The following is a 115,343-nucleotide window of genomic DNA, read 5'->3' as shown; positions in this document are numbered from 1 at the left end:
CGCTCAAATGGGTCGCAACATCGTCCATTGCGGGGATGTGGGCACCGGCCAGGTGGCTAAAATCTGCAACAACCTGCTGCTCGGGATTTCCATGGTCGGCGTCAGCGAAGCCATGGCACTGGGTGCCGCGCTGGGCATCGACAGCGAAGTGCTTGCGGGTGTTATCAACAGCTCCACCGGGCGCTGCTGGAGTTCGGAGGTGTACAACCCGTGGCCGGGCATCGTTGAAACGGCCCCGGCATCGCGGGGCTATACCGGCGGCTTTGGCGCCGAGCTGATGCTCAAGGACCTGGGGCTGGCCACCGAGGCTGCACGCCAGGCCCATCAACCTGTGGTGATGGGGGCTGTGGCGCAACAGTTGTATCAGGCCATGAGTCTGCGCGGTGAAGGCGGCAAAGACTTTTCGGCCATCATCAATAGCTATCGCAAGCCCGAATAGGGCTTTTCCGGGAATCCGCGTCGGGCGGATTCCCGGTTTTTTTGCATGATTTCAATCACGCAAAAACGAAGTACTTGCGCACGGTTTCCACCACCTCCCACGTGCCTTTCATACCCGGCTCCACCACAAAGATATCCCCGGCCCGCAGATGGATCGGTTCTTTGCCTTCCGGGGTGATGATGCAATAGCCCTCACGGAAATCGCAGTATTCCCACTTCACATATTCCACGTACCACTTGCCGGGCGTGCAGATCCACGTCCCCATGATCTTGCTGCCGTCTTCGCTGGTGTAAGCGTTGAGGTTGACGGTATGCGGGTCGCCCTCGAGTTTTTCCCATTTGCAGGCATCGAGCACGGGCAGGGGATGGGTGTCGCGAAGCACGGTGATTGGCGCAGACATAAGACCTCCGGTGATGGGTTATCGAACCTCACCCTAACCGTGGTGGCGCACTGACAGATGCCTGATTCCGACACCCAGATACGCAAAAGCCCCGGCACTGAGTGAGTGCGCGGGGCTTTTGTGTAACGGCTGAAGGCTTAGCGGGTGTTCGCCAGCGCCTGGCCCTTGCTCAGGCGTAAACGGTAGAACCCGTAAATGATCAGCAGCCATACCGGGATTGCATACACCGAAGCGCGAACGTCGGGGATCATCCAGATGACGGAGACGATCACCGCCATAAACACCAGGCACAGGATGTTGCTGAACGGGAACCAGAACGCCTTGAACGAAGGCGTCACGCCCTCAACGGCCATCGCCTTGCGGAACTTGATATGGGTGAGGCTGATCAGCGCCCAGTTGATCATCAACGAGGCAACCACCAGCGCAAACAGCAGCTCCAGCGCTTTATGCGGGGCCACATAGTTGACCACCACGCACAGCAACGTCACCAGCGCCGACACGCCCAGCGCGCGCAAGGGCACGCCATTTTTGGTCAGTTTCATCAGTGCCTTGGGCGCGTCACCCTGCTCGGCCAGGCCGAACAGCATGCGGCTGTTGCAGTACACACCACTGTTGTAGACCGACAGCGCGGCGGTCAGCACCACAAAGTTGAGGATCTGCGCGGCGGTGTCGCTGCCGATCAAGGCAAAAATCTGCACAAACGGGCTGCTGCCGTAGGCATCCCCACCGGCGCCGAGCGTGACCAGCAACTGGTCCCACGGGTACAACGCCAGCAGCACGGTCAGTGCGCCCACGTAGAAAATCAGGATCCGGTACACCACCTGGTTGATGGCCTTGGGGATCACTTTTTTCGGCTCGCTGGCTTCAGCCGCCGTGATGCCCACCAACTCCAGGCCACCAAAGGAAAACATGATAAAGGCCATCGCCATGAGCAAGCCCATGCCGCCATTGGGGAAGAACCCGCCGTGGCTCCACAGGTTGCTGATCGACGCCTGCGGGCCGCCGGTGCCGCTGAACAGCAGGTAGCAACCCAGTACGATCATGCCGACAATCGCCACCACCTTGATGATGGCGAACCAGAACTCCATTTCGCCGAACACTTTGACGTTCAGCGTATTGATCAGGTTGACCAGCACAAAGAACACCACGGCGCTGACCCAGGTCGGCACCTCGGGCCACCAGAACTGGATGTACTTGCCCACCGCCGTCAACTCGGCCATGCCGACCAGCACGTACAGGACCCAATAGTTCCAGCCCGACAGAAACCCCGCGTAGCCGCCCCAATACTTGTGGGCAAAGTGGCTGAAGGAGCCGGCAACCGGTTCTTCGACGATCATTTCGCCCAGCTGGCGCATGATCAGGAACGCAATGAAACCGGCGATCGCATAGCCAAGAATCATCGACGGTCCGGCCGACTTGAGCACGCCCGCCGAACCCAGAAACAGGCCCGTGCCAATCGCGCCGCCCAGGGCAATCAGCTGGATATGGCGATTTTTCAAACCGCGTTTGAGTGTGACCGGGGGGGAGTTAGCGTCAGCCATCGGGTGCCCTGTGAGTTGTTATTCTCAAAAACTTGATAAAAATACCCGCGGCCAAAGGTGCCTAGGGTGTCGCAAGCCCCGGATATTACTCTTGGTAAAAATGAAGGCATACAGGAGAGCACCAAACAGCGACTCTTCCTACAGGCTCAACGCCTCCAGCAATGCCACTGCATAGGCAGGCAACTGCTCAAACGAGCGTGCGCAGAGCAGCAGTTTGCGATCCGCCCACGGCTCGCAGAGGTTCACCACCTTGAAGGTGCGCGGCGCCTGCCAGCGCTCAATCGTCGCCTTGGGTACGACACCCAGCCCGGCACCGCGGGCGACCATGCGCAACACCCCGTCGAAACCTTCGGCGCGAATCCGCACCTGCATGCGAACGCCCACGTGCAGCGCCTGCTCTTCCAGGTACACCGCCAACGCGCTGCTGGCCGACAACCCTACATAGTCATGGCTCAGGGTGTCGCTGAAGGAGAGATCAGGCCTGTTGGCCAGTGGATGGCCGAGGGGTACCACCAGTACCAGCGGGTCATCGCGAAAGGGGCGGGTTTGCAGGTCGCGGGTGTCGACGGCATTGGAGATGACGCCAATATCGGCTGCGTCCTGGCGCAATGCATGGGTGATGCGCAGGCTGGTGAGTTCTTGCTGGTCGACGCTGATGGTGGGGTGCTGGCGCACGAAATCGGCGAGCAGCTCGGGCAGGTATTCGGTGAGGGCTGAGGTGTTGCACAGCAGGCGTATCCGGCCCTTGAAGCCCAGGGCGTACTCAGCCAGGTCATGGTTCATGCGCTCGACGTGCTGCAGTAACAGCCGTGCATGGTGCGCGAGCGCTTGCCCGGCCGGGGTCGGGCTGACCCCACGGCGAGAGCGGTGTAAAAACGCCACGCCCAACGACGCCTCCATCGCCCTGATCCGCGCACTGGCCGCGGGCAGAGACAAATGACTGAGGCTGGCGCCCGCCGTAATGTTGCCCGCCTGCACCACATTCAAGTACAGGCGCAGATCAACCAGATCGAAGTGCATGAAAGGTCCTTGCCCGCCCAGGTGTGTGTTCAGCCTATTGTTGTGCAATAGGCAGGCTTCATCTATGGCGAATGTTCAACGCCGTCGTCGTGGTCCAGCATACACCCATGAAAACACTGATCGAGTTCTACCAACACCTCGGCCTGGCCTTGTCACTGCTGGTGATGATGACCTTTTTGCTGGCGGGCACCGTCAAGGGCGTCATCGGTCTTGGCTTGCCAACGGTGGCGATGGGCATGCTCGGGCTGGCTATTGCTCCAGCGCAGGCTGCTGCGCTGCTGATCATTCCCTCCATTGTCACCAACGCCTGGCAACTGGCTGCAGGCGGGCAGTTGCGCACGCTGATAAAACGCCTGTGGCCCATGCAGCTGGGCATCTTTATCGGCACCGGGGTTGGCATGCTCTGGCTAAGTATCGACGGCTGCACGTGGGTGGTGCGGGCGCTGGGGGCGGCCTTGCTGCTCTACGCCCTCAGCGGGCTGTGGCTGCCCACCCTGCGCGTCGCCCCGCAGCGCGAGCGCTGGCTGGGCCCGATATGCGGCGTGATCACCGGGGTGATTACCTCGGCCACAGGCGTGTTTGTGATTCCCGCCGTGCCCTATCTGCAGGCGCTGGGCTTAAGCAAAAACCAATTGGTTCAGGCCTTGGGATTGTCCTTCAGCGTCTCCACATTGGCCCTTGCCGCCGGGCTTTACTGGCGCGGCAATCTGGGCGGCGGTGAGCTCAATGCCTCATTGCTGGCGCTGGTGCCCGCCATGCTCGGCATGTGGCTGGGGCAGTGGTTGCGCCAGCGCATCAGCGCCGCGCTGTTCAAACGGGTGTTCTTTATAGGCATGGCGCTATTGGGTGCGCACTTGCTGATCAACAATTGAGTATTCATTCGTGCATTAACAGCAAAGGTGATTTGACCCACCACGGGTTTTTCTTGAGCAAGCGCATCGATATTCTGCCGACATGATTTTTAACCCCCCTGTCGCTCAACAGCGCTGAGGGTTTACCCCCCTGGAGGCTGATGATGAAAAAAATACTCTTGCTTAACGGCGCCAAAAAATTTGCCCACTCCGATGGTCGCTACAACCTGACCATGCACGACACCGCGCTGGCGTTTTTTGACCGCCAGGGCTTTGAAGTCAAAGTGACCCACATCGACGAAGGCTACGACATCGCTGAAGAGGTTGAAAAATACCTGTGGGCTGACGTGATCATCTATCAAATGCCGGGCTGGTGGATGGGTGCGCCCTGGATCGTCAAGAAGTACATCGATGAAGTGTTTACCCAAGGCCACGGCAAGCTCTACGCCAGTGACGGTCGTACCCGTTCCGACGCTTCTCAGCGTTACGGCAGCGGCGGCCTGATTCACGGCAAAAAATACATGTTGTCCCTGACCTGGAACGCCCCGCAGCAAGCGTTCGATGATCCGGCGGACTTTTTCGAAGGCAAAGGCGTGGACGCGGTGTACTTCCCGTTCCATAAAGCCAATGAATTCCTGGGCATGACCGGCCTGCCGACCTTCTTGTGTGTCGACGTGATGAAGCGTCCGCAACCCGAAATCGACGCCGCGCGTTATGAACAGCACCTGAGCGAGGTGTTCGGTCTCAAGGCATAACGACGCCAGGGTGGGAGCGGGCTTGCTCGCGATGCAGGCGACGCGGTTGTTCAGACCAACCGCGGTGATACCATCGCGAGCAAGCCCGCTCCCACACGTAGATAAGGTCGCCCGCGTGAAAGCCAGATCCGATGAGCTGCAAATTTTTGTCTCGGTCATCGAGTGCGGCTCGATTTCTGCCGCTGCCGAGCAAGCCGGGCAAACGCCGTCCGCCGTCAGCCGCACGCTTTCAAGGCTGGAAGCCAAGCTCGGCACCACGCTGATCAACCGCACCACGCGGCGCATGGACCTGACCGAGGAGGGCAAGTTTTTCTTCGAGCGGGCCAAGCTGATCCTTGAACAGATGGACGAGCTGGAAGAGCGCCTCATCTCGCACCAGCGCACGCCCTCGGGACGGTTGCGCATCAATGCAGCCGCGCCTTTTGTGCTGCACGCCATCGTGCCGTTTATCCCCGAATTCCGTGTGCTGTACCCCGAAATCCAGCTCGAACTCAACAGCAACGACCTGATCATCGACTTGCTGGAGCAAAGCACCGACATCGCCATTCGTATCGGCACCCTGGCCGACTCCACCTTGCACGCCCGTTCCCTGGGGTGCAGCCCGCTGAACATCCTGGCCAGCCCCGACTACCTTGCCCGTTACGGCGTCCCTACCCGCGTGGCGGACCTGGCCAACCACACCCTGATCGGCTTTACCCAAAACGATGGCCTCAATCAGTGGCCGCTACGTTATGCACAGGGTGATCGCTGGCCCATCCAGCCGGCCATCAGCGCCTCGAGCGGTGAAACCGTGCGCCATCTGGCGCTGCAAGGGCAGGGCATTGCGTGCCTGTCGCACTTCATGACCCATGAAGACATTACCCACGGGCGCTTGCACGTCGTGCTGGGCGAGTTCAACAGCGGCTACCGCCAACCGATCAACGCCGTGTACTACCGCAACTCACAACTGGCGCTGCGCATTCAGTGCTTTCTGGACTTTATCCAGGCCAAGCTCGCCAGCTACGCGATCTGCGACAAGCCCACAGGGCTTGAGTGAAGTTCCTACACATAAAGCAACGTCTGCACCTGCTGCGTCGCTTTATATTGAGGGACGATTCCTAGAGAATCCTGACCGTCTTGTGGCGTTGCACATGGGTGGATAGTCTCGCCGGGTCGCTGATTTCAGTGACCGGTTTTGACAGACCGTCCAAATATAATTTCAGCGCTTTACATGTTTCTCAATGTTATGGCGGCTGTGTGCGGGGCACGTTCAAGTGCGCCGAGTTTTTGGGATTTTCTCGGTCTGTCAACCCGCATGCAGCTGCCACCCCTACCGATTGACAGCGGGACAGAGGCAGCTTTTTTCAGACTGCATTGGAATCCCTCCATGAAAAAAATTGTTCCCGATCCTCCGCTGTTCACCTGCGCCCACCAGGGCACTTCGCTGTTTGCCATCAACCCCGGCGTACCTGTTCAGGAAGCGCTCAAACATGCCTCGTTGCTGCTCAAAGGCGCAGAACTGACCGCCGACGACATCCGCTCCCACCTCAGCGGTTTTGAGGCCGAGCAGTTGTGGTGCGTGATTCACGGCGTCGAACTGGCCCGTGGTCTGGTGGATGCACTGATCACCGAAACCTGACACATCCCTGTAGTCGCTGACGAGGAACGAAGGCTGCGATCGGCGTGATGCGGTACTGCGACGCAGTGGTCGCAAAATCAGGCCCTGGTGTTTGCCAATGATTGCTGCGCAACCGTACGCAGCCTCGCTACGCTCCTCAGCGGCTACAGAGGTCACACAACCCGCAATTTTGTTTTTTGTTGTTTGAAAATGTTGCCCAAATCAGACAAGGTTTGGCCACAGTTGATAACAATAAAAGGAAGTACCGAATGCGCATTGTGTGGTTCAAAACCCTGGCCTTGACGGCCGCCATCGCTGCCAGTTCCTCGGCTTATGCCGTTACCCTGGAGGGCGGGGCTGTCGCTGCACCGGACCAGTACGGTGCCGAAGTGGCCGCGCAGATTCTCAAAAAAGGCGGCAATGCGGTCGACGCTGCCGTGGCAACCGCCTTCACCCTGGCCGTGACGTACCCCGAAGCCGGTAACATCGGCGGCGGCGGTTTCATGACGATGTACATCGATGGCAAACCCTATTTCCTCGACTATCGCGAGACGGCGCCCAAAGCCGCCACCCGCGACATGTACCTCAACGAAAAAGGCGAGATCATCGAGAACCTGAGCCTGGTCGGTTCCCGTGCCGCTGGCGTGCCGGGTACGGTGATGGGCTTGTGGGAAGCGCATCAGCGCTTCGGTAAATTGCCGTGGGCCGAACTGCTGACCCCGGCCGTGGGTTACGCTAAAAACGGTTTCAAGGTGGCCGACCAGCAATACCAGTACCGCGAAGATGCGCTGGCGCTGTTCAAGGGCACCACCAACTTCGGTGATTACTTTGGCAGCATGAAGCCCGGCGAAACCTTCAAGCAGCCTGAGCTGGCCGAGACCCTGGAACGCATCGCCGATCAGGGCGCCAAAGAGTTCTATCATGGCAAGACCGCTGACCTGCTGGTCGCGCAAATGCAGAAGGACAAAGGCCTGATCACCAAGGAAGACCTGAACGAATACAAGGTCAACTGGCGTGAACCGATGCGCGTCGATTTCCGCGGCAACACCCTGTACACCGCGCCGCTGCCAAGCTCGGGCGGTATCGCGCTGGCCCAACTGATCGGCATCAAAGAAGACCGTGCAGCGGACTTCAAAGGCGTTGAGCTGAACTCCGCGCCGTATATCCACCTGCTGGCCGAGATCGAAAAACGCGTGTTTGCCGACCGTGCCGACTACCTCGGCGATCCGGCCTTCGGCAAGATGCCGGTGGCTGAACTGACCGACCCGGCCTACATCGCCAAGCGTGCGAAAGAAGTCAATCCGAAGGCTATTTCCGAGACTGCCAAGGTCAAGCCGGGCCTTGAACCGCACCAGACCACGCACTTCTCCATCGTCGACAAGCAGGGTAATGCGGTCAGCAATACCTACACCCTGAACTGGGACTACGGCAGTGGCGTTGTGGTCAAAGGCGCGGGCTTTTTGCTGAACGACGAAATGGATGACTTCAGCTCCAAGCCGGGGGTGGCCAACGCGTTTGGTGTGGTGGGCGGCAATGCCAATGCCATCGAGCCGGGCAAGCGCATGTTGTCTTCCATGAGCCCAAGCCTGGTGACACGCGATGGAGAAGTCACGCTGGTACTCGGCACACCGGGTGGTTCGCGGATCTTCACCTCGATTTTCCAGGTGCTGAACAACATTTACGACTACGACTTGCCACTGGAGAAAGCCGTGGCTGCACAGCGCGTGCATCACCAGTTGCTGCCCAAAGACACGATTTACTTCGACGCCTATGCACCGCTCACCGGCAAGGTGGCTGACGAGCTCAAGGCAATGGGTTACACCCTGGAGGATCAGGGCTGGAACATGGGCGATATCCAGGCGATCCGGGTTAACGGCACCCAGCTTGAAACCGCTTCCGACCCGCGTGGTCGTGGTGTGGGCATGGTTGTGAAGTAAACCCGCAACGCACATACACGCATCACGCTTGTGGGAGCGGGCTTGCTCGCGATGGCCACACCTCGGTGAACCAGAATGACCGAGGTGTCTGCATCGCGAGCAAGCCCGCTCCCACAATTTCTTTTTAGCCCCTGCAATTTGTTACCATCCTTTACTTATTATCCCTTCCGTTTTTCCCGTCCCGACTTTTAGGTAAGCCATGAAATTCTCACGTCTGCGCGCTGATGTCCTGGCCGGGCTCACGACGTCCTTCGCCTTGTTGCCCGAGTGCATCGCGTTCGCGCTGGTTGCCCACCTCAACCCGCTGATGGGCTTGTATGGCGCGTTTATCATCTGCACCCTCACCGCGCTGTTTGGCGGGCGACCGGGCATGGTGTCCGGTGCGGCCGGGTCGATGGCGGTGGTGATCGTCGCGCTGGTGGTGCAACACGGCGTGCAGTATCTGTTGGCCACCGTGCTGTTGAGCGGGCTGATCATGCTGGCGTTCGGTTTGTTCAAGCTCGGCAAGCTGGTGCGCATGGTGCCCCATCCGGTGATGCTGGGTTTCGTCAACGGCCTTGCGATCGTGATTGCCCTGGCGCAACTGGATCACTTCAAGGACGGCGGCACCTGGCTCAGTGGCATGGCGCTGTACATGATGATCGGGCTGGTGGCCGCGACCATGGCTATTGTCTATCTGCTGCCACGCCTGACCCGCGCCGCGCCGCCTGCCCTGGTGGCCATTCTGGGCGTGGGCCTGGCGGTCTATTTTCTGGGCTTGCCGACCCGCACCCTGGGCGATATGGCGCATATTGCTGGCGGTTTGCCGAGCTTCAGCCTGCCGCAGATTCCCTGGACGCTTGAGACCCTGAGCATCATCGCGCCCTACGCAATCGTGATGGCGGTGGTGGGTTTGCTGGAAACCCTGCTGACCCTCAACCTGACCGACGAAATCACCGAGAGCCGTGGCTACCCGGACCGCGAGTGCGTGGCGTTGGGCGCGGCAAACATGGTGTCGGGTGCGTTTGGTGGCATGGGCGGTTGCGCCATGATCGGCCAAACCGTGGTCAACCTCAGCTCCGGCGGCCGTGGTCGGTTGTCGGGTGTGACTGCCGGACTGATGATTTTGCTGTTTGTGTTGTTCCTGTCGCCGTTTATCGAGCGTATCCCGTTGGCGGCGCTGGTGGGCGTGATGTTTGTGGTCTCGCAGCAGACCTTTGCCTGGGCCTCGTTGCGGGTGCTGAACAAGGTGCCGCTCAACGATGTGCTGGTGATCATCGCCGTGACGGTGATTACCGTGTTTACCGACCTGGCGGTGGCGGTGCTGTGCGGGGTGATTATCGCCGCGCTCAATTTTGCCTGGCAGCAGGCGCGTCAGCTGTACGCCGACGCGGATCTGCAAAGCGACGGCAGCAAGCTTTACCGTGTTCATGGCACGTTGTTTTTTGCCTCGACCACGGCCTTTCTCAAGCAGTTCGACCCGGCCAACGATCCGGCTCAGGTGACGCTGGATTGTCGCCACCTGAACTTCATGGATTACTCGGCCATCGCGGCACTGGACACCTTGCGCGAGCGCTATCGCAAGGCGGGCAAGCATCTGCGGGTGCTGCACCTGTCCGAGCGCAGCAAAAAACTGCTCAAGCGGGCGCGTGTGCAGCACGAATGAGCGAAATGCGTACGACACGTTGATGCGTACCGTGCGCTTGTGAAGTGGGTTTCTGGCAATGAAGGTTGCCGGTGTATATAAGCCCGTGTGTTTAATAGCCGTGAACCAAGTTCGCGGCTATTAAAAGGTTTTGTTAGCCAGGCAGTAAGATTTTTACGCTGGCAGTGCAAGTGGGTTTGCTGTTTTGTGATCGATCAAATTCAAACTTTACGTATTGAGTCACTGAACTAGGTGTCCACAGGTAGGTTCGCATTTTCATCGCGTGCTTCAGATTATCTTGCCTGAGGTTCTTGCTGTAACTTCTCCACGGTGTTGGTTTATTAAAATAGCCGTCAACTTCATAAACGCTGAGCTTGGCGGCATGAGCGTTCTGATGCCCTGCAGGCGCTTTGATTTGATAGGCGGTATTGGTGACGTAGACCAGCGGACCTTCCCTTTCTGCATTTAAATAGGCGGTGCCGGTGAACCCGGCAGTCGAGCAGCTGGCTGTGTAGTCTTGAGCAAACGAAGAGGACACCGCAAACAACGTTGCAATGGCAAGAGTAACTTTAAGTGCGGATTTTTTTTGAATTGACATGAGTCTGGGGCCTGTTATTAGTTCGGCCCGAGACTTTAGGTGAGGCGTTAATTGTTCGACTATGCGCACGTTTACATTTGTCGGTAAGGTTTTTCTTAGTTGTTTATAGCCGTAAGTAGTGCGGCACTTTGTCGTGAACCTATGTCCGGGGACGATGAGTAACGTCTCCCGGCAAGTCACTGTTGATGGCGGGCGCCGTTCTTTAAAAGGGGCCGCTGAAGCGGCCCCTCCTGTGTCACGAGTGGGTCATTACACCTTGAAGTGGCTGACCATCTCTTGCAACTGATTGCCCAGACGCGCCAGTTCAACGCTGGACTTGGCCGTCTCATCGCTGGCCGCTGCGGTTTGCTCGGAGACGTCGCGCACGTTGACGATGCTGCGGCTGATTTCTTCGGCGACCGCGCTCTGCTGTTCGGCAGCAGCGGCAATCTGCTGGTTCATCGACTGGATATTCGACACCGTACGGGTGATGCCTTGCAGTGAGGTGCCCGCCTGACGGGTCAGGGTCACGCTGCTGTCGGTCAGGGTGCGGCTGTTGTGCATGACGGTGGCCACGTGCTGCGTGCCACTTTGCAGGGCCGCCACCAGGGTTTGAATTTCTTCGGTGGATTTTTGCGTGCGCTGGGCCAGGCCCCTTACTTCGTCGGCAACCACGGCAAAACCGCGACCCGCATCACCGGCGCGGGCAGCCTCGATGGCGGCGTTGAGGGCCAGCAGATTGGTCTGCTCGGCCACGGCCTTGATCACGTCCATCACGCTGCCGATCTTGTCGCTTTCCTGTTGCAGTACAGCCATGGCTTCGGTCGAGCGACCCACTTCCACGGCCAGGCGCTCGATCTGGTCAATCGCCTGATTGACCACGGTGTCACCTTCGCGAGCTTCGTTGTCGGCGGCTGCGGCCGCTTGGGAGGCTTGCTCGGCATTGCGCGCCACTTCTTGCACAGTGGCGGTCATTTCATGCATGGCGGTGGCCACCTGATCGGTCTCGATCTTCTGGCTGTTGACCCCGGCGCTGGTTTGTTCGGTCACGGCAGACAGCTCTTCGGCCGCGCTGGCGATCTGGCTGACGCCGTCGCGGATACCGCTGATCAACTCGCGCAGGGTGGTGCCCATGCGTGCAATGCCTTGTTGCAGTACGCCCAGCTCATCGCGGCGGGTCACGCGCAGGTTGTGGCTCAGATCGCCACCGGCAATGCGGTCTACCACGGCCAGGGTTTCACGCAGAGGCACAGTGATCTGGCGCGTGATGATCACGGCGGCCGTGATGCCAAACAGCAAGACCAGCAAGGTGGTGATCAATTGCATGCTGTTGGCCGTGGCGCTTTCGATGTCGCGACGTTCCAGCTGGATCTTGTACAGCTCATCGCTGAGGCCAAGGACGCTGGCGCCGTATTCGGTCATGTCTTTGCGCATGGCGATGATGGTGTTGTCGGTGCTGGCATACAGCTCCAGCGCTTGCTGGTACTGCTCCATGGTTTTGCCCAGGGTGCGCAGGGTGTCGCCGGCATTTTCGCCAAAGTGCGAGCTCAGGCGTTCCAGGCTTGCGATGGCGGTGTCCAGTTGCTGGCGTGCGGCCTTTTCGGTCGTGGGGTTGGGTGCAGCAATGTAGGCCCGAACCTGGTAACGCGAGAGCAGGAACTGCTCACGTACTTCGGACACGTTCTGGAACATGGCAAAACGGCTTTCATCGCCGACGGGTATTTGCAGGGCGCGCTTGATCAGGGTTGCGATGGCGTCCTGTGCCAGTACGGCATTGCGGTCCATGTTGGCCCGCGACACGGCGGACTCAACGTAAGCCTTGCGCATCGTGACCAGCGCACGCTCGTAGCGGCCGATGATCTCTTGTTGCTCTTTGAGCAGCTTGAGGTTTTCCGGGCTCAGGAAGGTGCTGATCAGCTCTTTTTGCTGGGCCGAGAACGCATCAATGCTGGCTTGTACATTCTGCGCGGCGGTTTCGTCGCCATCGGTGAGCATGTACTGCAAGCGTGCCACCCGCAGGTTGGTAAACGCCGTGTTGAGCCGCGTGATGTCGCTCATCCAGTTACTGCGATCAATCATCTTGTCGAGGCTGATCCAGTTACAGACGGCCATCACGCAGGTAAGGGTCAGTACCAGGCCAAAGCCCAGGGACAGTTTCAGGTTGACGCTGATATCGCTCAGCCATCTATTCATAAGGTTCTCCAGGAACGCTGCACGCATGATCTAAGTTCGCTGGAGGGAATTATTTTTTTTGACCCAGCCGAGTGTTGTGTTGGAGAGGTATCGGCTGCATTCGTCAGAGCTGAAACGTTTTGTTTTGCACCAGTTCACATAACCTCATATCCATTTGAAGCGTGTGCCTGATCTTCGCTTTTACGCTTTTTTTCACATTCGTTTCACCTGCCTCTGACCTCCATTTTTTTAACCTACTGTTCAGCTAATAGATGCCTAAATTGTGCAAGTCTATTTCTTACAGCAGGGCCGCGATGCGACCCGTTGTCATATTCGAGCGATAGGGTAGGCCGGTGTCTTTCACTGACTGCCGCAGAGGGTATAAGTACCGTGACGTTGAGCCTTGATCTGACCGGGATTAACCGTACGCTGCTACGCCGTGGCCTGGTCCGTTATAAAAATGCGCTGGTGGTGATCGTCGCGAGCGTGATGGCTATTGCGTTGACGCTGACGCTGCTGGCACCTGCGGCCCCGCCTGATCTGGCACAGCCTAGCCATGCCGATCATGTGGTGTTACTGACCGATAGCTGGGCCAAGGGTGATGTGATTGCGGTGGTCCGTCATGGCGAGCGTTGCGACCGTTCCTCGGCGCAGTGCCTGGGCCCGGCAGACGGTGTGACGGTGCGCGGTGAAGCTGCGGTTCAGGCGCTTGGCGCAGACTTCAATCAGTTGGGGCTCAAGAACGCTGACATTTACAGCAGCCTGTTGACCCGTGCGCGGCAAACTGCCAGCGCCATGTTTGTGCACCCGGTTGAGGCACAGGACTGGCTGTTCAACTGCCGGGGCACCATGTTGCGTGATGCCCTCAAGCACAAAGTAGCGGGCCAGAACCTGATTCTGGTGAGCCACAGCGAATGCATGGACCAACTGCTTTTGGACATGCACCTGTCAACGAACACCACGTTTGGCTACGGCTCCACCTTGTTCATCCGGGCCAGTGACGCCCACGGTGAGCCGCAGATGCTGGGCTATATCGAGCCCAAGGACTGGGCGAGCATAGTACCGGTAATGACCGCTAGCAGCCGCCACGGGTTCGAAGCCTCGCAATTCTGACCCCCCTTCAAGCAACACGCAAAGCCCGGACATGTGCCGGGCTTTTTCATGTCATGCGCGGTTCAGCAGGCGGTTCCAGTTTTGCTCGTCGGGTAAAGGCAGGTCGCTGAGTTCCCGTGCCACCACCTGTTCAATATCGCTGGCGCTGAGCACTTTTTCATCGAGCCACGGCCAGGTCGCATCCGCATCCCTGAAGTTGAGCTGACTGTTCAATTGCTGGCAGGCGAGGGCGAGCAGATGCATCAGCCACCACTGGCTTGTGATGTAGGGCTTTTGCTGCGCGGGGATGCGACCCAGCAGGGCTGCCACGTCGGGCAGGTTGGGGCTGGGGGACTCGCTGCTGTGCAGGTTCCAGACAATCGAGCCGTTGTTAGACACATCCTGATTGGCCAGTGCCGGGTCGGTACTGACTTCAATGCTGACCTTCACATGTTGCTGCTCAAGCTGATCAATCAGGTAATTGGCCAGATCAGATGTGCGTAAAAATGCGGTGGCCGTGTTGAAGGCCAGGTGAGCGTCGTAGTCGCTCAGGGTTTTGCTGGAAATACCAATGGTCATGACAGGCTCCTTGACTGGGAATCGCCCAAGGAGCGTAGCCAATACACCGTGATCGGCCACGTCATATGCCGTTCTGTTGCCCGGGATCAAGTTTATGGGGCGGGAGCGGCTTGGCTGACAAAGTAGAAGTGGTGCCGCCCTACACTGACCTCGTCCAGGATGCTCAGGTTCATCCCCGGTACCTCGGGCTTTTCCACCAGGGCGATATGCTCGGGCGATGCACTGAGAAACGCCTGCAGTTCTGCTGTTGAGTTGAGCGTGTGTTGCAATTGCTGGCTGTAAAACACCACGGCACCCAGGCGCTCGTCGGGCCTGAGGAGCGCCACCTGTTTACCGCGGGCTTGCAGATCCATGACGTAGGCCGCCAGAGGCTGGAATGACTCTTCCTTATCGGCAAGGGGTGCCCGGTGCGCTGCCAGCAGGTAGGCGGCTACCAGGCCCGCCAGCAGTGCGGCAGCCAGTGGCCGGTGGTAGTCGCTGAGGAACCTGGCCGTGGCCGACACCGGACTTTTTTTGCGCAGCCAGTCCACAATCACCTGGGCGTATTGCGCGGCAATCACGGCGGCTGCGGGTGCCATCGACATCATGTACACCGCACGCTTGCTGGAGGCGAAGTTGAGCAGCGCAAATTGCGCCACCAGCCACACGCAGAAAAACAGCAGGAACGGATTGCTTCGCAGTTGTTTGCGAAAGTGCCACAGGCCCAGATAAGTCAGCAGGTTCCACGGTAAAAAGGCTTCGGGCAGTTTTCGCAGGTAGTAGTAAAACGGTTCGTAATGCCCGGCCTCGACAAACGACCCACTGAAGCGACCCACGCTGTTGGTCCACAACAGTTCGCTGACCGCCTGCATTCCGCCGCGCTGGTAGAGCACGCACAGCCAGATGAACAGCGGGATTAGCCCGAGCAGAGTCAGCAACCCCGGGCGTAGCCAATTGCGCAGGACGAAGCGTTTCTCTATCAGGCTTTCACACACCAGATAGGTAAAAATCACGATCCCCGGCAGCGCCAGGCCCAACACGCCTTTACTCAGGGTGGCAATGGCAATCCCGGCGGCAAACAACAGCCAGGGGCCCCAGGCAAAACGCAGCTGGCGGCTGGCATAGAAAAACGCCAGCAAGGCCATGGTCACACCCAGAGTGAGCAGCGCATCTTCGCCTACTTGACGGGTGTTACCCCAGAAAATGCCCATCGTTGCCAGCATCGCTGCTGCTGTCCAGGCCAGTGCCGTGGGGCGTGCGAGTTTGCGCAGCATGACGTACAGCAACATCACACAAAACAATCCGGCAAAGGCCGATGCCAGTCGCACGGCGAATAGCTGGGCGCCGAACACGCGGATGGCGCCAGCGTCCAGCCACAGGCTGAGCGGTGGTTTTTCCAGGAAGGGTTCGTTGAGCAGGTGGGGTGTCACCCAGTCGTCGCTCAAGTGCATCTGCATGGCGATACCCGCCACCCTGGACTCGGTCGACCCCTGCAATTGGTGATTGCCCAGTGCAAAGAAGAACAGCACGCAACCGAGCAGTAATAACAGTAGAGCGGGGCGAGTCAGGCGCATTGGGCTACCAGGCAGTCATCGAATGGAATACTGCGCTGGAGTATAGGAGGGGAGTTCTTAACAAATTGTGAAAGCTGGCAGGCCAACCACACATCCCTGTGGGAGCGGGCTTGCTCGCGATGGTATCGCCGCGGTCTGACTGCAAAACCGCCGTGATAGCATCGCGAGCAAGCCCGCTCCCACAATAAACCCAAGCCGTCAGAACGTCGCTTTGACCTGCAATCCCGCGACCAGGGCATTGCTGCGGCTGGCGCCATAGAACGCACCGGGTTCGATGATGTACTGCAGGTCGGGACGCAACAGCAGCCACGGCGTGACTTGTGCGCCATAGTTCAGTTCAAGCAACTGCTCGCCGCTGTCCAGGCTGGCAATCATGTCGGCTTGCTCAGGGCTGCTGGCAGCCGCTTCTTGTACATCCCGTGAGCGCGAGTTGAACACGGCGCGACCATAGGCGAAGGCGATGCTGTCTTTAGGACGGCTGGCAAATGGCTTTTGCTTGACCAGACCCACCGAGTACCAGTGGCTCATCGGCGAGGTCGCGGCATTGCTGCGGGCCGCCTGGCCAAAGGCGCGCAACACGCTTTCGGGGTCTTGCTCGTCACGCCAGATGGCCTGGTCGACCAGCACGTAAGCACCGGTACGGTTGTTGGCTTTTTGCGTGCTGCCAATTTTGCGGGTGTTGGAGGTGTCGTAGTACCAGCCCACTTTGTATTGGCCATTGAGCCAGGCGTCGTGGGTGAAAATCGCCTCCAGCGGCATGATCGCCCCCGTCGTGCCTTTGGTGGTCATGCTGAAGGCTTCCGAGGAGCGGCTGTTGTACTCGGGGTTGACCTGGAAGACAGCGGTTTGCAGGGTCAGTGCCGGGCTTACGGTGTAGCGCAATTCGCCACCCCAGTGACCGGTCGGGTAGTTGGTCCAGCCACTGCCGTTGGACTGGGTCAGCGGGTGTGCGCAAAAACCGGCGTTGACGAAGCTGGTCAGCAACGGCATGCCGCCAAAATCATTGCCCATCGGCATGAAGCCCAGCTTGGTGGTCAGGTCTTCGGAAAACAGGGTGCGCTGGTAGCTGAACTCAGACAGACGGGTGTAGTTGCCGCCAGCGTTTTCCTGGATCGGCAGGCGGTTGCCTACCAGATCTTCAGAGGCGCTGTGGCCGCGACGATCATTGACGGTGATTTGCACCAGGCCAGCATCGGCGGTGCCGAGCAGCTTGCTCAGGTCGAACTGGGCGCCGATACGCACTTGCTGCGAATAACGGGTGCCGTGCTTGATCCCGCCATGCAGGTTGGAAAAGGTTTCGGAGTTGTAGTCACCGGTCAGTTTGACGCCTTTATCCATCAACTTCTGGCGCTCGCCGCCCCAGTCGCCGGTCAGGGTCGAACGGTTCATCAGGTTGTCGGTGGTGTCGGCCAGTACGCAGGCAGGCGTCAGGGCCAGCAATGACAAGCCGCTGCACAAGCTGGTGTTCAGCAGGGCGCGGGAAGAGAAAAACATCTACAGAAGCTCCTTCGAATGAAGTGCCGGCGAACAGGGCGCGACACGATGCCGCACATTATGAACTAGTTGGTTAATAATTTTCATATTTGGTTACACGGGCTCCCCATAATGACTGAGGGCGTCGGTTACACCCTTGCGCTAGACTCCCGCGTTTATCCGTACCAAGGGATGTTCATGATCTGGTTTCTTGAAGGGCAGTCCAGCCAGCGCGACGTGATTGCAGGTGCCCGGGCGGCGCTGCCCGATGACGTGCGGATTTATGCCTCGCACCGACAAAATCGCCCTGAAATTACCGGGTTGGCGGATGTCGCCTGGAGCGAGCCGCAGGACAATCAAGAGCGCATCGACTGGGTGATCGAACAGGCACGGGCCCATCAGATCAAGGTCGTGCTGGCCGGGCGTATCGGGCAGGTTTATGAGGCTCACCGGGCCGCGTTCGAGTCTGCCGGACTGCAATTGGTGACCGGGGCTCTGGATCTGGACACCTTTGAACGGGTGGACGACAAGTCTGCGTTCACTCGCGAGGCCCTGGCAGCAGGGTTGGCGTGTATCCCGGCGATTACCGTGAGCACCCGCGCCGAGTTGCAAGAGGCCTATGCCCAACTCGCCCGTGACGGTCAGGTGTGTGTAAAACCGACTCGCGGCATTTACGGTCAGGGCTTTTGGCGCCTGGCCGATGACGTGGATCCGTTTCGCAGCTTTGCCAACGCCGATGCCCATGAAGTCAACGCCCAGGTATTTGCCCAGGCCTACGGCCAATCAGCTGCCCCCAAGCCGTTGCTGGTCATGCCCTACATGCCCGGCAGCGAGTGTTCGGTGGACATGGTGTGCGAAGCTGGCGAGGTCGTGGCCCATGTCGCACGACGCAAACAGGGCCTGATGCAGACGTTCGAGCGCGAGGGTGCAGCGGTCGGGCTGGCGATCAAGGCGGCGCGGCACTTCAAGTGCGACGGCATCGTCAATGTGCAAACCCGCGATGATGCCGCAGGCCAGCCGCACTTGCTGGAGATCAATCTGCGTTACTCCGGTGGCATTGGCTATACCCGTGAAGCGGGTGTGAATCTGCCCGGGATTTTTGCCGCTCGCCGTCTTGGCATGCCCGTTCCGGGCAGCGTCTGGCGCGAAGATGTTCAGGTCAAGGCGATCACCGTCGTGGTTCCGGTTCGCGGGAATTCGCTGCTGGGTTGAGTTGACTTGTGCGGTAACCATTTTTCGCTTGTTTTAAGTGATCGACTCGCTGATCGTCCCCCACTTTTTAAGTATTTCCAGGTAGTAAATGTTGATGAATAGCGCTAACCCCGTGACCGATCCCAAGGTTTTGCATGCAAACCTCAAGCGCGGTCGTCTGGAGGTACAGGTCAATGCATCGACCTTTGATCCACAGGCACTTTTCGATTTCGCCGAGCGGCGCAATCCAAAACGGGCTTTTTTGTTTGTTTCCCGCGTGCTGGGTCGCCATATCCCGGCCCGTCCCTCACTGATGGCTGAAAGCTTCAATGCACTGGCCAGCAAGATCCCCGCTGACTTGCCCGGCCCTGTGCTGGTGATCGGCATGGCCGAAACGGCCGTCGGTCTGGGGGCAGGCGTACACCGTGCGTTGAGCCAGACACGCAATGACAGCGTGTACCTGTGCAGCAGTCGCCACCCCACGGGCAGCGAGCTGTTTGCCCGCTTTGAAGAAGAGCACAGCCACGCCAGTTCGCACCTGCTGCACCTGCCGCAAGATGCGCGCACCCGCGAAATGATGCTCAGTGCCCGCTCGCTGGTGCTGGTGGACGACGAAGCGTCGACCGGCAATACCTTTATCAACTTGTCCCGGGCGCTGGCTGAAGCGGGACTGGATTCCATCGAGCGGATTGTCACCGCGACCCTGACCGACTGGTCTCAGGATGCGGTGCGCAAGGCAATGGGCGATCACGTCACGAGCGTCTCTTTGCTCGACGGTCGCTACACATTCGCCGAAGATCCTGCCGCAGAACTGCCCGAAATGCCCGAAGTGGGCAGTGTGGCCCAAGGCGACTGGGCCCTCGATCCAGACCGCGACTGGGGCCGCATGGGTGTGCGTGAGCACCTCGATACGCTGGCGCCCGATGTGCAAGTGGCGCCCGGTGAGCGGGTGCTGGTGATTGGCACCAGTGAGTTTGTCTGGCGCCCGTTCCTGCTGGCCGAGCGACTTGAGCGGGCGGGGGCCGATGTGCGCTTCAGCTCCACCAGCCGTTCGCCAATTGCCTTGGGCCATTGCATCGACCATGCGTTGTCGTTCTCTGACAACTACGGCCTGGGCATCCCCAACTTTCTTTATAACGTCGCCCCCGGCCAGTTTGACCGGGTGCTGATTTGCAGCGAAACCCCGGCAGCTGCCGTCGACCCGGCGCTGGTCAGCGCATTGAATGCGCAGGTAATCGTTGATGAGCAGTAATCGCCCTCTGGTGTTCGTTGATCTGGACGACACCCTGTTTCAAACCGCCCGCAAAATGGGCGATGAGCCCCGTTTTGCGGCCACGCTGGACGTGGACGGCCAGCCCAACGGCTTCATGAGCGCCACCCAGAAGAGCTTTGTTGAATGGTTGCTGGCGACCAGCGACGTGGTCCCGGTGACCGCGCGCAGCATCGAAGCCTATCAGCGGGTGCAATTGCCCTTCGTCCACGGTGCGGTCTGTGTCCACGGCGGGGTCATCCTCAACCCGGATGGCTCGCTGGACCTGGATTGGCATGCACGGATGTGCGAGGCGCTGGCACTTGAGCAAACCCGTCTGCACCAGCTGAGCGAGCAAACCCTGGCCATTGGCGCAGAGCTGGGGTTCTCGTTGCGTGGCTGGGTAGTCGAAGAGCAGGGGCTGGCCAACTACGTCGTCACCAAGCACAACAACGAAACCGACGAAGCGCTGCTCATCGTGCTGGCCGAGGTCAGGGCGCGGGGCTTGCTCGACGGGCTGTATGTGCACGGCAATGGCAATAATCTGGCGTTCCTGCCCCAGGCCTTGCAAAAGCGTGAAGCGGTACGCGAGTGGATCCGCCGCGATCAGGCGATCAACGGCAAGCGCCCGTTGTTGGGCTTTGGCGACAGTGTGTCGGACCTGGGCTTTATGGCCGAATGCGACTGGTGGGGCACGCCCAAGCGTGGCCAGCTGGCCAGTCATGTGCTGGCGAGCGTTGACCATGAGTAATGCTTTTGCAGGTCTGGAGACTGTCGGCAGTGGCAGCTATGACGCTGATGACGTGCACTTTTTACTGCGTACCTTGCAGATCGAAGTTACCGACGTGCAGGAAAAAGAGCGGCTGATCCAGACCCGGCAGCGTCATTACTCCGAAATGATCAGCCAGGAACATGCGCCGTCAGACACCCATAAAAGCCTCTATCAGCTGGCCCTGGCACAGAACGGCGCCCGCATGGCGGCTGATGTGCAGGCGCTGGCGCTGGCGTTGAATGAACGCTACAGCGGCCCGACGATTGCGCTGGTGTCGTTTGTGCGGGCCGGTTTGCCGCTGGGTGTGTTGCTGCGCCGGGCGCTGCTCGATCTGGGCCGTGAGGCGGCGCATTACGGGGTCAGCATTATTCGTGACCGTGGAATCGACAACGTCGCACTCGAAGCTATCATCAAGACCCACGGTGCCGAGAACATCGTGTTTGTCGATGGCTGGACCGGCAAGGGCGCGATCAGCGGCCAGATCCGCGACAGCCTGGCCGGGGATTCGCGTTTTCCGCCAGATCCGCGACTGGTGGTCCTGGCCGATCCCTGTGGTCGCGCCTGGCTGGCGGCATCGGCTGAAGACTGGCTGATTCCGTCGGGCATTCTGGGCGCCACGGTGTCGGGGCTGGTTTCCCGTTCCATCTGGCCACAAGACCCGGGCCTGCATGGCTGCGTGGTGTATGACCATTTGGCGGAACACGACGTGACCATGAGTTTTATCCACAGCATCGAAGCCGAGCGTGCGCTGCTTGCCCCCCAGGCGAGTGCGCAACCCTGGACAGCGGAGCAGGCCGCAGCGTTGCAACACTCGGCTGTCGCTGCGGTCGAACGTATCTCGACCCGGTTTGCGGTGACCAACCCCAATCGAGTCAAACCGGGTATCGCCGAGGCAACCCGCGCCGTGATGCGCCGTGTGCCGGACCACGTACTGGTGCGCAACCGTGACGATCAGGACGTGCAATTGCTCCTGCACCTTACGCGCCAGGCCAACATCGAGGTCCAGGAGGTCGGTGATGAATTGGGGCCGTATCGCGCTGTGACCGTAATCAGGAGTGTTCGCTGATGATCAAGCATTCAGCCTATGCCTTGGGCGCCACACTTTATATGCCGGCTACCCGCCCCGACATTCTGGAGGTGGTGCTGGGCGAGAAGATCCAGGGTTTGCGCTCGCTGGTGGTGTGCCTGGAAGACGCTGTGGCCGAAACCGACGTGCAGCAGGGGCTGAACAACCTCAAAAACCTGCTGCTGGGGATCGAAGCGCGAGGCGGTCGTCCGTCCGTCGGTCCTATCCTGTTTGTACGGCCACGGGACGCGGCGATGGCAGCGGTCCTCAATGAATGGTCGCTGATGCGCCATGTTGACGGTTTTGTGGTGCCCAAGCTGAGCCTGGGCAATATCCGCGAGTGGCAGCAGGCGGTGACCCGCGACGACCTGATGCTCATGCCCACCCTGGAAACCCCGGAAGTCTTTGTTCCCGATGCGATGGTTGAGCTGCGCAGCGCCCTGCTGGAACAATTGCCGGGGCGTATTATTGCGTTACGCATTGGTGGTAACGACCTGATGGGCTGCCTGGGGTTGCGCCGTCACCCGGCCATGACCCTTTACAGCACGCCCATGAGCTATGTGATTCCCATGTTGTGCGGGATCATGGGCTCTGCAGGTTTTGCCCTGACCGCACCGGTGTTCGAGCAACTGAATACACCGCACTTGCTGGAGCAAGAGCTGGCGCTGGATATGGCCCACGGGCTTGTGGGTAAAACCGCTATCCACCCGTCGCAAATTGCAGTTATCCACAGGGCGCTGCAAGTCAGCCTTGAAGATCTCAACAGTGCACGCCAAATACTGAGTGAGGCGGCGCCTGCGGTGTTCAAGTTCAACGACGCCATGTGCGAGCCTGCGACCCATTACAAATGGGCGCAAAAAATTATTGAGCGAGCGCATTGGCAGGGGGTTCGCCCCGAAATTGCCAGCTCGTCAGACACTTTTGGAGGCAGCCTTAGATTGGCTGAATTAGTGGGTTGAACGACGTTTTGAATACACCGGTTAAAGGCAAGCAGGTTCTGTCAGCGTTCGATTTCGATGGCACGTTGACCTATCACGACACGTTTGTGCCGTTTTTGCGCTTTGCCTTTGGCAATCGGCTGTTCGCGATGCGCTTGTTCCGGATGATTCCGGCGACTGCGTGCTACCTGCTGGGTAGGATTTCGCGTAATGCGCTTAAAGAAAAGCTCATCGCGGTCTACCTGACAGGTGCCAAAGAGGCGTGGGTAAAAGAGCGCGCAGAAGCATTTTGTGACGTTTCGTGGCAGCGCCTAATGCGGCCTTTGGGCTTAACATCCGTCGCCAACCAGCTGGAGCAGGGCGCCAACGTCACCATTTGCTCGGCGTCCCCTGAATTGGTGCTCGCACCGTTTGCCAAAAAACTCGGTATTGGCCTGATCGGAACGCGGTTGGCGTCAGTCGATGGCGTGCTGACGGGGGATATCGACGGTATCAACTGTCGCTGTGAACAAAAAGTCATCCGGCTGGAGGCGCAATACGGGCCTTTGGACCAATACACATTACGTGCCTGGGGTGACACCGTGGGCGATGAACAGATGCTCGGGGCCGCTCAGGAGCCACATTGGCGCGAATTTCACGCGCTGTGGCGTCGTAAGCGGCCACTTGACGTGTGTTTGCGTGAAGGGCTGTAAGCCAGGCGTAAGCAAAGCGTGTCAATAATCAGCAATTACCTATCGTGCTTGAGTGCAGACAAGGAGACGCTTCATGGCCATTTCGCTGTCCAAGAATCAAACCATTTCTCTCGAGAAAGAAGCTGGAACCGGTCTCAAGAAAATCCGCATGGGCCTGGGCTGGGACCCGGTAAAACCGAGCGGTTTTTTTGCCAAACTGCTGAGCAGTGATGCTGCCATCGACCTGGATGCATCGTGCATCCTGCTCGACAGTGCCAAGCAAGCGCTGGACCTGGTGTGGTTCCGCCAGCTCAAGTCCAACGACGGCTCCATCGTTCACTCCGGCGATAACCGCACGGGTGAGGGCGATGGCGACGACGAATCAATCCTGGTCAACCTGGAGCAGCTGCCGGCCGGGGTCAAGCACCTGGTGTTTACCGTGAACTCGTTCACCGGGCAAAACTTTGAAGCCGTAGAAAACGCCTACTGCCGCATTGTTGATGAGCTGACCGGCAAAGAGCTGGCGCGCTTCAACCTGTCGGACAAAGGTCGTCACACAGGCGTGGTCATGGCGTACATCAGCCGCACAGCTGCTGGCTGGGACCTGACCGCTATCGGCACCGTGGCCAATGGCCGTACCGCACAGGATCTGGCCAGCGATGCGGCCCAGGCGGTGCGTGTATGACGACGTTGACTCCTGGCGCCAATACTGCTGTCGCTGCCGGCAGCCTGAGCGTCACCATCAGCTACACGCCGGTGGCAGGCGCTGATCTGGACGTGTCTGCCTTCCTGCTCAATGAGTCGGGCAAGGTGCGCGGCGACAACGACATGTGCTTCTTCGGCCAGCAAAGCGTCAACAATGGCGCGGTCAAGCTGGTCGAGTCGGCGGCCGGTCGCAGTGTGTTCAGTGTCAATCTGGACGCCATTGATCAGGCCATCGAGAAAGTCGCCCTGACCGCGACCATCTACGAGAACAAGGCCCGGTTCGATGCCTTCCCGCAACTGACCGTATCGGTGAGCGGCGGCATTGAAGCTCCGATCCCGACCCAGGGCATGCAAGAAACCGCGTTGATCCTGGGCGAGTTCTATCGCCGTCAGGGCGCGTGGAAATTCCGCTGCGTGGCCCAGGGCTTTGCCGGTGGTCTGGCGCCTTTGGCTCAGCACTTCGGCGTTGATATTGCTGCTCCTGCTCCTGCTCCTGCTCCAGCACCGGCAGCCGCGCCCACGCCAGTGGCACCGCCACCGCCTGCTCCGGCACCGGCCGCCAAGATCAATCTGTCGAAGATCACGCTCGACAAGCAGCGTCCGTCCATCAGCCTTGAGAAAAAGGACGGTGACTTCGGCGAAATCAAAATCAACCTGAACTGGAACCGTACCAACCCCAATGCAGGTGGCGGTGGCGGCTTTTTCGCCTCGTTGCGCGGCAAGTCGGGTGGTATCGATCTGGACGTGGGTTGCCTGTACGAAATGGACAACGGCCGCAAAGGCGCGGTTCAGGCCCTGGGCAATGCCTTCGGTGATTTCCGTGACGAGCCGTTTATCCAGTTGATGGGCGACGACCGTACCGGCTCTGTGAGCGACGGCGAGTGGTTGCGTATCAACGGCAAGGAGTGGCGCAAGATGCGTCGCGTGCTGGTTTACGCGTTTATCTACGAAGGCGCCCCGAACTGGCAGGCCACAGACGGCGTTATCACCTTGTACATTCCGGGTGAGCCGCCGATCGAAGTGCGCCTGAGCGAAGAGGGTGGCACCAAGGGCATGTGCGCCATCGCCCTGCTGGAAAACGTCGGTGGCAGCGTGAAGGTCAACCGTCGGGTTGAGTTCTTCAAGGGCCATTCCGACATGGATAAAGCGTTCGGCTGGGGCATGCGCTGGGCTGCCGGTTCCAAATGAGCGCTCTGTAAGTGGCCGCCTGATGAAACAGGCGCCGTACCTGCAATTTCTGACAAGGTGACTCCAATGCTCGAATGGCTCAAAACCAACGCCACTGCCGCCCGTGACAAGCTCTCGGCGGAAGTCAGCAAGTTCAAGAACCGTGAGTTCATGGAAGCCGTGGTTTCCGGGTGCGCACTGGTGGCGGCTGCCGATGGCAACATCAGCAGCGACGAAAAACAGAAGATGGTCGGGTTTATTCAAAACTCGAATGAGCTGAAGGCTTTTGACGTTAAAGACGTGATCAAGGCTTTCAACGCCGTCTGCGAAAAATTTGAGTTTGATCAGCAGATCGGTCGCGCCGAGGCGCTGAAGTCGATTGGTCAACTGCGTAAAAAAGAAGATGCCGCCCGCCTGCTGGTGCGTGTTTGCTGCGCAATCGGTAGCGCCGACGGCAACTTCGATGAAAGTGAGCGGGCTGCTTGCCGCATTATCTGCAATGAGCTGGGGTTGAACCCTGGCGATTTTGATCTCTGAGGACATCATGGAAAACACGGCAATTGGCTTTCCGCCAACTACCATCGCTGTATTTGTGGCTCTGGCGGTCATTGCTCTGGCAATCGACCTGTTTACCCACAAAAGCGATAAACCGGTCTCGCTGACCAACGCCGCCGTCTGGTCGGTGTTCTGGGTGCTGATCTCCCTCGCCTTTGCGGGCTACCTGTATTACGCCCACGGCCCAAGCGTGGCCAGCCTGTTCGTGACCGGTTACGCGCTGGAAAAAGTCCTCAGCGTCGACAACCTGTTCGTGTTCATGGCGATCTTTGCCTGGTTCAAGATCCCGGACGCGCTGCGTCACCGTGTTCTGTACTGGGGCATCATCGGCGCCATCGTCTTCCGCCTGATTTTCGTGGCGATCGGTACCGGTCTGCTGGCGTTTGGCCCTTGGGTCGAAGTGCTGTTTGCGGTGGTCGTGGCCTGGACGGCGATCATGATGCTGCGCAGCAAGGAAGAAGATGAGGAGGAGGATTACTCCAAGCACATTGCCTACCGTTTTGCGAAAAAACTGTTCCCGGTTTGGCCAAAGCTGCACGGACATAATTTCTTTGTTTCGCGCACAGAGCTTGAAAAAGAGATCACGAAGCCGCAGAACAAGGGAATGACCCTTGTAGGCAAGGGCGCTCTTTTTGCAACACCACTGTTTTTGTGTGTGGTCGTGGTTGAAGTTTCAGACATTCTGTTTGCCTTCGACTCCGTACCGGCAGTGATTGCCGTGAGCCGTGAACCCCTGATCGTGTACTCGGCCATGATGTTCGCCATTCTGGGCCTGCGGACCATGTACTTCGTTCTCGAAGCGCTGAAACGCTACCTGGTACACCTGGAAAAATCGGTTATCGCGCTGTTGTTCTTTATCGCCGGCAAGCTGGCCCTGAACGCAACCGATCACCTGTTTGGCCACGGCATCAGCATTGATCCAAACACCAGCCTGATAGTGGTGTTGGTGGTATTGGCCATCGGTATTGTGGCCAGCATCATCTTTCCAGGTAAGGAAGAAGAGCAATCCGACGTTAAAAACGACACGAACGCTTGATCGCACATTATTAAGGAGAATTACACATGGCACTTTCCCTTTCCAAAGGCGGCAACCTGTCCCTCTCCAAAGAAGCTCCGGGGATGACTAAAGTCCTCGTGGGTCTGGGCTGGGATGCTCGTTCCACCGATGGTCAAGACTTCGACCTGGATGCGAGCGCTTTCTTGCTCAAGGCTGACGGTAAAGTCCGCGCTGACTCCGATTTCATTTTTTACAACCAGCTCAAAAGCGTTGACGGCTCGGTTGAGCACACGGGCGACAACCGTACCGGTGAAGGCGACGGCGATGACGAGGCGATCAAGGTCGACCTGTCCAAAGTGCCTGCTGACATCGACCGTATCGCGTTCACCGTGACCATTCACGAAGCCGATGCCCGCAGGCAGAACTTCGGTCAGGTGCGCAATGCGTTCATCCGCATTGTGAACCAGGACAACAACAACGAAGTGGCGCGTTATGACCTGGCTGAAGACGCCAGCACCGAAACCGCGATGATCTTTGCCGAGCTGTATCGCAATGGCGCCGAGTGGAAATTCCGCGCTGTGGGTCAAGGTTTTGCCGGCGGCCTCAAGCCATTGGCTGAAAGCTACGGTCTGAAATTCTAATCTGCACCCCATCAACTTTTCATATAAGGGTTCACGAACATGGCAGTAAGTCTGAGTAAAGGCGGCAACGTTTCCCTGACCAAAGAAGCTCCGGGCCTGACCGAAGTGATTGTGGGCCTGGGTTGGGATCCGCGTGTGACTGATGGCCAGGAGTTCGACCTGGACGCCTCGGTGTTCATTGTTGGCGAGAGCGGCAAAGTGCTGAACGACGGCAGCTTTGTGTTCTACAACAACAAGACTTCGCCGGACGGCAACGTTGTGCACCAGGGCGACAACCGCTCGGGCGCTGGCGATGGCGACGACGAACAAGTGAACGTCAACCTGGCGGGTCTGTCGCAAGAAGCCAAGAAACTGGCTTTCGCGGTCACCATCCACGACGCTGATGGCCGTAAACAAAGCTTTGGCCAGGTTTCGAACGCCTACATCCGCGTTCTGAACAAGGCAGACGGCAAAGAGCTGGCACGCTTTGACCTGAGCGAAGACGCTTCGACCGAAACCGCGATGGTATTCGGCGAGCTGTATCGCAATGGCGAAGAGTGGAAGTTCAAGGCTATCGGCCAGGGTTTTGCGGGTGGCCTGGCGCCATTGGCTTCGAACTTTGGCGTTAACCTGGGCTAAACCCCGGCGTTAAACAAAAGGCCCTCCCCGGTTTCGGGGAGGGCCTTTTTTTTGTGGGTCTGTCCACCACCTGTGGGAGCGGGCTTGCTCGCGATGCAGACGACACGGTCTGTCTGGATAACCGCGTGATGCAATCGCGAGCAAGCCCGCTCTCACAAGGCCCTAGTCAAAAACTCATTTGCCATTGCCCGATCAGCCCGTGGGTGCGGCTGTTGCTGCCCATGTCGCCGGTGTAGCCCACGCCCAGTGTCTGGCGGGCCGATACGCCAATATCCAGCCCGGCTTCCAGCACCAGGCTGTTGCGATCCAGCGCGCTGCCTTCGACATTGAACGCAGAACCGCCGAGCACAAAGCGCTGATTCGTTGAACTGCTGACATCACCATACGTGTGTTTCCAGCCTGCGCTCAGGCGGGGCGTGATGCTCATGCCGTTTTCCAGTTGGCTCAAATGGGCCAGGCGCACGCCCAGGGTGCTGCTGAAGTTGTCCTGGGTCTGCTTGTCGACGCTCAACGCGGCCGCACCGCCTTTTTCGGTGTAGCGGTCACGCTGGTAGCGTTGATAACCCAGGTTGGCAAACGGCTCGGCACTCAAGCGACCGCTGCCCAGGGCGTAGCCCAGCTCGGCAAAAGCCTGCTGGCTGCTGGCGTGGTAATCGCCCTTGGGCTGGTCGGTAAAACCGTTAAACGCCACGCTGCGTTTGCTGTCCCCGTTATGGCCGCTGTAGGCCGCGCCCAGACGCACTGCCAGCGCACCGCTCTGGCGTATCCCGTAGACACCCGCATGCCAGCTGTTGACCGTGCCCTCCATAGCGCTGCTATCCACATCGGTTTTTGAGTAGCCGCCCAGCACGCCCATGCGCCAGTCCGGTGTCAGGGCCCAGTCGGCGCCCAGCACGCCGCCTTTGGTGCGTTGGGTCAGGTCGCTGTTGCCGTGTGTTCCGTCCAGTCGGCCATAGCTGCCCAGCCCCTGGAGCCAGAGTCGGCCCTGGGCATTCGGGTCATTGAGGTTGCGCACGCCGGGCGGCAGGCCGGTGGCGGCCAGGGCTGGGGTGTCCGGAGCGGTACTGGCGACCCGCAAACCGGCGCCTGCGCCCACGGACTGCATGGCCGCCAACATGCTGCTGCCCACCTGGGACGTGGCGCCCAGGGTGGCGCTGCTCAGGCTGGCGTTGCTGCTGCCAGCCAGTTGCTCGATGGCCCCCCCCGCCGCTTGTGTGCTGGTGTTGAGCAGGGCGTTATACAGCGCGTTGTCCGCCTTGAGCTGGCTCAAGCCGATGGCGGCGCTGTGGCCGTTGGCGCTGCTGGCGTACTCGGCAAAGGCCACGTCATTGCGGGCATAGGTCAGCTCGACGCTGGTGGGGGTGTAGTTGAGCGTCGGGGTGAGGAAGGCATAGTCACTGGTGACATTGCCAAACGTGCCGTCGAGGGTGCCAGCGCTTAGCACTCGGTACTGGCTGAGCCACGGGTAGGTGCCGCTGCCAGCATTGATGGCCAGCGTTGCACCGTTGAGGTGGGCGGTGCCGCCGACCTGCACCGGCGCGCTGCTGCCATCGGCATTGACCCCGTAGGCCAGGGTCGCGCCGCTGCCCAGGGTCAGGTCATGGGTGATGGTCGCGGTGCCCAATTGCGGGCTGGTTTGCAGCGTGCCGTTGACCAGCAGGTTGCCGACACTGCCACCCCCGGCGTAAATGCCACCTTCGTCCACGGTGAGGGAACCACTGATGGCACCCTGATTGACCAAGCGGGCGCCGCTGAAAATCTCGCCCCCGTCACTGAAATCGTTCTGGCTGGTGAGTGTCCAGCTGCCGGATTTGACGTCCAGCCATTCGAAGTTCCGGCTGTTGCCCAAGCGGCCACCGGCCGGGTCATCCAGAGACACCCGGTCGTAACCGCTGCCGCCGTCCACCAGGCCGTCGAAGCGGCTGGCACTGCCCAGCGTGAGGCGGTCATTGCCACCGCCAAGGTCCAGCGCCTGGCCATTGCTGCCACTGATCAGGCCATTGTTGAAGACCACGTCCTCGAACTCGCCCACGAACTTCACGCCAAAACCGTCCTGGCCCTGGATCGTGCCGTTGTTGATCAACGTGGTGGCGGCCAGTCCTGATCCATCGCTGCCGTCATCCACCAGCACCGCATTGTTGGCGCCGCTGACCCGTGCGCCCAGGGCGTTGTAGATAAAACCACCGCCCAGGGCGATCCCTTCGCTGCCATTGGCAAACCCGTTCTTGTCGACGCCACCGGCGCCGGTGCCCTGAATCACGCCGTAGTTCTCAATATGGGCGATCAGGTCGATATCCACGCCATCGCCGTCACCATTGGGCTTGAGCCCGGAATAGGCGCCGGTGATGGTGCCGTGGTTGATCACGGTGCCATCCCCGTCCGAGCCGAAGCCCGAGCCGTTGCGCCCGGTGACGTCGCCATAGTTGATCAGTGTTGCGCCCAGGTCGGTGGTGATGCCGTGGCGCCCGCCCGAGAGGGTGCCGTAGTTGGTCACCGTCACGCCGGTTGCAGAGTCGATGTCGACACCGTCGAACTTGTTGTCGTCGTTCAGGGCGTCGCCTGTGGAAATCTCGCCGTAGTTGAGAATCGTGGCGTTGGAGCCGGTCTTCATGCCGTCGCTGAACTCGCCGCGAATCAACCCGCCTTCGCGGTTGATCAGGGTGGTTTTGACGTCATGGCTGCGCACCGCGTCGAGGTCGATGGCCTGGCCGCTATCGGTGGAGCGAATAGTACCGCTGTTGTCGATCAGCACGCTGCCACTGCTGAACGGGGTGTCGATGCGCAGGGCATCGTTGCTGCCCTGAATCGTCGCGCCGCTGCGGTTGAAAATACTGTAGTTGCGCTCGCCGCTTGCACTGCCACTGCTGTCGATGGCTCGCCCGCCCGTCGAGATCAGGCTGCCTGCGTTGTCGATCATCACGCCCGGGCCGCTGGTGCTGCCCTTGAGCGTGACGGCCACCTTGGCAGTGGTCAGGCTTGCGGCCGGGGTCACTGTCAACGTATCGCTGGCGCTCAGGTTGAGTGCGCTGGTGCCGGGTGAGTCCAGGAGGGTGTCACTGGCAAGTGCCAGCGGAGCAACGGTGCTTGAGCTCAATAGCGCGATGGCGAGCGCAAGGCGTTGGGGGGAGGCAGGCATGGCGGACGACCTTATCGGGAATAACCGGGCCGTCTTTTATAGCGAGTGGTTTTTACAAAATGATGTATCTGAATACCACTTGAACCTCTGTATTGTGTCGGGCATTGCAGGAATTTTCGCTTTCTCCAGGCGCTTTCACGTTTTTTCGATGCGCCCCCTTATCAAAGTGGTTCAGCTCACACATGGATACAGTACGCGCACGTCTCGCCGGTCTGATTGAATTTGTAAAACAGACGGCACTCATGCAAAAGCGGCCAGCGTTGACCGTCAACCAACACAACGCATTCAGTGCCAGCGAAGAAAAGCTGCGGGCATTGCCGGGTGTCAGCCTGGATGTGCTGGAGGGTGACGAAGACGAAGTCTGGTTGCGGCTTGAGCGTTTGCACGAGACCCGCCCGCCCGCGCCCTTGAGCCCGTTGCTGGCGCTGTGGATCGAACTCAAGGGCACGCCGCAAACCGAACCTGCGCTAAAACTTCGGGTGACACGTGAGGCGCTGATCAACAGTGGCCTGTTGTCCGAGCCGCAGCTTACGCGGTTGACCGCGGTCGGCATTGAGCTCAGCGAAGACGCCCCGGTGGATGAGTGGGTGAATCTTGAGGATTGCCTGGACGCTGGCGAGATCAGGGCGCAGTTCAAGTCCTACAGCCAAACTGCCTGGCGACTGTGGGCCGCAGAGGAAAAACTGCGGCGTAAAAGCATCGAACTCTATGCCGAACTGTTTCTGCTGGTGCAGCAGATGCAGGGCAATCTGGGGGATGCGCAACTGGAACTGGTCTGGGGATTGGGCGTTTCGACGTGGGAACATCCCGTGGTTGGCGTCATCCACTACCCGTTGATCAGCCAGTTGGTCGAGATAGCCATCAACCCGGACTCAATGGCCATCGAAGTCCGGCCACGCGCCGCTGAGCCCCGGCTGGAAGTCGACGCCTACGTGGCCGCCGATATTCCGGGGGTAGGGGCATTGGCGACCCTGGCCAAGGATTTCTTCAAGAAAGAGCAGGCCGCAATCAGCCCGTTCAATCCTTCCAGTCATGAACCGGTGATTCGCTCTGCCTCTTCACTGCTCGATGCCCAAGGGCAGTTTTTGCCGGTGACGGTTGCCCAGGGCGATCGCTCGGTGCCCAAGGCCGCCGAGCATTTATGTGTGACAGACACCTGGATCCTGTTTGCCCGCACCCGCGACAGCAATATGTTTATTGAAGACCTGGGCCGTTTTGAAGGTGAGATCGAGGCAATCGGTGAACTGCCACCGGCGTTGCAGGCGATCTTGACCGAACCTTCCAGCGTGCTTGAGGACGTAGTCCTGCCCCCGTTCCGGGGTTTGTCCTACGTCAGTGGCTCCCAAGGTGGCGATGCGCCTGGGACCAAGGTTCATGAGCTGTACTTTCCCAAGCCTTACAACGACGAACAGGTGCAAATCATTCAGTTGCTGGAGATGCACGACGGGGTTGTGGTGCAGGGCCCGCCAGGCACCGGCAAGACTCACACCATTGCCAACGTCATCAGCCATTACCTGGCCAATGGCAAGCGGGTGCTGGTGACGTCGATGAAAGACCCGGCACTGGCCGTGCTACAGGAAAAACTCCCCGAAGACATTCGCCCGCTGGCAATCAGCCTGCTGAGCAGCGAAGCGGATGGCATGAAGCAGTTCGAGTTCGCCATTCAGAAAATCTCAGCTGAGGTCCAGCGGATTGATCGGTCGCTGTACAAGCGCGAAATCGGCCAGATTGACGACGAAATCAATACCCTCCACGGTCAGATGACCAGTGTCGACCGTGAGATTACCCACTGGGCCGAACGCAACCTGTCAGACCTGGAAATCGACGACGAACGTCTGAGTCCGACCCATGCCGCGTTGCAGGTCGCTGCGGCGCAAGACGAGATCAACGGTTTTGCCGATCAGATCGGGGTGGGGGACGAACATCGCCCGCGTTTCAGCCTGCAAGACATCATCGCCTTGCGTGAAGCGCGGCTTGAACTCAAGGATTCGCTGGCTTATCTGGGCCACAAAATCCCGCAACTGGCCGACTTCCCGGATGCGCAAACGCTGATTCAGGTCCATCAGGATCTGGCCCGGGAAAGTCAGTTGCAGCACAAGGAAAGCACGGGCGAGGTGCCGCGTTTGCTGGACGCCAGCACGCAGACCCTGGAGCAGGCACAGGCTCTGGTGGAGCACCTGGAGCAGTTGCAGGCACTGCGAGTGCAGCTCAAAAGCGCAGAGCACCCGTGGGTGCCGGCCATGCAGGCCTACTTGTCGCGCAACCCCAATGCCGATGTGCTGGGGCTTTTTGACAGCCTCAAGGGCGAGATCGAAGCGGCGCTGACAGGTCGCAAGGCATTTGTAGCCCGGCCGGTGAGCTTGTCATTCGAGCTCCAGGCGCAGCCCGAAGTGGTGGCCGCCATCGATAACCTGGCCCAGGGACGACGCCCGTTCGGGTTGTCCGGCCTGATCGGCAAGGGCAGCCAGAAACAGTTGCTGGACGCCATTCTGGTGCTGGGCAGCAAGCCGCAGAACGATCAGGACTGGGCGCACGTGCAGGCATTTGTGCGCTTCCAGCAACTGGGACGAACGTTGCTGTTGCGCTGGAATGCACTGGCTGGCGAGATGCCGCTGCCGACCCTTGAAACCGATGCCGAGCAACTGCTGGCGGCGGCCCGGGCGATCGAACAGTACGGCGATATTGTCCGCGCCGAGAAGGGCGAAATCCGTGCGCAAACCGAGCTCAGGCACCTGCTCGTGGACTGGGCCGACGTCAGTCAGTTACGCAGTGACGAGGCGGTACTGGGCAAGGGCGAAGGCTTTTTGCGCCATCACCTGATGCGTCACCGACTGGCGGCTACCTGGGCCATCAAGCACTCCTTCAACACGGCCCTGGCCGGTTGTGGCGGTGCAGTGAGCGAGCGCCTGCAAGGGTTTCTGGACACCAGTCTGGGCCAGCCGCAGGTGACGATCGCCGAACTTCAGGTGCAGTGGTCCGAACTGATGGACGAGCTGCGCCGGGTGTTGGCTTTGACGGGTGCGCTCGGCACGGTGCAACAGGTGACGGACCTCATCGCACACAGCGGCGGCCTGATCTGGGCCGCCCGTTTGCGCGACGAACCGAGCCTGGAGCCGGTGGATGACCTGCTCCCGGACAACTGCCTGGAGGTGTGGCGCCTGAGCCGTCTGGCGCGTTACCTCGACAGTATCGACGGGCGCGAAGACCTCAAGCGCCTGTTCACATTACGCGGTGAATTGGAGCTGAACCTGTCGCGCCTGTATCAGGATGCGGTGGTCAAACGCACCTGGCTGCGGTTGTCGGAGAACGCCACGCCGAGTGTCAGGGCCGCCCTGGAGTTGTACCGCACCGCGATCCGCAAAATCGGCAAGGGGACGGGCGTTCGTGCCGGGCGTTACCGGCAGGACGCACGATTGGCCGCCGATGTGGCGATCTCGGCGATCCCGTGCTGGATCATGCCCCATTACCGCATTTGCGAAAGCTTGCCGGCCCAGTACGGTGCCTTTGATCTGGTGATCATCGATGAGGCGTCCCAGTCTGACCTGACGGCACTGCCAGCGTTGTTGCGGGCGAAAAAAGTGCTGGTGGTGGGCGATGACAAACAGGTCTCGCCGGACGGTATCGGCATGGAAGAAGAGCGTGTGCAGAATATGATGGCGCGCTTCTTGGGCAATCAGGTCGGGCTCTACCGGCCATTGATGTCCCCCGAGCGTTCGCTGTACGACCTGTTCAAAGTGGTGTTTGCCAAGAGCGGCACCATGCTGCGCGAGCATTTCCGCTGCGTGGCGCCGATCATCGAATACTCCAAGCGCGAGTTCTACAACCACGAACTCAAACCACTGCGCCTGCCAATGATGACCGAGCGCCTGGACCCGCCGCTGGTGGATTTGCGGGTGATGGACGGGGAGAAAAAGGGCAAGTTCAACCTCGGCGAAGCCAATGTGATTGTCGAGGAAATCCGCCGCCTGATTGCCATGCCGCAGATCGCGGGGCGCAGCATTGGCGTGGTCTCGTTGCTGGGGGCCGAGCAGGCGCAAAAAGTTATGCAGATGCTGACCAAGGAGCTGGGTGAAGAAGTGATCACCCAGTTCCAGATCAGTTGTGGCGATGCGCGCACTTTCCAGGGCAAGGAGCGGGACATCATGTTCCTGTCGATGGTGGCCAGCCCCGGCGACTGTTTTGCCAACAGCCGCGACTCGATTGCCCAACGCTTCAATGTGGCCGCGTCGCGGGCGCGGGACCGAATGTATCTGGTGCGCAGCGTCGAGCTCACCGACCTGAGTGCGGTCGATGGTTTGCGCCGAGGCCTGATTGAACACTTTGAGACCCCGTTTACGCAGGATGCCGCGCAGGTCAGCGATCTGCGCGAGTTGTGCGAATCGGGTTTCGAGCGCGATATGTACGATGAACTGACGCAGCGCGGTTATCGGGTTATCCCGCAGGTTGGCGTCGGGGCTTATCGGATCGACATGGTGGTGGAGGGGGACAACGACAGCCGCCTGGCGATCGAGTGTGATGGCGACCGCTTTCACGGGCCGGACCGCTGGGACAGCGACATGCGCCGCCAGCGCATTCTGGAGCGTGCGGGCTGGCGCTTCTGGCGCTGCTTCGCGTCGGCGTTCACGTTGAATCGCCAGCTGATCATTGAAGATTTGCTGGCCACCTTGAAGGCCATGAACATCGAGCCTGCCAGTGGGGAAGGGGCGGCTCCGAGCATTCATGTCGAGCGGCGCCAGGTGTATGGCTTTCGTCGTGCCGGTGCATCAGCGCAGGAGGAGGGGAGTCGGCCTTATGACAACCGGCCGGCCAAGGACCCGTTTTTGTTCTGGATCCCGGACGACCCGTTTGTGGTGAGTGAGAGTCAAGCGGATGAGTCCTCGCCGCAGACGGCCTGATAAGCCCGCGGGCAGCATCGCAGGCAAGACGGCGGCGGCAGGTTTTGCGTTCACCTGTGTCAGCGGGTGATCGTACAACCGGCTTGAGCTATGATGCATCCATGCGGGAGCACAGCAGCACGGACGTCCGGTGTGTCAGGGCGATTTTTCAGCTGCTTTCATGAAGTGCCCCTGACCCCTTTGATTTCGAGAAAAATGTTCAACATGGATAACCAGATCGACGTACCCCGCCTCCCTCGCAAGCGTCGTAGCCTCGCGCAAGAGTTGGTGACGGTGCTGTCCGAGCAGATCCGCGACGGTATGCTCAAGCGTGGCGACAAGTTGCCTACCGAGTCAGCGATCATGGAGGCGCACGGCGTCAGCCGCACGGTGGTGCGCGAAGCGATTTCCCGTTTGCAGGCGGCCGGGCAGGTCGAGACCCGCCACGGTATCGGCACCTTTGTGCTGGATACGCCGAGCCCGAGCGGTTTTCGGATCGACCCGGCGACTGTCGTCACCTTGCGCGATGTGCTGGCGATTCTTGAACTGCGTATCAGCCTTGAAGTGGAGTCTGCCGGGTTGGCTGCCCAGCGTCGCAATGAGGAACAATTGGCAGCCATGCGTGCAGCGCTGGATGCCCTGAATGAAAACGCGGCACGCAATGGCGATGCCGTGGCGTCGGACTTTCAGTTCCACCTGCAGATTGCGCTGTCGACGGGCAACCGCTACTTCACCGACATCATGACTCACCTGGGCACCAGCATCATTCCGCGTACCCGTCTCAATTCGGCGCGTCTGGCCCATGATGACCAGCAGCACTACATGACCCGGCTCAACCGCGAGCACGAAGAAATCTACCAGGCCATTGCCCGTCAGGATTCCGAAGCGGCCCGTGCGGCCATGCGCCTGCACCTGACCAACAGCCGCGAACGCCTGCGTCATGCCCATGAAGAAGCAGAAGCGCAACGCGGGTAGTCGTTTGTAATCGTTGTAGCCGCTGAGGAGCGAAGCGAGGCTGCGATCGGCGGCGAAGCCGTCGCAGGATCAGACTGCAAGACCGCAGCCTTAGGCTTTACGGGTGCTGCATCACGCCGATCGCAGCCTCGCTTCGCTCCTCAGCGACTACAGGTCAGGCGCATGAAACGGTTGTTCTCAGACAACCTACCTCCTCTCTGAAATTTAATTTCAACCCTGCGCAACTCTCACAAAGCCCGTATTAGACGGGCTTTGTGATTTTCATCAGGCCAAATTCAGGCGCCGCTGAACACGAATTCACGAAATGATATTGACCTTATCTTTTTAAGTTGTACGATGACGTACGACGTAGCGAAGTGCTTACGTATTTTTCATCACAACGTGCTCCCAGGGTGTTCGAATAATGAATCCACAAGAACTGAAGTCCATCCTCTCTTCCGGTCTGTTGTCCTTCCCGATAACCGACTTCAATGCTCAAGGTGATTTCCACCGCGAGGGCTACATCAAGCGCCTGGAATGGCTGGCCCCGTACGGCGCCTCGGCCCTGTTCGCAGCAGGCGGCACCGGTGAGTTCTTCTCCCTGGCAGCCAGCGAATATTCGCAAGTGATCAAAACTGCCGTTGATACCTGCGCCACCAGCGTGCCGATCCTCGCCGGTGTAGGCGGTTCGACCCGTCAGGCCATCGAGTACGCTCAAGAAGCCGAGCGCCTGGGTGCCAAAGGCTTGCTGCTGCTGCCGCACTACCTGACTGAAGCCAGCCAGGACGGCGTTGCCGCCCACGTTGAGGCGGTGTGCAAGTCGGTAAAAATCGGCGTGATCGTCTACAACCGTAACGTCTGCCGCTTGACCGCGCCGCTGCTGGAGCGTCTGGCCGAGCGTTGCCCGAACCTGATCGGCTACAAGGATGGCCTGGGCGACATCGAGTTGATGGTGTCGATCCGTCGCCGCCTCGGCGATCGCTTCAGCTACCTGGGCGGCCTGCCGACCGCCGAAGTCTACGCTGCCGCCTACAAGGCGCTGGGCGTACCGGTTTACTCCTCGGCGGTGTTCAACTTCATCCCGAAAACCGCGATGGATTTCTACCACGCCGTGGCCCGTGAAGATCACGCCACCGTGGGCAAGATCATCGACGACTTCTTCCTGCCTTACCTGGACATTCGTAACCGCAAATCCGGTTACGCGGTCAGCATCGTCAAGGCTGGCGCCACTATTTCCGGTTACAGTGCTGGCCCGGTGCGTACGCCACTGACCGACTTGTTGCCAGAAGAGTACGAGGCACTGGCTGCCTTGATCGACAAGCAAGGTCCGCAGTAAGCAAAAGCCAAGGCCGCTGAGAAATCAGCGGCCTTTTGTGTGAAGGATTACGACCGTCGGCTAGCGCATTTATCTGTAGAAACTGTAAGTCAGCTACACCAAAAAAATAGATTCACCCGCGCATAAAAATAAACAGTGGGAGTAGTACCTCATGCAAGCGACCAAGCCGACGCATGTCCGTTATATGATTTTGCTCATGCTTTTCCTGGTGACCACAATCAATTATGCAGACCGTGCAACTATCGCCATCGCAGGCTCCAGCCTGCAAAAAGACCTCGGCATCGATGCCGTAACCCTGGGTTATATCTTCTCCGCATTTGGCTGGGCCTACGTGGCCGGACAAATCCCCGGTGGCTGGCTCCTCGACCGTTTCGGTTCCAAAAAAGTTTACGCCCTGAGTATCTTCACCTGGTCTCTGTTCACCGTGCTGCAAGGCTTTATCGGTGAGTTCGGCATGTCCACAGCGGTCGTTGCGCTGTTTATGCTGCGCTTTCTGGTGGGTCTGGCCGAAGCACCCTCTTTTCCCGGAAACGCCCGAATCGTTGCGGCCTGGTTCCCTACGGCAGAACGTGGCACAGCGTCCGCGATCTTCAACTCGGCGCAATACTTCGCCACTGTGCTGTTCGCACCGTTGATGGGCTGGATCGTCTACTCCTTTGGTTGGGAGCATGTGTTCATCGTCATGGGCATCCTGGGTATCGTCTTCTCGGGCATCTGGCTCAAGGTGATCTACAGCCCGCGTGAACACCCTCGCATCAACGAGGCAGAGTTCAAGTACATCGCTGAAAACGGCGGCATGGTCGATATGGACCAGAAAGGCAAAAAGTCTGACGGACCCAAATGGGACTACATACGCCAACTGCTCACCAACCGCATGATGCTGGGCGTTTATCTGGGCCAGTACTGCATCAACGGTATTACCTACTTCTTCCTGACCTGGTTCCCCGTGTATCTGGTACAGGACCGCGGCATGACCATCCTCAAGGCGGGCTTCATTGCGTCATTACCTGCAATCTGCGGATTTATCGGCGGGGTGTTGGGCGGGGTGATTTCCGATTACCTGCTGCGCAAAGGCCATTCGCTGACGTTCGCCCGCAAGGCGCCGATCATCGTCGGCCTGCTGGTATCGAGCAGCATCGTGGCCTGTAACTATGTGGACGTTGAATGGATGGTGGTTGGCTTCATGGCCCTGGCATTCTTCGGTAAAGGCGTGGGCGCACTGGGCTGGGCCGTGGTCTCCGACACCTCGCCCAAGCAGATCGCCGGCCTGAGCGGTGGCCTGTTCAATACCTTTGGCAACCTCGCTTCCATTACCACTCCCATCGTCATCGGTTACATCATCAGCACCACCGGCTCGTTCAAATGGGCACTGGTGTTTGTCGGTTGCAACGCATTGATGGCAGTGTTCAGCTACCTGGTCATCGTAGGGCCGATCAAGCGTGTGGTACTCAAAGAGCCACCGACCACTGACCCGAAAACCGCTGAACTTAAACCTGTGAATTCTTGAGGAGCGGCATCATGACGTTGATTGAACATTCTGATTCGCCGCGCTCGATCCGCTTGCACCCGCTGGATAACGTTGCGGTCGTGGTCAATGACCAGGGCGTACCGGCCGGTACTGTGTTTGCGGATGGCCTCGTGACGCTGGACTTTGTGCCCCAGAGCCACAAAGTCACTCTGGAAGACATCCCCCAGGGCGGCGAAGTGATTCGCTACGGCCAGATCATCGGCTACGCCCTGCAAGCCATTGCGCGGGGCAGCTGGGTCAACGAAGACCAGCTGCGCATGCCCACCGCCCCGCCCCTGGACAGCCTGCCGCTGTCCACGGATGTTCCGCCCGCGCAGGCACCCCTTGAGGGCTACACCTTCGAAGGGTATCGCAACGCCGACGGTACCGTGGGCACGCGCAATATTCTGGGCATCACCACCACCGTGCAGTGCGTGACCGGCGTGCTGGACCATGCGGTCAAGCGGATCAAGGACGAACTGCTGCCCCTTTACCCCCATGTCGACGATGTCGTTGCGTTGACCCACAGCTACGGCTGCGGGGTGGCGATCAGCGCCACCGACGCCTATATCCCGATCCGCACGGTACGTAACCTGGCGCGCAACCCCAATCTGGGCGGTGAAGCGCTGGTCATCGGTCTGGGCTGCGAGAAATTGCAGGCCGGCCAGGTGATGCACGAAAACGACAGCTCGGTGGACCTGAGCGATCCGTGGCTGTACCGCCTGCAGGATTCCAGCCACGGTTTTACCGAGATGATCGAGCAGATCATGGCCCTGGCCGAAGTCCGCCTCAAGAAACTCGATCAGCGCCGTCGCGAAACCGTACCGGCGTCTGAATTGATCCTGGGCATGCAATGCGGCGGCAGCGATGCGTTTTCCGGGATCACCGCCAATCCGGCGCTGGGTTATGCCTCGGACTTGTTGTTGCGTGCGGGGGCAACGGTGATGTTTTCCGAAGTCACCGAAGTGCGCGATGCCATCTACCTGCTGACTTCCCGTGCCGAGACCCAGGCCGTCGCCCAAGAGCTGGTGCGGGAAATGGACTGGTACGACCGCTACCTGGCCAAGGGCGAAGCAGACCGCAGCGCCAACACCACGCCGGGTAACAAGAAGGGCGGGTTGTCGAATATCGTCGAGAAATCCCTGGGGTCCATCGTCAAGTCCGGCAGCAGCGCGATTAATGGCGTGCTTGGCCCGGGCGAGCGCTTCACGCGCAAAGGGCTGATTTTTTGTGCGACGCCAGCCAGCGACTTTGTGTGCGGCACCTTGCAACTGGCTGCCGGGATGAACCTGCACGTGTTCACGACCGGGCGCGGCACACCGTATGGGCTGGCAATGGCCCCCGTGGTGAAAGTGTCGACCCGCACCGAACTGGCACAGCGCTGGCCGGACCTGATCGATATCGACGCCGGGCGCATCGCCACCGGGCGCGCGACCATCGAAGACCTGGGTTGGGAGCTGTTCCATTACTACCTGGACGTCGCCAGCGGTAAAAAACACACCTGGGCCGAGCAGCACAAACTGCACAACGACATCACCCTGTTCAATCCGGCACCGATCACCTGATCAACCAGGCCCCGGACCCGGCCACTCATTGTGGGAGCGGGCTTGCTCGCGATGCAGACGATGCGGTTAATCCGTTACACCGCGTCGATCGTATCGCGAGCAAGCCCGCTCCCACAGGCGACTTATTTGGCCCTTGAGCTGCAGGCAAAACCATCGGGGCCTGCCGTTTGCGTGCAGGCGCGCTCGGCAGGCAGGGACTTCACCGGCTCGCGCAGATGGTTGCGGTTTCTGGCGTCGCGCTCCAGGTCAAACGCGTCATACAGCGTGCCCGCCGCGGTATAGCTGCGCACCTTCAGGCGGGAGTCCTGCACCTCGATGGTCTGGTACAGCTGGGTTTCTTCGGCGCTGCGATCGGGCTGCTGTTGTGCCCGGTCATTGAGGCCATACATCTTGGAACCGGCCACCGACACCATATACACCGGACCCTGAATCTTGCCGCCCGCGCGGGCCGCCTTCGATGCCACACGACCGGCTTCATCGGTGACACGGCTGTAGCAATGGTCATGGCCCTGCAACACCAGATCCACCGCGTACCGCTCGAACACAGGCTTCCAGGCGAGCTTCAATGGCTCGGTATCTTCCGGGCGGGCACAGGTAAAGACGGGCTGGTGACTGACCACGATATTCCAGCGGGCACGGCTGGTTTTCAGGCTTTGCTCAAGCCACCGGGTTTGCTGGGCCAGGGTGCCCATGTCCAGGGCCGAGGTGCCATCGAGCACGATAAAACGCACGCCCTGATAGTCGACAAAGTAGGTGGTGCTTTTCAGCCCTTCGACCCCGTTTTGCGCCAGGGCAAACTGGCGGCTCCAGTGCGGGCCAAGGGTACGGCTTTCGCTGCCGTCGGGGTTGAGGCTGTCCAGGTACTCGTGATTTCCGGCGGCCAGCACCTGGGGAATCATCCCGTAGTGAAAACCACCGGCCTGATTCCATTCTCCCCATTGATCGTCATGCACAAGGTCGTCGCGTTGCGACACCAGATCGCCCGCGTGAACGATCAGCGCCGGGTTGGCGACGCTTTGCAGTGCCTGGCGAACACTGCGCGAGGCCAGCGACAGAATGTCGTTCTGCATATCGCCCATGTAGATAAAACTGAACGGCTTGAACCCCTCGGCGGCGGTACGGAACTGCAGCCATTCGCTCCAGCCATCAGTGCCCTTGACCCGATACACGTAGGCGGTGTCCGGTTGCAAGTCGTGCAGGCGTACCTGGTGGAAAAGGGCGGCGCCGTTCTCGGTCTCCAGGCTCAGGGGGATGCCTTCGATCACGCGTGCGGCTTTATCCAGTTGCGGGCCGTCGAGTGCCACAGCCAACTGCAACTGACTGGTGAGCTGGCGGGTGTCCGTGCGAAAAGTCACGGCCATTTCCCGAGCGGGATTGGCACCCGGCGTCAGCACAATACGGTCCGCCAGACTGCTGGCTGCATAAGGTGCGCCGGGGGAATGGGGCAGTGGCGGACCGGGTTCGGCGCAGGCGTTGTTGATCACGCAAAAGAGCGCGAGTGCCAGTAACGTGGGGCGAATCATGGGGACTCCTCGAAGGCTGAATGCCCGTCAAGGAAACAAACCCCCATGACACCGGGATGACGGCGGGGGTCGATTCGGCTCAGTAAATAGCCGCTTTGCACAGGGGCACAGCGCGCGAGCGTGCCAACAGCGCGACAAAGGGGGGTCGTTTGAGATCACCCCAATACAGCGTCTCAGGCACCATCCACAGGTTTTGTGCGGTCCACACCATCCGCGACACAGCCCCCCATCATTGTGGGAGCGGGCTTGCTCGCGATTCAGGCGACGCGGTCACCGGCCAGATTGCACTGCTGCCATCGCGGGCACGTCGGTTTCCAATAGCTGTTGTGCAGCACTCGCGGCTGCCACGCGTCCAATCACCAGAATCGCCGGGCTTTTCAGTTGGAACATCTGGGCATCCTGCTCCATCGCGCCCAGATGGCTGCGGCATTCGCGCTGGTGGGGCAGGGAGGCATTTTCGATCATGGCCACCGGCATATCCGCCGCCATGCCGCCCGCCAGCAATTGCTCGCGGATTTCGCTCAATTTGGCCACGCCCATGTACACCACCAGCGTGGTACCGCTTTGTGCCAGCGCCTGCCAGTTCACCTGGCTCTCATCCTGGGTGTGGGCCGTCACCAGCGTCACGCCCCGGGCCACGCCGCGCAGGGTCAACGGGATCGCGCATTGCGTGGCACCCGCCAGCCCGGCCGTAATGCCGTTGACCAGTTCCACCTCAACCCCGAGTTCGCGCAACCACTGGGCCTCTTCGCCGCCACGGCCGAAGATGCACGGATCGCCACCCTTGAGCCGCACCACGCATTTGCCGTGACGGGCATAACGCAGCATCAGGCGATGAATAAACGCCTGTGGCGTCGAACGACAGCCACCGCGCTTGCCCACCGAAATCACTCGGGCAGCCGGGCAATGCTCCAGCACCGCGTCATTGACCAGATCGTCAATCAGCACCACATCCGCTTCGCGCAGGGCGCGCACGGCCTTGAGCGTCAGCAGCTCCGGATCACCCGGGCCTGCACCTACCAGCCAGACTTTTGCACTCATTGTGATTTCCTCATGAGATAACGGCGATCAGCTGCGCCTGGGCAGCCAGCAAGCGTTTGATTTCCGGGACGCAGGAGCCGCATTGCGTTCCGCAGCCCAATGTATTTTTCAGCCCCTGCAAGTCCAGCCCCTGGTCGATGCCAGCACTTATCGCGCCCTGGCTGACGTTCTTGCAGTTGCACACAATCTTGTTGCCCGCGGCCGGGGTATCGCCGTTGCCGGGTGGCGCGCTCAATGGCGCCAGCAGCCAGCGGCGCAGGTGTTCATCGGCGCGCCCTTCCTGCCACAGGTTTTGCAGCCAGTGCTTGGCCAGGGTTTCGCCAGCCAGACGAATGGCAGTAATGCGGCCATTGTCGATGCGTACCCGCTTGCCAATGCAACGGCGCGGGTCGTCGTAAGCCAGCACCGGCCCCTCGTCGAGCCCCAGGGCGTGGTCGATGTCGTGCAGCAGTTGCGGGTCTGGCGCGCTGGCGCTGGCCGCACGGATCAACAGCGCAGGGCGCTCGCGGCCCGTCAGGCTGAAACTCACATACGAAAAAGCTTCGCAGAGCGGGCGCAATGTCTCGAATTTCTGTTGAACATTGCCTTCTATCAGGGCGAAGAGCTGCCAGGGCAATTGCACCGGCTCAAGCCTGACGGCGCTGTGTTTGAGCTCCGGCTGTTTGGACAGCGGGTCGAACGCTGGCAGGGTCAGGGTGTTGACCCCGCCCTTGAGAAAGCGGTCGCCCCAGTGCATCGGCAAAAACGCCTGGCCCGGCCGCACGCTGTCATCGCTGCTGACCGGCATGATCACCGCCCCGCGTCGACTTTTGAGGCTGATCAAGTCACCGGGTTGCAGGCGATGGCGGCGCAGTTCATCCGGGTGCAGGCTCAACACCGCTTCGCTGACGTGACCGAACAACTGCGCGGCAGTGCCGGTGCGGCTCATGCCGTGCCATTGGTCGCGCAGGCGGCCGGTGATCAGGGTCAGCGGGAAGCCCGCATCGCGCTGCTCCTTGGCTGCCCGATACGGGTCGGCGACAAACTGTGCCCGCCCGGAGGCAGTAGGAAAGATCCCGTCCAGATACAACCGCGCAGTGCCTTCACGGGCGCCGACAGGGAAGGGCCATTGCTGCGGGCCGAGGGCGTCAAGCACGGCATGGCTGATGCCCGACAAATCGAGATCACGCCCGCGGGTCAGGTACTTGTACTCGTCGAACACCTGCGCAGCGTGGGTAAACGCAAACAGGCCGGGTTGCGCAGGGCGCAGATGTTTTTCCAGACGCTGTGCGAAATCAACAGTAATTGCCCAATCGGAACGGGCTTCCCCCGGTGCTGTGATGGCTTTGCGCACGTGGGAAATACGCCGCTCGGAGTTGGTCACCGTGCCGTCCTTTTCGCCCCAACTGGCGGCGGGCAGCAGCAGGTCGGCGAAGGCGGCGGTTTCGGTGGTATGAAACGCCTCTTGCAACACCACAAACGGGCAGGCCAGCAACGCCGCCCGCACGGCGGTCTGGTCCGGCATGGATTGCGCCGGGTTGGTGCAGGCAATCCACACCGCCTTGATCTTGCCGCTGGCCATCTGCTCGAACAGCTCGATGGCGCTCAGGCCGGTGGTGTGCGGCAGTTGCTCTACGCCCCAGTAGGCGGCGACTTCGGCCCGGTGCTCGGGATTGGCGGCCTCGCGGTGGCCGGGCAACAGGTTGGACAGACTTCCGGTTTCGCGCCCGCCCATTGCATTGGGCTGACCGGTCAGGGAGAACGGCCCTGCACCCGGACGGCCGATCTGCCCGGTGGCCAGATGCAGATTGATCAGCGCACTGTTTTTTGCGCTGCCCGCGGTGGATTGATTCAGGCCCATGCACCATAGCGACAGAAAACTCGGCGAAGTGCCGACCCATTCGGCGCATTGCTGCAAGTGCTCGACGCTGATGCCGCAGAGTTGCGACACCATCTGCGGGGTGTAATCGCGTACCAGGTTTTTCAGCTCGGGCAAGCCTTGGGTGTGGGCCTTGATAAAGTCGCGGTCGATCCAGTCTTCCCACAACAACAGGTGCAAAATCCCGTGAAACAAAGCGACATCGGAGCCCGGCTCAATGGCCAGATGCAGGTCGGCCAGATCGCAGGTGTCGGTCCGGCGCGGGTCGATAACGATGACTTTCATCTGCGGGCGCCGAGCTTTTGCCTCCTCCAGTCGGCGAAACAGTATTGGATGGGCGTAGGCCATATTGCTGCCGACGATCATCACGCAATCGCTCAGCTCAAGGTCTTCATAGCTGCAAGGCGGCGCATCGGCGCCCAAGCTGCGCTTGTAGCCGACCACGGCCGAAGACATGCACAGCCGCGAATTGCTGTCGATGTTGTTGGTGCCTACCAGCGCCCGCGCCAGTTTGTTGAAGGCGTAGTAGTCCTCGGTCAGCAACTGCCCGGAGATGTAAAACGCCACACTGTCGGGGCCGTGTTCGGCGATGGTGGCGGCGAACACGCTGGCGGCGTGATCCAGGGCGCTGTCCCAGTCGGTGCGGCCACGGGCAAGGGCCTTGCCCAGACGCAGTTGCGGGTACAGCGCGCGGGCGTTGAGGTCGCCGGTCAGGTGCAGCGTTGAGCCCTTGCTGCACAATTTGCCGAAATTGGCCGGATGGGCCGGATCGCCGCTGACGCCGAGAATGCGCTCGCCGTCATGCTCGATCAGCACGCCGCAGCCGACCCCGCAATAGCAGCAGGTGGAGGCGGTGATCTGGCGGTTCATCAGCGCACTTCCCCCAGGGCCAGAACCTCTTCACCGAACATCAGATGATCGCGGATCCCGTCAATGCTGTGGTGCTCACGGATCTGGCGCAAATACCAACTGCCGTCAGCGGTGTCGCCATACAGGCAGGCCCCCACCAGCACGTCGTCCTTGATCACCAGCTTCTTGTAGACCCCGCCAATGGGATCACGCAGGGTGATGGTTTCGGTGCCTTCACCGCCCATGAAATCCCCCGCAGAAAACAGGTCGATGCCCGTGACCTTCAGCTTGGTCGAGGTGACGGAGCCTTGGTAGCGGGCAAAGCCCAATTGCGCGAGGTGGTTGGCGCAGACCTTGGCCTGTTCGAACAGGGGAGCCACCAGGCCATAGGCGATACCGCGATGGCTGGCGCATTCACCGATGGCGTAAATGCGCGGGTCGTAGGTTTGCAGGGTGTCGTTGACCAGAATCGCGCGGCTGCACGGGATGCCCGCACGCTCTGCCAGTTCGATGTTGGGGCGAATGCCTGCAGCCATCACCACCAGGTCGGCAGGGATGATCTGGCCGTTCTTGAATTCCACCGAGCCGACCCGGCCATTGCCCGCGTCGTGCAGGGCGCTGGTCTGCTCGCACAACCGAAAATGCAGACCGCTGGCTTCGAGGGCGTCTTGCAGCAGTTGGCCGCTGACCCGGTCCAGCTGGCGATCCAGCAGCCATTCGCCGTTGTGGATCACTGTCACATGCATGCCGCGCAGCATCAGGCCGTTGGCTGCTTCCAGGCCGAGCAGGCCGCCCCCGATGACCACCGCATGGGTGTGGGTTTTGGCGGTGTCGATCATGGCCTGGGTGTCGGCAATGTCGCGGTAGCCGATGACGCCGTCCAGGGTGTTGCCCGGGATCGGCAGAATGAACGGCGATGAGCCGGTGGCGATCAGCAGGCGATCGTATTCGGCCTCGGTGCCGTCGTCGGCAATGACCCGACGTTTTACCCGGTCGATCGTCACCACTCTGCGGTTGAGCAGCAGCGTGATGTTGTTGTCCAGATACCAGTCCAGATCGTTGAGCACGATCTCATCAAAGGTCTGCTCACCGGCCAGTACGGGGGACAGCAGGATGCGGTTGTAGTTGGCATGGGGTTCGGCGCCGAAGACCGTGATGTCATAGAGCTCGCTGCTCAGCTTGAGCAATTCTTCCAGGGTACGAACCCCGGCCATGCCGTTGCCGATCATCACCAGTTTTAGTTTTTTCATCAGGTTCTCCGCGGCCATGCTCGACAAATCGTACGCAAACAAAAAAGGTGTCCCGCCAGTTACCTGGCGAGGACACCTTTGTCCTTGTCCCGTTCTCTCGGGAAACCTGTTCTTCGTCGTTGAAGACCGGGTTTTATGATTGATGAAAGAGCTAATGCAGCGGTTGTGCCAAGTTGCCAGGGCCTGTGTTTAAAGGGCGATGAAATGTTGAGGTGAGGGTTTTATGCACCGAATGAAAGCGCCGCGCCCGATGTTGGAGCGTTACGCCTGTAGTCGCTGACGAGTAGAACGAGGCTGCGATCGATGTGCCGCATCACACCGATCGCAGCCTCGCACGGCTCGTCAGCGACTACAGGGTTTTCGAGCGGCTGTCAGGTGTGAAGCAGCAAAAACATCAGCACCAGATTGATCAACAACGACATCAACGCCACCGCCCGCCACACCATCAGCGGCTCTCGCTCCAGCAAGGGTCTGGGGCGTACGTTCAGGCTCTGGCGTTCGCCCTGCTCCAGTTGCAGCAACCACTCTTCGGCAGTTTCAAAACGCAGCTGCGGATCGGCTGCAACACCGCGTTCCAGGCTGTGGGCAATCCATTCCGGCAGGTCGGGGCGGTATCGGCTGGCGCTCACCGGCACGCCAAAGCGCGGGCGCTGGAAAGCTTCGATTTCACCGTAGGGATAATGCCCGGTCAGCAGGTAATACAGGGTCACGCCCACGGCATACAGGTCCTGTCGGGCGGCGGGTTTTTCGCCGCGAAAGGCTTCCGGAGCGATGTAGCTGGGAGTACCGGGCAGCGCCGATGGCAGATCCTCAGACAAGCCCGGGCAGTAGGCCAGCCCGAAGTCCAGCACGCGCAGCTCGCCGTCGTCACCCAGCAGCACATTGTGCGGCTTGATATCGCGGTGAAAAATCTGCCGCCGGTGCAGCAGCCCTACGGCCCGCAGCAGGCGCTCGGCCAGGTCCAGCCATTGCGCCAGGGGCAGTGGCCCACCCTTGGCAAAGAGTTTTTCCAGGGTAATGCCAGGGTATTCACGCATTACGTAGTACAGATGCTGACGCTGACTGGCCGGGTGTACTTCAGGAAAGTGCCGCCCGGCCACCCGCTTGAGAAACCATTCCTCCGACAGCAAGGCCTGCCCTGCCTGATGATCGTCGTGCAGGCGGGCCGGCAGGGTTTTCAGCAGCCAGGGCTGTTGTTGTGCGTCCCGTACCCGGTAGAGCAGCGATTGCTGACTCTGGCCCAGATGGCTTTCGACCTGCCAGCCCTCAAAGTGCTGCCCAGGCCTCAGGGCGGGGGGCAATGGCCATTGCTGCAATTGCATCAAGGCATCGCCGATGTCGCTCTCGCCCAGGGTGTCGACCCTGACCAGCAGGGCGCTGGCGTTGTCCTGGCTGCCTGCCCGATGCGCGGCATTGACCAGGGTGCTGGCGGCGCTTTGCAGGTCGGGCAGGTCACGCACAATGGCGGCGATGGCGGTATCGCCCAATGTCGACCACACGCCGTCACTGAGCAGCACAAAGGTCTCGTCCTGACGCAGCGGCCCATCAAGGAAATCCACCACCAGATGTTGATCAAGCCCCAACGCCCGCTTGAGCACATGCTGCATGCCTGGCTGATCCCAGACGTGATCTTCGCTGATGCGCTGCAAGGTCTCGCCGTGCCAGCGGTACACCCGGCAATCGCCGACATGGGCCAGGGTAAACCGCCTGCCGCGCAGCACCAGGGCACTGACCGTGGTCAGCAGCGGTTGCCCGCCGCCATTGGCCTGTAGCCAGCGGTTTTGCGCGAGCAGCAAGCGCTCCAGTGCCTGGGCCACGCTCCAGGTTTCAGGCGTGGCGTAATAGTCCAGCGCCAGCGCCTGCAAGGTCGAGCGGGCCGCCAGCCCGCCATCGGCGCATTGGCTGACACCATCGGCGATGGCGAACAAATAGCCTTTGCTCGCGGCCAGCAGCGGCACCGGCGTGACCTCGCGCAGCGCGTCCTGATTCTCGGCGCGCGGGCCGATGGCGCTGGCGTGGGCGAAGCTCAGTTGCAGGCTCATGACGGCTTTACACGCGGGCTGCGGTCACGGCAGCCGAGCCCCAGGTGGTTCTCCAGCGGCGCTTGACCCCATGCAGGCCAAACCAGGCCAGCACTCCCAGGCTGGCAAACAACCACAAGGCCAGCTGATAACTGCCGGTGCTTTGCTTGATTGCCCCCATGCCTGCGGCCAGGGCGAAACCGCCGATACCACCGGCCATCCCGATCAAACCGGTCATGACGCCGATTTCACGACGAAAACGCTGCGGCACTAATTGGAATACTGCACCGTTACCGGCACCCAGACCCAGCATGGTGCAGACGAAAAGTGCCAGTGCGGCGTAGGAGTTTGGCAGGTTGAAGCCCACTGCCGCGATGCTGATGGTCGCTACGGTGTACATGCCCAGCAGGGTGCGAATCCCGCCGAAGCGGTCCGCCAGAGCGCCGCCCAAAGGCCGCATCAAACTGCCACCAAAGACGCAGGCTGCCGTGTAGTAACCGGCGGTGATCGGGCTCAGCCCGTATTGATCGTTGAAATAGCCGGGCAGGGCGCTGGCCAGGCCGATAAAGCCACCGAACGTCACGCTGTAGAAAAACATGAACCACCAGCTGTCGCGGTCGCCCAGGGCCTTGAAGTAATCACCCATGGACTTGGCTTTAGGCCGCTCGGGAGCGTTCTTGGCCAGCCAGGCAAATACGAATATGCACAGCACCAGCGGGATCAGGGCAAAACCGAACACATTGCTCCAGCCGTAGGCGGCGGCGAGCAGCGGGGCCAGCAGGGCGGCGAACACCGTGCCCGAGTTGCCTGCACCGGCAATGCCCATCGCTTTGCCCTGGTGCTGTGGCGGATACCACTGCGAGGCCAGCGGCAGCGCCACGGCGAACGAGGCGCCCGCCATGCCCAGGAACAGCCCCAGCAGCAGGGCTTGTTCGTAGCTGTGAATGCCGTGCTTCCAGGCGACGAACAGCGCACAGATCACGATGACCTGACCGATCAGCCCGGCGGTTTTCGGTGACAGGCGATCCGCCAGCAGGCCCATGACAAAGCGCAGCAAGGCCCCGGCCAGGATCGGCGTGGCCACCACCAGCCCGCGTTGTTGGGTGGTCAGGTGCAGGTCGGCGGCGATTTGCACCGCCAGCGGCCCGAGCAGGTACCAGACCATAAAGCTCAGGTCGAAATAGAGAAAGGCTGCGAACAGGGTCGGGGTATGGCCGGATTTCCAGAAGCTTGAATTCATCGCGCACCTCAACGGTTAATCGTTTCGAGAAGGAGTCATGAGCCAGCAGGGCCAAAACGAAAAAACGCCGCTACCTGATCCGCGATGGGCGAATGAGGTCAGCGACGTCTTTGTCTTGGGTGTGGCAACCGCCGTTGGTTACCGGTAGGGATTGCTTAGCGAGAAGTGTGCCAACCCAGGGAGGGTGGTCAGCCCAGCAACTCGCTCATGGCAATGATCTGTTCCGCGACCTGAATCAGCTTTTGCTGACGGCTCATGGCCTGGCGGCGCATCAGGGTGTAGGCCTCTTCTTCGTTGCAGCTTTTCATTTTCATCAACAGGCCCTTGGCCAGTTCGATGCGCTTGCGCTCGGCCAGCTGCTGGTCCCGGGCGTTCAGTTGGGCGCGCAGGGCCTGGTCGCTTTCAAAGCGGGCCATGGCCACATCGAGAATGGGCTGCAAACGTTGTGCGTGAATGCCTTCGACGATGTACGCACTGACTCCGGACTTGATTGCCTGGCGCATCACGCCGGGGTCGTGCTCGTCGGTGAACATCACAATTGGCCGTGGCTGGTCCCGAGAAACCAGCACCACTTGTTCCATCACATCGCGGCTGGGTGACTCGGTATCGATCAGAATCACATCCGGGCGCACCGTTTCGACGCGCGCGGGCAGGTCGATGGTCAGGCCTGATTCGTCGATCACCTCAAAGCCGGCTTCGCTCAGCGCGGCTTTGAGGCGGCCGACTTTTTTAGCCGTGTCGTTGATCAGCAAGATACGCAGCATGGGCAGGCTCCAGTCAACGACGGGCTAGAAGGGGAGCGCTGGCGCTCATGGCATGCAGCGCAAAGCTTCGTGCATAGCCTGCGGGGTCAGAGCCGTCCCACACCTTGCCGTCGATCAGTTGGCTGCTGCGCATGTCGGCTCCACTGGCGTTCACACCCACAGCGCTGGCGGCATCGCGGTACAGCGCCAGTTGCTGAACCTGACGGGCGACGCCGAGGTAATCCGGGTCGTCGCGCAACAAGCCCCAGCGGCGGAACTGGGTCATGAACCACATGCCGTCGGACAAGTAGGGCAGGTTGACCTCACCGTCGCCATGAAAGCGCAACGGGTGGGAGTCTTGCCAGTGATTGCCCAGGCCATCGCTGTAATCGCCCAGCAAACGCGGCGCGATGCACTCGACGGGTGCATTCAGGTACTCGGGGGCGCTCAGCAACTGTGCGGTACTGCGACGGTTTTCGTCGCTTTGCTCGATAAAACGGCTGGCTTCGAGAATCGCCATGACCAGCGCCCGGGCGGTGTTGGGGTACTGCTCGACGAAGGCGCGGGTACAGCCCAGGACTTTTTCCGGGTGATCGGGCCACAGGGCCTGAGTGGTGGTGAGGGTAAACCCCATATTGTGTTCCACCGCACTGGCGGCCCAGGGCTCGCCGACGCAAAACCCGTCAATCCGTCCGGCTTGCAAGTGCGCGACCATCTGTTGCGGCGGCACCACCACGCTGTCGACATCTTGCAAAGGGTGAATGCCCTGACTCGCCAGCCAGTAATACAGCCACATGGCATGAGTTCCCGTGGGGAAAGTCTGGGCGAAGGTCAGTTTTGCGCGGCTTTGGTGCACGTGTTGTTGCAGCGCCTCAGGACGGATCACGCCTTGGGCCTGCAAGCCGTGGGAGAGGTTGAGGCTCTGGCCGTTTTGATTGAGCCCCATCAGCACGGCCATGTCGGTGGCTGCCACGCCGCCAATGCCCAGGTGCACGGCGTAGATCAGGCCGTACAGACTGTGGGCGGCGTCGAGCTGGCCGCTGACCAGATTGTCCCGCAGGCTGGCCCAGGACGACTGGCGCTTGAGGTTAAGGGTCAGGCCGAAGGGCTGGGCGAAGCCTTGAGTGGCGGCCACCACCACCGAGGCGCAATCAGTGAGGGCCATAAAACCCAGGTTGATTTCGGTTTTTTCCGGGGCATCGCTGCCGTTGACCCAGGCCAGAGGGCCGGCGAGTGATTCGTTCATGGGAGGTAGCACCTTGGCAAAAGCATACTGCGAGGGTGCAAGGCATATGCCAGAGGGGTTAACCCAGTTGAAATCCTGTTTTTACAGGGCTCTGGATTTGCGGTAACTCAAGATCAAAGGTCATCCAGTGTCACCTTGACCCTTTGCGGCGCAGCCAGGCGTTTGCGCACGGTGTTGATGAGGGCTTCGTCTTCAGCCTCGTTCTACTCGTCAGCTGCTACGGACAGCGAGTACCACCCACCTTGCCGTAAGGGCGAAACCCATATTCCAATTAATCCGTTATGACCTTACAACCAAAAAACTTATAACTATTTAAAGTCGTTAAAACTGGTTGAGTTCTATAAAAGTGCTCATCTATCTTTAGATTAAATAGTGATTAGTCAGCGCTGCTTTTATGCATTTATGATCTGTCCACAACAACTCGTGAGGCAGGAGTGGCGCAATGACTATTCAAGTAAAACCTGTGGCAGGTCGAATTGGTGCACAACTTGAAGGCATAAAACTGGGCGGGGATATCAGTGCCGAATCATTCGAGTTTATTAATCAGGCACTGTTGAAATACAAAGTTCTGTTCTTTCGTGATCAGCATCTGGATGACGCCGAACATGAAGCCTTCTCTCGACGCTTCGGTGATCAGGTGCCCCATCCGACCGTGCGCTCTGCCGAGAAAAGCGCCGCCATCCTGCATCTGGATGCCAAGGAAACCCGCGCCAACTCCTGGCACACCGATGTGACCTTTGTTGCCAACTACCCAAAGATTTCCATCTTGCGCGGTGTGGTCATTCCGCCTTATGGCGGCGATACCGTGTGGGCTAATACCGCGTCGGCCTATGCCGACTTGCCAGAGCCTTTAAAACAACTGGCCGACAGTTTGCGTGCCTTGCATACCAATGTGTATGACTATGCCGCGCCGCGCGATACCGATGAGTCGGGTCTTAAGCGTTATCGCGAACAGTTCACCGCCCAAGTGTATGAAACCGAACATCCCCTGGTTCGCGTTCACCCTGAGTCCGGCGAAAGAAGTTTGTTGTTGGGCCACTTTGTAAAAGAACTGCAGGGTGTTAGCAGCAATGACTCCAAACAACTGATCCGCCTGTTCCACGACCGCATTACCCATGTCGACAACACCGTGCGCTGGCGCTGGCAGGAAGGCGATGTGGTGATCTGGGACAACCGCGCCACGCAGCATATTGCGATCAACGACTACGGCGATGCCCAGCGCATCGTGCGCCGCACCACCATCGACGGCGACGTGCCGGTGGGTGTGGACGGCCGCCTGAGCCAGGCGCTCAAGCCGACGCCTGAGACGCGCTCGCCCAAAACCGAAGCCGACAAAAAACACCTCGCCGCCTGACCGGCCGAACCCCATCGCTCCCAGGAAAACCAGCCCATGGCCTCATTCAACGCTAAATCCCTGTTTCGCAAAGGTCGCATCGCCGCCGCGCTGGCAGCAGTCATGGCTGTGCCGCTGGCCCAGGCCGATGTTTTACGGATCGGTGTCGCCACCGCCGGTGGGGGTGATCCGGTGACGTTCAGTGGCTCGACCCTCGGGATCGTGCGCAACCAGCAACTGCTGGAAAAGGCTTTCGCCGGAAGCGGAACCGACGTGCAGTGGTTCTTCTTCAAAGGGGCTGGCCCCGCAGTCAACGAAGCCTTGTCCAACCAGCAACTGGACTTCGCCTATCAGGGCGATCTGCCTGCCGTGGTCGGACGCGCCAACGGCCTGGACACCAAGCTGCTGGCGGCCCTGGGTGTGAGAGCCAATCTGTATCTGGCCGTGCCCAAGGGCTCGGACATCAAAAGTATCGATGACCTCAAAGGCAAGAAAGTCGCGGTGTTTCGCGGTACCAACGGCCATCTGGTGTCGATCAACCTGTTGGCCGAGCACGGCCTGACCGAGCGCGATATCAAGGTCATCAACCTCGATACCGGCAGCACTCAGGCAGCGCTGGTTTCCAACGGCGTGGATGCCGCCTTTGGCGGTCGTGAACTGTTCAAGCTGCGCGACAAGGGCCTGATCGACATCATTTACGACAACCCCACCCAGGATGTGCGCTACACCCGCCAGACTGCATTGGTGGTTCGCGGGGCCTATGAAAAAGAGCATCCGGCCAATGTACAGAAGGTCGTCGATACCCTGGTTGACGCTGCGAAATGGACGTCCGAAGAAGACCACCGTGAGGCCGTTTTCGCCGAGTGGGCCAAGAGCAACGAACCGGTTGAGTCGCTGCGCGCCGACTCTGCCGGGGTCAGCATCCGCGACAAGGCTTCCCCGCTGATCGATCCCTTTTTGTTGAGCCGCTACAAGGCGGTGGCGGAGCAGGCCAAGGACGAAAAGTTGATCCGTCGTCCGGTCAGTATCGATGGCTGGTTTGAGCCTTCATACCTGCAGGCGGCCCTCAAAGCCAAAGGCCTTGAAACCTTCTGGACGGCCTATGGCCCGGATGGCAAGCAGCCTGAAGGCAATGCGGTAGCGGGCAAGTAACTGCATACCCCTATGGGGATACCCCTGTGGGAGCGGGCTTGCTCGCGATTGAATCGACGCGGTTATCCAGACAGACCGTGTCGTCTGCATCGCGAGCAAGCCCGCTCCCACAAGGTTGCCAACAGGAACTCTGTTTTTTGTAGTAGCTAAGGAACCACGCACATGGCCAGGGCACAGACCGTCACACCCCAGCAGTACGCACCGGCGCTACCCAAGGCCAACGTCAAGCGCTTGCCACCCGCACCGACCCGGCCCGTACGCAAGGTCGAGGTGCCCCGCACATCGGCCTGGGCTTCAAGACTGGGTGACAAGGCGTTGCCGTGGCTGTTGCCGCTGACGTTGCTGGGCCTGTGGTACGTGGGGGTTGAACTGGGTCTGCTCTCAGAGCAGGTGCTGCCGCCGCCCGCCTATGTCTATGAAACCCTGTCGGACCTCTTCACGTCAGGCGACCTGTGGATAAATGCGGCCGCCAGCCTGCAACGGGTGGTGGTCGGCTTTGCCCTGGGCGCCGCTGTCGGTGTGGCGCTGGGGTTGGCCATGGGGCTGTCGAAAACCGTCGAGGATTATCTGCTTCCCACCTTCAATGCTCTGGTGCAGATACCGGTACTGGGCTGGTTGCCGTTTGCCTTGCTGCTGTTCGGCATCGGCGAGCCGCTCAAGTATGTGCTGATCGCCAAGGCCGCGATGGTGCCGATCACGCTGTGCACCTTGCAGGCTTTTCACCAGGCCCCCAAAGGGTTGCTGGAAGCGGGTCGGGCTTACGGCTTCAGCCGTTGGCAGAGCGTGGTGTTCATCGTGTTGCCTGCGGCCATTCCGACCCTGTTCACCGGTCTGCGTCTTGGCTTCACCAAAGCCTGGCTGTCACTGGTGGTGGTTGAGCTGGTGGCGTCGAGCGAAGGGCTGGGTTACCTGATTGTGTATGGTCGCCAACTGTTCCAGCTGGATCTGGTGATGGCGGCGGTGGTGGTGGTTGGTGCGATCGGACTGTTGATCGATCGCGGTTTTGATCACGCCGAGCGGCGCCTCAATCGTGGCCGCGCACCTGTAGCGGGGCGCCTGTCATGAGTAGCGCCCTGGCAATCAATCATGGCAGCAGCATCAGCCGTCGCTATCGCGGCTGGGTATTGCCGATCAGCGCCGTCGCTCTGTGGTGGCTGGCTTCACACATGGGCTGGAGCCAGTCCGGTCTGCTGGTCTCGCCGGAAAAAGTCGCGGCCACGGCCTGGGACCAGATTGCTTCAGGCAAGTTCTGGCGGGCGATCAGCGCCAGCCTGGCGCGCAACCTCAGCGGCTTTTTTATCGGCACCACCCTGGGTCTGGTGCTGGGCTGCCTGCTGGGCCTGTCGCACTACTTCGAGCGGTTGGTGGGCCCCAGCTTCAACACGTTCAAGCAGATTTCGCTGTTCGCCTGGATCCCGCTGATCTCGGTGTGGTTTGGCCTGGGTGATGTGGCCAAGGTGGTGTTCCTGTCACTGGCGGCGCTGGTGCCGGTGGTGGTGAACACCTGCGACGGCCTGCGCAATGTGCCGCCCAACCTGCTGGAAGTGGCGCGGGTCTACCGCTTCAGCCGCTGGCAAACCATCGTCGGGGTCATGTTGCCCGCCGCCTTGCCGTCGATCTTCACCGGGCTGTATCTGGCGCTGGTGTATTCGTGGCTGGCGACCATCGGTGCCGAATACCTGCTGGTGTCGGGGGAGGGCATCGGCAACACGCTGATCGATGGCAGCGAGCATTTCATGATGGACCTGGTGCTGTTCGGCATGGTCGTCATCGGCCTGGTGGGCTGGAGCCTCAATGCACTGGCCCGGATTTTTGAGCGACGGATGCAGCGCCTTTACGGCATTGACCCGCGTTGATCGGCACTTTCAGAAGGATTGCAGCATGCTCAATAACAGCCTGACCCTGGAAAACATCAGCAAGCGCTTTGCTTCCCGACCGGGCAGCACCAGCCAATTGCAGGTACTGGACAATATCCAGCTCGACATCGCCCCCGGCGAATTCATCAGCATCGTCGGCGCCAGCGGTTGCGGCAAGTCCACCCTGCTGCGCCTGATTCTTGGCCTGGACGAAGAGTACGAGGGGCGCATCCTGCTCAATGGCCAACCCATCGACGGCACGGGTCTGGAGCGCGGCATCGTGTTTCAGGATCACCGTTTGTTCCCTTGGCTCAACGTCGAACAGAACGTGGCGGTCGCGCTCAAGAATTCGCCCCTGAGCGCGAAGGAAAAGCGCGACACCGTGCGCGAGCATATCGAGCTGGTGGGCCTGCAGGATTTTATCGACGCCTACCCGCATCAGATCTCCGGCGGCATGGCCCAGCGTGTGGCCATCGCCCGGGGGCTGGTCAATCGCCCCAGCGTGCTGCTGCTGGACGAACCCTTGGGTGCCCTCGATGCCCTGACCCGTGCGCGCCTGCAGGGGGAGCTGCAAAACATCTGGGCCAAGGAAAAAATCACCATGATCCTGGTCACTCACGATGTGGACGAGGCCGTGTTCCTGGGCGATCGCGTGGTGGTCATGCAGCCCAACCCGGGGCGTATCCGGCGCATTCTAGACATCGACCTGCCGCGCCCGCGCAACCGCAGCGATAGCCGTTTTATTGCCCTGCGCGACGACGTGCTGAGCGACTTCGCCGAACTGCATTGAACCCCTCCGTCACCTGAATTCAGAGAACAGAACATGTCCGAACGTCAGCTCAGCCTCAACCTGTTTATCTACCCCAACGGCCATCACGAAGCGGCCTGGCGTCATCCACAGTCGGTGCCGGAATCGTCGATGGACATTGGTTACTACCAGCAGTTGGCGCTGCGAGCCGAGCGGGAAAAACTCGATGCGATCTTTTTTGCCGACTCGCCGTCACTGGCCGAAAGCGGCCGTGAAGGCCTGCGCATCCGTTTTGAACCGGTCACCTGGCTTGCCGCCATTGCCGCAGTGACCCAGCGTATCGGCCTGATTGCCACGGCCAGTACCACCTACAGCGAACCCTACAACCTGGCCCGCTCGTTCAGCGCGCTGGACCACCTGAGCAAGGGCCGTGCAGGCTGGAATATCGTCACCACCTCAATGGCCGCCGCCGCGGCCAATTTCGGCCTGGATGAACATCCCTCGGCCCATGACCGCTACGCCCAGGCCGAAGAATTCGTCAACGTGGTCGGTAATCTGTGGGACAGCTGGGAAGACGACGCGCTGGTGCTGGACAAAACGGCCGGGGTGTTTGCCGACAGCACCAAGGTGCACTCGATCAACCACGTGGGCGCCTACTACAAGGTCAAGGGCCCGTTGAATTCGCCGCGCTCGCCACAGGGGCGGCCGGTGCAGGTGCAGGCCGGATCTTCCGAAGATGGCCGTGACTTTGCCGCCAGGCATGCCGAAGCGATTTTCACCGCTCACCAGACCCTGAACAGCGCGACCGAATTCGCCAACGATATCCGTGCCCGGGCCAAGGCGGTGGGCCGCGACCCTGGCCAGTTGAAAATCCTTCCGGGCATCAGCCCGTACATCGCCAGCACCGAGGCCGAAGCACAGCGCAAGTTCGATGAACTCAACGATCTGGTACTGCCCCATGTGTCTCTGGGGCAACTGCGACGCATGCTGGGGGTGGATTTGAGCGGGCAGGACCTGGACGCGCCGTTCCCCCGTCACCTGATCAACTTCGAGGGTGTTGAAAGCCAGTCCAGCCGCTTTAAGTTGATCATCGACATTGTGGATCGCGAGCACGTCACCTTGCGCCAGTTGATCAACCGCCTGGCCGGTGCGCGGGGTCATTGGGTGCCGGTGGGGACGCCGGTGCAGATTGCCGACTTGATCGAGCAGTGGTTCCGCAGTGGCGCGGCCGATGGTTTTAACGTGATGCCGCCCGCGTTCCCCGATGGTTTTGACGTGTTCCTGGATGAAGTGCTGCCGATTTTGCGCAAGCGCGGTTTGTTTCGCAGTGAGTACGCGGGCAGCACGTTGCGCGAGCACTACGGCCTGACGCGTCCGGATTCGCGTTACGCCCTGAAAACAGCCTGATTGTCTTGGGTGGGAGCGGGCTTGCTCGCGATGCAGGCGCTGCGGTCTGCCTGTCGAATCACGGTGATGCCATCGCGAGCAAGCCCGCTCCCACAACAGCAGCACTCAATCCATAAGGAGCGGGCATGAACCCGATCAACAACAGAAGAGCTTTCCTCAGAAGTTGCGCCGTACTGGGCGCAGTCGGTGCTGCCGGCATCCTGCTGCCCGGCTGCGAAAAAAAGGACGCGGGCGCCGGTAAAAGCGCTGCCGTGATCAAGGGCCGCGCCGATCAGGTCGTGGACTTCAAGTACCCGGACAACCCGTCATTCGATCTGGTCTACGTCGCCGATTCCCTCGGCTATTTCGAGGGCACCCGCGCACGGCCCAAGTACATCGGGCGCATCGCCGCACCGCAGATCATTCCGTTGACCGGCACCGGCGAAATCGACTTCGGTGCGCGCATGGTGCCCCTGGTGATTTCAGCCATCGCCAGTGGCCTGGATCTCAAGGTGGTCGCCGCCGGTGGCAGGACGCTGCAAGAAGCCCCGCACATGAAATACTTCGTGCGCGACAATTCGGGCATCTTCAAACCCAAGGACCTTGAAGGCAAAACCATCGGCTTCAACAGCTTTGGCGCCTGCGCCGAGTTCGTCACCAAAAAATACCTGCGCGAGCAGGGCGTCAACGTCGACAAGATCAACTGGGTGGTGGTGCCGGACAACCAGGGCGAACAAACCCTGGCCACCGGCAATATCGACGTTGCCATCATCCATCCGCCATCGTCCGGGGGGGCCGAGAACAACCCGGCGCTGCGCAAGCTGTGGAGCGACTACGACCTGGACGGCGGCCTGGGCGGCATGGCGCCGTACAGCGTGTTCGGCAAGTTCAGCCGCGAGAATCCGGAGGCCACCCGCGACGTGGTCAATGCCATTGCCCGTGCTGCCAACTGGGTCAATGCCAACCCCGACGACGCCCGCAAGATCACTTCCGAGCGCATCGGCATGAAGCTTGAACTGGTAGAGCGCTTTGCCTATATCGACGATCTGGTGGTGACCGAACCGCCGATTCAGTACTACATCGACATCCTCGAAAACGAAGGCAAGATCAAGAAAGGCTCGATAGGGGTCAAGGATGTCTACACCAACGAATTCAACCCATTTGCCCGGGGACACGCCTGATGGCGGCCCACAAGATCATCGCCCGTGACCTGAACATGGAGTTTCAGGCACGGGACGAAGCCGGGCGTGAGGAGCGGGTGCCCGTGCTGGAGGGGTTCGACTTGCAGGTGCGCGAGGGCGAGTTTCTGTCCATCCTCGGGCCGTCGGGCTGTGGCAAATCCACCTTTATGAACATCCTCGCCGGGCTTGCCCACAAGACCGGTGGCGACCTGCTGGTGGACGGTAAACCCCTGCAAGGCATCAACCGCAATCAGGGGGTGGTGTTCCAGGGGTATGCGCTGCTGCCCTGGCGCACGGTGCTCGACAACATCGCCGTGGGCCTGGAGATTCGCGGTGTGGGCAAGGCACAGCGACTGGAAACCGCCCGCGAATACCTGGAGCTGGTGGGGCTCAACGGTTTTGCCTCGCGCTACCCCCACGAGTTGTCCGGCGGCATGCGCCAGCGCGTGGCCATTGCCCGCTCGCTGGCCTACGACCCGGACGTGCTGCTGATGGACGAGCCCTTTGCGGCCCTGGACGCGCAAACCCGCGAGACCTTGCAGAGCGAATTACTGCGCATCTGGGACACCCATAAAAAAACCATCGTGTTCATCACCCACAGCCTGGACGAGGCGATCTTCCTGTCGGATCGGGTGGCGGTGATGACTCAGCGTCCGGGGCGGATCAAAGAGATTTTCGATATCGACCTGGCCCGCCCCCGCCTTCCTGAACTGCGCAATACCCAAGCCTTTGTGCACTACCGCCAGCGCGCCTGGGAGGCCCTGCGCGATGAAGTGACCGACCTAACCCGTGAGCCAGCAGCAGCGGCGACGCATCAGAACTGGCAGAGCATTGCGACTCTGGGTGGTTATCGGATTGGAGTATGACCATGGGCTTTAAATTGACTTCACGCCGGGTGTTCGACAGCACCGTGGGCATTGTGGCGTTCCTGGCCCTTTGGGAGGCGTTGCCGCAATTGGGGATCGTCAATCCCGGCTACCTGAGCCCGCCGTCGGCGGTGTTGGGTGCGGTGCTGGACCTGGCCAGCAGCGGTGACTTGCTCAAGCACGTGCAGGCCAGCCTGTTTCGCTCTTTTGCCGGGTTGCTGCTGGCCATCGCCTCGGGTGTCAGCCTGGGGTTGATGATGGGCTGGTTTGCACGGGTCGAAAGTGTGCTCGATCCGTTGTTGCAGTTCTTCCGCCAGACCTCGGCGCTGGCGTTGTTCCCGGTGTTTATTCTGTTTTTGGGCATTGGTGAATTGTCCAAGATCGCGATCATTTTCTGGGCGTCGTTCTGGCCGATTCTGTTGAGTACCATCAGCGGCGTGAAGCAGGTCGATGGGTTGCTGATCAACTCGGCACTGTCGATGGGCGCGAACCGCTGGTTTCTGTTTACCAAAATCGTGCTGCCGGCGGCGTCGCCTTCGATCTTTACCGGGATTCGTCTGGCGGGTGCGTATTGCATCACGGCACTGGTGGCTGCCGAGATGATCGGGGCTCATTCCGGGTTGGGTTTTCTGACGCTCAATTCCCAGGAGGTGTTCCAGATTCCCAGCATGTACGCAGGCATTCTGCTGTTGGCGGTGGTGGGGTTGTTGCTGAACTTTTTGCTGGCCTTGCTGGAGCGGCGTTTTACCTATTGGCGCCGGGGCTTGCGCCACGGTGGTTAGGTGGTTGGCGGCAGTGGTGACTGGCGCAGTGGCGCTGGTCGCCTGGCAATGGCCGGCGGCACCGGGCGATATGCCCCGGGGGCCGCTGTTGCAGGCGGCCGAACAGCGCCAGGTGCTGCGCGTGGGCGTACGCAGCTATCCGCGCCCGACCCTGGGACAGGAAGCGCTGGTTGCCGAGCCGGATGAACTGGACAGTCAACTGGCCGAAGCCCTGGGGTCTTACCTTGGCTTGAAGGTGCAACTGCAGGCGCTGCCCGATACGGCCGGGTTTAACGATGGCAGCGTCGATCTGGTGATAGCCGGGAGCTTGAAGCTGCCTGTGGCGGCTGATCGGGTGGCGAGTCTGCGCAAATTGCCGGTGCAGTACCGGGAGGGTGCGTTGATTGGCTTGCGCAATGCGCCCCGGCGCCCGATACAGGGGCAAAGCGTGTGCATTGCCGTTGGCAGTCCCTGGGCGCAAACCTTGGTGCAACAGGGGGCCGAGTTGCGAACTTATGTATCGTCGATTCGTGCCGCGGTGGCGTTCATGGCGGGCGAGTGCAACCTGTTGGCTGAAGAGCGCAACAGCTTGCAGGCGCTTGCACAGGCGCCGGACTGGCGTTTCTACACGTTGTTGCCGCAGACATTGAAAGCGAGCAGTGATGTGCGGGTATACCTGAGCCGCACCGACAAACAGAGCCGTGCGCTGATCAATGCGGCGATGCATGACTGGCAGGCCCGTGGCGGCCAGGCCCGCGCCTGGGATTTGCGCAGCAATGCGCTGCTGGTGGACAGCCTGAAGATTGGGGATGGGCTGGTGTGTCATTGAGCCCAATGGCCTGCCCCTGTAGTCGCTGCCGAAGGAACGAGGCTGCGAAGCAGTCGTAAAGTCGGCTTCCACGGTTAATCAGGCATACCGTGTGTACCGGATTTTCGACCGCTTCGCGCTCGATCGCAGCCTCGTTCTACTCGTCAGCGACTACACGCGGGTGGGTGGCGAATCTGTAGTCGCTGACGAGCCGTGCGAGGCTGCGTCCGGCTGCGAAGCAGTCGTAAAGTCGGCTTCCACGGTTAATCAGGCATACCGTGTGTACCGGATTTGCGACCGCTTCGCGCTCGATCGCAGCCTCGTTCTACTCGTCAGCGACTACACGCGGGTGGGTGGCGAATCTGTAGTCGCTGACGAGCCGTGTGAGGCTACGTCCGGCTGCGCAGCAGTCGTAAAGTCAGCTTGCACGGTTAATCAGGCAAACCGCGTGTACCGGATTTGCGATCGCTACGCGCTCGATCGCAGCCTCGTTCTACTCGTCAGCGACTACACGCGGGTGGGTGGCGAATCTGTAGTCGCTGACGAGCCGTGCGAGGCTGCGTTCGGCTGCGCAGCAGTCGTAAAGTCAGCTTGCACGGTTTATCAGGCACGCCGCGTGTACCGGATTTGCGACCGCTTCGCGCTCGATCGCAGCCTCGTTCTACTCGTCAGCGACTACACGCGGGTGGGTGGCGAATCTGTAGTCGCTGACGAGCCGTGCGAGGCTGCGTCCGGCTGCGCAGCAGTCGTAAAGTCAGCTTGCACGGTTAATCAGGCACGCCGCGTGTACCGGTCTTGCGACCGCTATGCGCTCGATCGCAGCCTCGTTCCTTCGGCAGCGACTACGGGTTTTTCGTGATTTTTATCCTACGCCACACCAATGCGCCATTGCGCAGGCGGCGGTGTGCCGTTGACCGCGAAGTCACCCACGATCCGGCTCTTGTAGATACGCGGATTGTGGGACGACAACGTCCGCGCATTACGCCAGAAACGGTCCAGCCCCAATGGCTTGAGGGTGGCCGACGCACTCAGCGCATCAAACAAATCGCCACTGGCCTTGATGATCAGGTCCGAGACGATGGTTTGTGATTGCGCCACTTCCAGTTCCGCGATGTTCACCGCCAGGGTCAACGCCTGTTCGTCGTCGCTCAAGCTCGCTTCATGGGCGCGTTGCAGGGCCTGCGCGTTCAGTGCCGTGATGGCTCCCGCGGTGTAAGCCGCGCTGCGCAGGTTGCCCACCACTTGCAGCACTTGCGGATCCTGTGCCACACGCGGGGCATTGCCGCTGCTGAAACTGCGGGTGCGCTTGGCCACGTGCCCGGCCGTCTCTGCGGCCAGCGCCCGGCCAATTCCGGCCAGGGTCGCGGTGTGCACGGTCTGGTAAAAAGCCGGTGAATAGCGAAAGCGGTTTTCAGCCAGGATGACGTTGATCGGATCGACCGGCACTTCGCGAAAATGGGTCGTGCCGCTGGCGGTCAAGGTCTGGCCGAAACCGTTCCAGTCATCAATGATTTCAACCCCGGGGTCGCTGGTGCGTACAGTCACCGAGACTCGCTGTTCATCAGGGTTGTTGGCGCTGACATCGACCCAGTCGGCATACAGCGCACCCGTGGTGTAGAACTTGCTGCCGCTCAGTTGCCAATGGCCGCCGTGCAGGCTCAGGCGGGTACCGAATTCAAGCTGTTTGGCGTTGCCCACTTCGCCGGACGCCGGGCTGACGGTCTCGCCACGGCCCAGTCGCTCCAGCCAGATGCCCTGATATTCACGGTCGCGGCTGTTGAGCAGGTTTTCGCAAAAACCAAAGTGCCCGCGCAACGACTGCACCAGGTTCGAGTCGGCCTCGGCCAGTTCGATCAGCAGGTTGAACAGTTCGGGCAGGCTGGCGCCCGCGCCGCCGTATGCCTTGGGTACGCGAACCGTGGTGAAGCCTGCTTCCTTGAGCCATTGCAGTTCCTGGATCGGCAGGCGCCGCTCCAGTTCGCGATCCACTGCCCCCTCGCGAATCCGGGCGAACAGGGGGCGAAAACGTTGCGCCAGGTCTTCGTATCCGGCCGACGGGACGGCGCCCCAGGCTGAGTCTATGTGTGACATGTGATGCTCCTTGGAATTACCAGCCAACAGCAAAGCGCAGGCCGGATACAGGCAGGGGTGGGGGGCTCGGCGCCGCAGCGCCCGGTATCGCCGCCAACAGGCGACGGGTGTAAGGGTGCCGGGGTGAGTGCCAGAGGGTGTGCGGGGTGGCTTGCTCGACAATCTGCCCTTGTTCCATCACCAGGATCCGGTCGGCGAAATAGCGCACCACCGACAGGTCGTGGGAGATAAACAGGTAGGACAGGCTCAGTTCTTCGCGCAGTTCCACCAGCAGGTTGAGAATCTGGGCCTGGGTCGAGACATCCAGTGCCGACACCGGCTCGTCGCAGATCACCAGCCGGGGTTTGAGGATCAGCGCCCGGGCGATGCCGATGCGCTGGCGCTGGCCACCGGAGAACTGATGGGGCAGACGCGCCAGACTGCTGCGCGCAAGACCGACGGCGTCGAGCATTGCCAGACGTGCCTGTTGGCGCTGCCCCGGGTCGTTCTGTCCGTGCAGGCGCTGCACGCGGTCGAGAATGGTCTCCACGCTGTGGCGCGGATTGAGCGCGGCATAGGGGTCCTGGAAAATCATTTGCACCTGGCGTCGCCAGCCCAGCAACTCCTCACCGGCGAGGCTGGCGATGTCGCGCCCGTCGAACTCGACAGTGCCGCTGCGTGCAGGCAGCAAACGCAGCAGGGTGCGGCTGAGGGTCGACTTGCCGCAGCCCGATTCGCCGACCAGTCCCACGCTCTCGCGCTCGCCCACTTCCAGACTGATGCGGTTGAGTACAGTGCTGTCGCCGTAGCCGGTGGTCAGGTCGCTGACCTTGAGCAGCGCCGGGTTGCCGGCGGGTGCCCGTGGCTTGCGCCCCGGCCCGTAGTGGCTGCTGTTGACGCTGTAGCGCGTGGCCTGGCCGGGCTGGCGCTCGATGTTGATTTCGGCCAGGCGGTTGTTCAGGTAGTGCTGGTCATGTTCCGCTCCCAGCGAAGCCTGAAGCAGGCCGCGGCTGTAGGGGTGTTGCGGGCGATCGATCAGGGCACGGGTCGGCTGGCTCTCCAGCGCGTGACCGTCGTGCATCACGATCACCCGGTCGGCGTGCTGGCCAACCACTCCCAGGTCATGGGTGATCAACAGCAGCCCCATGCCCAGTTCGCCGCGCAAACGGGCGAGCAATTCGAGAATCCGCGCCTGCACGCTCACATCCAGCGCGGTGGTCGGCTCGTCGGCGATCAACAGGCGCGGCTGGCAGGCAATCGCCATGGCGATCACCACCCGCTGGCGCTGACCGCCAGACAAATGTTGCGGGTACTCGTGCAGGTGGGCTGCGGGGCGGGGCAGTTGCACCAGCGCGAACAGTTCTTCGGCGCGTTTCCAGGCCTGGCGACGGGTGAGGTCGGTGTGCGCCAGCAGGCTTTCGGCCACCTGTTCGCCCAGGGTCAATACCGGGTTGAGGCTGGACAGCGGGTCCTGGAAAATCATCCCCAGCGCGTTGCCTTGCAACTGGCGCATCTGCCGGGGCGCGATGCTCAGCAGGTCCTGGCCTTCAAACAAGACCTGGCCGCCCAGCCGGGCGTTGTCCGGCAGCAGGCCCATCAGCGCCAGGGCCGTGGTGGATTTGCCGCAGCCGGATTCACCCACCAGTGCCAGGGTCTCGCCTGCCTGCAACGTGAAGCTCAGGTCTTTTACCGCATCGGCGTTGTCGTAGCTCACGCGCAAACCGCGTACGTCCAGAAGGCTCATGGGATATACCGTCGCAGGCGAGGGTTGAGGGCGTCGTTGAGACCGTCGCCCAGAAGGTTGAGGGCCAGCACCACGAAGATGATTGCCAGCCCCGGCAGGGCGGTCAGGTACCAGCCGCTGGCGATCTGTTCACGACCGCTGCCGAGCATGGCGCCCCAACTGGCTTGATTCGGGTCGCTCATGCCCAGAAAGGCCAGTCCGGCTTCCACCAGAATCGCCTGGGCGATCAGGATCGAGGTGGTGACCACCAGTGGCGCAAGGGCGTTGGGCAGGATTTCGCGCAGGATGATCGAGCTGTTGCTGAAGCCCAGGCTGCGGGCGGCGGTGACGAAGTCGGCTTCGCGCAGGGTACGGAATTCGGCGCGCACCAGCCGTGCGACCGTTGGCCATGAGGAGATGCCGATCGCCAGCGCGATGATCCCAAGTGTCGGGTTGCCGATGGCCACGATGACGATCACCAGCAAAAACGACGGCACGGTCTGGAACACTTCGCAGATGCGCATCAGCACATCCCCCAGCTTGCCGCCGTGGTAGCCGGCCAAGGCACCGACCAGCCCGCCGATCAATACGCTGATGAGGGTGGCGCTGGCGGCAATCAATAAGGAGCCCCGGGCGCCGTGGGCGATGCCGGCAGCCACGTCGCGGCCCAGTGAGTCGCTGCCCAGAACGTAGCCCGGGTCGTCGCCGGGCCAGAGCATCGGCATGGCCACCATGTCCAGCGGATCACCGGGATAGAGCGTTCCGGCCAACAGCGCCAGGGTGAGTACCAGCGCCAGCATCGTCGCGCCGATCAGTGCCGAAGGGTTACGCAACAGGGCCGTCCAGACGCTTTCGCTGTAGCCGGTCGGGGCGCTTTGCAGCACGGCAGTGGTCATGGGGCAGCTCCTTTTCAGTCGGCCTGGATACGGGGGTCGAGCCAGGCTTGCAGCAGGTCAACGGCGATGTTGATCACCACGACCAGCATCGATGACAGCAGCAGGATGCCCAGCAGCAGGTTGTAGTCGCGGGACATCACCGCCTCCAGGGTGAGGCGGCCCAGGCCCGGCCAGCCGAACAGGGTTTCGGTGACGGCCGCGCCACCGAGCAGGGCGGCAAAATGCAGCCCGGCCAGGGTCGATACGGGCAGCAGGGCATTGCGCAGCACGTGCCGCGACACCACTCGCCAGGGCGCGAGCCCCTTGGCGCGAGCGGTGCGCACATAGTCCTGGCGTTGCACTTCAAGCATCGCGGCGCGGGTCAGTCGGGCATACAGGGCGATATAAAACGTGGCCAGGGCCAGTACGGGCAGCACGGCGTGTTGCAGCCGGTCGAGCAGCCAGGCCGGGCCATTGAGGTTCAGGCCCAGGGTCTGGAAACCGTTGCTGGGCAGCCAGCCCAGTTTGACCGAGAACAGCAACACCGCCATGAGGCCGATCCAGAATCCCGGCGTGGAGTAGAGCAGCAACACCGCCAGTGACAACACGCGGTCAGGCCAGCGCCCGACCCAGGTCGCCATGACGGTTCCGGCAGCAATCCCGATGGCCAGTGCCAGCCCCAGTGCGCCGACCATCAGCAGCAGGGTGTTGGGCAGTCGGTCCAGCACCAGTTGGCTGACCGGCAGGTTGAAGCGTGGCGACAGGCCCAGGTCCAGATGGGCCAGTTGGCCGAGGTAGCGCTGCAGTTGGTCCACCAGGCTCAAGTCCAGGCCGAAATGGCTGCGCCACTGGATCAGCGTCTCGGCGCTGGCGCCCCCGGATTCACCGGCCAGCACGTCTACCGCGTCGCCGGGGATCAGCCGCAGCAGCAGAAAATTAAGTACCAGGATGCCGATCACGGTGGGGATGGCTTGCCACAAGGTGCGCCTCGACAGGCGCCACATTCTGCGCCGTTCAAGCATGCTCGCCACCTGCGGCGGCCAGGCTGATATTGGTCAGGCTGCTGTCCAGGCCGTTGGCGTCGTCTTCGAAGCCGCTGACCCGCGTGTTGTAGACCGAGACCTGTTGCTGCATCACCAGGGTGATGGAAGGCACTTCTTCGATCACGATTTTCTGGAATGCCTTGAACAGATCGCCGCGTTTTTGCTCGTCGGTCTCCACGGCGGCGCTTTCCAGCAGGCGGTCCACCTCGGGGTTGTTGTAGTGGGTGCCGTTGGAGAAGGGCACGCCCTTGCGAAAGTTCTTCGACCAGTACAGGCGTTGAACACCGACGGTGGGGTCGTACAGGGTGCCCATGCCGACCACCGCGAAATCAAAGTCGCGGTCGGTGTAGATCCGCTTGATGTAGGTGGGGAAGTCCTGGGCGCGCAGCTTCACTTCGATGCCAATGCGTGCCAGTGCGCTGCGCACATAGGTGGCGGTGCGGCTGTAGCTGTCGCCATAGGGCAGCGGGTCGAGGGTCAGGCTGAAACGCCAGGGGCCTTTTTTCTCTAGCCCCGCCTTGTCCAGCAGCGCGTTGGCAGCCTCTGTGTCGAAGGGGTACGGGTTGGGGCCTTCGTAGACGTAGTTGGCAAAGCTTTTGGGAATGGGCGAATAGCTGGCTTCGGCGTAGCCGTAGTACACCACTTTGCGGATGACTTCGCGGTCCAGGGCATGGGCAATCGCCTGGCGGACTTCGAGGCGTGACAGCAGCGGGTGGTCAAGGTTGAACTCAAGAATGGTCGGGGTAATGGTGTAGCGGTAGCCCCGGGTTGTGGCCTTCAATCGGCCAGATTTGGTCAGACGGTCAAGCTCGCTGAGGGGCACCGGACTTTGCCCGCCGGCATCCAGCGTGCCGTTTTCGAACGCGGCCATGCGGGCGGCGCCGTCCGGGATGACTTTGAGGATCAGGGTGTCGACCACGGTTGCCGCCGGATCCCAGTACTGCGGGTTGCGTTCGTATTCGATAAAGCTGCCACGTTCCCAGCGTTTGAAGCGGAAGGGGCCGGTGCCCACCGGGGCATTGTTGTGCAGGTTGCTCAATGGGTCGCCCGAGGCATACAGGTGCTTGGGCACGATGGGCGTTTCACCTCCGGCAAAGCCGCGAACCAGGTACGGCGCAGGCTTGCTCAAGTGGACGATGGCGGTGTGGTCGTCGGGGGTGTCGACTCGCTCAAGGTTGGCGAAGGTGCTGGAGCCTCGGGGGTGGAAGCGCTTGATCAGGTCCAGGGAGAAGGCCACGTCAGCCGAGGTGAAGGGCTCGCCGTCATGCCACTTGACCCCTTCGCGCAGGGTGAAGCGGTAGCTCAGGCCATCGGGTGCAGCCTCCCAGGCGGTCGCCAGTGCAGGGCGGGCGTTGAGGTTTTCGTCATAGGTGAGCAAGCCCTCCAGCACCTTGCTGCTGGCCGTGACACTGGTGCCCGCTGTGGTATTGAACGAACTCAGCGACGGTGGTTCGGGGTTGATCAACAGGTTGAACACCCGCCGCCCGCTGACGGCTTCGCCCGTCGCGTCGGCCAGGGCTGAGGGCAGGAACGGAATGCTGGCGCCGAGTGCGGACAGGGCAGACAGGCCAACAACAAATTGACGACGGGTAAAGGGCATGGCGGTCATCCTGGGGTGGGTTAGCGGCGTAAGCCGGCCTGGCGCAAAAGCGGCAAAACGCGCTCGCCAAACTGTTCAAGGTCGGGGGCGAAATCGAAGAAACTCAGTTGCAGGCCGTCGATACCGGCCTCTTTCAGGCGGATGATGTCGCGCACCACGGTCTCGGGGCTGCCGACCAGCTGGATATTGCCGCCCACGTAACGCTCTGCCGGTTGGTGGCCGCGCCAGGCATGGGCATCGCTGGCTTCGCGGGCATGACCCTCCAGCGCACCGGGGTCGCCTGCGGCGGTGATGGCGGCGTGGACCTCCCAGGCTTCGGCATCGCTGTCGCGGCAAATCACCAGCGGGTTGATCAGGGTGCGCACCTGACGGCCATAGCCGTGGGCAGCGTGTTTGATCCGCTGCAAATGCTCGGGCAGCTTGTCCAGCGCGCTTTCGATTTCGGCACTGCCGGGGCTGGTGGTAAACACGATGTCGGAGTGGCGGGCGGCAAAGTCGATGCCTGCGGGTGAGCCGGTGGCGTTGACCAGTACCGGGCGGCCAAAGGACGGTTTGACGCTGACATAGGCCTCTTCGAGTTTGTAATGATCGCCGCTGAAATCGACGTTTTCCTGGCTGTGCCACAGCTCCTGCACCACGCGGATAAATTCGTCGGCCTGGCGGTAACGCTGATCATGCTCGATGGGCGCCTGCCCAAAGCGCCTGTGCTCGCAGTGGCGATGGCCAGTGACCAGGTTCAGGCCCCAGCGGCCTTTGCTGATGTGATCCAGGGTGGCGCCGAACTTGGCCAGATGCAGCGGATGCCAGGGGCCGTAGAGCACGTGCAGGGTGGAAATCAGCAAGATCCGCTCTGTCACCGACGCCAGTGCCGCCTGGGTGATGAAGGCATCCAGGGACTCGTCGTGGTAGCGGATATCGCCACCGTAGCCGCCCTTGCCCAGCCATTCGGCCAGGGCGAACACCAGATCGAAGCCCAGCGCTTCGGCGCGCAGGGTCAACTGGCGGTTGTAGTCGAAGGTCCAGGTGGTGCTGCGAGGCAGCGCCGATGGGCTCCAGCCGCCCGATTGCACAGGCAGGAACAGGCCCAGAAACAGCGGTTGCTCGAAGGCGCGGGACAGCGGGCTTTCAGGGAAATCCAGTGGGGATAGCTGACGTGACAAGGCGAAGGCTCCAGGCAGTGGGTAGGCAAAAGCGGTCTATTCCTGCACTTGCGCAGGGCTGGTCACCAGATAGGCGACGGCTTCGCTGTCTCTCGGGTTGTGGCAGGTGTGGGGCTGTTCGGTGCTGAACAGGATTGAGTCGCCAGTGTTCAGGACGATGAGTTCGTCATTGAGGGTCAGCTCTAAAGTGCCTTGGGCGACCACCAGGTTTATTTGCTCGCTGTGGGGGTAGCCGGGCAGAGTTTTCCTGGCCTGGGGGCTCAGGCGCAGCTCATGGAACGCCACCGCCGGTTCACCGTGCTCGGGGGGCAAGGCGCGGCGGATAACGGTGCCGGGGTCGAGAAATTCGGCGATCGACACCTGAAGCGCGCCTGCCACCTTGCACAGCACTTTGACCGAGGGAAAACTGCTGCCTGCTTCTATCTGCGCGATCATCGCCCGCCTCACGCCGCTGGCATGGGCCAGCCCTTCCAGGGTCAGCTGGCGCTTGTCGCGCAGGCGCCGCAGGTTGAGGCTGATACGTTTGGCGATAGGGTCGTCGCCCTGTTGATCGCGCTCGGGCAGGCTGAAGGGAACACTGCCGCTGCTGTCGAGAAAGCCGGTTGGGATATTCATGGGCGCGAACCTGCAGCGGGAGTGAGTGCAGGTGAATAGTCAGGGCCATGGGGGCGACGGCTCATGATGATTCCTTTTCATGCGGTCCGAAAAGTCATGAGATTACCGAGGGTTTTTTAGATCCATAAATAATTAATTAAGCCGTTTAAATGCCATTTATGTATAAGCGAAATCCTGGCAAAACGGCTCTATGGTTATGCTTCGTTGGGCGTTGACCGCTTCAGCCCCGCTGACTACTGTTTGCGCCACTTGATTTCACGATCACCACGCAGGGAGTCATCATGAGCGACATTCAGTACCGCAACCTGGGCCGCAACGGTGTGAAGGTTTCGCCCATCACCCTGGGCACCATGATGTTCGGCGGGCAGACCCCGGACGACGTCGCCCGGCGTATCACCGACCGCGCGTTTGAGCAGGGCATCAACTCCATCGACACCGCCAATGGCTACAACGGGGGGGCTTCGGAAGAGGTGGTCGGTCGCTTGATCGGCGAGCGCCGTCAGCAATGGGTGCTGGCGACCAAGTTCGTCAATCCCGACCCGGGCGGTAGCGGGCCGAACAACAGTGGCGCCTCGCGCCAGAACGTCATCGCTTCGGCCGAAGCCAGCCTCAAGCGTCTGAACACCGACTATATCGACCTGTTTTACCTGCACCGCGAAGACCATGACACGCCGGTGGACGAAACGCTTCGAGCCCTTGATGACTTGATCCGGGCGGGCAAGATTCGCGGTTACGGGCTGTCCAACCACCGGGGCTGGAAGCTGGCCGAATTCAGCCGCAGCGCTGACCTGCTGGGCATCCAGCGGCCGAGCGTGAGCCAGCCGCTGTACAACCTGGCCAACCGCCAGATCGAAGTCGAGCACCTGCCTGCGGCCGAGCATTACGGCATTGGCGTGATCTCTTACAGCCCGTTGGCCCGTGGCGTGCTGACGGGCAAATACGACCCTGATCAGGCGCCGGGCCAGGACACCCGCGCCGGGCGTAACGACCCGCGCCTGCAGCAGACCGAGTGGCGCCCCGAGTCTCTGAACCTGGCCCAGCGCATACGTGAATACGCCGAGGGGCAAGGCATCACTGCAGGCCAGTTCGCCCTTTCATGGGTGCTGAACAACGCCCTGATCACCTCGGCCATTGCCGGTCCGCGTACCGAACAGCAATGGGAAGACTACGTACCGGCGCTGAACTACAGGTTCACTGCGCAGGACGAAGCGTTTATCAATGATCTGGTGGTGACGGGGCACTCATCGACACCGGGCTACAACGACCCGAGCCATCCATTTTTTGGGCGCCGGTCGCGGGTGTAAATGAGCGACCGCGTCGCCTGCATCGCAGGCAAGCCAGCTCCTGCAGGTCCTGTGTTGAACACAAATGCTGGAGTTTCTGTGGGAGCGGGCTTGCTCGCGATGGAATCACCGCGAGTTACCTGGCAGACGGGGTCGTCAGGATCAGAAGTTGGCCGGTGTGTTGGCGCTGATGATCTCTGCCTCATCCGCGCCAATATTGCGAAAACGGTGGGGCAGGGTGGTCGGGAAGTAATAGCCGTCCCCGGCATTCAATATGCTGATTTGCCCGTCCACGGTGAGTTCTACCGTGCCGCGGGCAACCAGCCCGCATTCTTCCCCTTCAGCGTGCACGATCGGCTCTTCCCCGGAGCTTGCGCCCGGCGCGTATTGCTCGCGCAATAACCGCATTTGCCGACCCGGCACCGAAGCGCCTATCAGCAGCAAGCGCAAGCCATCACGCCCCAGGTCCGGCTGTTCATTGGCGCGGAAGACGTATTGGTGTTCGCGGGGGGGCTGGTCGAAGGTGAAAAAGTCGGCCAGAGACATGGGGATGCCTTCCAGCAACTTTTTAAGGGAGCTGACAGAAGGACTGACGCGATTCTGTTCGATCAGGGAAATGGTGGCATTGGTGACGCCGCTACGCCGGGCCAGCTCGCGCTGGGACATTTTGTAGCTTTCGCGTACTAATTTGAGTCGTGAGCCCGTGTCCATGACAGCCTTATGTGAGAACTACTTAAGGGTGATGGGGGAGATGGCGGTCGACGGATGCTGCAAATCGCACCGTACCCCTGTCCCAGAAACGTGAAAGGCGACTATTAAATCACGTTTGTTCGTGTTGCTCAGCAGGTTCGGTAAATAGCGCAGGCCAACCCTGATTGCCGGAGTGGGAGCGGGCAAGCCCGCTCCCACTGGGGCGCAGCTAGATCCCGAAACGGTCGCGCATTGCGTAGTACGCAGCGCCCATGGCAGTCAGCGGGACCTGGAAGGTCCGGCCACCGAGCATGGGCATGTGCGGCAACGAGGCAAACGCATCGAAACGCTCGGCGTCGCCGCGGATCATTTCAGAAATCAGTTTGCCCGCCAGGTGCGAGCAGGTGACGCCGTGACCGCTGTAGCCTTGCATGTAGTAGGCGTTTTTCTCGATACGCCCGAATTGCGGCATGCGTGACATGGTCAGCAGGAAGTTGCCGGTCCAGCGGTAATCGATCTTCACGTCCTTCAATTGCGGGAAGGTCTTGAGGATTTTCGGCCTGATCAGTTGCTCGATGTCGTCCGGCTCGCGGGCACCGTAGACCACACCGCCGCCGTACAACAGGCGGTTGTCGGCCGTCAGGCGGTAGTAGTCGAGCAGGTAGTTGCAGTCTTCAACACAGTAGTTGTGGGTGATCAGGCTACGGGCGACGTTTTCCGCCAGCGGCTCTGTCACGACAATTTGCGAACCGCAGGGCATGCTTTTGCTGGTCACGCGACTGTCCAGGTTCTGCGGCAGGTAGGCGTTGCCCGCGATCAGCAGGTACTTGGCCCGAACCACCCCTTTGGCGGTGCGCACGGTGATCGGCTCGCCGTAAGTGATTTCCACGGCAGCCGACTGCTCGAAGATCTTGCCGCCCAGGCCGATGATTGCCGACGCTTCGCCGAGTGCCAGGTTCAGCGGGTGGATGTGTCCGCCCTGCATATCCAGCAGGCCGCCCACGTAGTTGTCGCAACCCACTTCACGCTTGATGTCGTGTGCATCGAGCAGTGTCAGATTTTGGTTGCCGTAGCGTTCCCAGCTGTTTTTTTGCTCGGTCAGGCCTTTGAGCTGCTTTTTGTTCAGCGCCGCAAAGATCCCGCCGGGACGGTAATCGCACTGGATGTCGTAGTGCTGGATGCGCTGACGGATGATGTCGGCGCCTTCAAAAATCATGCTGCCAAGCACTTCGGCAGTCTTGTCGCCGTAGCGAGCTTCGATGACGTCCACGTCGCGGCTGTAGGAGTTGACCAGTTGACCGCCGTTGCGACCGCTGGCCCCGAAGCCGACTTTGGCGGCTTCGAGCACGGTGACGCTGTAGCCTGCCTCGGCGAGGAACAGGGCTGAAGACAGGCCGGTGTAGCCCGCGCCGATCACGCAGACATCGCATTCCACCAGCTCTTCAAGCGTCGGGAAGTCGCCCGTGTGGTTGCGGGTCGCGGCGTAGTAGCTGTTGATGTGTGTCTGTTTCATAAGTTTCTCCGATGGCTGTCGACACGTGCTGGCGACAGCCGTCGCAAAGGTGTCAGAGCTTGATCCAGGTGGCCTTGAGCTCGGTGTATTTGTCGAACGCATGCAGGGATTTGTCCCGACCGTTACCCGACTGCTTGAACCCGCCAAACGGCGCAGTCATGTCGCCGCCGTCGTACTGGTTGACCCATACGCTGCCGGCGCGCAAACCGCGAGCAAAGGTGTGGGCCTTGCTCAGGTTGCTGGTCCATACGCCTGCGGCCAGGCCGTAGATGCAGTCATTGGCTATCGCCAGCGCTTCTTGCTCGGTGTCGAAGGTGATAAGCGACAGCACCGAACCGAAGATCTCTTCACGGGCGATGGTCATGGCGTTGGTCACACCGTCGAAGATGGCCGGTTCCACGTACAGGCCCCCGGTGTCTTCGAGGGTACGATTGCCGCCTGTGAGCAGGCGTGCGCCCTGGTCCTTGCCGATCTGGATGTAGCGCAGGACCGCTTCCATTTGGCGCTGATCGACGACGGCACCCACGGTGGTTGCCGGGTCCAGGGCATGGCCCGGTTTCCAGGCTTGCATGGCCTGGACCAGCAGGGGAATGAACTGCTCGCGAATCGAGCGTTCCACCAGCAGGCGCGAACCTGCGGTGCAGACTTCGCCCTGGTTAAAGGCAATGGCGCTGGCGGCTGCTTGCGCGGCGGCGGGCAAATCCGGCGCGTCGGCAAACACCACGTTAGGGCTCTTGCCGCCCGCCTCGAGCCACACCCGCTTCATGTTGCTCTGGCCCGAGTAGATCAGGAGTTGCTTGGCAATGGCTGTCGAGCCGGTGAAGGCCAGGACGTCGACATCCATGTGCAACGCAAGCGCTTTGCCGACGGTGTGCCCGAAGCCCGGCAGGACGTTGAACACCCCTTTCGGGATACCGGCGTCCAGTGCCAGTTGCGCGATGCGGATCGCCGTCAGTGGCGATTTCTCCGAAGGCTTGAGGATGAACGAGTTGCCTGCCGCCAAGGCCGGGGCGAACTTCCAGCTGGCCATGATCAGCGGGAAATTCCACGGCACGATGGCTGCCACAACACCAGCAGGTTCACGGGTGATGAGGCCCAGTTGATCGTGGGGGGTAGGCGCGACTTCGTCGTAGATTTTGTCGATGGCTTCGGCGTTCCAGCGAATCGCGTTGGCGGTCGCCGGGATATCGATGGTCATGGAGTCGCTGATGGGCTTGCCCATGTCCAGGGTTTCCAGCAGCGCCAGTTCTTCCTGGTTTGCCAGAATCAAATCGGAAAAACGAATCAGGATGCGCTTGCGCTCAGCCGGGGCGAGCCTGGCCCAGACGCCGGATTCAAACGCCTTGCGAGCAACGATCACCGCCGCATTGGCGTCGGCTTCGTCGGTGCTGGCGACGTTCGCCAGAAAGCGACCGTCCACCGGGCTCATGCATTCGAAGGTTTCGCCGCTGAGTGCCGGACGGTATTGACCATCAATGAATGCCCGGCCTTCTAGTGTCAAAGACTGAAAGCGTTGCTCCCAGTCACTGCGAGTGTTTGCCATTGGAGTGACTCGATGCAGGGGAAAAGGGGTCGCCGGACGTGCAGGCGACCCATTTACGAGTGGAGAAAACACAGGCGCCGGGGAGGGGGCTTGCCCGCGCAAGCGGTGTGTCAGGCGACATCCATGCTGGATGTGCCGACGACATCGCGGGCAGGCTCGGGTCCCACAGCGGATTGGTCCATCACACGGTGTGCAAGTACCAGTTGTACTCAAGGTCCGAGATGGAGTTCTCGAACTCGGCGAGTTCGCTTTCCTTGCAGGCGACGAATACGTCGATGTACAGCGGGTCGATGTACTTGGCCATAACTTCGCTGTCGTCCAGTTCGCGCAAAGCGTCACGCAGGTTGTTCGGCAGGCTCTGTTCGTTTTGCTCGTAGCTGTTGCCTTCTACCGGTGGGCCTGGCTCGATTTCGTTGGTCAGGCCGTGGTGAATACCGGCCAGTACAGAGGCCATCAACAGATACGGGTTGGCATCGGCGCCGGCGACGCGGTGTTCGATGCGCACGGAATCGGCAGAACCGGTTGGCACACGCACTGCCACGGTGCGGTTATCGATGCCCCAGCTTGGCGAGTTCGGTACATAGAACTGTGCACCGAAACGGCGGTATGAGTTGACGTTCGGGCAAAGGAAGGCCATTTGCGCGGGCAGGGTCTCCAGCACACCGCCGATCGCGTGTCGCAATGGGGCGTTCTGCTCGGGATCCTCGCTGGCGAAGATGTTGTTGCCTTCTTTGTCGAGAATCGAAATGTGTACGTGCAGCCCGTTGCCCGCCTGGCCCGGATACGGCTTGGCCATGAAGGTGGTGTCCATCTCATGGTCGTAGGCGATGTTTTTCACCAGACGCTTGAGCAGTACCGCGTAGTCGCAGGCCTTGATGGGGTCGGACACGTGATGCAGGTTGACTTCGAACTGGGCCGGGGCACTTTCCTTGACGATGGCGTCAGCCGGAATGCCTTGCTCTTTAGCGCCTTCAAGAATGTCTTGCAGGCAGTCAACGTACTCGTCCAGGTCGTCGATCAAATACACCTGGGTCGACATTGGACGCTTGCCTGACACCGGCGACCGTGGCGATTGCGGGCGGCCGTTCACGTTGTCCTGGTCGATCAGGTAGAACTCGAGTTCAAAGGCTGCACAAATCGTCAGGCCCATGTCATCGAACTTGGAGACGACCTGACGCAGCACTTCCCGCGGGTCAGCGAAGAACGGCTGGCCTTCCAGTTCGTGCATGGTCATTAACAGTTGTGCCGTCGGACGTTTCTGCCACGGCTCGATGCACAGGGTGTTGGGGATGGGGTAGCAGATCCGGTCCGAGTCACCGATATCCAGACCCAGGCCGGTGCTTTCCACCGTAGAGCCGTTGATATCGAGTGCAAATAAGGAGGCGGGCAGGTTGATGCCTTTCTCGTAAACCTTGTGAAGACTGGTGCGCTCGATGCGCTTGCCGCGCACCACGCCGTTCATATCCGCAATGAGAAGGTCGACGTACAAAACCTCAGGATATTTCTTAAGGAATGCGTTCGCTTCATTGAGCTGAACTGCGCGCAGGGGAACCGACATGATGCACCTATTATGTTAATTATTATGTTCACTGCCCTTTCACGAGCTCAGTCAATCCGAAAGGTTTAGTGAAGTCAATAGCGAACACCCTGTCTTAAATCGTTATTTTTTAGGTCGGATGAGGGCTTTTTGGTCTCTGATAAGCCATTTCGAGCCTGAGAAGGCCGATGGTTTGCCTTGAAGTGTTTTAGATTTTTTACATTGGAGTTGTTAATTAAAATCAACAAGACTAAGCTCCGGAAAAGCTCGTTCAAGTGTGAAACTTCGAGGTGATAAAAATGGCACTCAAGCCATTGATCGGCGTTACTGCATGCGTCAAACAGATTGGCCTGCACCCTTACCACGTCAGCGGCGACAAGTACTTGCGTGCTGTCAGCGTCGCGTCTCTGGGGTTGCCGGTGATCATTCCTTCCCTGGGGCAACTGACCGAAACAGATGAGCTGCTCGCCCATCTGGATGGTGTGTTGTTCACGGGTTCGCCTTCGAATGTGGAGCCATTCCACTATCAAGGTGCCCCCAGCACGCCGGGCACGGATCACGATCCGGCGCGTGACGCCACGACCCTTCCTCTGTTGCGTGCGGCCATTGCTGCGGGCGTTCCGGTGCTCGGCATTTGCCGGGGTTTCCAGGAAATGAACGTGGCATTCGGTGGCAGCCTGCACCAGAAAGTCCACGAGCTCCCCGGCTTTCTCGATCACCGCGAAGCGGATCACCCGGACCTGGCCGTGCAGTACGCACCGGCTCATGACGTCGAGGTGCAGCCGGGTGGTGTCTTCGACGCGCTGGGTTTGCCTCGCACGTTCCAGGTCAATTCGATTCACAGCCAGGGCATTGATCGCCTGGCCCCCGGGCTTCGTGCCGAAGCCGTTGCACCGGACGGTCTGGTCGAGGCGGTTTCTGTCGAGTTCAGCCAGGCTTTTGCCGTGGGTGTGCAATGGCATCCGGAATGGCAGGTTCAGAACAATCCCGTCTACTTGAGTATTTTCCAGGCGTTTGGCGATGCATGCCGGCAACGAGCATCTCTTCGTGATTCACGCTGACTGACGGTTTTCATCTTCGCTTATGGATTGGGCTGTCTGCGTAAGCAGGTGGGCGTTTCTTTGCGTGTCAGTCCCGCACGGCAACACACCGCGATAACAACAAGTACAACCAGGCAACCGCAAATGCGGCGCCGAATGAGCCCGTTCGCTGCGGGTTATCCACTACTAAGTCGGGCCGCGTTGGCCTGGCGACTGAAACCTGTTGGGAGTTTCATATGGCAAACGCCTCCAGTACCTATAGGAAGGCTCTTGAAGGTCACCAGGCACCGAAGAAAGTGTTGGTAAAAGTCGACCGTGTTACCAAGAAGTTCGACGAAACCATCGCTGTTGACGATGTGTCCCTGGAGATCCATCAAGGTGAAATCTTCGCCCTGCTCGGAGGCTCCGGCTCCGGAAAGTCGACCCTCCTGCGCATGCTGGCAGGCTTTGAGCGCCCAACAGAGGGCCGTATTTTCCTCGACGGTGTAGACATCACTGACATGCCGCCCTACGAGCGGCCGATCAATATGATGTTTCAGTCATACGCGCTGTTCCCGCACATGACGGTGGCGCAGAACATCGCCTTTGGCTTGAAGCAGGACCGCTTGTCCGCCAGTGACATTGAGGCCCGCGTTGAGGAAATGCTGCGACTGGTGCACATGACCCAGTACGCCAAACGCAAGCCGCACCAATTGTCCGGTGGTCAGCGTCAGCGCGTGGCCCTGGCCCGTTCGCTGGCCAAGCGCCCGAAACTGCTGCTGCTCGATGAGCCGATGGGCGCGCTGGACAAAAAACTGCGCTCGCAGATGCAACTGGAACTGGTGGAGATCATCGAGCGGGTTGGCGTGACCTGTGTGATGGTGACCCATGACCAGGAAGAAGCCATGACCATGGCTGAGCGTATCGCCATCATGCACCTGGGCTGGATTGCTCAAATCGGTAGCCCGGTCGACATCTATGAAGCGCCTGTCAGTCGGATGGTGTGCGAATTCATCGGCAACGTGAACTCCTTTGACGGTTCGGTCATTGATGACGAGGAGGGCTACGCGATCATCCACAGCCCGGAACTGGATCAAAAGATCTACGTGGGCCACGGCGTGACGACGTCCCTGCAGGACAAATCGATTACCTACGCCATCCGCCCGGAAAAAATGCTGGTCAGCACCCTCAAGCCCGAGTCGGCCTACAACTGGTCCCACGGCAAGGTGCATGACATCGCCTACCTGGGTGGTCACTCGGTGTTTTATGTGGAACTGCCCGGGGGCAAGATCGTCCAGTCGTTCATGGCCAACGCCGAACGCCGTGGCGCGCGCCCTACCTGGGACGACGCGGTCTACGTGTGGTGGGAAGACGACAGCGGCGTGGTACTGCGCTCATGAACATGCGAAAACTCAAGCGCCGACTGCAACGAATAACCCCCGGTGGCCGTCAGTTGGTCATCGGGATTCCATTCCTGTGGCTGTTTTTGTTCTTCATGCTGCCGTTCTTCATTGTGTTGAAGATCAGCTTTGCCGAAGCCGACGTCGCCATTCCGCCCTACACCGAGATCTATGGTTACGTTGACCAGAAAATCCAGCTGCTGCTGAACCTGAGCAACTACTCCATGCTGGGTGACGACGAGCTGTACATCGCCGCCTACCTGGGCTCGCTGAAGATGGCCTTTTTCAGCACCCTGTTGTGCCTGCTGATTGGTTATCCGATGGCCTATGCCATCGCCAATGCGCGCAAAGAGATGCAGACCGTGCTGGTGCTGCTGATCATGATGCCGACCTGGACCGCGATCCTGATCCGGGTGTATGCCTGGATGGGCATCCTCAGCAACAACGGCCTGCTCAATGGTTTCCTGATGTCGATGGGCTGGATCAGCGAACCGCTGCAGATCCTCAACACCAACATCGCGGTGTACATCGGCATTGTGTATTCGTACCTGCCGTTCATGATCCTGCCGCTGTACGCCAACCTTGTGAAACACGACACCAGCCTGCTGGAAGCCGCGTCTGACCTGGGTTCGAGCACGTTCAACAGCTTCTGGAAAATCACGGTCCCGTTATCGAAAAACGGCATCATCGCCGGCTGCATGCTGGTGTTTATCCCGGTGGTAGGCGAGTTCGTGATTCCGGAACTGCTCGGCGGCCCGGAAACCCTGATGATCGGTAAAGTGTTGTGGCAGGAATTCTTCAACAACCGTGACTGGCCCGTAGCGTCCGCGCTGGCTGTCGTCATGCTGGCGATCCTGATCGTGCCCATCATTCTGTTCAACCGCAGCCAGGCTAAAGAGCTGGAGGGCAAGATATGAATCGCATCCGTTTTTCTAGTTTTATGTTGGTCGCGGGGTTGGTGTTCATCTACCTGCCGATGCTGATCCTGGTGATCTACTCGTTCAACGCCTCCAAGCTGGTCACGGTGTGGGGCGGCTGGTCGCTGAAGTGGTATGTGGGCCTGCTGGACAACACGCAACTGATGGGCTCGGTGATGCGCTCGCTGGAGATTGCCTGTTACACGGCGATTGCAGCCGTCGCGCTGGGCACCCTGGCGGCGTTCGTACTGACCCGAATCTCGCACTTCAAGGGCCGTACGCTGTTTGGCGGCCTGGTGACGGCGCCGCTGGTGATGCCTGAAGTGATCACCGGTCTGTCGCTGTTGCTGCTGTTCGTGGCCATGGCGCAGATGATCGGCTGGCCGCAGGAGCGTGGCCTGGTCACTATCTGGATCGCCCACACCACATTCTGTTCGGCCTATGTGGCGGTGGTGGTGTCGTCACGTCTGCGCGAGCTGGACATGTCGATCGAAGAGGCGGCGATGGACCTGGGTGCTAAGCCGTGGAAGGTGTTCTTTCTGATCACCATCCCGATGATCGCGCCGTCACTGGCTGCCGGGGGCATGATGTCTTTTGCCCTGTCGCTGGACGATCTGGTACTGGCCAGCTTCGTGTCGGGTCCGGGTTCCACGACCTTGCCGATGGAAGTGTTCTCGGCGGTGCGCCTGGGAGTCAAACCCGAGATCAACGCTGTGGCCAGCCTGATCCTGCTGGCGGTGTCGCTGATGACCTTCATGGTGTGGTTCTTCGGCCGTCGTGCTGAAGAGCATCGTAAAAAGGCTATCCAGCAAGCCATCGATGAGTCGGCGGCAGAGTCCTGGAAGCAGCCTGACGTGCGTGGCGGGCAGTCGACAAGCGCGGCTTAAGCTCGCGTCATAAACAACCTCGGCCCTTGTGAAGGGGCCGAGGTTTTTTATGGGTATTAGCTTTGGCCGTGACCGGTTCAAGGCAGTCCTTTCGGAAAATACCGGCTGGGTGCCGCGCCCAGCACTCTGCGAAACACACTGGTAAAGGCGCTCGGGCTGCTATAGCCCAGGTCAGTCGCCACTCGCGTAATGGCTTCGCCGTTACCCAGGCGCACCACGGCTGCCAACAGGCATGCTTGCTGACGCCATTCGACAAAGCTGATTCCGGTTTGCTGGCGAAATAGCCGGGTGAAGGTGCGGCGGCTCATGCCGACCTGGCGGGCCATCTCATCAATCCCGATATCCAGTGACGGTTGTTCCAGCAACGTACGACAGGCCTGTGCCAGCCTTGGCTCACCCGGCAACGGTGCATTGAGTGACAGGGGCGGCATGCCGGCTATTTCGTGAAGCAGCAACCCCATCACAAGACCCTCCCGACGGGTCTCGTCATACAGCGCCGGGATATCCACGGCCTGGATCAGCAGCTGGTGGAGCAGGGGCGAGATACCGAAGACCTGGCACTGTGCGGGCAGGCCAAGCCGGATGCAGGCGGGACTGCGGATATAAGTGTTCAGCATGGTCACCGGCCCGGCCATGCTCATTTCGTGAGGCACCCCCGCTGGAACCCAGATAGCCCTTTGCGGGGGCACGACCCAATTGCCCTGGTCGGTAAATACGGTGATGACACCGCTGGCGGCATAGGCAAATTGCCCGCGACGATGGGTGTGCAGCGCAAAGTTCTGGCCGTCTGCATAGTTATTGGCCGTGACCACTGCGTCACGGGGGATGTTCTCGTAGGTATCGATGTCAGTTTCGCGCATGGCCCGAATTTAATGATCTATGACCTGATAGTGCAAGCGGGCCTTGGTAGCAAGTGTTCATAGTGACGCCTCGGTTGGTGCGCACGCTCGCCAGCCCTGCCTACTGGAAGCAGAACGCTATGCAAAAGAAACACGTGGCCCTGGCCGTCATGGTGACGGCCGTCTGGGGGTTTAATTTCCCCATTACCAAATTGGGCCTGGCTGCCATTGATCCGTTGTTGCTGACTGCGCTCAGATTTACCCTCGCGGCGTTGCCGTGGGTGTTTTTTATCAAGCGTCCCCCGATAGCCCTGCAGTGGCTGGCGGCTTATGGACTGATTTTTGGTGTTGCGATGTGGGCGCTGATCAACGTGGGCATCGAATTGGGAGTCCCGCCCGGAACTGCTGCCCTGTTGGTTCAGTTCAGTGCTTTTTTCACGCTGGGCTGGGGGGTGTTGCTGTTTCGCGAGCATCTGAGCCTGGGCCAGATGCTGGGGGTAGGGCTTGCGGTGCTGGGTCTGGTCAGCATTATTCTCGCCAGTCCCGGCCACGGCACGACCGTGGGCTATGGCTTGTTGCTGATCAGTGCATTCAGCTGGAGTGTGGGCAACGTCATCATCAAGCAGTCCAGGGTACGGGAGATGTTCGCCTTTGTGGTCTGGGCCAGCGTGTTTCCGCCGATTCCCTTGCTGCTGCTCACCTGGCTGGCCCACGGGTCTGCGCCGTTTACCGCATTGGTCGAACACGTTGAGTGGGTAGCGGTGTTCTCGCTTTTGTTTCAGGTCTACGCAGCGACGCATTTCTGCTACTGGGGCTGGAATTTATTGCTGCGCGAATACCCGGTGTCCAAGGTGGCGCCGCTGTCCTTGCTGATTCCGGTATTCGGGGTCGCAGGGTCGGTGCTGATGCTTGGACACTCGGTGGATTTCAGTGAGGGGGTATCGATTGTGCTGATTTTGTCGGCGCTTGCGGTGGGGTTTGTAAAAGGGCCGGGGCTTAGTCCGAGATGTCAGTTACCGGGATGGCCTGGTCGTCAGAAGGCTGCGCGGCGCTTTTCTTCTCTCGACGATCGTTGATCCATTTGCCGACCTGTGCCGGGAACTCGGCGGGGGATTTTCGGCCGACCTTTCGGGCAAGATCAAGAATGGTTTGTTGAGCCAGGGCCTCTTCCATGCGCTTTTGTGCCGTCATCATCGCCGCGTGAACCGAACAGTGGCCGTCCAGCGCCCAGGCAGGCGGCGAGCCTTCGAAGAGTGCGCAGCGGCCACGAATTTCCCGGCAATCGAAAATAAGCTTCTGGCCGTCGATAGCGTTGACGATATCGAGAATGCTGATTTCGTCAGCAGGCCTGGCCAGCTTGAATCCGCCGCGCACGCCTTCGGTGGCCACGACCAGTCTGGACTTGGCCAGCTTGGTGAAAATCTTTGCCAGGTAGTCCTGAGGTACGCCTTGCAACTCTGCAAGATCACGCACGCTCGCCTCACGGCTTTCGCCGCCATCACCTACCAAAAAAAGCAGGCAGTGAATGCCGTACTCAACGCCCGCGCTGTAAAGAGACATCAGTATCTCCGACTGAATTAGTCGCATATTTTAGCAGCGATCAGTCAGGCGAGCAACGCTACTTGGGCGTGACAGCAGGGTCATGGGCCACAAATAAAGATTGCTCTCTGTAACTACGACTAATATAGTCGCCTTTATTGGGGTTCGGTGGTGATCGTCATTCGGGGTTGCTTTGCTCGGGCTTCTCATCAGGGGATAAAAAATGAAACAGCAGATTCTGATTATTGGCGCAGGCTTCGGTGGCATGTGGACCGCTTTGAGTGCAACGCGGTTGTTCGACATTCATGGCCACGACGAGGTTGAAGTGACCGTATTGGCCCCTCAGGCCGAGCTGCGCATACGCCCGCGTTTTTACGAGCCGGACGCGCACCAGCTGTTCGCACCGATTGACGAATTGTTCGATGCAGTAGGTGTAACGTTCATCAAGGGTGCTGCAGAGACCATCGACGCCCAGCAAAAAACGGTCGGTTACATCGATGCCGCCGGTACGAAACAAGTACTCAGCTACGACAAACTTGTTCTGGCCACTGGCAGCCGGCTTGCGATCCCCGAGACCCAAGGCGTGGCGCAACACGCTTTCGATGTGGACCAGATCGAGCAAGCCGTGCGCCTGGAAAATCACCTCAAGTCACTGGCAGACCTTCCAGAAAGCCGTGGCCGCAACACAGTGGTCGTGGCGGGTGGCGGTTTTACCGGCATTGAAACAGCGACCGAAATGCCAGCTCGCCTGCGGGCCATACTGGGTGATCACGCCGACGTTGAAGTGATCATCGTGGACCGTGGTGAAAAAGTCGGGGCGTCAATGGGGGCTGAAATCAGCCAGTCGATTGCCGAGGCCAGCGATGAACTGGGAGTGACATGGCGCTTGAAATCGTCGGTGGTGGCCGTTGATGAACAGGGCGTGACTCTTGGAGATGGCCAGCGAATCGACGCGAAGACCGTGGTCTGGACCACGGGTGTGCGGGCTTGCTCGCTGACAGCGCAGATCCCGGGAGAGCGTGATTCCCTTGGGCGTCTGCATGTGGATGCCCACCTTAAAGTCATTGGCCAGAAAGACATCTTTGCCACCGGTGATGTTGCCTACGCCGCAACCGATGACCTGGGCAATCATGCACTGATGACATGTCAGCACGCCATTGTTTTGGGGCGTCACGCAGGCAACAACGTTGCGGCCCAGATCCTGGGCGTGGCACCGATTGCGTACAGCCAGCCCAAGTACGTCACGTGCCTGGACCTGGGAGGCTGGGGTGCGGTCTACACCGAAGGCTGGGATCGCCAGGTCAAGCTGACCCGGGAGGAAGGCAAATCGTTGAAGACCCAGATCAACACCGTGTGGATCTACCCGCCAGCCGCAAACCGTGACGCGGCGTGGGCGGCGGCGGATCCATTGATTCCGATTGCCTGAGGTGGCCTGGGTGTAGAGCCCGGGATTTGCTGAATTTCAGGCACAAAAAAAGACGTCCTTGGACGTCTTTTTTTGTGGATTTGGTGGGCCGGGGTAATCTGAATTCATATTCTATCCTATTGATTGTTATCGCTAACTTTCTTTTTTTATTTTGATTGGAATACCAATTGGAATACCTCACGAGGTAGCCATGCTCTGGCCCGTCGCTTGTAATCGATTTTATACCCTTGCTGCTCATCTATGATCAGGTGTGAACTTCCAGCCGCTGTCGGGACACAGGTTACGCTTGATAAGAGGCTGAAGGAGGGGACTGGCAGAAACCGGCCAACTTCTGCCGGGCACGGCCACCCAGTTTGCTAGTCAAATTCAGTGCAAACGACTGGTCAAGTCGAATGCAAATGAGTGGGCAAGTGCATTGCCAACGCGTGGCCAGGTTGGGTGCAGTTACCCATCCCGTACTGATAATCGTCTTACCCTGCTCGAATCGAGAACCGCTCCGGACTATTTAGTACGTTACGCTACCATTCCACCCCTCGGTCAAAAGCCGAAAATAGCTCACATCAACTGGGTTTTTCGTTGCCGTCGGGGGATTGCGGCTAGAAAGGCTTCATTGGTTCGTCAATGGAGCGGATATGAAAGCAGTCATCGCAAAGTCGACACGTCCCAGGTCCAGCCGGTGGAAAGCTCAAGAGGACATAATCGAAGACTGGTTCGTCTGCACAGACAGTGCACACATCTAAACTTCCGGCTACCCGGATGGCCGCTTCCGTCATCGCAGCTTGCTTTGGGTCCCACTCGCGTAGCGAAGCGAACCATTCCGGCGTGTGCGGACGAAGCAGAGTGCGAGGCTCCGGCTCAAGCAGCCCCTTACGCTCAAGCCAAGTAGTTGCCGCCCTAATGCGACGAGCATGTAGCTGTGTCAAAAGCTCGTACAGCTCTATCTTCAGAGCGAAATATTGGCGCGGATGCAATGCGTTCACCGTCACGTAGCCCGCATGGTTCAGGACAAAACGGTTTTGCCCTAACGTCTCGCTTGCCAGCAGCTCTTCACAGTATCTCTGCTTGTACTCCGCACAGCTTTCGGATCCCTCCATGAGGGCGACGTGATACTGCCAAGCATTCCTTTCAAACTCATCCTTCCATAGTTCCAGATACCTTGAATTGCTCAGAGCTTGTACTAGGTGATCATCTGCCTCCTGATGGTCCACTAGGTATGCATCAATGTCGTTGAGTGATTCAATCTCAGAGGACAGCGTTCGGGCTTCCTGAAGCAAGGCATTGATTGAATCCCGCATAGCCTGAACGTGGTCAATATCTTCACGCCAGCGTGCCTCTTCTTCCGCATTGAGATCTCTCAGCACATTAGGAACTTCAAAAAGCGCGGTGCTATTCAGTAACTGCCCTGGATGGCAAAAGTCAGCATCCGGCACTAGGTTTGCACCGGCCCTATGATAAGCCTGCGCGATCAATCGCGAGCAGAACTGCCGCCGACCAGCCACAAAACCAGCCAACACGCTCTTGGCGGCGCCGATCTTGGTGTATCGAGTACCAACCGCAGCTCTGGCGAAGGTGATAACAGAGTGCAGTTGGTCAGTAGTCAGGGGCACAACCGGCCGAAGAACGTGTCCTGCACAGCCTGGCTCAAGTATCAGCCGCTCGAGATTGCGTGCATGAACACCGTCACCAGTAGAATCGATCACACTCGACTTCCCCACACAAATCATAGCGTGAGAGATGTCCGCGCCGATGGCTTTACGGATCGTTTTGCTCATGGGTTTGAATCGCCCCGGGTTCTCTAGACACCTTGCAAGCTCATTGCGTAACGTTTTTCAAACTCTACCGGTGACAGCTGATTGTTGAAACCATGGCGGCGTTTTGCGTTGTAGAACATTTCGATGTAATCAAACACATCACTGCGAGCATCTTCCCGCGTGGTGTAGATTTTTCGCTTGATCCGTTCCCGTTTCAGAAGCTGGAAAAAGCTCTCGGCCACGGCGTTGTCATGACAATTGCCTCGGCGGCTCATGCTGGCAACCAAATTGTTTGCCTTCAAAAAACTGCGCCAATCGGAGCTGCTGTACTGGCTGCCCTGGTCGGAATGAACCATCACCTCTTGTTTCGGTTTTCGCCTCCAAACCGCCATCAATAACGCATCAATGGCCAAATCACTGGTCATCTGCGCCTTCATTGACCAGCCAATGACCTGACGAGAAAACAGATCCAGCACCACCGCCAAATACAACCAACCTTCATACGTACGAATGTAGGTGATGTCGGTGACCCAAATTTTGTTAGGTTCTACGACATCGAACTGGCGCTTCAGTAAATTGGGTGAGGCGACCGCTGGCTTACCGCCGTATTTGCCAGGACGGCGTCGATACCCTGTCTGAGAGCGCAGACCTTCAAGACGCATCAGCCTCGCCACACGATGCCGACCACAAGCTTCACCGACCTCGCGCAGGTCGTCATGGATTTTGCGATAGCCATAAACTCCGCCGCTCTCCAGCCACGAGTGCTTGATCAAACCCAGCAATCGCTGGTCGTCTTTAGCGCGTGCAGATTGCGGCTCAGACAACCAAGCGTAATAACCACTGGGATGGACTTTCAGCGTCAGGCAAAGCCGTCGAATGGAATAGTCGCCCGCGCGCTGCTTGATAAAGGCGTACTTCAGCCGCACTCCTTGGCAAAGTACGCGGCGGCCTTTTTTAAGATGTCTCGCTCTTCAGTGACCCGCTTGAGTTCCGCTCGCAGACGACGCAGTTCAGCGTGCTGATCGTCGTCTTGCTGCCGTTTTGCCTGAGGTTTGCTGTAGCGCTTTATCCAGGCATAGAGGCTATGCGTCGACACGCCAAGACGCGCCGCCACATCAGCGACAGGCAGCTTCTTTTCGGTCACTTGATTGACCGCTTGGATTTTGAATTCTTCGGGATAACGTGGGTTGCTCATGGCACCTCCTGATTGGCCTCAGTTTAAGGCATGGAAGTCTCTACGAAACCCGGGGCGATTCATAGTGAGGCTCCGCAAGGCCAAGACCGTGCGCAGGTTGAGTTGATCGCGCGGGCGCTTTCAGATCGTCAGCAATCGAGGGTGAGTGCCATTGTGCTCCTCGCCCGTGAGACTGGTATGCGCCTGCGCGAAGCGATCCTGGCCGATCTGCCCCGACTGCAACGTGAGGTTCGGCAACTGGGCAAGATCAACATCCAGGATGGCACCAAAGGTGGTCGATCAGGGGCGTCGGCACCGCGCTGGATTACGGCAACGGATCAAGTTCGCGATGCCCTGGGTTGGGCCAGCGCGACCTCACCCAATGGCAGCCGGAATTTGTTGGCGCCCGACGAAAGCTATAAAGACTTTATGCAGGCAGTTGTGCGACCGGCACGGGACATCCTGCATGAGTATGGATTGAAAGGTTTTCATGAGCTGCGGGCGGCCTACGCCTGTGAGCGCTATGAGCAGCTAATCGGCTTTCCTGCACCCGTTAATGGTGGTCGTGTTCATCAAGAGGATCGAGCACTTGATCAACGAGCCCGTAAGCAGATCAGCCATGAGTTGGGACATAACCGCATCGATGTGGTGAGTGCCTACATCGGAGGTCGGCGATGACGTCTGAGTTCGACATAGCGTTGTTTCTGAGCCCTGTGCTCAAAGGTGCGCATGCCACGCGGCAGCGGCACATCAGGCAAGCAGAAAGGATGCACGAGGTGATTCGTGAACGCTGGGGTTGCGCGACTCCCTGGTCCTGGAGAGAAAAGCACGTGAGATGGTTTCTGGAGCACTACCTGCGATGCTCAGCTCCAGCTACCGTCTACTACTACGAGTTAACAGCAGGGTTGATCCGCCTTAGAAAGGCAAAAGCCGTGGTTGCCTGATAGACCTTTAAGCGTGAGCCCCTGAGTATGGGAATGCGGAGCCTTCCCATACTCAGGGGCTTGGCCGAAGAAGCGCTGGCAAGCTCCACTACACGGATGGCATGAACTGTCGCCGTGATGTCAGCGTATCGGCACCACCTTGCGGTCCCTGGTTTGATTGATGGCCGACGCTGACAGGCTGCCGGTAGCCGCTTTCTGGATATGTTCACTCCACCAGGCCATCATCGGGCGCCGACGTTCGATGTAATCCGCCCGGTTGTAGGCGCTCCGAACTTCGTCCTTGTCGACATGCGCGAGCGCGACTTCGATCAGTTCCGGATCCCATCCATGCTCGTTCAGGATTGTGCTGGCCATGGATCGCATGCCGTGGCTGACCAAGCGGTCCTGGAAACCCATCCGCTTCAACGCCATGTTGGCTGTTTGGCTATTCGCGTGGGTGCGCGGGTTTCTATCTGACGGGAACACATATTCCCTGTGGCCGCTATGGGGTTTAAGCGTCTCCAATAATGAGAGTGCATGTTCGGTCAACGGGATTGTATGCGGACGCCGCTTTTTCATTCGCTCCGGAGGGATGGTCCAGATGCGTTTGTCGAAGTCGATATCTGTCCATCGAGTGGTGGCCGCCTCGGCGGGGCGGGTCATGGTATGAAGTTGCCATTCGATCAGGCAGCGGGTCGTCCGCTTGATACTGGCGTTCGCGATTTCCATCATGAGCTCCGGAAGCTCATCAGGTGGCAGCGCGGCCATATTTTCTTTCTTGGGTTTCTTAAATACCGCTCGAATGCCGCTGAGAGGATTGGCAAAGATCATTCCGGAGTTGACCCCGTAGGTCATGATCTCGTTAAGGCGCTGGCTCACTCGCTTAACCGTCTCGAGGCTGCCTTTGGCCTCAATCGGACGAAGCAGCTTGATGACCATCGGGGCACTCACTTCTGATAACGGCGTTGATTTCATGCTCGGAAATACATGCAGCGTGAGTGAACGCCAGATGTCTTCGGCATACGCGGGTGTGACGGAATCCTTTTTCAATTCGAACCAGGCGGTGGCCACATTCTCGAAGGTATGTTCCGTTTCAGCCCGTTTGGTTTCCAGCAGCTCATTGCGCTGAGCTTTGGGGTCGATGCCCTGCGCAAGCAGCTCTCTGGCCTCAACGGTTTTCTTCCTGGCTTGCGCAAGAGAAACCTCGGGATAAGAGCCGAGTGCCATGTTGATTCGATTCTTGGTGACGGGATGCCGGTAGTTGAAATTCCACTGCATCGAGCGATTGACCCTGACTCGCAGCTGGAGCCCGTCGCCATCGGTGAGGACGTAATCCTTGTCTTTCGGTTTGACCGCCTTGAGTTGGCGGTCGGAGAGGCGGGTGGTTTGAGCGCACATGAGAAGTACTCCATGACACCTTTTGGTATTCCCAAGATTAGCGCCGGGTAGCCGGGAATACCATTGGGAATACCAAATCGCCTGGAACTATAACAACCTCGAAAGCCTGCCGCAGCCCTGAAACCCCAGTATTCACTGGGTTTCAGGCACAAAAAAAGACGTCCGTGGACGTCTTTAGATGATGAAGTGGTGGAGCCGGGGGGATTTGAACCCCCGTCCGCCAGTACTCCGCTGTCGGTACTACATGCTTAGCCGTATCTATTAAGTTAACCCTCAGCGACCCGAAGGGCAGGGTGCTTTGGGCGAGTTGTGTAAGTTTTAGCCGATTCGTCCACAACGTACTGCACGGCGATCCTGTTCTATATGACAATCACTTCAGGTTTACAGGCATCCCCTAGTGATTGCTGGACCCGAAGGTACCAGGAGGATGGCTAAGGCAGCTTACGCTGCGAGAGCTTGACCCTCGTAGGTTTCGTCATTGGCAACTATAAGTAGTTGCAACAGTGGATTTACGAGTTCTGTTACCAACTCGGCATGCACCTAGAGTTTCGCAACCGGCGTCGAATCCTAAACGGCCCCGATGCTTGCTGTGTATCCAGCAAGCTTGCGGAGTCTACGCCTTTCTGGCGCAGAAGGCCAACCCAAAGGGGTTACTCACCACCTTTGTTGTTGTTGGAGATGTCCTGGAGCACTTGGGTAGTCAGTGAAATGCAGGCTTGAGTGCCTTCTTTAGTGCCTTTGGATTGTTCTTCCTTGGCCTGGGCTACGGTGCTGTCGATGTTGTCTTGTAAGTCGGAGCTGATTTCTCCAGAGCTGGCTACAGCATCATTGATCTTTTGCAGGTTGATCTGGCAAAGGTCATCTGCCGCAAACACCGGGGAAGCCAACATCACAGCGGAAATAAACAGACCAGCAAGAGCGGTACGCTTCATGGGGAAAACTCCTTGTGCACAGGGTAGGCCCGGTGTTTCCAGGCTCGGTTATATGCCCCAAAGATTGGGGCCTTAAGCCAATTGACTATAGCCACGCTCGGGAGTTCTGCCTGTATTTGGCGAGTTTTTTTGCGTTCGAAAACGGGCGCAGGTGTCGATTGTTTTTGGTGGGAGTGAGCTTGCTCGCGATGCAGATGGCGCGGTGATTCTGCCTGATCGCGCAGATGCCATCGCGAGCAAGCCCGCTCCCACATTTTCAGGCCTGGGCGCTGGTGACGCGGTCCACCAGATAAACCAGGCCGTGGTAATCAATCCCGCCATGCTGGCTCAGGCCAATTTCACAGGTGCGGCTGGTCGAAATCCCTTCGCTGCACTGCTGCACTGCGTCTTTCAAGGTGCGCAGCGAGTAAGCGTTCAGCTCCGGCGTGGTGAAGCCTTTGTCGCCAGCAAAGCCGCAGCAGTGAATGCCTTCCGGGATCACTACGTGGGTGCTGCACAGGCGTGCAATGTCGATCAGTGCCTGGCCTTCGCCCAGGTGCTGGGTGCTGCAGGTGACATGCACGGCTATCGGTGCGGTTTGCGGGGTGAAACTCAACTTATCCACAAGGTGGATGCGAATAAATCGAACGGGGTCGTACAGGTCCAGGCGGGTTTCGCCCAGATCCTGCACCAGACGCAAGGTGCACGGGCTGGTGTCGCAGTAGATCGGATCAAGCCCGCCACGGCTGGCGTGCAGCAATGCCCCGATCAGTTCTTGACGCTTGTGCTCGGCTTGTTCGTTGTATCCCTTGGACGCAAACGGCTGGCCGCAGCACAGGCTGTCCATGTTGTCGGGGAATACCACCTGGTAGCCAGCCTTTTCCAGCAGGCCGCGGGTTTTGTCCAGCAGCGACATTTGTTCGCTGTCGCCTGCTGCCGGGCCCATGACCCGCGAGACGCAGGCGGCCAGATACACGACCCGTGGCCGCTCATCATTGACTGGCGGGCTAAAGCGGATTGCGCGCTCCGGCTGGGGCATGGCGTTGGTCCACAACGGCACGCGGCCCTTGCTGGCTTTGGTCAGTGCTGCCGAAATTTTCCCCAGGCGCGGCGCCCCCAGCATCATGCGTGCGCCATTGGCCACATGCAGGGTGAAGCGTGCGCCTTGCAACGTGGTTGCAAAATGATTGCCCAGCCAGTCGGCGGTTTTCACGCTATGGGCTGTGCGGGCACGCAGTTTTTTCACTAGTTCGCCGGTGTTGATGCCAACCGGGCAACGTTGCGCGCACAACCCTGTCGCTGCGCAGGTATCAATGCCCTGATAGGCGTAGGCTTTTTCCAGTTCGGTGGTGTCGATGCCTGCGCGCTTTTTAGCCTGGATGTCACGCCAGATGACAATTCGCTGGCGGGGGCTGAGGGTCAGTCCTTTGGACGGACACACCGGCTCGCAGAAACCGCATTCGATGCACTTATCCACAATCTCGTCTGCGGCGGGCATCGGCTTGAGGTGTTTGAGGTGGATGTGCGGGTCTTCGCTGAGCACCACGTCCGGGTTGAGAATGCCCTGCGGGTCGAGCAATCGCTTGAGTGCCCACATCAACTGGTAAGCGTCGCTGCCCCATTCCAGCTCGACAAAGGGTGCCATGTTGCGGCCCGTACCGTGTTCGGCCTTGAGCGAGCCGCCGAACTCCACGGCTACCAGCTGCGCCACGTCATCCATAAAGGCCTGGTAACGCGCCACTTCTTCAGGATTATTGAAGCCCTGGGTGAAGACGAAGTGCAGGTTGCCCTCAAGCGCGTGGCCGAAGAGGATCGCTTCGTCGTAGTGGTGCTTGTCGAACAGTTCGATCAGGCGGTTGACGCCGATCGCCAGTTGTTCGACCGGAAAGGTCACGTCTTCGATGATGACCGTGGTGCCGGTTTTACGCACCGCACCGACTGCCGGGAAGGTGTCCTTGCGGATGGCCCACAGCTTGGCGTTCTCGGCGGGGTCTTCGGTGAAGTCGATTTGTTTCTCGACCCGGAAGGTCGACAGCGAGGCCATGATTTGCCCCAGTTGCTCGTGCAGCAACGTCTGAGTTGCTGCGCGAGACTCGATCAGTAGGGCGCAGGCATTGGCCGACAGCTGTTGTACGAAAGCGGGCATGCCCGGTTTGTCCTGTACCGAGCGCAAGCTGCGGCGGTCCAGCAGTTCTACGGCGGAGACGGGCTGGCTCTTGAGCACGGTGACAGCGTTGCAGCAGGTTTCAACGTCCGGGAACACGATCAGCGCCGAAGCCTTGCTCGGGTGGTCGATCACGGTGTCGTAGGTCACTGCGCTGATAAAGCCCAGGGTGCCTTCGCTGCCCACCAGCAGGTGGCTGAGGATGTCCAGCGGGTCATCGAAATCTACCAGGGCGTTAAGCGACAGTCCTGTGGTGTTTTTCAGACGGTATTTATGCCGGATTTTGGCAGCCAGTTCAGTGTTGGCGCGGGTCTCGCGAGCTAAAGTCCCAAGTTGTTCGAGCAGGGGGGCGTGGCTTTGGCGAAAGGCGGCGATGTTGGTCGCATCTTCGGTGTCGACCCGGGTGCCGTCGGCCAATACCACGCGCAGGCCAGCCAGTGTGTGGTAGGTGTTTTGCGCGGTGCCGCAGCACATGCCGCTGGCGTTATTGGCGACGATGCCGCCAATTTTGCAGGCGTTGATCGAGGCCGGGTCGGGGCCGATCTTGCGTCCGAACGGGGCCAGCCAGGCGTTGGCCTGCGCGCCGATGACGCCGGGTTGCAGGCGGATTTGCATGCCCTGGTCGCGAATTTCCCTGGCGTTCCAGTTATCCCCCAGCACGATCAGCACCGAGTCGCTGATGGCCTGGCCTGACAAGCTGGTGCCCGCGGCGCGGAAGGTCACTGACACTTGATCGCGCCGGGCAAGATTCAGCAGTTCGACGACTTCGTCTTCGGACTCAACCCGAATCACCAGCTTGGGAATCAGCCGATAAAAGCTCGCGTCAGTGCCGAAAGCCAGGGTGGAGAGTGGATCGTTGAAGCGGCGGTCTTGCGGTATCAGCCGTTCGGCATCACGCACAAATGCGGCGGGCAGACTCATGCATCCTCCAGAATCAACACGATCAGGTCTTTCGGACCGTGGGCGCCGTAGGCGAGGATTTGTTCGATATCCGCGGTTTTCGACGGACCGGACACCAGCAATGCATTGGTCGGCATGCCCGCTGACCAGTTCATCTCGCGCTGCACCTGATAGAAGTTGTCACGGATTTCACTGGCCTTGAGCAATGCAAAATGCACCGGTGGTACAAGGCTCATCAGCCGGGGTTCTTCAGGGGTAGGCCACATGATCAGGCTGCCGGTGGCGGCAATCGCCCCCAGGGTGGTGCTGAAACTGGCCGGGGTGTCGTTGAACAGTTCGGCCTTCCACTCTTCCACCGGGCGATCGTAGGCCTTGAGCGTTGGCAACGCAGGGTTTTGTGCCCAGTGCGCGGTTACTTTCTGCCCGTGGGGTGTAGTCGGCGCAATCAGCAAACTGGGCAATTGACGGTCGGTGACCAATTGCGCCAGCAGCGCTGGCCATTCTTGCTCAGTGCTGAGGTGGATTTCGGTGTGTACGGCTTCCATCAATTTGCGCAGCTGTGGGATGCGTTGCTCCGGGGTATAGGTCCAGGGCTCTGTCACCAGCACTTCGTCGAAGTTGTCAGGCACCGGTGTGGTGCCAGTCAGACTTTTGCGCAGTTTGTTGAGGATATTCTGTTTAGCGCTCATCACTGGTCTCCCGACTTTTTCGCCAAATGTTCGCGGGCCATGTCGTGCAGCGAACGGGCAGCGGGTTTGGGGGCGCTGTGGTTTTGCGTCCACGGGCCGACATTGCTCGGCGTAAGCCCGCGCAGGCGGGTGGCGGCCTTGAGGAATACGCGGTACAGGGCGGGTGAGCTGTTGAGCTTGGCCCACATGTTCCAGATCAGACGTTCCTTGCGTGAATACTTGCTGCCCTGGCCGCGCATGATGCGGGGAGAGGTATCGGGCGCTTTGACGTTCTCTTCGCGCAGGCGTCGCAGCAATGCCGGGATCGGAATTTTTACCGGACACACTTCGCCACAGGCACCGCACAGCGACGATGCGCTCGGGTGGTCTGGAACTTTGGCCAGGCCAACCATATGCGGGGTGATGATTGCGCCTATAGGACCCGGGTAGACCTCACCGTAGGCATGGCCGCCAATGCGGGTGTAAACCGGGCAGTGGTTCATGCAGGCACCGCAGCGAATGCAGTTCAGGGTCTGGCGCAGTTCACTGTCGGCAAACGCCTGGCTGCGGCCGTTGTCGAGCAGTACCAGGTGCACTTCTTCAGGGCCGTCCAGCTCGCCGGGTTTGCGCGGGCCGGAGATCATGTTGACGTAGGTGGTGATCGGCTGGCCCAGTGCAGAACGGGTCAGCAGCGACACCAGTGGTACAACGTCGCGCAGGTTTTCGACGACTTTCTCGATACCGGTGACTGCAATGTGCACGGGTGGCACGGTGGTCGACATTCGGCCGTTGCCTTCGTTTTCCACCAGCAGCAAGGTGCCGGTTTCGGCGACGGCGAAGTTGACCCCCGACACGCCGATATCAGCTTCGAAGAATTTTTGCCGCAGTACCCTTCGACCGATCTGGATCAGTTGGTCGACGTCTTTGGTGTATTCCACGCCAAGCTTTTCGTGAAACAGGTCGGCCACTTGCCCTGCGTTTTTGTGGATCGCGGGCATGATGATGTGGGACGGTTTTTCGTTGTCCAGTTGAACGATGTACTCACCCATGTCGGACTCAAGGCATTCAATCCCCTGGGCGCCGAGCACGTGGTTCATTTCCATCTCTTCACTGACCATCGACTTGCCTTTGATCACCTGTTTGGCGTCGCGGCGGCGAGCGATGGACATGACGATTTCGTTAGCCTGCTCGACGGTTTCGGCCCAATGCACCTGCACCCCGTTTCGGGTCAGGTTGGCTTCCAGTCGTTCCAGCAGGTCGGGCAGTTTGGAGAGGGCACGGGCGCGGATGGCGTTGCCCAGTGCGCGCAAGTGTTCGCGCTCGTGGGCGTCGCTGAAGGCCACGGCGCGTTTTGTCATCAGGGAATCCATTGCACTGCGAAAGTTGTTTCGCAGTTGCTTGTCACCCAGGGCTTCGTGAGCGCGCTCGCGGAAGTCTTCTTCAACCGCGACGGTGGGAATCAGGGTGCTGGCGTTCATTGCTCACCTCCAGTGCGCTGCCACAGGAAACTGGCCAGATGCTGGCCGCGCAGGGCTTGTTTCTGTTTTTCCAGCGAGCCGTTGATGTTCATCAGGCAGCCGCAGTCGGCGGTGAGCACTTGATGCGCGCCGGTTTCAATCAGGGAGCGGGTCTTGTCGGCGACCATTGCGCCGGAAATATCCGGCATGCGTACGCTGAATGTCCCACCAAAACCGCAGCATTCACTTTCGTGGCTGTGGTCGATGCGTTCCACATTGCTCAGTTGCGCGAGCATTTCGCGGCCGTGCAGGTGTGTGTTCATTTCGCGGCGTGCGGAGCATGAGGTGTGCAGCGCGACCTTGACCGGGGCGCCGTGGTCCTGGAATTGGACCTTGCACACAAACAGCAAAAATTCAGTCAGCTCAAAGGTGCGATCAGCCAGTGCGTGAACCTTTTTCAAGGCTTCGGGCTCGTCTTTGAACAGGTCTTCGTAGTGCTCGCGCAGCATGCCGGCGCAGGAGCCGGACGGCACGACCACCGGGTAATCTTCAGCAAACAGGGCCAGCTGTGAACGTGCCACCTCCCGTGCCTGGTCGGTGTAGCCCGAGGTGTAGGCCGGTTGTCCGCAGCAGCTTTGACCTTGCGGGTAATCGACTTCGATACCTTCGCGCTCGATCAGATGGATGGCGTCCATCCCGGCTTCGGGGAAGAACAGATCGACTACGCAGGTGCCGAACAGATAGACCTTGCGCGGTTTATGCGCAGGGTATTGGCGAGGAGTTGGCAGGGGTGGGGCGACGCGGGTCGCATTCGGCACGGCATTGTAGAAAAGCTCGCTCATCAGGCGTCTCCGGGTGGTCCCGGTTATGTGTCCACCGAGGTGGACCGGGTAGTGAATTACTGACGCCGGGGCTGTGCCCCGGCGCCATTAATGTGCAGTAACCATAGCGTGTATTAGTGCACCAGCATGCCGGTGAGCCAGTACGCCTGGGCCAGCGTGATCAGGCCAACGATGGTGGCGAAGAACAGGCTGTGCTTGAGGGTGAAGCGGAACAGGTCAGACTCTTTACCCACCAGACCGGTCGCGGCACATGCCACTGCGATCGATTGCGGGGAAATCATTTTGCCGGTCACACCACCGCTGGTATTGGCGGCAACCATCAGGGTGTCGCTGACGCCGATCTGGTGTGCGGTAGTGGCTTGCAGCGAGCTGAACAGGGCGTTGGACGAGGTGTCGGAACCGGTCAGGAACACGCCCAGCCAGCCAAGGAATGGCGAGAAGAACGGGAATGCCGCGCCCGTACCTGCCAGCACCAGGGCCATAGTGGAAGACATGCCCGAGTAGTTGGTAACGAAGGCAAAGGCCAGCACCATACCGATGGACAGGATCGGCCAGCGGAGTTCGTAGAGGGTCTCTTTTAAAGTGGTAAGACCAGTCTTGATGTCGATTTTCAGGATCAGCATCGAGATCAGCGCGGAGAAGAAGATCGCGGTGCCAGTGGCTGAAATCGGGTCAAGTTTGAATACGGCTGCAATGGCTGTCGGTGCGTTGACGATCGGTGCAGTCTTGATCACCAGTTGATCAAGGTGCGGGATCGCGAAGTTGAATACCCAGCCGTACATCGAACCACCGGCGGAGAACATGGCCTTGAACGGTTTGAGGGTCCAGATGGTGACCAGCACGGTCAGGATCAGGAACGGCGACCACGCCTTGAGGATCTGCATCAGGCTGTAAGGCGAAGCCATCAGGTTGGTCGGCTTGCCGAAACCACCTGCACTGGCGGTGACGGTTACGTCCGACGAAACGCCAGCGATCTGAGCGCCTGCGGTGCGTTTTGGTTGCCACACTTTGAGGAACAGCGTCAGGCTGACCAGGCTGGCGAGGGCCGAGGTGATGTCCGGAAGTTCCGGGCCAATGTAGTTCGAGGTGTAGTACTGGGTGATGGCGAAGCTCAAGCCGGCCACCAGGGCTGCGGGCCAGGTTTCACGCACGCCGCGCAGGCCATCCATCATGAAGACGAGCCAGAACGGTACGAACAGCGACAGCAATGGCAGCTGACGGCCAGCCATGGCGCCGATCTTGAAGGCGTCGATGCCGGTCACCTGGCCTGCAACGATGATCGGGATGCCCAGGGCGCCAAAGGCCACCGGCGCGGTGTTGGCGATCAGGCACAGGCCTGCTGCGTACAGAGGGTTGAAACCCAGGCCTACGAGCAGTGCGGCAGTAATCGCTACCGGGGCACCGAAACCGGCTGCACCTTCAAGGAATGCACCGAAGCAGAAGCCGATCAGCAGCACTTGCAGGCGCTGATCGTCAGTGATCGACAGTACGGAACTGCGGATGATTTCAAACTGGCCGCTCTTGACGGTCAATTTGTAGAGGAACACCGCGGCAACGATGATCCAGGCAATCGGCCAAAGGCCATAGGCAAATCCATAGCCCGCTGCTGCGAAGGCCATGTCGACAGGCATCTGGAAGGCGAAGATGGCCACCAGAATCGACAGGCCCAGGGTAATGCTGCCTGCGACGTGACCTTTGAGGCGGAACACGGCCAGGGCCAGGAAGAAGAATACGATCGGGATAACGGCCGCGAGAGCGGACAGGCCGAGGCTGCCGAGCGGACTGTAGAGCTGTTGCCAGGTTTGCATATGGGGTGGCCCCTAATTGTTATTGGTTGATGCTACGATTGCATTTGGTATATTGGTATTACCAATTTACAGTCGCTGTTGGCTAGGTTAAAAGCCTTATGTGGCATGTGTCAATTTGCCGCCTCACAATCTTTAGTCGAGGTGCTCGTCGTCGGGGCATCTGCCCGGGGTTTCAGGCGGTGTTCTGGTGGGTGTGTGAGTGGCGCTAATCAGCGAGAATAGCGGCCCCCGGCGCGTGGTCGGGAGGGTGGAGAGCAGTTATGGGGTTTGATCAGATTCGTCAGCGCCGTTTGTCGGACGATATTGTCGAGCAACTTGAGGGGATGATCCTTGAGGGCACGCTGAAGTCGGGTGAGCGTTTGCCCGCCGAACGTGCGCTGGCGGAACAGTTTGGCGTGTCGCGCCCGTCGTTGCGTGAGGCGATCCAGAAATTGTCGGCCAAGGGGCTGCTGGTCAGTCGTCAGGGGGGCGGCAATTATGTGGCGACATCGCTGGGCTCGACGTTCAGCGATCCCTTGCTGCAACTGCTCGAAAGCAACCCCGAAGCACAGCGCGATCTGCTTGAGTTTCGTCACACCCTTGAGGCTTCGTGCGCTTTTTACGCCGCATCCAGAGCCACCGAGATGGATCGCGAGCGACTACGGCTGGCGTTTGAACGATTGCAGGATTGTTATGCGCGGGTTGATGAGGTCAGTCGCTCGGAAGAGGGAGAGGCGGATGCGAGCTTCCATCTGGCTATCGCTGAGGCGAGCCATAACGCGGTGTTGTTGCACACGATTCGCGGGCTGTTCGATCTGCTCAAGCGCAACGTGGTGACTAACATTGGCGGGATGTACAAGCAGCGCAGCGAAACGCGCGACATGCTGATCAGTCAGCACCGCGAGTTGTACCTGGCGATTATCGAGGGCAGGGCGGAGGACGCCCGGGAAGTGGCGAGCCGCCATTTGGTGTACGTGCAGGAGGTACTGGAAGAAGTGCGTCAGGAAGTGCAGCGCATGGCGCGGGCCGAGCGGCGTAATGGGTTGTAAAGGTTAAGGCAAAACTTGTGGGAGCGGGCTTGTTCGCGATTGCATCGATGCGGTTCTACTGAAAGACCGTATCGCCTGCATCGCGAGCAAGCCCGCTCCCACAAGAGCAAGGGTGAAAGAACTAGTCTTCCTTGCCCTTGTTGCGCACTGCGCGCTGCAACTCGCGGTCAGAATCACGCTCGCGCTCGGTATGACGCTTGTCGTATTCCTTCTTGCCTTTACCCAGGGCAATTTCGCACTTGATCAAGTGCTTGCTCCAGTAAAGCGAGAGGCAGACGCAGGCGTAACCCTTCTGCTGCACTGCGGCAAACAGCTTTTCCAGCTCGCGCTGGTTAAGCAGCAGTTTGCGGCTGCGCGTCGGGTCGGCGATGACGTGGGTGCTGGCAGTCGTCAGGGGTGAAATATGGCTGCCGAGCAACCATGCTTCACCATCCTTGAGCAGCACATAACTGTCGACCAGTTGTGCCTTGCCTGCACGCAGACTTTTTACTTCCCAGCCGGCCAGGACCAGACCAGCCTCGAACCGATGTTCGATGAAGTAATCGTGTCGCGCTTTTTTATTCTGCGCGATGGTCCCTGTAGGGTGTTTCTTCTGTTTAGCCATAGGGCCGGCATTATAGGCAGTTGCGAGCGTGTCGGCTACGGGCACCTGCGTGCTTGAGCACGTAGGTTGATTCCCGGACAATGCGCCCTCTTTTTTTAGTGGTTGGGCGTAGTAACGATGTCGACAGACAAGGTTTCTGTCCACGGCAGTTGGGCAAGCCGTTGGGTCTTTATTTTCGCTGCGACCGGTTCTGCCGTGGGTTTGGGCAGTATCTGGAAATTTCCCTATATGGTTGGCGTCTATGGCGGCGGCGCATTTGTATTGGTGTTTTTGGCCTGCATCGCGCTGATTGGTGTGCCGGTCATGTTGGCTGAAACCCTGATCGGGCGGCGTGCGCGGCTTAGTCCGGCGAATGCCTTGAAGGTGTTGGCGGTAGAGGCCGGGCACTCGGGGCGTTGGTCGTGGGGGGCTTTTGCCGGGATGATTACGGCGCTGCTGATTTTATCTTTCTATAGCGTGGTGGGCGGTTGGTCGCTGGATTACATCATTAATATGGGCAAGGGTGATTTTCAGGGCGCGACGGCCGCTCAGGTCGGTGAGTACTTTGGTGGCGTGATTTCCAACCCGTGGAGGCTCACTTTCTGGCACACCGCGTTTATGTTGTTGTCGGCGTATGTGATTGCCAAAGGCGTGGTGGCGGGGCTTGAGCGCAGCCTGAAGATCATGATGCCGTTGCTGTTTGTGCTGCTGCTGGTGTTGCTGGGTTACAGCATGACCACAGGGCACTTTATGCAGGGCGTGCATTTCATGTTCGACTTCAACCCTGATCGCGTGCTCGATGGTTTGCTGGCGGCGATGGGACATGCCTTCTTTTCGCTGAGTGTGGGCGTGGGCTCGATCATGATTTACGGCGCGTATATGCCGAAGAACGTATCGATTTCCGGAACTGTCGTGGGGGTCGCCCTGATCGACACGTTTGTCTCATTGCTCGCCGGGCTGGCATTGTTTCCAATTGTCTTCGCGTCGGGACTTAACCCTGGCGAAGGGCCGGGGTTGATGTTTGTGACCTTGCCTTTTGCCTTCGGCAATGTGGCGTTTGGTCAGTTGATGGGCGTGGTGTTTTTCGTTCTGGTGGCAGTGGCCGCCTGGAGCTCAGCCATTTCATTGCTTGAGCCGATGGTGGCTTATCTGGTGGAACGGACCAAGGTTCGACGCTTGTGGGTCACGTTCTGGCTGGCGTTCAGTTGCTGGTTTGTTGGGCTGGGCACGGTGTTTTCGTTCAATATCTGGAAACAGGCCAAGTTTTTCGTGAGTGAAGACTCGGGTTTTCACCTCTATCAATGGGGCGCTGCAAGCGGCCTGGACTTCTTTGGTGTCGTCGATTTCTTCACCTCGCGTATCATGTTGCCTTTGGGCGGGCTGTGCTTTGTGGTCTTTGCAGGCTGGATCATGGGGCGCGGTGCGGTTCGCGACGAGTTGTCGATGCGTAGCCCGGTGTTGTTCGCCCTGACTCTTTTTTTGATGCGCTATGTGGCGCCACTCGGCATTCTGATTGTGTTTGCCGCCCAGCTGTGGAAGTAACGCTGACATGACTACCCATATCCAACGCTCCGCTTTGTTGCCTTATCCAGCCCAGGCTCTTTATGACCTGGTGAATGATGTTGCGAGTTACCCGCAATTTTTGCCGTGGTGTTCGTCTGCCGAAATCCTGGAAAGCACTGAGGTGCTGATGCGCGCCAGCCTGGGTGTGGCGAAGGGCGGCCTGAGCCAGCACTTCGTGACCTGCAATACGCTGGTGCCGGGTCAATCCATTGAAATGAACCTGGAAGAAGGCCCGTTTACCAAGCTGCACGGCATGTGGGTGTTCAAACCGTTGGGTGAGAAGGCCTGCAAGATCAGCCTGGACATGACCTTCGATTACGCCGGGGCTATCGTCAAGGCGACCCTGGGGCCTTTGTTCAATCAGGCGGCCAACACGCTGGTGGATGCATTCTGTCAGCGTGCCAAGCAGTTGTATGGCTGAGCTCATGATTGACGTAGAGGTGGTGTATGCCGCTGTTGATCGTCAGTGCCTGCTGACTGTGGTTGTACCCCAGGGTACGACCTTGCGGGCTGCGGTTTTGGCGTCGGGCATGGGGCGTGAGTTTCCCGAACTCGATCTGGCGAATTGCCCGGTGGGGATATTCGGCAAGCAGGTCGCAGAGCCTGAAACCCGGGTGTTGCAGGCGGGCGATCGCATTGAGATGTATCGCCCGCTGCTGGCCGACCCTAAAGAAATTCGGCGTCAGCGTGCGGCTAAAGCTGCCGAGGCCAAGCGTCTGAGTCAGCAGTGAGCTCTTTATGGCAGGCAACAAAAAGCCCGGCATGCCGGGCTTTTTTGTGCCGAACGCTTATTGTTCGGTTGTGTCCAGAGGTTCTGGCGTAGGAACCGGTACGGTTTCAACACCGTCTACGTCCTTCTGGATTTGATCAAGCAACGAACCAGGCTTGGCTGGAACTTCGCTCTTCTCGACTGGAGCTTCAGTGGCCGGTTCGGTCACGTTTGTGCCGCCGGTTTTGCCGAGAATGGCTTCGTCGCGGCTTACACCAGGCTTGAAGTCGCCTGACAAGCTTACGAGCTGGTCATTTTGGTTGAAGAACACGCTGACGCGTTCCTGTTGGCGTTCACCGCCGCCGGGCTGCAGGCTATACAGGTAATCCCAGCGATCAGGGTGGAATGTATCGGTCAGCAGGGCGTTGCCCATGATAAACCGCACTTGCCGACGGGTCATTCCCGGGCGTAACTGGTTTATCATGTCCTGCGTGACGACATTGCCCTGTTGGATGTCGATTTTGTAAACCCCGGGGAATGAACAACCGGCGAGTGCGAGCAGTCCCACAAAGGTGAAACTGGTTAGCAAGAGCTTGGTGTTTTGCATCGGTGGGCGACTTCCACTATCTTGGCTGGGACAACGTAAACGCCGATCATACCCGTATTAAGAGAAGCTGCGAAGCCGCTTCCGCGAGAAAGCTAACCATGGTTGAAAATAGCGAACTACGTAAGGCCGGACTTAAGGTGACTCTGCCACGAGTCAAAATTCTACAGATGCTTGACTCTGCAGAGCAGCGTCACATGAGCGCCGAGGACGTTTACAAGGCACTTATGCAAGCAGGCGAGGACGTCGGTCTGGCCACGGTTTACCGTGTGCTGACCCAGTTCGAGTCAGCCGGGCTGGTGATTCGCCATAACTTTGATGGCGGTCATGCGGTCTTTGAATTGGCTGATGCTGACGGCGGCCACCACGACCATATGGTCAACGTGGACAGCGGTGAAGTGATCGAGTTTTTCGACGAAGACATCGAAAAACTGCAGCACGCCATTGCAGCCAAGCACGGTGTTGAGTTGGTGGATCACAACTTGGTGCTGTACGTGCGCAAGAAGTCCAAGTAAGCATGTCACGCGAGCTACGGTTCGCGAAACGATCGAAGGCGGCCCTAGGGCCGCCTTCGTGCTTTCTGATATCGGTCTTTTGATAACCGTTCGTCGTTAAGCCGCCAGATTCTTTGCAGTGACGACCATTTTTTTGGCGTGGGCCAAGGATTCTTTGGTCAGGTCGACACCGCCGAGCATGCGTGCAACCTCTTCTACGCGCTCTTTTTTGCTCAATTTGGCCACGGCAGTACGGGTGGTATCGCTCTCGCGGACCTTGTGTACAAAAAGGTGTTGATGACATTGGGCAGCCACTTGCGGCAAGTGAGTGACTGTCAGTACCTGGCCTCGCTCGCCAAGGCGGCGTAGCAGTTGCCCCACGATTTCGGCCGTCGGGCCGCCAATCCCGACATCCACTTCGTCGAATACCAGAGTGGGTACGCGGGATGTTTGAGCGGTAATTACCTGGATGGCCAGGCTGATACGTGACAGCTCACCGCCAGAGGCAACTTTGGCCAATGCCTTGAGTGGCTGGCCGGGGTTGGCACTTACGAGCAGTTCGACCTGCTCCAGGCCTTGAGGCATAGGGTCATTGCTGCTCTGTGGGCGCAGTTCAATCACGAAACGGCCACCGGGCATGCCAAGGCGCTGTATTTCTTCTTCAACGGCACTGCTCAGGCGCGTTGCAGCCTGGCTGCGCAAGTTGCTGAGTTCGCGTGCGCACTCATGATAGTGGCGGGAATAGGACGTCAGCTCATTGGCCAGGCGTTCGATGTTCTCGTCGTTGGCGTTGAGGGTTTCGAGTTCATCCAGCAGTTTTTGCTGCAAGGCAGCCACTTCGGTGGGTTGCACGCGGTGTTTGCGCGCCAGTGTATAGATGGTGTCGAGCCTTTCTTCCAGGTACTGCAGTCGGCCTGGATCAGCATCAAAATGGTCGATAAAGCGATTGAGCTCGCCCACGGCTTCTTCGACTTGAATTTGTGCGCTGGCCAGCAGATCGGTGGCTTCGCCCAGTGAGCCCGAGTTGTTGTTGATGCTTGAAAGGCGATTGAGGCTCACCGTCAGGGCATTGAGCACGTTGCCTGAGTCGCTTTCGCTGCATTGCTCCACCACCTGGCGGCATATGGTCAGCAAGGTTTCGGCGTTGGTCAGGTTTTTGTGTTCCTGTTCCAGTTCTTCCAGTTCGTTCTCGCCCAGGGAAAGGGTTTCAAGTTCTTCGAGCTGGTAGCTGAGCAGTTGATGGCGCGAGCGCTGTTCATCGCCGGAGTTGGACAGGTGTTCAAGCTCTTGCCTGGTCTGGCGCCAGCGTTGCGCGGCCAATTGCACCTGGCGGGCAAGGTCGGTGGCGCCGGCGAACTCGTCGAGCAGGCGGCGGTGGGTGTCGGGTTTGAGCAGCGACTGGTGCTCGTGCTGGCTGTGGATATCAATCAGCAGCTCGCCCAGGGCCTTGAGGTCGCCTTGGGGGCAGGGGGTGCCGTTGATGTAGCTGCGCGAGCGGCCTTCGGCAGTAATGACTCGGCGCAAGATGCACGGACCTTCGCCTTCCAGGTCGCGCTCGGCAAGCCAGGCCCGGGCTTCTGGTATGTCTTGCAGGTCGAACGTGGCCAGGATATCGGCCTTGTCGGCTCCCGGGCGGACAACACCGCTGTCTGCGCGGTCCCCTAGTGTGAGGCCCAGGGCGTCGAGCATGATCGATTTGCCGGCACCGGTCTCGCCAGTGATTACACTCATCCCGCGATCCAGTTCGAGATCGAGATGTTCAACGATGGCGTAGTTGTGTACGGACAGGTGCACCAGCATAGGAGCTGCTCCAAAACGTAATGTCTGGTTATTTATACAGTGTTTTGTTTCGTGCTGACAATGGCTGTGCTTAGTTCGATTTGCTTGTTTTTTTGGATTTTTTAGCTCGATTTTGTTTTTTTGCAGGTAACGCCAGGGGGCTCTAACATCTATTTTCTGGTTTTCAGGCTCTTGAACCTGAGAATTGCGACCCCATATACCTTGGCAGAAGCGCGAGTCGAGCTCGCGGACGAAGTTTGAAAGGAGAAATCTATGGCAGACGAACAGACTATGGATACGCAGAACCAGGACGCCAACCAGGCCGCCGATGTAGCAGGTGAAGATTTGGCAGCCCGTGTGCAGGTGCTTGAAGAGCAGCTGGCAGCCGCTAATGATCAGGCTCTGCGCGTAGCTGCCGATCTGCAGAACGTTCGCCGCCGCGCTGAGCAGGATGTTGAGAAGGCTCACAAGTTTGCGCTGGAGAAGTTCGCTGGCGACCTGTTGCCGGTGATCGACAGTCTGGAGCGCGGTCTTGAGCTGTCCAGCCCGGACGATGAAAACATTCGTCCGATGCGCGAAGGGATCGAACTGACCCTGAAAATGTTCCAGGACACCCTGAAGCGTTATCAGCTGGAAGCGATCGACCCGCACGGCGAGCCCTTCAATGCCGAGCATCATCAGGCGATGGCAATGCAGGAAAGTGCTGACCTGGAGCCAAACAGTGTGCTCAAGGTGTTTCAAAAGGGTTATCAGCTCAATGGTCGCTTGCTGCGCCCGGCTATGGTCGTAGTCAGCAAGGCGCCAGCGCCGGTTTCGCCATCGATTGACGAAAAGGCTTGAAATCGGCCGCAAGGCCCCCATTTAGAAGTCAAGCGTTAAGCAATGCCGCAGTTGGTCATTACTGCTGCGGCAACAAAATTCAAATTTAGGGAGAGTAAACATGGGCAGAATTATCGGTATTGACCTCGGGACCACCAACTCGTGTGTTTCGGTTCTGGAAAACGGTAAAGCAAAAGTTATCGAAAACGCAGAAGGCGCGCGCACTACGCCGTCGATCGTTGCGTACGCCAATGATGGCGAAATTCTGGTTGGCCAGTCGGCCAAGCGTCAGGCAGTGACCAATCCGCATAACACCCTGTACGCGGTGAAGCGTCTGATCGGTCGTCGCTTTGACGAAGAAGTCGTACAGAAAGACATTCAGATGGTTCCGTACAAGATCGCCAAGGCTGACAACGGCGACGCTTGGGTTGAAGTGAACGGCCAGAAAATGGCTCCGCCACAGATTTCGGCTGAAATTCTGAAGAAAATGAAGAAAACCGCCGAAGACTACCTCGGCGAGCCAGTGACTGAAGCGGTCATTACCGTTCCGGCCTACTTCAACGACAGCCAGCGTCAGGCAACCAAAGACGCCGGCCGTATCGCGGGTCTGGACGTTAAACGCATCATCAACGAACCAACCGCAGCTGCTCTGGCTTACGGTATGGACAAAGCGAAGGGCGACCACACTGTCATCGTTTATGACTTGGGTGGCGGTACTTTCGACGTGTCGGTCATTGAAATTGCCGAAGTTGATGGCGAGCACCAGTTTGAAGTGCTGGCAACCAACGGTGACACGTTCCTGGGTGGTGAAGACTTTGACATCCGTCTGATCGACTACCTGGTTGACGAGTTCAAGAAAGAAAGCGGCATGAACCTCAAAGGTGACCCGCTGGCGATGCAGCGTCTGAAAGAAGCTGCTGAAAAAGCCAAGATCGAACTGTCTTCGAGCCAGTCGACTGACGTGAATCTGCCTTACATCACTGCAGATGCCACCGGTCCTAAGCACTTGAACGTGAAGATTTCCCGCGCCAAGCTGGAATCGCTGGTTGAAGACCTGGTTCAGCGCACCATCGAGCCTTGCCGCATTGCTCTGAAAGACGCTGGTATCGACGTTGGCGCGATCAACGACGTGATCTTGGTCGGTGGTCAGACTCGTATGCCGCTGGTACAGAAGCTGGTAACCGAGTTCTTCGGCAAGGAAGCACGTAAAGACGTGAACCCGGACGAAGCTGTTGCAATGGGTGCTGCCATCCAGGGCGCGGTATTGGCCGGTGATGTTAAAGACGTTCTGTTGCTGGACGTGAGCCCGCTGACTCTGGGTATCGAAACCATGGGCGGTGTAATGACTGCTCTGATCGAGAAAAACACCACGATTCCTACCAAGAAATCGCAAGTGTTCTCGACTGCTGACGATAACCAAGGCGCTGTGACCATTCACGTACTGCAAGGTGAGCGTAAGCAAGCCGCACAGAACAAGTCGTTGGGCAAGTTCGATCTGGCCGACATTCCACCAGCTCCACGTGGCGTGCCTCAGATCGAAGTAACCTTCGATATCGATGCCAACGGCATCCTGCACGTAAGTGCAAAAGACAAGGCGACTGGCAAGTCTCAGTCCATCGTGATCAAGGCTAACTCGGGTCTGTCCGAGGAAGAAATCGCTCAGATGGTTCGTGATGCCGAGATCAATGCTGAGGAAGACCGCAAGTTCGAAGAGCTGGCAGCTGCACGTAACCAGGGCGACGCACTGGTTCACTCGACTCGCAAAATGATCGTCGATGCTGGCGACAAGGTAACCGAGGAAGAGAAAGCTGCAATCGAAGCTGCTGTAGTTGCACTTGAAGCCGCTGTTAAAGGCGACGACAAGGCTGCTATCGAAGCCAAGGTTGAAGAGCTGTCCAAGGTGTCTGCTCCGGTTGCACAGAAAATGTACGCCGAGCAAGCGAACCCGGCAGACGCAGCGGCCAAGCCAGCTGATTCGGCTGAAAAAGCGGACGACGTTGTCGACGCTGAGTTCGAAGAAGTAAAAGACAACAAGTAATCAGCTTGTTTGTCGGCCAGTTGACCGCGCTTTAGCGGTGACTGGTAGGATGTCGCCGCGCGGGAGCTTGCTCCCGCGTTGGCGTGTCTGGAGTAAAGGAATTTTTACAGCATGCGACAAGGTCGAATGCTGGCGGTTTGGTCTGGATCTTTCTTGTTTTCCGGCCAGAGGTAATCGCTCCTGTCGGCCAATGCATTGGCTGTTAAACAGAAACCAATATCGTTGAAAAGACGTGAGTCGGGTCTGATCCTTTTCGGGCTTGGCGGGTTTGGCGAGGCTCGGGAGGGTTTTGTCGAACGTCCTTGAGAGTGCAAAGAATTATGGCAAAGCGCGACTATTACGAAATATTGGGTGTTGAACGCACTACGACTGAGATCGAACTGAAAAAAGCTTATCGCCGACTGGCGATGAAGCATCACCCGGACCGCAATCCGGATGACAAGGCCTCGGAAGAACTGTTCAAGGAAGCTAACGAAGCTTACGAAGTTCTGTCGGACTCCAGCAAGCGTGCGGCCTACGATCAATACGGCCATGCCGGTGTTGATCCGCAAATGGGTGGCGGCGGTGCTGGTTTTGGCGGCCAGAACTTCTCCGATATTTTTGGCGATGTGTTCAGCGATTTCTTTGGTGGTGGCCGTGGCGGCTCCCGGGGCGGCGCTCAGCGTGGCAGTGATTTGCGCTACACGCTGGAGCTGGATCTGGAAGAGGCCGTGCGCGGTACCACGGTCAATATCCGCGTTCCGACGCTGGTCAACTGCAAGCCATGTGACGGCTCGGGCGCCAAGAAGGGCTCTTCGCCTGTGACCTGTACAACCTGTGGCGGTATTGGTCAGGTGCGCATGCAGCAGGGTTTCTTCGCTGTTCAGCAGACTTGCCCGCGTTGCCATGGTCAAGGCAAGGTCATCTCTGATCCGTGTGACAGCTGCCGTGGCGAAGGCCGTGTAGAAGAATACAAAACCCTTTCCGTGAAAGTCCCTGCGGGCGTTGATACCGGCGATCGCATTCGTCTGTCGGGCGAAGGCGAGGCGGGTGTACAGGGTGGGCCGACTGGCGATCTGTATGTAGTGATCGATGTGCGCGAGCACGCGATTTTCCAGCGCGACGGCAAGCATTTGTTCTGTGAAGTGCCGATCAGCGTGGCTGATGCCGCATTGGGCGCAGAGCTTGAAGTGCCAACGCTGGATGGTCGGGTCAAGTTGAAAGTCCCTGAAGGTACTCAGACTGGCAAGCAGTTCCGCTTGCGTGGCAAGGGCGTTGCTCCGGTGCGTGGCGGTGGTGCAGGCGATCTGATGTGCCGCGTTGTAGTTGAAACTCCAGTCAAGTTGAGTCGTCGTCAGCGTGAACTGATGGAAGAGTTCCGTACCACGCTGGAAGGCGATAGCTGCCATTCCCCAAACGCCACGGGCTGGTTTGAAGGCGTGAAGCGTTTTTTCGGCGACCTGTAAGGAGCGGTAGATGCGACGTATAGCTGTGATGGGCGCTGCCGGGCGCATGGGCAAGACATTGATCGATGCGGTGCAGCAGCGCTCGCCACTGTGCGGGCTGACGGCGGCAATCGTTCGTCCGGGCAGTTCCCTGGTGGGGGCTGATGCCGGCGAGCTGGCTTCTGTCGGGCGAATTGATGTGCCGTTGTCGGCTAGCCTGCAGGAGGTCGCTGCTGATTTTGATGTGCTCATCGATTTCACTTTGCCTGAAGTGATGCTGGGCAATCTGGCGGTGTGTCGCAAGCTGGGCAAGGCCATGGTGATTGGCACCACGGGCTTGAGTGCGGCGCAAAAACAGCTGTTGGTCGAAGCGGGTCAGGACATTGCGATTGTCTTTGCTTCCAACTTCAGTGTCGGGGTCAATCTGTCATTCAAGTTGCTGGATATGGCGGCGCGGGTGATGGGTGATGAGGCGGATATCGAAATCATCGAGGCGCACCATCGGCACAAGGTCGACGCTCCTTCGGGAACGGCGATGCGCATGGGTGAGGTGATTGCCGATGCGCTGGGCCGCGATCTGCAAAAGGTTGCGGTATATGGTCGTGAAGGCCATACCGGTGCTCGTGACCGTGAAACCATCGGTTTTGCCACTGTGCGCGGCGGTGATGTGGTGGGTGATCATACGGTGCTGTTTGCCACTGAGGGTGAGCGTCTCGAGATTACCCACAAGGCATCCAGTCGCATGACCTTTGCCAAGGGTGCCGTTCGTGCTGCCTTGTGGCTGGAAGGGCGAGAGCCCGGCGTGTATGACATGCAGGATGTGCTCGACCTGCGTTGAGTTATCTCTGTAAAATCGGGCTGTTGGCGCGCCAGCAGCCCGATTTTTAACCGCTAAGCGATTTCCTGTCGCATTCTCCTGTCTTTTAGACTCTTTAGCGGTAGACCAAAAAAGCCTTTTTCTGTAAGCTACAGCTTTAGTGTGTCCACTAAAAGCGCGCAGATAATTCGATGAAGAAGCGGGGTGACGTGTCCATACGTCACTCCGCTTTTTTACAACCTGCGATCGCCCTTTCAGGCTTTATTTACGGGAGGTCTTCTTGACTAAGCAAGCCATACTCGCCCTCGCTGATGGCAGCATTTTTCGCGGCGAAGCCATTGGGGCCGACGGTCAAACCGTTGGTGAGGTGGTGTTTAACACCGCAATGACTGGCTACCAGGAGATCCTGACGGATCCTTCCTACGCTCAGCAAATCGTGACCCTGACTTACCCGCATGTTGGCAATACCGGTACTACCCCGGAAGACGCCGAGTCTGATCGTGTCTGGTCCGCAGGTCTGGTAATCCGTGATCTGCCGCTGGTTGCAAGCAACTGGCGCAACACCATGTCGCTGGCCGACTACCTGAAAGCCAACAATGTTGTAGCCATCGCCGGTATCGACACTCGCCGCCTGACGCGCATCCTGCGTGAGAAAGGCGCGCAGAACGGTTGCATCATGGCGGGCGACAATATTTCTGACGAGGCTGCAATTGCAGCTGCTCGCGGCTTCCCGGGCCTGAAAGGCATGGATCTGGCGAAAGTCGTCAGCACCGAAAAAGCCTACGAGTGGCGCTCCAGCGTCTGGAACCTGGCCACTGACAGTCACCCGACTATCGAAGCCAGCGAGCTGCCTTACCACGTGGTCGCGTACGACTACGGCGTAAAATGGAACATCCTACGCATGCTGGTTGAGCGCGGCTGCCGCGTTACGGTGGTTCCTGCTCAGACCCCGGCCAGCGATGTACTGGCACTCAACCCTGATGGCGTGTTCCTGTCCAACGGTCCTGGCGATCCTGAGCCTTGCGACTACGCGATCACGGCCATCAAGGAAGTTCTGAATACCGAGATTCCGGTGTTTGGTATCTGCCTCGGTCACCAGCTGCTGGCTCTGGCCTCGGGCGCCAAGACCGTGAAAATGGGTCATGGCCACCACGGCGCTAACCACCCGGTCCAGGATCTGGACACAGGTGTTGTGATGATCACCAGCCAGAACCACGGTTTTGCGGTAGACGAAGCAACCTTGCCAGCCAACGTGCGCGCCATTCACAAGTCGCTGTTCGACGGCACGCTGCAAGGTATCGAGCTGACCGACAAGAGCGCTTTCAGCTTCCAGGGTCACCCTGAAGCAAGCCCTGGCCCGAACGACGTTGCGCCGCTGTTCGATCGCTTCATCAATGAGATGGCCAAGCGCCGCTGATCAGCTCCCTGCTGCAGCGCCCTGTGGCGGCCCCGACCTTCGGTGGCCCCCAGGGCGCTTCAGAAGCCTGATTGACAGCTTGCCGACTGACCTGCGGATTTGAGTGACAAACCCATGCCAAAACGTACAGACATAAAAAGCATCCTGATTCTCGGCGCTGGCCCGATTGTTATCGGCCAGGCCTGTGAATTCGACTACTCCGGCGCCCAGGCCTGTAAAGCCCTGCGCGAAGAGGGTTATCGCGTCATCCTGGTGAACTCCAACCCGGCCACCATCATGACCGACCCGGACATGGCCGACGCCACCTACATCGAGCCGATCAAATGGCAGACCGTTGCCAAGATCATCGAAAAAGAGCGTCCGGACGCACTGCTCCCAACCATGGGCGGCCAGACTGCTCTGAACTGCGCACTGGATCTGGAGCGCGAAGGCGTTCTGGAGAAGTTCGGCGTAGAGATGATCGGCGCCAATGCCGACACCATCGACAAGGCTGAAGACCGTTCGCGTTTCGACAAGGCGATGAAGTCCATCGGTCTTGACTGCCCGCGTTCCGGTATCGCTCACAGCATGGAAGAGGCTAATGCGGTTCTCGAAAAGCTGGGCTTCCCGTGCATCATCCGTCCGTCCTTCACCATGGGCGGCACCGGTGGCGGTATTGCTTACAACCGTGAAGAGTTCGAAGAAATCTGCGCTCGCGGCCTGGACCTGTCGCCAACCAAAGAGCTGCTGATCGACGAATCCCTGATCGGCTGGAAAGAGTACGAGATGGAGGTTGTCCGCGATAAGAAGGACAACTGCATCATCGTGTGCTCGATTGAAAACTTTGACCCGATGGGCGTGCACACCGGTGACTCGATCACCGTTGCTCCGGCACAAACCCTGACGGACAAGGAATACCAGATCATGCGTAACGCCTCCCTGGCGGTACTGCGTGAGATCGGCGTTGAAACCGGCGGTTCCAACGTTCAGTTCGGTATTT

General features: G+C 59.6%; 95 protein-coding genes, 1 other RNA gene and 4 pseudogenes (2 of these 100 cut by a window edge). 55 read left to right on the top strand and 45 right to left on the bottom strand.

What is annotated here, in order from left to right:
* On the top strand, positions 1-439 hold the 3' portion of the coding sequence (gene mmsB, locus V6P94_RS24415) for a 3-hydroxyisobutyrate dehydrogenase (protein ID WP_133078813.1). 449 nt of this gene lie to the left of the window's left edge; the window shows 439 of its 888 coding nt (coding positions 450-888); the start codon falls outside the window, past its left edge; its stop codon occupies positions 437-439.
* A gap of 55 nt (positions 440-494) precedes the next feature.
* Here mmsB and V6P94_RS24410 read toward each other — a convergent pair whose 3' ends face one another.
* The 3 genes from V6P94_RS24410 to V6P94_RS24400 all read right to left on the bottom strand — a co-directional run bounded on the left by V6P94_RS24410 (position 495) and on the right by V6P94_RS24400 (position 3,400).
* A complete protein-coding gene (locus V6P94_RS24410; RefSeq protein ID WP_016783536.1) occupies positions 495-839 on the bottom strand; it encodes a cupin domain-containing protein in 345 nt (114 codons plus the stop codon).
* A 137-nt stretch (positions 840-976) separates the two neighbouring features.
* Positions 977-2,380, bottom strand: coding sequence for an amino acid permease (locus V6P94_RS24405; RefSeq protein ID WP_133078814.1), 1,404 nt, complete (start codon positions 2,378-2,380; stop codon positions 977-979).
* Between the two features lie 138 nt (positions 2,381-2,518).
* The gene (locus V6P94_RS24400) at positions 2,519-3,400 is read right to left on the bottom strand and encodes a LysR family transcriptional regulator (RefSeq protein WP_133078815.1); all 882 of its coding nucleotides are present in this window, start codon (positions 3,398-3,400) and stop codon (positions 2,519-2,521) included.
* Between the two features lie 107 nt (positions 3,401-3,507).
* Between V6P94_RS24400 and V6P94_RS24395 the strand changes: the two genes are divergently transcribed.
* The 6 genes from V6P94_RS24395 to V6P94_RS24370 all read left to right on the top strand — a co-directional run bounded on the left by V6P94_RS24395 (position 3,508) and on the right by V6P94_RS24370 (position 10,185).
* Positions 3,508-4,272 carry a sulfite exporter TauE/SafE family protein gene (locus V6P94_RS24395; RefSeq protein WP_133078816.1) on the top strand — a complete coding sequence of 255 codons (765 nt, stop codon included), beginning with the start codon at positions 3,508-3,510 and terminating at the stop codon, positions 4,270-4,272.
* A gap of 143 nt (positions 4,273-4,415) precedes the next feature.
* Positions 4,416-5,006: an NAD(P)H-dependent oxidoreductase gene (locus V6P94_RS24390; RefSeq protein ID WP_133078817.1), complete on the top strand. Its 591-nt coding sequence runs from the start codon at positions 4,416-4,418 to the stop codon at positions 5,004-5,006.
* A 115-nt stretch (positions 5,007-5,121) separates the two neighbouring features.
* The gene (locus V6P94_RS24385; RefSeq protein WP_326397303.1) at positions 5,122-6,042 is read left to right on the top strand and encodes a LysR family transcriptional regulator; all 921 of its coding nucleotides are present in this window, start codon (positions 5,122-5,124) and stop codon (positions 6,040-6,042) included.
* 330 nt (positions 6,043-6,372) lie between these two features.
* On the top strand, positions 6,373-6,624 hold the full coding sequence (locus V6P94_RS24380) for a DUF3077 domain-containing protein (RefSeq protein WP_133078819.1): 252 nt from the start codon (positions 6,373-6,375) through the stop codon (positions 6,622-6,624).
* A 248-nt stretch (positions 6,625-6,872) separates the two neighbouring features.
* Complete coding sequence (ggt, locus tag V6P94_RS24375; RefSeq protein WP_133078820.1) at positions 6,873-8,540, top strand: gamma-glutamyltransferase; 1,668 nt, start codon at positions 6,873-6,875, stop codon at positions 8,538-8,540.
* A 199-nt stretch (positions 8,541-8,739) separates the two neighbouring features.
* Positions 8,740-10,185 carry a SulP family inorganic anion transporter gene (locus V6P94_RS24370; RefSeq protein ID WP_133078822.1) on the top strand — a complete coding sequence of 482 codons (1,446 nt, stop codon included), beginning with the start codon at positions 8,740-8,742 and terminating at the stop codon, positions 10,183-10,185.
* A 133-nt stretch (positions 10,186-10,318) separates the two neighbouring features.
* Here the strand turns inward: V6P94_RS24370 and V6P94_RS24365 are convergent, their stop codons facing one another.
* From V6P94_RS24365 to V6P94_RS25140, 3 genes and pseudogenes are all read right to left on the bottom strand, one after another.
* Entirely contained in the window at positions 10,319-10,762 is a 444-nt protein-coding gene (locus V6P94_RS24365) for a hypothetical protein (RefSeq protein ID WP_133078823.1), read from the bottom strand.
* A 249-nt stretch (positions 10,763-11,011) separates the two neighbouring features.
* A complete protein-coding gene (locus V6P94_RS25145) occupies positions 11,012-11,716 on the bottom strand; it encodes a methyl-accepting chemotaxis protein (RefSeq protein WP_405046758.1) in 705 nt (234 codons plus the stop codon).
* 198 nt (positions 11,717-11,914) lie between these two features.
* A pseudogene (locus V6P94_RS25140) lies at positions 11,915-12,799 on the bottom strand (methyl-accepting chemotaxis protein); the annotation flags it as partial.
* A gap of 504 nt (positions 12,800-13,303) precedes the next feature.
* On the opposite strand from V6P94_RS25140, the gene V6P94_RS24355 reads away from it, so the two are divergent.
* Complete coding sequence (locus V6P94_RS24355; protein WP_219262369.1) at positions 13,304-14,026, top strand: histidine phosphatase family protein; 723 nt, start codon at positions 13,304-13,306, stop codon at positions 14,024-14,026.
* A 51-nt stretch (positions 14,027-14,077) separates the two neighbouring features.
* Here V6P94_RS24355 and V6P94_RS24350 read toward each other — a convergent pair whose 3' ends face one another.
* The 3 genes from V6P94_RS24350 to V6P94_RS24340 all read right to left on the bottom strand — a co-directional run bounded on the left by V6P94_RS24350 (position 14,078) and on the right by V6P94_RS24340 (position 17,631).
* Positions 14,078-14,584 carry a hypothetical protein gene (locus V6P94_RS24350; protein WP_133078825.1) on the bottom strand — a complete coding sequence of 169 codons (507 nt, stop codon included), beginning with the start codon at positions 14,582-14,584 and terminating at the stop codon, positions 14,078-14,080.
* A gap of 92 nt (positions 14,585-14,676) precedes the next feature.
* Positions 14,677-16,137: a glycosyltransferase family 39 protein gene (locus tag V6P94_RS24345; protein ID WP_133078826.1), complete on the bottom strand. Its 1,461-nt coding sequence runs from the start codon at positions 16,135-16,137 to the stop codon at positions 14,677-14,679.
* Positions 16,138-16,335: 198 nt separating this feature from the next.
* Entirely contained in the window at positions 16,336-17,631 is a 1,296-nt protein-coding gene (locus V6P94_RS24340) for a carbohydrate porin (protein WP_219262371.1), read from the bottom strand.
* Between the two features lie 177 nt (positions 17,632-17,808).
* On the opposite strand from V6P94_RS24340, the gene V6P94_RS24335 reads away from it, so the two are divergent.
* From V6P94_RS24335 to V6P94_RS24280, 12 genes are all read left to right on the top strand, one after another.
* On the top strand, positions 17,809-18,822 hold the full coding sequence (locus V6P94_RS24335; RefSeq protein ID WP_219262372.1) for an ATP-grasp domain-containing protein: 1,014 nt from the start codon (positions 17,809-17,811) through the stop codon (positions 18,820-18,822).
* Positions 18,823-18,916: 94 nt separating this feature from the next.
* On the top strand, positions 18,917-20,053 hold the full coding sequence (locus V6P94_RS24330; protein WP_133078829.1) for a phosphoribosyltransferase domain-containing protein: 1,137 nt from the start codon (positions 18,917-18,919) through the stop codon (positions 20,051-20,053).
* The gene (locus V6P94_RS24325; RefSeq protein ID WP_133078830.1) at positions 20,043-20,801 is read left to right on the top strand and encodes a trehalose phosphatase; all 759 of its coding nucleotides are present in this window, start codon (positions 20,043-20,045) and stop codon (positions 20,799-20,801) included. The genes V6P94_RS24330 and V6P94_RS24325 overlap by 11 nt, the downstream gene beginning before the upstream one ends.
* Positions 20,794-21,888 (top strand): cysteine protease StiP family protein, encoded by a 1,095-nt coding sequence (locus tag V6P94_RS24320; RefSeq protein WP_133078831.1) that lies wholly within the window; start codon positions 20,794-20,796, stop codon positions 21,886-21,888. Before V6P94_RS24325 ends, V6P94_RS24320 begins: the two co-directional genes overlap by 8 nt.
* Positions 21,888-22,847 carry an HpcH/HpaI aldolase/citrate lyase family protein gene (locus V6P94_RS24315; protein WP_133078832.1) on the top strand — a complete coding sequence of 320 codons (960 nt, stop codon included), beginning with the start codon at positions 21,888-21,890 and terminating at the stop codon, positions 22,845-22,847. The genes V6P94_RS24320 and V6P94_RS24315 overlap by 1 nt, the downstream gene beginning before the upstream one ends.
* Positions 22,844-23,518 (top strand): HAD-IB family hydrolase, encoded by a 675-nt coding sequence (locus tag V6P94_RS24310; protein ID WP_133078833.1) that lies wholly within the window; start codon positions 22,844-22,846, stop codon positions 23,516-23,518. The genes V6P94_RS24315 and V6P94_RS24310 overlap by 4 nt, the downstream gene beginning before the upstream one ends.
* Before the next feature lie 73 nt (positions 23,519-23,591).
* Positions 23,592-24,182 carry a TerD family protein gene (locus tag V6P94_RS24305; protein ID WP_133078834.1) on the top strand — a complete coding sequence of 197 codons (591 nt, stop codon included), beginning with the start codon at positions 23,592-23,594 and terminating at the stop codon, positions 24,180-24,182.
* Positions 24,179-25,390 (top strand): TerD family protein, encoded by a 1,212-nt coding sequence (locus tag V6P94_RS24300; protein WP_338648838.1) that lies wholly within the window; start codon positions 24,179-24,181, stop codon positions 25,388-25,390. The genes V6P94_RS24305 and V6P94_RS24300 overlap by 4 nt, the downstream gene beginning before the upstream one ends.
* A gap of 66 nt (positions 25,391-25,456) precedes the next feature.
* Positions 25,457-25,906 carry a tellurite resistance TerB family protein gene (locus V6P94_RS24295; protein WP_133078836.1) on the top strand — a complete coding sequence of 150 codons (450 nt, stop codon included), beginning with the start codon at positions 25,457-25,459 and terminating at the stop codon, positions 25,904-25,906.
* A 7-nt stretch (positions 25,907-25,913) separates the two neighbouring features.
* Entirely contained in the window at positions 25,914-26,960 is a 1,047-nt protein-coding gene (locus V6P94_RS24290) for a TerC/Alx family metal homeostasis membrane protein (RefSeq protein ID WP_133078837.1), read from the top strand.
* A 26-nt stretch (positions 26,961-26,986) separates the two neighbouring features.
* Positions 26,987-27,562: a TerD family protein gene (locus V6P94_RS24285; RefSeq protein ID WP_133078838.1), complete on the top strand. Its 576-nt coding sequence runs from the start codon at positions 26,987-26,989 to the stop codon at positions 27,560-27,562.
* A 39-nt stretch (positions 27,563-27,601) separates the two neighbouring features.
* Positions 27,602-28,180 carry a TerD family protein gene (locus tag V6P94_RS24280; RefSeq protein WP_133078839.1) on the top strand — a complete coding sequence of 193 codons (579 nt, stop codon included), beginning with the start codon at positions 27,602-27,604 and terminating at the stop codon, positions 28,178-28,180.
* 166 nt (positions 28,181-28,346) lie between these two features.
* Here V6P94_RS24280 and V6P94_RS24275 read toward each other — a convergent pair whose 3' ends face one another.
* The gene (locus V6P94_RS24275) at positions 28,347-31,316 is read right to left on the bottom strand and encodes an autotransporter domain-containing protein (protein ID WP_133078840.1); all 2,970 of its coding nucleotides are present in this window, start codon (positions 31,314-31,316) and stop codon (positions 28,347-28,349) included.
* A gap of 182 nt (positions 31,317-31,498) precedes the next feature.
* Here V6P94_RS24275 and V6P94_RS24270 point away from each other — a divergent pair, with 182 nt between their 5' ends.
* The 5 genes from V6P94_RS24270 to garD all read left to right on the top strand — a co-directional run bounded on the left by V6P94_RS24270 (position 31,499) and on the right by garD (position 41,552).
* Positions 31,499-36,211 (top strand): AAA domain-containing protein, encoded by a 4,713-nt coding sequence (locus tag V6P94_RS24270; protein ID WP_338648837.1) that lies wholly within the window; start codon positions 31,499-31,501, stop codon positions 36,209-36,211.
* Positions 36,212-36,415: 204 nt separating this feature from the next.
* The gene (locus tag V6P94_RS24265; protein ID WP_133078842.1) at positions 36,416-37,165 is read left to right on the top strand and encodes an FCD domain-containing protein; all 750 of its coding nucleotides are present in this window, start codon (positions 36,416-36,418) and stop codon (positions 37,163-37,165) included.
* 403 nt (positions 37,166-37,568) lie between these two features.
* The gene (gene kdgD, locus V6P94_RS24260; RefSeq protein WP_133078843.1) at positions 37,569-38,480 is read left to right on the top strand and encodes a 5-dehydro-4-deoxyglucarate dehydratase; all 912 of its coding nucleotides are present in this window, start codon (positions 37,569-37,571) and stop codon (positions 38,478-38,480) included.
* Between the two features lie 151 nt (positions 38,481-38,631).
* A complete protein-coding gene (locus V6P94_RS24255; protein WP_133078844.1) occupies positions 38,632-39,987 on the top strand; it encodes an MFS transporter in 1,356 nt (451 codons plus the stop codon).
* 11 nt (positions 39,988-39,998) lie between these two features.
* A complete protein-coding gene (gene garD, locus V6P94_RS24250) occupies positions 39,999-41,552 on the top strand; it encodes a galactarate dehydratase (RefSeq protein ID WP_133078845.1) in 1,554 nt (517 codons plus the stop codon).
* 122 nt (positions 41,553-41,674) lie between these two features.
* On the opposite strand, the gene V6P94_RS24245 is transcribed toward garD, so the two are convergent.
* The 9 genes and pseudogenes from V6P94_RS24245 to V6P94_RS24205 all read right to left on the bottom strand — a co-directional run.
* Positions 41,675-43,075, bottom strand: coding sequence for a metallophosphoesterase (locus V6P94_RS24245; RefSeq protein WP_133078846.1), 1,401 nt, complete (start codon positions 43,073-43,075; stop codon positions 41,675-41,677).
* Between the two features lie 270 nt (positions 43,076-43,345).
* On the bottom strand, positions 43,346-44,116 hold the full coding sequence (gene cobA / locus V6P94_RS24240; RefSeq protein WP_133078847.1) for a uroporphyrinogen-III C-methyltransferase: 771 nt from the start codon (positions 44,114-44,116) through the stop codon (positions 43,346-43,348).
* Between the two features lie 10 nt (positions 44,117-44,126).
* Entirely contained in the window at positions 44,127-46,844 is a 2,718-nt protein-coding gene (locus tag V6P94_RS24235) for a molybdopterin-dependent oxidoreductase (protein WP_326397309.1), read from the bottom strand.
* A gap of 5 nt (positions 46,845-46,849) precedes the next feature.
* Positions 46,850-48,073 (bottom strand): annotated as a pseudogene (locus V6P94_RS24230) (NAD(P)/FAD-dependent oxidoreductase); the annotation flags it as partial.
* Between the two features lie 371 nt (positions 48,074-48,444).
* Positions 48,445-50,115 carry a protein kinase domain-containing protein gene (locus V6P94_RS24225; RefSeq protein WP_133078850.1) on the bottom strand — a complete coding sequence of 557 codons (1,671 nt, stop codon included), beginning with the start codon at positions 50,113-50,115 and terminating at the stop codon, positions 48,445-48,447.
* A 7-nt stretch (positions 50,116-50,122) separates the two neighbouring features.
* The gene (locus V6P94_RS24220; RefSeq protein WP_133078851.1) at positions 50,123-51,334 is read right to left on the bottom strand and encodes an MFS transporter; all 1,212 of its coding nucleotides are present in this window, start codon (positions 51,332-51,334) and stop codon (positions 50,123-50,125) included.
* Between the two features lie 188 nt (positions 51,335-51,522).
* Positions 51,523-52,098, bottom strand: a complete 576-nt coding sequence (locus tag V6P94_RS24215) for an ANTAR domain-containing response regulator (protein ID WP_133078852.1) — start codon at positions 52,096-52,098, stop codon at positions 51,523-51,525.
* A gap of 13 nt (positions 52,099-52,111) precedes the next feature.
* Entirely contained in the window at positions 52,112-53,323 is a 1,212-nt protein-coding gene (locus tag V6P94_RS24210; protein WP_133078853.1) for an ABC transporter substrate-binding protein, read from the bottom strand.
* A gap of 113 nt (positions 53,324-53,436) precedes the next feature.
* Positions 53,437-53,517, bottom strand: a pseudogene (locus V6P94_RS24205) (type II toxin-antitoxin system RelB/DinJ family antitoxin); the annotation flags it as partial.
* Between the two features lie 248 nt (positions 53,518-53,765).
* Here V6P94_RS24205 and V6P94_RS24200 point away from each other — a divergent pair.
* The 10 genes from V6P94_RS24200 to V6P94_RS24155 all read left to right on the top strand — a co-directional run bounded on the left by V6P94_RS24200 (position 53,766) and on the right by V6P94_RS24155 (position 63,435).
* A complete protein-coding gene (locus tag V6P94_RS24200; RefSeq protein ID WP_133078854.1) occupies positions 53,766-54,677 on the top strand; it encodes a TauD/TfdA family dioxygenase in 912 nt (303 codons plus the stop codon).
* 36 nt (positions 54,678-54,713) lie between these two features.
* Entirely contained in the window at positions 54,714-55,808 is a 1,095-nt protein-coding gene (locus tag V6P94_RS24195; protein WP_133078855.1) for an ABC transporter substrate-binding protein, read from the top strand.
* 162 nt (positions 55,809-55,970) lie between these two features.
* The gene (locus tag V6P94_RS24190; RefSeq protein ID WP_338648836.1) at positions 55,971-56,873 is read left to right on the top strand and encodes an ABC transporter permease; all 903 of its coding nucleotides are present in this window, start codon (positions 55,971-55,973) and stop codon (positions 56,871-56,873) included.
* Positions 56,870-57,664 carry an ABC transporter permease gene (locus V6P94_RS24185; RefSeq protein ID WP_219262389.1) on the top strand — a complete coding sequence of 265 codons (795 nt, stop codon included), beginning with the start codon at positions 56,870-56,872 and terminating at the stop codon, positions 57,662-57,664. The genes V6P94_RS24190 and V6P94_RS24185 overlap by 4 nt, the downstream gene beginning before the upstream one ends.
* A gap of 25 nt (positions 57,665-57,689) precedes the next feature.
* Positions 57,690-58,454, top strand: a complete 765-nt coding sequence (locus V6P94_RS24180; RefSeq protein ID WP_095029759.1) for an ABC transporter ATP-binding protein — start codon at positions 57,690-57,692, stop codon at positions 58,452-58,454.
* Positions 58,455-58,487: 33 nt separating this feature from the next.
* Entirely contained in the window at positions 58,488-59,819 is a 1,332-nt protein-coding gene (locus V6P94_RS24175; RefSeq protein WP_326397311.1) for an LLM class flavin-dependent oxidoreductase, read from the top strand.
* Positions 59,820-59,944: 125 nt separating this feature from the next.
* On the top strand, positions 59,945-60,979 hold the full coding sequence (locus V6P94_RS24170) for an ABC transporter substrate-binding protein (protein ID WP_219262391.1): 1,035 nt from the start codon (positions 59,945-59,947) through the stop codon (positions 60,977-60,979).
* Entirely contained in the window at positions 60,979-61,845 is an 867-nt protein-coding gene (locus V6P94_RS24165; RefSeq protein WP_219262392.1) for an ABC transporter ATP-binding protein, read from the top strand. The genes V6P94_RS24170 and V6P94_RS24165 overlap by 1 nt, the downstream gene beginning before the upstream one ends.
* A gap of 2 nt (positions 61,846-61,847) precedes the next feature.
* Positions 61,848-62,627 carry an ABC transporter permease gene (locus V6P94_RS24160; RefSeq protein WP_048352525.1) on the top strand — a complete coding sequence of 260 codons (780 nt, stop codon included), beginning with the start codon at positions 61,848-61,850 and terminating at the stop codon, positions 62,625-62,627.
* A 16-nt stretch (positions 62,628-62,643) separates the two neighbouring features.
* On the top strand, positions 62,644-63,435 hold the full coding sequence (locus tag V6P94_RS24155) for an ABC transporter substrate-binding protein (RefSeq protein ID WP_338648834.1): 792 nt from the start codon (positions 62,644-62,646) through the stop codon (positions 63,433-63,435).
* Positions 63,436-64,281: 846 nt separating this feature from the next.
* On the opposite strand, the gene V6P94_RS24150 is transcribed toward V6P94_RS24155, so the two are convergent.
* Genes V6P94_RS24150 through V6P94_RS24120 form a run of 7 tightly spaced genes read right to left on the bottom strand, consistent with a single transcriptional unit; the run spans position 64,282 to position 72,500 of the window.
* On the bottom strand, positions 64,282-65,505 hold the full coding sequence (locus V6P94_RS24150) for an acyl-CoA dehydrogenase family protein (protein ID WP_326427407.1): 1,224 nt from the start codon (positions 65,503-65,505) through the stop codon (positions 64,282-64,284).
* Between the two features lie 16 nt (positions 65,506-65,521).
* On the bottom strand, positions 65,522-67,228 hold the full coding sequence (locus V6P94_RS24145) for an ABC transporter ATP-binding protein (protein ID WP_338648833.1): 1,707 nt from the start codon (positions 67,226-67,228) through the stop codon (positions 65,522-65,524).
* Positions 67,225-68,103, bottom strand: coding sequence for an ABC transporter permease (locus V6P94_RS24140; protein ID WP_219262395.1), 879 nt, complete (start codon positions 68,101-68,103; stop codon positions 67,225-67,227). The genes V6P94_RS24145 and V6P94_RS24140 overlap by 4 nt, the downstream gene beginning before the upstream one ends.
* 14 nt (positions 68,104-68,117) lie before the next feature.
* Positions 68,118-69,104, bottom strand: a complete 987-nt coding sequence (locus V6P94_RS24135; RefSeq protein WP_133078864.1) for an ABC transporter permease — start codon at positions 69,102-69,104, stop codon at positions 68,118-68,120.
* Positions 69,097-70,725 carry an ABC transporter substrate-binding protein gene (locus tag V6P94_RS24130; RefSeq protein ID WP_338648832.1) on the bottom strand — a complete coding sequence of 543 codons (1,629 nt, stop codon included), beginning with the start codon at positions 70,723-70,725 and terminating at the stop codon, positions 69,097-69,099. Before V6P94_RS24130 ends, V6P94_RS24135 begins: the two co-directional genes overlap by 8 nt.
* A gap of 20 nt (positions 70,726-70,745) precedes the next feature.
* On the bottom strand, positions 70,746-71,885 hold the full coding sequence (locus tag V6P94_RS24125; protein WP_338648831.1) for an LLM class flavin-dependent oxidoreductase: 1,140 nt from the start codon (positions 71,883-71,885) through the stop codon (positions 70,746-70,748).
* A gap of 36 nt (positions 71,886-71,921) precedes the next feature.
* Positions 71,922-72,500 carry an XRE family transcriptional regulator gene (locus V6P94_RS24120; protein ID WP_326427400.1) on the bottom strand — a complete coding sequence of 193 codons (579 nt, stop codon included), beginning with the start codon at positions 72,498-72,500 and terminating at the stop codon, positions 71,922-71,924.
* A 281-nt stretch (positions 72,501-72,781) separates the two neighbouring features.
* On the opposite strand from V6P94_RS24120, the gene V6P94_RS24115 reads away from it, so the two are divergent.
* Positions 72,782-73,804 (top strand): aldo/keto reductase, encoded by a 1,023-nt coding sequence (locus tag V6P94_RS24115; protein ID WP_219262400.1) that lies wholly within the window; start codon positions 72,782-72,784, stop codon positions 73,802-73,804.
* 141 nt (positions 73,805-73,945) lie between these two features.
* Here the strand turns inward: V6P94_RS24115 and V6P94_RS24110 are convergent, their stop codons facing one another.
* The 4 genes from V6P94_RS24110 to V6P94_RS24095 all read right to left on the bottom strand — a co-directional run bounded on the left by V6P94_RS24110 (position 73,946) and on the right by V6P94_RS24095 (position 79,087).
* Entirely contained in the window at positions 73,946-74,494 is a 549-nt protein-coding gene (locus V6P94_RS24110) for a cupin domain-containing protein (protein ID WP_046810696.1), read from the bottom strand.
* A 208-nt stretch (positions 74,495-74,702) separates the two neighbouring features.
* The gene (locus V6P94_RS24105) at positions 74,703-75,986 is read right to left on the bottom strand and encodes an FAD-binding oxidoreductase (protein ID WP_338648830.1); all 1,284 of its coding nucleotides are present in this window, start codon (positions 75,984-75,986) and stop codon (positions 74,703-74,705) included.
* A 52-nt stretch (positions 75,987-76,038) separates the two neighbouring features.
* The gene (locus V6P94_RS24100) at positions 76,039-77,529 is read right to left on the bottom strand and encodes an aldehyde dehydrogenase (RefSeq protein ID WP_338648829.1); all 1,491 of its coding nucleotides are present in this window, start codon (positions 77,527-77,529) and stop codon (positions 76,039-76,041) included.
* A 181-nt stretch (positions 77,530-77,710) separates the two neighbouring features.
* Positions 77,711-79,087 (bottom strand): glutamine synthetase family protein, encoded by a 1,377-nt coding sequence (locus V6P94_RS24095; RefSeq protein WP_019827394.1) that lies wholly within the window; start codon positions 79,085-79,087, stop codon positions 77,711-77,713.
* A gap of 278 nt (positions 79,088-79,365) precedes the next feature.
* Between V6P94_RS24095 and V6P94_RS24090 the strand changes: the two genes are divergently transcribed.
* From V6P94_RS24090 to V6P94_RS24075, 4 genes are all read left to right on the top strand, one after another.
* On the top strand, positions 79,366-80,127 hold the full coding sequence (locus V6P94_RS24090; protein ID WP_338648827.1) for a gamma-glutamyl-gamma-aminobutyrate hydrolase family protein: 762 nt from the start codon (positions 79,366-79,368) through the stop codon (positions 80,125-80,127).
* A 215-nt stretch (positions 80,128-80,342) separates the two neighbouring features.
* Positions 80,343-81,485, top strand: a complete 1,143-nt coding sequence (locus V6P94_RS24085) for an ABC transporter ATP-binding protein (protein WP_133078326.1) — start codon at positions 80,343-80,345, stop codon at positions 81,483-81,485.
* Entirely contained in the window at positions 81,482-82,402 is a 921-nt protein-coding gene (locus V6P94_RS24080) for an ABC transporter permease subunit (RefSeq protein ID WP_133078325.1), read from the top strand. The genes V6P94_RS24085 and V6P94_RS24080 overlap by 4 nt, the downstream gene beginning before the upstream one ends.
* Entirely contained in the window at positions 82,399-83,289 is an 891-nt protein-coding gene (locus V6P94_RS24075) for an ABC transporter permease subunit (RefSeq protein WP_219262403.1), read from the top strand. Before V6P94_RS24080 ends, V6P94_RS24075 begins: the two co-directional genes overlap by 4 nt.
* Positions 83,290-83,366: 77 nt before the next feature.
* Here the strand turns inward: V6P94_RS24075 and V6P94_RS24070 are convergent, their stop codons facing one another.
* The gene (locus V6P94_RS24070; protein WP_338648826.1) at positions 83,367-84,149 is read right to left on the bottom strand and encodes a helix-turn-helix transcriptional regulator; all 783 of its coding nucleotides are present in this window, start codon (positions 84,147-84,149) and stop codon (positions 83,367-83,369) included.
* Between the two features lie 119 nt (positions 84,150-84,268).
* Between V6P94_RS24070 and V6P94_RS24065 the strand changes: the two genes are divergently transcribed.
* Complete coding sequence (locus tag V6P94_RS24065; RefSeq protein ID WP_219262405.1) at positions 84,269-85,204, top strand: EamA family transporter; 936 nt, start codon at positions 84,269-84,271, stop codon at positions 85,202-85,204.
* On the opposite strand, the gene V6P94_RS24060 is transcribed toward V6P94_RS24065, so the two are convergent.
* On the bottom strand, positions 85,125-85,688 hold the full coding sequence (locus V6P94_RS24060) for an Rrf2 family transcriptional regulator (protein WP_133078321.1): 564 nt from the start codon (positions 85,686-85,688) through the stop codon (positions 85,125-85,127). The genes V6P94_RS24065 and V6P94_RS24060 overlap by 80 nt on opposite strands.
* Before the next feature lie 202 nt (positions 85,689-85,890).
* Here V6P94_RS24060 and V6P94_RS24055 point away from each other — a divergent pair, with 202 nt between their 5' ends.
* Positions 85,891-87,093: an NAD(P)/FAD-dependent oxidoreductase gene (locus tag V6P94_RS24055; protein ID WP_338648825.1), complete on the top strand. Its 1,203-nt coding sequence runs from the start codon at positions 85,891-85,893 to the stop codon at positions 87,091-87,093.
* A 596-nt stretch (positions 87,094-87,689) separates the two neighbouring features.
* Here V6P94_RS24055 and V6P94_RS24050 read toward each other — a convergent pair.
* Together V6P94_RS24050 and V6P94_RS24045 are read right to left on the bottom strand one after the other, a co-directional pair.
* Complete coding sequence (locus V6P94_RS24050) at positions 87,690-88,865, bottom strand: hypothetical protein (protein ID WP_338648824.1); 1,176 nt, start codon at positions 88,863-88,865, stop codon at positions 87,690-87,692.
* Between the two features lie 23 nt (positions 88,866-88,888).
* Positions 88,889-90,039, bottom strand: a protein-coding gene (locus tag V6P94_RS24045; protein ID WP_338647729.1) for an IS3 family transposase whose coding sequence is annotated in 2 segments (ribosomal slippage) — positions 88,889-89,805 and positions 89,805-90,039 — 1,152 coding nt in all. Because the reading frame shifts where the segments join, the coding sequence is not laid out codon by codon here.
* 63 nt (positions 90,040-90,102) lie between these two features.
* On the opposite strand from V6P94_RS24045, the pseudogene V6P94_RS24040 reads away from it, so the two are divergent.
* Positions 90,103-90,696, top strand: a pseudogene (locus V6P94_RS24040) (integrase domain-containing protein); the annotation flags it as partial.
* Positions 90,693-90,962: a hypothetical protein gene (locus V6P94_RS24035; protein WP_338648823.1), complete on the top strand. Its 270-nt coding sequence runs from the start codon at positions 90,693-90,695 to the stop codon at positions 90,960-90,962. The pseudogene V6P94_RS24040 and the gene V6P94_RS24035, both read left to right, overlap by 4 nt.
* Before the next feature lie 120 nt (positions 90,963-91,082).
* Here the strand turns inward: V6P94_RS24035 and V6P94_RS24030 are convergent, their stop codons facing one another.
* The 8 genes from V6P94_RS24030 to V6P94_RS23995 all read right to left on the bottom strand — a co-directional run bounded on the left by V6P94_RS24030 (position 91,083) and on the right by V6P94_RS23995 (position 101,089).
* The gene (locus tag V6P94_RS24030; RefSeq protein ID WP_034133711.1) at positions 91,083-92,339 is read right to left on the bottom strand and encodes an integrase domain-containing protein; all 1,257 of its coding nucleotides are present in this window, start codon (positions 92,337-92,339) and stop codon (positions 91,083-91,085) included.
* 187 nt (positions 92,340-92,526) lie between these two features.
* Positions 92,527-92,918: a transfer-messenger RNA gene (ssrA, locus tag V6P94_RS24025) on the bottom strand.
* Positions 92,919-92,989: 71 nt separating this feature from the next.
* The gene (locus tag V6P94_RS24020) at positions 92,990-93,271 is read right to left on the bottom strand and encodes a hypothetical protein (RefSeq protein ID WP_133078319.1); all 282 of its coding nucleotides are present in this window, start codon (positions 93,269-93,271) and stop codon (positions 92,990-92,992) included.
* 256 nt (positions 93,272-93,527) lie between these two features.
* The gene (locus V6P94_RS24015) at positions 93,528-96,335 is read right to left on the bottom strand and encodes an FAD-binding and (Fe-S)-binding domain-containing protein (protein WP_338648822.1); all 2,808 of its coding nucleotides are present in this window, start codon (positions 96,333-96,335) and stop codon (positions 93,528-93,530) included.
* The gene (locus tag V6P94_RS24010) at positions 96,332-97,003 is read right to left on the bottom strand and encodes a lactate utilization protein (RefSeq protein ID WP_326397326.1); all 672 of its coding nucleotides are present in this window, start codon (positions 97,001-97,003) and stop codon (positions 96,332-96,334) included. The genes V6P94_RS24015 and V6P94_RS24010 overlap by 4 nt, the downstream gene beginning before the upstream one ends.
* Complete coding sequence (locus V6P94_RS24005) at positions 97,003-98,460, bottom strand: LutB/LldF family L-lactate oxidation iron-sulfur protein (RefSeq protein ID WP_219262430.1); 1,458 nt, start codon at positions 98,458-98,460, stop codon at positions 97,003-97,005. Before V6P94_RS24005 ends, V6P94_RS24010 begins: the two co-directional genes overlap by 1 nt.
* Positions 98,457-99,281: a (Fe-S)-binding protein gene (locus V6P94_RS24000; RefSeq protein WP_326397328.1), complete on the bottom strand. Its 825-nt coding sequence runs from the start codon at positions 99,279-99,281 to the stop codon at positions 98,457-98,459. Before V6P94_RS24000 ends, V6P94_RS24005 begins: the two co-directional genes overlap by 4 nt.
* 113 nt (positions 99,282-99,394) lie before the next feature.
* The gene (locus V6P94_RS23995; protein WP_133078314.1) at positions 99,395-101,089 is read right to left on the bottom strand and encodes a lactate permease LctP family transporter; all 1,695 of its coding nucleotides are present in this window, start codon (positions 101,087-101,089) and stop codon (positions 99,395-99,397) included.
* Between the two features lie 260 nt (positions 101,090-101,349).
* Between V6P94_RS23995 and V6P94_RS23990 the strand changes: the two genes are divergently transcribed.
* The gene (locus V6P94_RS23990) at positions 101,350-102,117 is read left to right on the top strand and encodes a GntR family transcriptional regulator (RefSeq protein ID WP_133078313.1); all 768 of its coding nucleotides are present in this window, start codon (positions 101,350-101,352) and stop codon (positions 102,115-102,117) included.
* Between the two features lie 121 nt (positions 102,118-102,238).
* On the opposite strand, the gene smpB is transcribed toward V6P94_RS23990, so the two are convergent.
* Complete coding sequence (smpB, locus tag V6P94_RS23985; RefSeq protein WP_048362119.1) at positions 102,239-102,721, bottom strand: SsrA-binding protein SmpB; 483 nt, start codon at positions 102,719-102,721, stop codon at positions 102,239-102,241.
* Positions 102,722-102,838: 117 nt separating this feature from the next.
* Here smpB and V6P94_RS23980 point away from each other — a divergent pair, with 117 nt between their 5' ends.
* Genes V6P94_RS23980 through V6P94_RS23970 form a run of 3 tightly spaced genes read left to right on the top strand, consistent with a single transcriptional unit; the run spans position 102,839 to position 104,994 of the window.
* Positions 102,839-104,242, top strand: a complete 1,404-nt coding sequence (locus tag V6P94_RS23980) for a sodium-dependent transporter (RefSeq protein ID WP_219262433.1) — start codon at positions 102,839-102,841, stop codon at positions 104,240-104,242.
* Positions 104,243-104,249: 7 nt separating this feature from the next.
* Positions 104,250-104,684: a type II toxin-antitoxin system RatA family toxin gene (locus V6P94_RS23975; protein ID WP_019825884.1), complete on the top strand. Its 435-nt coding sequence runs from the start codon at positions 104,250-104,252 to the stop codon at positions 104,682-104,684.
* Entirely contained in the window at positions 104,677-104,994 is a 318-nt protein-coding gene (locus V6P94_RS23970) for an RnfH family protein (protein ID WP_219262434.1), read from the top strand. The genes V6P94_RS23975 and V6P94_RS23970 overlap by 8 nt, the downstream gene beginning before the upstream one ends.
* 57 nt (positions 104,995-105,051) lie before the next feature.
* Here V6P94_RS23970 and V6P94_RS23965 read toward each other — a convergent pair whose 3' ends face one another.
* On the bottom strand, positions 105,052-105,579 hold the full coding sequence (locus V6P94_RS23965) for an outer membrane protein assembly factor BamE (RefSeq protein ID WP_048352541.1): 528 nt from the start codon (positions 105,577-105,579) through the stop codon (positions 105,052-105,054).
* Between the two features lie 98 nt (positions 105,580-105,677).
* Here V6P94_RS23965 and fur point away from each other — a divergent pair, with 98 nt between their 5' ends.
* Positions 105,678-106,091, top strand: coding sequence for a ferric iron uptake transcriptional regulator (gene fur, locus V6P94_RS23960; protein WP_019825889.1), 414 nt, complete (start codon positions 105,678-105,680; stop codon positions 106,089-106,091).
* Between the two features lie 96 nt (positions 106,092-106,187).
* On the opposite strand, the gene recN is transcribed toward fur, so the two are convergent.
* On the bottom strand, positions 106,188-107,870 hold the full coding sequence (gene recN / locus V6P94_RS23955) for a DNA repair protein RecN (RefSeq protein ID WP_326397331.1): 1,683 nt from the start codon (positions 107,868-107,870) through the stop codon (positions 106,188-106,190).
* 252 nt (positions 107,871-108,122) lie between these two features.
* On the opposite strand from recN, the gene grpE reads away from it, so the two are divergent.
* The 6 genes from grpE to carB form a co-directional block, all read left to right on the top strand.
* A complete protein-coding gene (grpE, locus tag V6P94_RS23950) occupies positions 108,123-108,689 on the top strand; it encodes a nucleotide exchange factor GrpE (RefSeq protein WP_133078309.1) in 567 nt (188 codons plus the stop codon).
* A gap of 100 nt (positions 108,690-108,789) precedes the next feature.
* Positions 108,790-110,706 (top strand): molecular chaperone DnaK, encoded by a 1,917-nt coding sequence (gene dnaK / locus V6P94_RS23945; RefSeq protein WP_019825894.1) that lies wholly within the window; start codon positions 108,790-108,792, stop codon positions 110,704-110,706.
* Between the two features lie 320 nt (positions 110,707-111,026).
* Positions 111,027-112,151 carry a molecular chaperone DnaJ gene (gene dnaJ, locus V6P94_RS23940; protein ID WP_019825896.1) on the top strand — a complete coding sequence of 375 codons (1,125 nt, stop codon included), beginning with the start codon at positions 111,027-111,029 and terminating at the stop codon, positions 112,149-112,151.
* Between the two features lie 10 nt (positions 112,152-112,161).
* Positions 112,162-112,968 carry a 4-hydroxy-tetrahydrodipicolinate reductase gene (dapB, locus tag V6P94_RS23935; protein WP_219262436.1) on the top strand — a complete coding sequence of 269 codons (807 nt, stop codon included), beginning with the start codon at positions 112,162-112,164 and terminating at the stop codon, positions 112,966-112,968.
* A gap of 259 nt (positions 112,969-113,227) precedes the next feature.
* Entirely contained in the window at positions 113,228-114,364 is a 1,137-nt protein-coding gene (gene carA / locus V6P94_RS23930) for a glutamine-hydrolyzing carbamoyl-phosphate synthase small subunit (RefSeq protein WP_133078306.1), read from the top strand.
* 114 nt (positions 114,365-114,478) lie between these two features.
* Positions 114,479-115,343 carry the 5' end (the start) of a carbamoyl-phosphate synthase large subunit gene (gene carB / locus V6P94_RS23925; protein ID WP_338648821.1) on the top strand. 2,357 nt of this gene lie beyond the right edge of the window, so the window shows 865 of its 3,222 coding nt (coding positions 1-865); its start codon is at positions 114,479-114,481; its stop codon lies off the right edge, out of view.

It is taken from the genome of Pseudomonas sp. ML2-2023-3 (assembly GCF_037055275.1).
Classification (GTDB): Bacteria; Pseudomonadota; Gammaproteobacteria; order Pseudomonadales; family Pseudomonadaceae; genus Aquipseudomonas.
The sequence above is the reverse complement of the archived record's forward strand: the minus strand, read 5'-3'. Positions and strand labels throughout refer to the sequence as shown.

Bases quoted from the DNA above. Each gene is read 5' to 3' on its own strand.
- V6P94_RS24035 (WP_338648823.1), top strand. From the start codon at position 90,693: ATGACGTCTGAGTTCGACATAGCGTTGTTTCTGAGCCCTGTGCTCAAA.
- V6P94_RS24340 (WP_219262371.1), bottom strand. From the start codon at position 17,631: ATGTTTTTCTCTTCCCGCGCCCTGCTGAACACCAGCTTGTGCAGCGGC.
- V6P94_RS24145 (WP_338648833.1), bottom strand. From the start codon at position 67,228: ATGAGCCTTCTGGACGTACGCGGTTTGCGCGTGAGCTACGACAACGCC.
- V6P94_RS24390 (WP_133078817.1), top strand. From the start codon at position 4,416: ATGAAAAAAATACTCTTGCTTAACGGCGCCAAAAAATTTGCCCACTCC.
- V6P94_RS24305 (WP_133078834.1), top strand. From the start codon at position 23,592: ATGGCCATTTCGCTGTCCAAGAATCAAACCATTTCTCTCGAGAAAGAA.
- V6P94_RS24090 (WP_338648827.1), top strand. From the start codon at position 79,366: ATGGCACTCAAGCCATTGATCGGCGTTACTGCATGCGTCAAACAGATT.
- V6P94_RS24160 (WP_048352525.1), top strand. From the start codon at position 61,848: ATGGGCTTTAAATTGACTTCACGCCGGGTGTTCGACAGCACCGTGGGC.
- V6P94_RS24030 (WP_034133711.1), bottom strand. From the start codon at position 92,339: ATGTGCGCTCAAACCACCCGCCTCTCCGACCGCCAACTCAAGGCGGTC.
- V6P94_RS24330 (WP_133078829.1), top strand. From the start codon at position 18,917: ATGAATAGCGCTAACCCCGTGACCGATCCCAAGGTTTTGCATGCAAAC.
- cobA (WP_133078847.1), bottom strand. From the start codon at position 44,116: ATGAGTGCAAAAGTCTGGCTGGTAGGTGCAGGCCCGGGTGATCCGGAG.
- V6P94_RS24370 (WP_133078822.1), top strand. From the start codon at position 8,740: ATGAAATTCTCACGTCTGCGCGCTGATGTCCTGGCCGGGCTCACGACG.
- dapB (WP_219262436.1), top strand. From the start codon at position 112,162: ATGCGACGTATAGCTGTGATGGGCGCTGCCGGGCGCATGGGCAAGACA.
- dnaK (WP_019825894.1), top strand. From the start codon at position 108,790: ATGGGCAGAATTATCGGTATTGACCTCGGGACCACCAACTCGTGTGTT.
- V6P94_RS24150 (WP_326427407.1), bottom strand. From the start codon at position 65,505: ATGTCACACATAGACTCAGCCTGGGGCGCCGTCCCGTCGGCCGGATAC.
- V6P94_RS24165 (WP_219262392.1), top strand. From the start codon at position 60,979: ATGGCGGCCCACAAGATCATCGCCCGTGACCTGAACATGGAGTTTCAG.
- dnaJ (WP_019825896.1), top strand. From the start codon at position 111,027: ATGGCAAAGCGCGACTATTACGAAATATTGGGTGTTGAACGCACTACG.
- V6P94_RS24270 (WP_338648837.1), top strand. From the start codon at position 31,499: ATGGATACAGTACGCGCACGTCTCGCCGGTCTGATTGAATTTGTAAAA.
- V6P94_RS24325 (WP_133078830.1), top strand. From the start codon at position 20,043: ATGAGCAGTAATCGCCCTCTGGTGTTCGTTGATCTGGACGACACCCTG.
- V6P94_RS23990 (WP_133078313.1), top strand. From the start codon at position 101,350: ATGGGGTTTGATCAGATTCGTCAGCGCCGTTTGTCGGACGATATTGTC.
- V6P94_RS24335 (WP_219262372.1), top strand. From the start codon at position 17,809: ATGATCTGGTTTCTTGAAGGGCAGTCCAGCCAGCGCGACGTGATTGCA.
- garD (WP_133078845.1), top strand. From the start codon at position 39,999: ATGACGTTGATTGAACATTCTGATTCGCCGCGCTCGATCCGCTTGCAC.
- V6P94_RS24100 (WP_338648829.1), bottom strand. From the start codon at position 77,529: ATGGCAAACACTCGCAGTGACTGGGAGCAACGCTTTCAGTCTTTGACA.
- V6P94_RS24405 (WP_133078814.1), bottom strand. From the start codon at position 2,380: ATGGCTGACGCTAACTCCCCCCCGGTCACACTCAAACGCGGTTTGAAA.
- V6P94_RS24395 (WP_133078816.1), top strand. From the start codon at position 3,508: ATGAAAACACTGATCGAGTTCTACCAACACCTCGGCCTGGCCTTGTCA.
- V6P94_RS23970 (WP_219262434.1), top strand. From the start codon at position 104,677: ATGGCTGAGCTCATGATTGACGTAGAGGTGGTGTATGCCGCTGTTGAT.
- fur (WP_019825889.1), top strand. From the start codon at position 105,678: ATGGTTGAAAATAGCGAACTACGTAAGGCCGGACTTAAGGTGACTCTG.
- V6P94_RS24070 (WP_338648826.1), bottom strand. From the start codon at position 84,149: ATGCGCGAAACTGACATCGATACCTACGAGAACATCCCCCGTGACGCA.
- V6P94_RS24400 (WP_133078815.1), bottom strand. From the start codon at position 3,400: ATGCACTTCGATCTGGTTGATCTGCGCCTGTACTTGAATGTGGTGCAG.
- V6P94_RS24015 (WP_338648822.1), bottom strand. From the start codon at position 96,335: ATGAGTCTGCCCGCCGCATTTGTGCGTGATGCCGAACGGCTGATACCG.
- V6P94_RS23995 (WP_133078314.1), bottom strand. From the start codon at position 101,089: ATGCAAACCTGGCAACAGCTCTACAGTCCGCTCGGCAGCCTCGGCCTG.
- V6P94_RS24255 (WP_133078844.1), top strand. From the start codon at position 38,632: ATGCAAGCGACCAAGCCGACGCATGTCCGTTATATGATTTTGCTCATG.
- V6P94_RS24225 (WP_133078850.1), bottom strand. From the start codon at position 50,115: ATGAGCCTGCAACTGAGCTTCGCCCACGCCAGCGCCATCGGCCCGCGC.
- V6P94_RS24220 (WP_133078851.1), bottom strand. From the start codon at position 51,334: ATGAATTCAAGCTTCTGGAAATCCGGCCATACCCCGACCCTGTTCGCA.
- V6P94_RS25145 (WP_405046758.1), bottom strand. From the start codon at position 11,716: ATGACCGCCACTGTGCAAGAAGTGGCGCGCAATGCCGAGCAAGCCTCC.
- V6P94_RS24345 (WP_133078826.1), bottom strand. From the start codon at position 16,137: ATGCGCCTGACTCGCCCCGCTCTACTGTTATTACTGCTCGGTTGCGTG.
- V6P94_RS24140 (WP_219262395.1), bottom strand. From the start codon at position 68,103: ATGACCACTGCCGTGCTGCAAAGCGCCCCGACCGGCTACAGCGAAAGC.
- V6P94_RS24005 (WP_219262430.1), bottom strand. From the start codon at position 98,460: ATGAACGCCAGCACCCTGATTCCCACCGTCGCGGTTGAAGAAGACTTC.
- V6P94_RS24185 (WP_219262389.1), top strand. From the start codon at position 56,870: ATGAGTAGCGCCCTGGCAATCAATCATGGCAGCAGCATCAGCCGTCGC.
- V6P94_RS24190 (WP_338648836.1), top strand. From the start codon at position 55,971: ATGGCCAGGGCACAGACCGTCACACCCCAGCAGTACGCACCGGCGCTA.
- V6P94_RS24020 (WP_133078319.1), bottom strand. From the start codon at position 93,271: ATGAAGCGTACCGCTCTTGCTGGTCTGTTTATTTCCGCTGTGATGTTG.
- V6P94_RS24320 (WP_133078831.1), top strand. From the start codon at position 20,794: ATGAGTAATGCTTTTGCAGGTCTGGAGACTGTCGGCAGTGGCAGCTAT.
- V6P94_RS24410 (WP_016783536.1), bottom strand. From the start codon at position 839: ATGTCTGCGCCAATCACCGTGCTTCGCGACACCCATCCCCTGCCCGTG.
- V6P94_RS24170 (WP_219262391.1), top strand. From the start codon at position 59,945: ATGAACCCGATCAACAACAGAAGAGCTTTCCTCAGAAGTTGCGCCGTA.
- V6P94_RS24300 (WP_338648838.1), top strand. From the start codon at position 24,179: ATGACGACGTTGACTCCTGGCGCCAATACTGCTGTCGCTGCCGGCAGC.
- V6P94_RS24055 (WP_338648825.1), top strand. From the start codon at position 85,891: ATGAAACAGCAGATTCTGATTATTGGCGCAGGCTTCGGTGGCATGTGG.
- V6P94_RS24135 (WP_133078864.1), bottom strand. From the start codon at position 69,104: ATGCTTGAACGGCGCAGAATGTGGCGCCTGTCGAGGCGCACCTTGTGG.
- V6P94_RS24010 (WP_326397326.1), bottom strand. From the start codon at position 97,003: ATGAGCGCTAAACAGAATATCCTCAACAAACTGCGCAAAAGTCTGACT.
- V6P94_RS24350 (WP_133078825.1), bottom strand. From the start codon at position 14,584: ATGACCATTGGTATTTCCAGCAAAACCCTGAGCGACTACGACGCTCAC.
- V6P94_RS24065 (WP_219262405.1), top strand. From the start codon at position 84,269: ATGCAAAAGAAACACGTGGCCCTGGCCGTCATGGTGACGGCCGTCTGG.
- ggt (WP_133078820.1), top strand. From the start codon at position 6,873: ATGCGCATTGTGTGGTTCAAAACCCTGGCCTTGACGGCCGCCATCGCT.
- V6P94_RS24285 (WP_133078838.1), top strand. From the start codon at position 26,987: ATGGCACTTTCCCTTTCCAAAGGCGGCAACCTGTCCCTCTCCAAAGAA.
- V6P94_RS23980 (WP_219262433.1), top strand. From the start codon at position 102,839: ATGTCGACAGACAAGGTTTCTGTCCACGGCAGTTGGGCAAGCCGTTGG.
- V6P94_RS24315 (WP_133078832.1), top strand. From the start codon at position 21,888: ATGATCAAGCATTCAGCCTATGCCTTGGGCGCCACACTTTATATGCCG.
- V6P94_RS24265 (WP_133078842.1), top strand. From the start codon at position 36,416: ATGGATAACCAGATCGACGTACCCCGCCTCCCTCGCAAGCGTCGTAGC.
- V6P94_RS24000 (WP_326397328.1), bottom strand. From the start codon at position 99,281: ATGAGCGAGCTTTTCTACAATGCCGTGCCGAATGCGACCCGCGTCGCC.
- V6P94_RS24215 (WP_133078852.1), bottom strand. From the start codon at position 52,098: ATGCTGCGTATCTTGCTGATCAACGACACGGCTAAAAAAGTCGGCCGC.
- V6P94_RS24180 (WP_095029759.1), top strand. From the start codon at position 57,690: ATGCTCAATAACAGCCTGACCCTGGAAAACATCAGCAAGCGCTTTGCT.
- V6P94_RS24120 (WP_326427400.1), bottom strand. From the start codon at position 72,500: ATGAATATCCCAACCGGCTTTCTCGACAGCAGCGGCAGTGTTCCCTTC.
- V6P94_RS24080 (WP_133078325.1), top strand. From the start codon at position 81,482: ATGAACATGCGAAAACTCAAGCGCCGACTGCAACGAATAACCCCCGGT.
- V6P94_RS23965 (WP_048352541.1), bottom strand. From the start codon at position 105,579: ATGCAAAACACCAAGCTCTTGCTAACCAGTTTCACCTTTGTGGGACTG.
- V6P94_RS24175 (WP_326397311.1), top strand. From the start codon at position 58,488: ATGTCCGAACGTCAGCTCAGCCTCAACCTGTTTATCTACCCCAACGGC.
- V6P94_RS24275 (WP_133078840.1), bottom strand. From the start codon at position 31,316: ATGCCTGCCTCCCCCCAACGCCTTGCGCTCGCCATCGCGCTATTGAGC.
- V6P94_RS24235 (WP_326397309.1), bottom strand. From the start codon at position 46,844: ATGAACCGCCAGATCACCGCCTCCACCTGCTGCTATTGCGGGGTCGGC.
- grpE (WP_133078309.1), top strand. From the start codon at position 108,123: ATGGCAGACGAACAGACTATGGATACGCAGAACCAGGACGCCAACCAG.
- V6P94_RS24075 (WP_219262403.1), top strand. From the start codon at position 82,399: ATGAATCGCATCCGTTTTTCTAGTTTTATGTTGGTCGCGGGGTTGGTG.
- recN (WP_326397331.1), bottom strand. From the start codon at position 107,870: ATGCTGGTGCACCTGTCCGTACACAACTACGCCATCGTTGAACATCTC.
- V6P94_RS24085 (WP_133078326.1), top strand. From the start codon at position 80,343: ATGGCAAACGCCTCCAGTACCTATAGGAAGGCTCTTGAAGGTCACCAG.
- V6P94_RS24210 (WP_133078853.1), bottom strand. From the start codon at position 53,323: ATGAACGAATCACTCGCCGGCCCTCTGGCCTGGGTCAACGGCAGCGAT.
- V6P94_RS24115 (WP_219262400.1), top strand. From the start codon at position 72,782: ATGAGCGACATTCAGTACCGCAACCTGGGCCGCAACGGTGTGAAGGTT.
- kdgD (WP_133078843.1), top strand. From the start codon at position 37,569: ATGAATCCACAAGAACTGAAGTCCATCCTCTCTTCCGGTCTGTTGTCC.
- V6P94_RS24295 (WP_133078836.1), top strand. From the start codon at position 25,457: ATGCTCGAATGGCTCAAAACCAACGCCACTGCCGCCCGTGACAAGCTC.
- V6P94_RS24290 (WP_133078837.1), top strand. From the start codon at position 25,914: ATGGAAAACACGGCAATTGGCTTTCCGCCAACTACCATCGCTGTATTT.
- V6P94_RS24200 (WP_133078854.1), top strand. From the start codon at position 53,766: ATGACTATTCAAGTAAAACCTGTGGCAGGTCGAATTGGTGCACAACTT.
- V6P94_RS24050 (WP_338648824.1), bottom strand. From the start codon at position 88,865: ATGAGCAAAACGATCCGTAAAGCCATCGGCGCGGACATCTCTCACGCT.
- V6P94_RS24130 (WP_338648832.1), bottom strand. From the start codon at position 70,725: ATGCCCTTTACCCGTCGTCAATTTGTTGTTGGCCTGTCTGCCCTGTCC.
- V6P94_RS24095 (WP_019827394.1), bottom strand. From the start codon at position 79,087: ATGTCGGTTCCCCTGCGCGCAGTTCAGCTCAATGAAGCGAACGCATTC.
- V6P94_RS24110 (WP_046810696.1), bottom strand. From the start codon at position 74,494: ATGGACACGGGCTCACGACTCAAATTAGTACGCGAAAGCTACAAAATG.
- V6P94_RS24380 (WP_133078819.1), top strand. From the start codon at position 6,373: ATGAAAAAAATTGTTCCCGATCCTCCGCTGTTCACCTGCGCCCACCAG.
- V6P94_RS24195 (WP_133078855.1), top strand. From the start codon at position 54,714: ATGGCCTCATTCAACGCTAAATCCCTGTTTCGCAAAGGTCGCATCGCC.
- smpB (WP_048362119.1), bottom strand. From the start codon at position 102,721: ATGGCTAAACAGAAGAAACACCCTACAGGGACCATCGCGCAGAATAAA.
- V6P94_RS24280 (WP_133078839.1), top strand. From the start codon at position 27,602: ATGGCAGTAAGTCTGAGTAAAGGCGGCAACGTTTCCCTGACCAAAGAA.
- V6P94_RS23975 (WP_019825884.1), top strand. From the start codon at position 104,250: ATGACTACCCATATCCAACGCTCCGCTTTGTTGCCTTATCCAGCCCAG.
- V6P94_RS24365 (WP_133078823.1), bottom strand. From the start codon at position 10,762: ATGTCAATTCAAAAAAAATCCGCACTTAAAGTTACTCTTGCCATTGCA.
- V6P94_RS24105 (WP_338648830.1), bottom strand. From the start codon at position 75,986: ATGAAACAGACACACATCAACAGCTACTACGCCGCGACCCGCAACCAC.
- V6P94_RS24245 (WP_133078846.1), bottom strand. From the start codon at position 43,075: ATGATTCGCCCCACGTTACTGGCACTCGCGCTCTTTTGCGTGATCAAC.
- V6P94_RS24060 (WP_133078321.1), bottom strand. From the start codon at position 85,688: ATGTCTCTTTACAGCGCGGGCGTTGAGTACGGCATTCACTGCCTGCTT.